This window comes from Aphanothece sacrum FPU1, from assembly GCF_003864295.1.
In the GTDB taxonomy this organism is placed as follows: Bacteria; Cyanobacteriota; Cyanobacteriia; order Cyanobacteriales; family Microcystaceae; genus Aphanothece_B; species Aphanothece_B sacrum.
Genome location: NZ_BDQK01000013.1, coordinates 169,480 through 284,822 on the forward strand (window position 1 = coordinate 169,480; position 115,343 = coordinate 284,822).

General features: G+C 37.1%; 112 protein-coding genes, 4 tRNA genes and 2 pseudogenes (2 of these 118 only partly in view). 58 read left to right on the forward strand and 60 right to left on the reverse strand.

What is annotated here, in order from left to right:
- Window positions 1-495: the final stretch of an ammonium transporter gene (locus AsFPU1_RS11365; protein ID WP_124970642.1), read on the forward strand. Its footprint begins 933 nt before the window's first position; 495 of the gene's 1,428 nt are visible here — the last part of the coding sequence; the start codon falls outside the window, past its left edge; the stop codon is at window positions 493-495.
- Between the two features lie 158 nt (window positions 496-653).
- Window positions 654-1,295: a CHRD domain-containing protein gene (locus AsFPU1_RS11370; RefSeq protein ID WP_227873340.1), complete on the forward strand. Its 642-nt coding sequence runs from the start codon at window positions 654-656 to the stop codon at window positions 1,293-1,295.
- Window positions 1,296-1,919: 624 nt separating this feature from the next.
- On the opposite strand, the gene tpiA is transcribed toward AsFPU1_RS11370, so the two are convergent.
- Both tpiA and AsFPU1_RS11380 read right to left on the reverse strand, forming a co-directional pair.
- The gene (tpiA, locus tag AsFPU1_RS11375) at window positions 1,920-2,645 is read right to left on the reverse strand and encodes a triose-phosphate isomerase (protein WP_172957405.1); all 726 of its coding nucleotides are present in this window, start codon (window positions 2,643-2,645) and stop codon (window positions 1,920-1,922) included.
- A gap of 351 nt (window positions 2,646-2,996) precedes the next feature.
- Window positions 2,997-4,418 carry a dihydrolipoyl dehydrogenase family protein gene (locus AsFPU1_RS11380; protein ID WP_124970651.1) on the reverse strand — a complete coding sequence of 474 codons (1,422 nt, stop codon included), beginning with the start codon at window positions 4,416-4,418 and terminating at the stop codon, window positions 2,997-2,999.
- A 211-nt stretch (window positions 4,419-4,629) separates the two neighbouring features.
- Here AsFPU1_RS11380 and AsFPU1_RS23555 point away from each other — a divergent pair, with 211 nt between their 5' ends.
- Window positions 4,630-5,877: a hypothetical protein gene (locus tag AsFPU1_RS23555; RefSeq protein WP_124970654.1), complete on the forward strand. Its 1,248-nt coding sequence runs from the start codon at window positions 4,630-4,632 to the stop codon at window positions 5,875-5,877.
- Between the two features lie 157 nt (window positions 5,878-6,034).
- On the forward strand, window positions 6,035-6,361 hold the full coding sequence (locus AsFPU1_RS11390) for a hypothetical protein (RefSeq protein ID WP_124970658.1): 327 nt from the start codon (window positions 6,035-6,037) through the stop codon (window positions 6,359-6,361).
- 5 nt (window positions 6,362-6,366) lie between these two features.
- Here AsFPU1_RS11390 and AsFPU1_RS11395 read toward each other — a convergent pair whose 3' ends face one another.
- The 5 genes from AsFPU1_RS11395 to AsFPU1_RS11415 form a co-directional block, all read right to left on the reverse strand.
- On the reverse strand, window positions 6,367-8,520 hold the full coding sequence (locus AsFPU1_RS11395; protein WP_124970661.1) for an ABC transporter substrate-binding protein: 2,154 nt from the start codon (window positions 8,518-8,520) through the stop codon (window positions 6,367-6,369).
- Between the two features lie 55 nt (window positions 8,521-8,575).
- Entirely contained in the window at window positions 8,576-9,742 is a 1,167-nt protein-coding gene (locus tag AsFPU1_RS11400; protein ID WP_172957406.1) for a helix-turn-helix domain-containing protein, read from the reverse strand.
- 1 nt (window position 9,743) lies between these two features.
- Window positions 9,744-10,868, reverse strand: coding sequence for a lipase/acyltransferase domain-containing protein (locus tag AsFPU1_RS11405; protein ID WP_124970667.1), 1,125 nt, complete (start codon window positions 10,866-10,868; stop codon window positions 9,744-9,746).
- A 238-nt stretch (window positions 10,869-11,106) separates the two neighbouring features.
- Window positions 11,107-12,471: a hemolysin family protein gene (locus tag AsFPU1_RS11410; protein WP_124970670.1), complete on the reverse strand. Its 1,365-nt coding sequence runs from the start codon at window positions 12,469-12,471 to the stop codon at window positions 11,107-11,109.
- Window positions 12,472-12,475: 4 nt separating this feature from the next.
- Window positions 12,476-13,204, reverse strand: a complete 729-nt coding sequence (locus tag AsFPU1_RS11415) for a hypothetical protein (protein WP_124970673.1) — start codon at window positions 13,202-13,204, stop codon at window positions 12,476-12,478.
- Window positions 13,205-13,346: 142 nt separating this feature from the next.
- On the opposite strand from AsFPU1_RS11415, the gene AsFPU1_RS11420 reads away from it, so the two are divergent.
- The 7 genes from AsFPU1_RS11420 (at window position 13,347) to glnA (ending at window position 23,209) form a co-directional block, all read left to right on the forward strand.
- Window positions 13,347-13,419: transfer RNA gene (locus AsFPU1_RS11420), tRNA-Ile, on the forward strand.
- A 1,144-nt stretch (window positions 13,420-14,563) separates the two neighbouring features.
- On the forward strand, window positions 14,564-15,919 hold the full coding sequence (locus AsFPU1_RS11425) for a CmpA/NrtA family ABC transporter substrate-binding protein (RefSeq protein ID WP_227873341.1): 1,356 nt from the start codon (window positions 14,564-14,566) through the stop codon (window positions 15,917-15,919).
- 114 nt (window positions 15,920-16,033) lie between these two features.
- Window positions 16,034-16,546: a 3-hydroxyacyl-ACP dehydratase FabZ gene (fabZ, locus tag AsFPU1_RS11430; protein WP_124970676.1), complete on the forward strand. Its 513-nt coding sequence runs from the start codon at window positions 16,034-16,036 to the stop codon at window positions 16,544-16,546.
- A 204-nt stretch (window positions 16,547-16,750) separates the two neighbouring features.
- Window positions 16,751-17,446, forward strand: coding sequence for an aldehyde oxygenase (deformylating) (locus AsFPU1_RS11435; protein WP_124970679.1), 696 nt, complete (start codon window positions 16,751-16,753; stop codon window positions 17,444-17,446).
- A gap of 253 nt (window positions 17,447-17,699) precedes the next feature.
- Window positions 17,700-18,722, forward strand: coding sequence for a long-chain acyl-[acyl-carrier-protein] reductase (locus AsFPU1_RS11440; protein ID WP_124970682.1), 1,023 nt, complete (start codon window positions 17,700-17,702; stop codon window positions 18,720-18,722).
- Window positions 18,723-18,840: 118 nt separating this feature from the next.
- Window positions 18,841-21,402 (forward strand): hybrid sensor histidine kinase/response regulator, encoded by a 2,562-nt coding sequence (locus AsFPU1_RS11445; protein ID WP_172957407.1) that lies wholly within the window; start codon window positions 18,841-18,843, stop codon window positions 21,400-21,402.
- Between the two features lie 385 nt (window positions 21,403-21,787).
- Entirely contained in the window at window positions 21,788-23,209 is a 1,422-nt protein-coding gene (gene glnA / locus AsFPU1_RS11455) for a type I glutamate--ammonia ligase (RefSeq protein WP_124975576.1), read from the forward strand.
- Window positions 23,210-23,297: 88 nt separating this feature from the next.
- Here the strand turns inward: glnA and AsFPU1_RS11460 are convergent, their stop codons facing one another.
- Window positions 23,298-23,678, reverse strand: coding sequence for a DUF4359 domain-containing protein (locus AsFPU1_RS11460; protein WP_124975578.1), 381 nt, complete (start codon window positions 23,676-23,678; stop codon window positions 23,298-23,300).
- Between the two features lie 110 nt (window positions 23,679-23,788).
- Between AsFPU1_RS11460 and AsFPU1_RS11465 the strand changes: the two genes are divergently transcribed.
- Together AsFPU1_RS11465 and AsFPU1_RS11470 are read left to right on the forward strand one after the other, a co-directional pair.
- A tRNA-His gene (locus AsFPU1_RS11465) sits at window positions 23,789-23,861 on the forward strand.
- Window positions 23,862-23,869: 8 nt separating this feature from the next.
- A pseudogene (locus AsFPU1_RS11470) lies at window positions 23,870-24,097 on the forward strand (zinc ribbon domain-containing protein); the annotation flags it as partial.
- On the opposite strand, the gene thiO reads toward AsFPU1_RS11470, so the two are convergent.
- From thiO to AsFPU1_RS11485, 3 genes are all read right to left on the reverse strand, one after another.
- Window positions 24,055-26,019 carry a glycine oxidase ThiO gene (gene thiO / locus AsFPU1_RS23375; protein ID WP_124975580.1) on the reverse strand — a complete coding sequence of 655 codons (1,965 nt, stop codon included), beginning with the start codon at window positions 26,017-26,019 and terminating at the stop codon, window positions 24,055-24,057. The pseudogene AsFPU1_RS11470 and the gene thiO overlap by 43 nt on opposite strands.
- Before the next feature lie 139 nt (window positions 26,020-26,158).
- The gene (locus AsFPU1_RS11480) at window positions 26,159-26,488 is read right to left on the reverse strand and encodes a type II toxin-antitoxin system PemK/MazF family toxin (protein WP_124975618.1); all 330 of its coding nucleotides are present in this window, start codon (window positions 26,486-26,488) and stop codon (window positions 26,159-26,161) included.
- Window positions 26,489-26,553: 65 nt separating this feature from the next.
- Window positions 26,554-27,672, reverse strand: a complete 1,119-nt coding sequence (locus tag AsFPU1_RS11485) for an RNA-guided endonuclease InsQ/TnpB family protein (protein ID WP_227873431.1) — start codon at window positions 27,670-27,672, stop codon at window positions 26,554-26,556.
- Window positions 27,673-27,724: 52 nt separating this feature from the next.
- Between AsFPU1_RS11485 and tnpA (AsFPU1_RS11490) the strand changes: the two genes are divergently transcribed.
- The 4 genes from tnpA (AsFPU1_RS11490) (at window position 27,725) to AsFPU1_RS11500 (ending at window position 29,029) form a co-directional block, all read left to right on the forward strand.
- Window positions 27,725-28,141 carry an IS200/IS605 family transposase gene (gene tnpA, locus AsFPU1_RS11490; protein WP_124973012.1) on the forward strand — a complete coding sequence of 139 codons (417 nt, stop codon included), beginning with the start codon at window positions 27,725-27,727 and terminating at the stop codon, window positions 28,139-28,141.
- 161 nt (window positions 28,142-28,302) lie between these two features.
- The gene (locus AsFPU1_RS22645) at window positions 28,303-28,479 is read left to right on the forward strand and encodes a hypothetical protein (protein ID WP_172957518.1); all 177 of its coding nucleotides are present in this window, start codon (window positions 28,303-28,305) and stop codon (window positions 28,477-28,479) included.
- Window positions 28,480-28,526: 47 nt separating this feature from the next.
- Window positions 28,527-28,754 (forward strand): hypothetical protein, encoded by a 228-nt coding sequence (locus AsFPU1_RS11495; RefSeq protein WP_124975582.1) that lies wholly within the window; start codon window positions 28,527-28,529, stop codon window positions 28,752-28,754.
- Window positions 28,754-29,029 (forward strand): ParE family toxin-like protein, encoded by a 276-nt coding sequence (locus AsFPU1_RS11500; RefSeq protein WP_124975584.1) that lies wholly within the window; start codon window positions 28,754-28,756, stop codon window positions 29,027-29,029. The genes AsFPU1_RS11495 and AsFPU1_RS11500 overlap by 1 nt, the downstream gene beginning before the upstream one ends.
- A gap of 263 nt (window positions 29,030-29,292) precedes the next feature.
- Here the strand turns inward: AsFPU1_RS11500 and AsFPU1_RS11505 are convergent, their stop codons facing one another.
- Window positions 29,293-30,411, reverse strand: a complete 1,119-nt coding sequence (locus tag AsFPU1_RS11505) for an RNA-guided endonuclease InsQ/TnpB family protein (RefSeq protein ID WP_227873431.1) — start codon at window positions 30,409-30,411, stop codon at window positions 29,293-29,295.
- Between the two features lie 52 nt (window positions 30,412-30,463).
- Between AsFPU1_RS11505 and tnpA (AsFPU1_RS11510) the strand changes: the two genes are divergently transcribed.
- A complete protein-coding gene (gene tnpA / locus AsFPU1_RS11510; protein ID WP_124973012.1) occupies window positions 30,464-30,880 on the forward strand; it encodes an IS200/IS605 family transposase in 417 nt (138 codons plus the stop codon).
- Between the two features lie 89 nt (window positions 30,881-30,969).
- Here the strand turns inward: tnpA (AsFPU1_RS11510) and AsFPU1_RS11515 are convergent, their stop codons facing one another.
- The 5 genes from AsFPU1_RS11515 to AsFPU1_RS11535 form a co-directional block, all read right to left on the reverse strand.
- Window positions 30,970-31,167: a type II toxin-antitoxin system HicB family antitoxin gene (locus tag AsFPU1_RS11515; protein WP_124975586.1), complete on the reverse strand. Its 198-nt coding sequence runs from the start codon at window positions 31,165-31,167 to the stop codon at window positions 30,970-30,972.
- Window positions 31,164-31,388, reverse strand: coding sequence for a type II toxin-antitoxin system HicA family toxin (locus tag AsFPU1_RS11520; protein WP_124975588.1), 225 nt, complete (start codon window positions 31,386-31,388; stop codon window positions 31,164-31,166). Before AsFPU1_RS11520 ends, AsFPU1_RS11515 begins: the two co-directional genes overlap by 4 nt.
- A 158-nt stretch (window positions 31,389-31,546) precedes the next feature.
- A complete protein-coding gene (locus AsFPU1_RS23560) occupies window positions 31,547-31,966 on the reverse strand; it encodes a PEP-CTERM sorting domain-containing protein (protein ID WP_124975590.1) in 420 nt (139 codons plus the stop codon).
- Between the two features lie 110 nt (window positions 31,967-32,076).
- The gene (locus tag AsFPU1_RS11530) at window positions 32,077-32,514 is read right to left on the reverse strand and encodes a DUF4079 domain-containing protein (RefSeq protein ID WP_124975592.1); all 438 of its coding nucleotides are present in this window, start codon (window positions 32,512-32,514) and stop codon (window positions 32,077-32,079) included.
- A 615-nt stretch (window positions 32,515-33,129) separates the two neighbouring features.
- Window positions 33,130-33,513, reverse strand: coding sequence for a DUF1830 domain-containing protein (locus AsFPU1_RS11535; RefSeq protein ID WP_124975620.1), 384 nt, complete (start codon window positions 33,511-33,513; stop codon window positions 33,130-33,132).
- A gap of 398 nt (window positions 33,514-33,911) precedes the next feature.
- Between AsFPU1_RS11535 and AsFPU1_RS11540 the strand changes: the two genes are divergently transcribed.
- The 5 genes from AsFPU1_RS11540 (at window position 33,912) to lepB (ending at window position 37,935) form a co-directional block, all read left to right on the forward strand.
- Window positions 33,912-35,480 carry a photosystem II high light acclimation radical SAM protein gene (locus AsFPU1_RS11540; protein WP_124975594.1) on the forward strand — a complete coding sequence of 523 codons (1,569 nt, stop codon included), beginning with the start codon at window positions 33,912-33,914 and terminating at the stop codon, window positions 35,478-35,480.
- A gap of 187 nt (window positions 35,481-35,667) precedes the next feature.
- On the forward strand, window positions 35,668-35,919 hold the full coding sequence (locus AsFPU1_RS11545; RefSeq protein WP_124975596.1) for a DUF4258 domain-containing protein: 252 nt from the start codon (window positions 35,668-35,670) through the stop codon (window positions 35,917-35,919).
- Entirely contained in the window at window positions 35,916-36,182 is a 267-nt protein-coding gene (locus tag AsFPU1_RS11550) for a DUF2283 domain-containing protein (protein WP_124975598.1), read from the forward strand. Before AsFPU1_RS11545 ends, AsFPU1_RS11550 begins: the two co-directional genes overlap by 4 nt.
- A 320-nt stretch (window positions 36,183-36,502) precedes the next feature.
- On the forward strand, window positions 36,503-37,336 hold the full coding sequence (gene mazG, locus AsFPU1_RS11555; RefSeq protein WP_124975600.1) for a nucleoside triphosphate pyrophosphohydrolase: 834 nt from the start codon (window positions 36,503-36,505) through the stop codon (window positions 37,334-37,336).
- A gap of 17 nt (window positions 37,337-37,353) precedes the next feature.
- Window positions 37,354-37,935, forward strand: a complete 582-nt coding sequence (gene lepB / locus AsFPU1_RS11560) for a signal peptidase I (RefSeq protein WP_124975602.1) — start codon at window positions 37,354-37,356, stop codon at window positions 37,933-37,935.
- A gap of 140 nt (window positions 37,936-38,075) precedes the next feature.
- Here lepB and AsFPU1_RS11565 read toward each other — a convergent pair whose 3' ends face one another.
- The 3 genes from AsFPU1_RS11565 to AsFPU1_RS11575 form a co-directional block, all read right to left on the reverse strand.
- Entirely contained in the window at window positions 38,076-38,780 is a 705-nt protein-coding gene (locus AsFPU1_RS11565; RefSeq protein ID WP_124975604.1) for a LapA family protein, read from the reverse strand.
- A 296-nt stretch (window positions 38,781-39,076) separates the two neighbouring features.
- On the reverse strand, window positions 39,077-39,685 hold the full coding sequence (locus tag AsFPU1_RS11570) for a flavin prenyltransferase UbiX (protein WP_124975606.1): 609 nt from the start codon (window positions 39,683-39,685) through the stop codon (window positions 39,077-39,079).
- Entirely contained in the window at window positions 39,685-40,437 is a 753-nt protein-coding gene (locus AsFPU1_RS11575) for a HEAT repeat domain-containing protein (RefSeq protein WP_124975622.1), read from the reverse strand. The genes AsFPU1_RS11570 and AsFPU1_RS11575 overlap by 1 nt, the downstream gene beginning before the upstream one ends.
- 185 nt (window positions 40,438-40,622) lie before the next feature.
- Between AsFPU1_RS11575 and AsFPU1_RS11580 the strand changes: the two genes are divergently transcribed.
- A complete protein-coding gene (locus tag AsFPU1_RS11580; RefSeq protein WP_124975608.1) occupies window positions 40,623-41,813 on the forward strand; it encodes an SGNH/GDSL hydrolase family protein in 1,191 nt (396 codons plus the stop codon).
- Between the two features lie 309 nt (window positions 41,814-42,122).
- Here AsFPU1_RS11580 and AsFPU1_RS11585 read toward each other — a convergent pair whose 3' ends face one another.
- Window positions 42,123-43,970, reverse strand: coding sequence for a polysaccharide deacetylase family protein (locus AsFPU1_RS11585; RefSeq protein ID WP_124975610.1), 1,848 nt, complete (start codon window positions 43,968-43,970; stop codon window positions 42,123-42,125).
- A 193-nt stretch (window positions 43,971-44,163) separates the two neighbouring features.
- Here AsFPU1_RS11585 and AsFPU1_RS11590 point away from each other — a divergent pair, with 193 nt between their 5' ends.
- Both AsFPU1_RS11590 and AsFPU1_RS11595 read left to right on the forward strand, forming a co-directional pair.
- Complete coding sequence (locus AsFPU1_RS11590; RefSeq protein ID WP_124975612.1) at window positions 44,164-46,089, forward strand: chromosome segregation ATPase; 1,926 nt, start codon at window positions 44,164-44,166, stop codon at window positions 46,087-46,089.
- A gap of 197 nt (window positions 46,090-46,286) precedes the next feature.
- Window positions 46,287-47,120, forward strand: a complete 834-nt coding sequence (locus tag AsFPU1_RS11595; protein WP_124975614.1) for a tetratricopeptide repeat protein — start codon at window positions 46,287-46,289, stop codon at window positions 47,118-47,120.
- 10 nt (window positions 47,121-47,130) lie between these two features.
- On the opposite strand, the gene sipA is transcribed toward AsFPU1_RS11595, so the two are convergent.
- From sipA to AsFPU1_RS11640, 9 genes are all read right to left on the reverse strand, one after another.
- Entirely contained in the window at window positions 47,131-47,355 is a 225-nt protein-coding gene (gene sipA / locus AsFPU1_RS11600; RefSeq protein WP_124975616.1) for a regulatory protein SipA, read from the reverse strand.
- Window positions 47,348-49,978, reverse strand: a complete 2,631-nt coding sequence (locus tag AsFPU1_RS11605) for an AMP-binding protein (RefSeq protein ID WP_125061108.1) — start codon at window positions 49,976-49,978, stop codon at window positions 47,348-47,350. Before AsFPU1_RS11605 ends, sipA begins: the two co-directional genes overlap by 8 nt.
- 59 nt (window positions 49,979-50,037) lie before the next feature.
- Window positions 50,038-51,426: a cytochrome P450 gene (locus AsFPU1_RS11610; RefSeq protein WP_124974694.1), complete on the reverse strand. Its 1,389-nt coding sequence runs from the start codon at window positions 51,424-51,426 to the stop codon at window positions 50,038-50,040.
- Between the two features lie 82 nt (window positions 51,427-51,508).
- Window positions 51,509-52,909 carry a flavin monoamine oxidase family protein gene (locus AsFPU1_RS11615; protein WP_124974696.1) on the reverse strand — a complete coding sequence of 467 codons (1,401 nt, stop codon included), beginning with the start codon at window positions 52,907-52,909 and terminating at the stop codon, window positions 51,509-51,511.
- Window positions 52,910-52,944: 35 nt separating this feature from the next.
- Window positions 52,945-53,502 (reverse strand): 3-methyl-L-tyrosine peroxygenase-related protein, encoded by a 558-nt coding sequence (locus AsFPU1_RS11620; RefSeq protein ID WP_124974698.1) that lies wholly within the window; start codon window positions 53,500-53,502, stop codon window positions 52,945-52,947.
- Between the two features lie 7 nt (window positions 53,503-53,509).
- On the reverse strand, window positions 53,510-53,965 hold the full coding sequence (locus tag AsFPU1_RS11625; protein ID WP_124974700.1) for a hypothetical protein: 456 nt from the start codon (window positions 53,963-53,965) through the stop codon (window positions 53,510-53,512).
- A gap of 33 nt (window positions 53,966-53,998) precedes the next feature.
- Window positions 53,999-54,802: a class II aldolase/adducin family protein gene (locus AsFPU1_RS11630; RefSeq protein ID WP_124974702.1), complete on the reverse strand. Its 804-nt coding sequence runs from the start codon at window positions 54,800-54,802 to the stop codon at window positions 53,999-54,001.
- Window positions 54,803-54,817: 15 nt separating this feature from the next.
- Window positions 54,818-55,624, reverse strand: a complete 807-nt coding sequence (locus tag AsFPU1_RS11635) for a class II aldolase/adducin family protein (RefSeq protein ID WP_124974704.1) — start codon at window positions 55,622-55,624, stop codon at window positions 54,818-54,820.
- Window positions 55,625-55,691: 67 nt separating this feature from the next.
- Window positions 55,692-56,360, reverse strand: coding sequence for a class I SAM-dependent methyltransferase (locus AsFPU1_RS11640; protein ID WP_124974706.1), 669 nt, complete (start codon window positions 56,358-56,360; stop codon window positions 55,692-55,694).
- Window positions 56,361-56,959: 599 nt separating this feature from the next.
- Here AsFPU1_RS11640 and AsFPU1_RS11645 point away from each other — a divergent pair.
- From AsFPU1_RS11645 to kaiC, 3 genes are all read left to right on the forward strand, one after another.
- Complete coding sequence (locus tag AsFPU1_RS11645) at window positions 56,960-57,844, forward strand: response regulator (protein ID WP_124974708.1); 885 nt, start codon at window positions 56,960-56,962, stop codon at window positions 57,842-57,844.
- Between the two features lie 5 nt (window positions 57,845-57,849).
- On the forward strand, window positions 57,850-58,140 hold the full coding sequence (locus tag AsFPU1_RS11650) for a circadian clock KaiB family protein (RefSeq protein WP_124974710.1): 291 nt from the start codon (window positions 57,850-57,852) through the stop codon (window positions 58,138-58,140).
- An 88-nt stretch (window positions 58,141-58,228) separates the two neighbouring features.
- Window positions 58,229-59,743 (forward strand): circadian clock protein KaiC, encoded by a 1,515-nt coding sequence (gene kaiC, locus AsFPU1_RS11655; RefSeq protein ID WP_124974712.1) that lies wholly within the window; start codon window positions 58,229-58,231, stop codon window positions 59,741-59,743.
- Window positions 59,744-59,758: 15 nt separating this feature from the next.
- Here the strand turns inward: kaiC and AsFPU1_RS11660 are convergent, their stop codons facing one another.
- Window positions 59,759-60,133 (reverse strand): DUF1622 domain-containing protein, encoded by a 375-nt coding sequence (locus tag AsFPU1_RS11660; RefSeq protein WP_227873510.1) that lies wholly within the window; start codon window positions 60,131-60,133, stop codon window positions 59,759-59,761.
- 236 nt (window positions 60,134-60,369) lie between these two features.
- On the reverse strand, window positions 60,370-61,398 hold the full coding sequence (locus tag AsFPU1_RS11665; protein WP_124974802.1) for a glycosyltransferase family 2 protein: 1,029 nt from the start codon (window positions 61,396-61,398) through the stop codon (window positions 60,370-60,372).
- Between the two features lie 87 nt (window positions 61,399-61,485).
- Here AsFPU1_RS11665 and AsFPU1_RS11670 point away from each other — a divergent pair, with 87 nt between their 5' ends.
- The 11 genes from AsFPU1_RS11670 (at window position 61,486) to AsFPU1_RS11720 (ending at window position 73,818) form a co-directional block, all read left to right on the forward strand.
- Entirely contained in the window at window positions 61,486-62,205 is a 720-nt protein-coding gene (locus tag AsFPU1_RS11670; protein ID WP_124974716.1) for a diacylglycerol/polyprenol kinase family protein, read from the forward strand.
- Between the two features lie 291 nt (window positions 62,206-62,496).
- Window positions 62,497-62,733, forward strand: coding sequence for a hypothetical protein (locus tag AsFPU1_RS11675; protein ID WP_227873511.1), 237 nt, complete (start codon window positions 62,497-62,499; stop codon window positions 62,731-62,733).
- A gap of 53 nt (window positions 62,734-62,786) precedes the next feature.
- Window positions 62,787-65,306 carry a cadherin-like domain-containing protein gene (locus AsFPU1_RS11680; protein ID WP_124974718.1) on the forward strand — a complete coding sequence of 840 codons (2,520 nt, stop codon included), beginning with the start codon at window positions 62,787-62,789 and terminating at the stop codon, window positions 65,304-65,306.
- 488 nt (window positions 65,307-65,794) lie between these two features.
- Complete coding sequence (locus AsFPU1_RS11685; protein ID WP_124974720.1) at window positions 65,795-66,667, forward strand: aldose epimerase family protein; 873 nt, start codon at window positions 65,795-65,797, stop codon at window positions 66,665-66,667.
- 64 nt (window positions 66,668-66,731) lie between these two features.
- A tRNA-Lys gene (locus tag AsFPU1_RS11690) sits at window positions 66,732-66,803 on the forward strand.
- 624 nt (window positions 66,804-67,427) lie between these two features.
- The gene (locus tag AsFPU1_RS11695; RefSeq protein WP_172957497.1) at window positions 67,428-67,988 is read left to right on the forward strand and encodes a helix-turn-helix domain-containing protein; all 561 of its coding nucleotides are present in this window, start codon (window positions 67,428-67,430) and stop codon (window positions 67,986-67,988) included.
- A 5-nt stretch (window positions 67,989-67,993) separates the two neighbouring features.
- Entirely contained in the window at window positions 67,994-70,705 is a 2,712-nt protein-coding gene (locus AsFPU1_RS11700) for a peptidase domain-containing ABC transporter (protein ID WP_124974722.1), read from the forward strand.
- A gap of 50 nt (window positions 70,706-70,755) precedes the next feature.
- Window positions 70,756-72,291 carry a beta-barrel domain-containing protein gene (locus tag AsFPU1_RS11705; protein WP_124974724.1) on the forward strand — a complete coding sequence of 512 codons (1,536 nt, stop codon included), beginning with the start codon at window positions 70,756-70,758 and terminating at the stop codon, window positions 72,289-72,291.
- A 227-nt stretch (window positions 72,292-72,518) separates the two neighbouring features.
- The gene (locus tag AsFPU1_RS11710) at window positions 72,519-72,812 is read left to right on the forward strand and encodes a BrnT family toxin (protein WP_124974726.1); all 294 of its coding nucleotides are present in this window, start codon (window positions 72,519-72,521) and stop codon (window positions 72,810-72,812) included.
- Complete coding sequence (locus tag AsFPU1_RS11715; RefSeq protein ID WP_124974728.1) at window positions 72,799-73,020, forward strand: hypothetical protein; 222 nt, start codon at window positions 72,799-72,801, stop codon at window positions 73,018-73,020. The genes AsFPU1_RS11710 and AsFPU1_RS11715 overlap by 14 nt, the downstream gene beginning before the upstream one ends.
- A 24-nt stretch (window positions 73,021-73,044) precedes the next feature.
- On the forward strand, window positions 73,045-73,818 hold the full coding sequence (locus tag AsFPU1_RS11720) for a peptidylprolyl isomerase (RefSeq protein WP_124974730.1): 774 nt from the start codon (window positions 73,045-73,047) through the stop codon (window positions 73,816-73,818).
- 125 nt (window positions 73,819-73,943) lie between these two features.
- Here the strand turns inward: AsFPU1_RS11720 and AsFPU1_RS11725 are convergent, their stop codons facing one another.
- The 5 genes from AsFPU1_RS11725 to AsFPU1_RS11735 form a co-directional block, all read right to left on the reverse strand.
- Entirely contained in the window at window positions 73,944-75,185 is a 1,242-nt protein-coding gene (locus tag AsFPU1_RS11725) for a PEP-CTERM sorting domain-containing protein (protein WP_124974732.1), read from the reverse strand.
- A gap of 191 nt (window positions 75,186-75,376) precedes the next feature.
- On the reverse strand, window positions 75,377-75,586 hold the full coding sequence (locus AsFPU1_RS11730; RefSeq protein WP_124974734.1) for a hypothetical protein: 210 nt from the start codon (window positions 75,584-75,586) through the stop codon (window positions 75,377-75,379).
- 167 nt (window positions 75,587-75,753) lie between these two features.
- Entirely contained in the window at window positions 75,754-75,903 is a 150-nt protein-coding gene (locus AsFPU1_RS22650; protein WP_172957498.1) for a hypothetical protein, read from the reverse strand.
- 167 nt (window positions 75,904-76,070) lie between these two features.
- Window positions 76,071-76,220: a hypothetical protein gene (locus tag AsFPU1_RS22655; protein ID WP_172957499.1), complete on the reverse strand. Its 150-nt coding sequence runs from the start codon at window positions 76,218-76,220 to the stop codon at window positions 76,071-76,073.
- 442 nt (window positions 76,221-76,662) lie between these two features.
- The gene (locus AsFPU1_RS11735; RefSeq protein ID WP_124974736.1) at window positions 76,663-77,598 is read right to left on the reverse strand and encodes a serine hydrolase; all 936 of its coding nucleotides are present in this window, start codon (window positions 77,596-77,598) and stop codon (window positions 76,663-76,665) included.
- A 232-nt stretch (window positions 77,599-77,830) separates the two neighbouring features.
- On the opposite strand from AsFPU1_RS11735, the gene AsFPU1_RS11740 reads away from it, so the two are divergent.
- From AsFPU1_RS11740 to AsFPU1_RS11750, 3 genes are all read left to right on the forward strand, one after another.
- Window positions 77,831-78,421: a Uma2 family endonuclease gene (locus AsFPU1_RS11740; RefSeq protein ID WP_124974738.1), complete on the forward strand. Its 591-nt coding sequence runs from the start codon at window positions 77,831-77,833 to the stop codon at window positions 78,419-78,421.
- Window positions 78,422-78,534: 113 nt separating this feature from the next.
- Window positions 78,535-78,843 carry a BrnT family toxin gene (locus tag AsFPU1_RS11745; RefSeq protein WP_227873512.1) on the forward strand — a complete coding sequence of 103 codons (309 nt, stop codon included), beginning with the start codon at window positions 78,535-78,537 and terminating at the stop codon, window positions 78,841-78,843.
- A complete protein-coding gene (locus tag AsFPU1_RS11750) occupies window positions 78,827-79,114 on the forward strand; it encodes a BrnA antitoxin family protein (RefSeq protein ID WP_124974740.1) in 288 nt (95 codons plus the stop codon). Before AsFPU1_RS11745 ends, AsFPU1_RS11750 begins: the two co-directional genes overlap by 17 nt.
- A 298-nt stretch (window positions 79,115-79,412) precedes the next feature.
- On the opposite strand, the gene AsFPU1_RS11755 is transcribed toward AsFPU1_RS11750, so the two are convergent.
- From AsFPU1_RS11755 to plsX, 4 genes are all read right to left on the reverse strand, one after another.
- A tRNA-Val gene (locus AsFPU1_RS11755) sits at window positions 79,413-79,484 on the reverse strand.
- Window positions 79,485-79,508: 24 nt separating this feature from the next.
- Window positions 79,509-80,381 (reverse strand): ACP S-malonyltransferase, encoded by an 873-nt coding sequence (gene fabD, locus AsFPU1_RS11760; protein ID WP_124974742.1) that lies wholly within the window; start codon window positions 80,379-80,381, stop codon window positions 79,509-79,511.
- Between the two features lie 24 nt (window positions 80,382-80,405).
- Window positions 80,406-81,413, reverse strand: a complete 1,008-nt coding sequence (locus AsFPU1_RS11765; RefSeq protein ID WP_124974744.1) for a beta-ketoacyl-ACP synthase III — start codon at window positions 81,411-81,413, stop codon at window positions 80,406-80,408.
- A gap of 71 nt (window positions 81,414-81,484) precedes the next feature.
- Window positions 81,485-82,543: a phosphate acyltransferase PlsX gene (gene plsX, locus AsFPU1_RS11770; protein WP_124974746.1), complete on the reverse strand. Its 1,059-nt coding sequence runs from the start codon at window positions 82,541-82,543 to the stop codon at window positions 81,485-81,487.
- Between the two features lie 324 nt (window positions 82,544-82,867).
- Here plsX and AsFPU1_RS11775 point away from each other — a divergent pair, with 324 nt between their 5' ends.
- Together AsFPU1_RS11775 and AsFPU1_RS11780 are read left to right on the forward strand one after the other, a co-directional pair.
- Window positions 82,868-84,160 carry a D-alanyl-D-alanine carboxypeptidase gene (locus AsFPU1_RS11775; protein WP_124974748.1) on the forward strand — a complete coding sequence of 431 codons (1,293 nt, stop codon included), beginning with the start codon at window positions 82,868-82,870 and terminating at the stop codon, window positions 84,158-84,160.
- Between the two features lie 303 nt (window positions 84,161-84,463).
- Entirely contained in the window at window positions 84,464-84,706 is a 243-nt protein-coding gene (locus AsFPU1_RS11780) for a hypothetical protein (protein ID WP_124974750.1), read from the forward strand.
- A 7-nt stretch (window positions 84,707-84,713) separates the two neighbouring features.
- On the opposite strand, the gene ilvC is transcribed toward AsFPU1_RS11780, so the two are convergent.
- Complete coding sequence (ilvC, locus tag AsFPU1_RS11785; protein WP_124974752.1) at window positions 84,714-85,706, reverse strand: ketol-acid reductoisomerase; 993 nt, start codon at window positions 85,704-85,706, stop codon at window positions 84,714-84,716.
- 145 nt (window positions 85,707-85,851) lie between these two features.
- Here ilvC and AsFPU1_RS11790 point away from each other — a divergent pair, with 145 nt between their 5' ends.
- Entirely contained in the window at window positions 85,852-86,415 is a 564-nt protein-coding gene (locus AsFPU1_RS11790) for a Uma2 family endonuclease (RefSeq protein WP_227873513.1), read from the forward strand.
- Window positions 86,416-86,602: 187 nt separating this feature from the next.
- Here AsFPU1_RS11790 and hypB read toward each other — a convergent pair whose 3' ends face one another.
- On the reverse strand, window positions 86,603-87,517 hold the full coding sequence (gene hypB, locus AsFPU1_RS11795; protein ID WP_124974754.1) for a hydrogenase nickel incorporation protein HypB: 915 nt from the start codon (window positions 87,515-87,517) through the stop codon (window positions 86,603-86,605).
- A complete protein-coding gene (gene hypA, locus AsFPU1_RS11800) occupies window positions 87,508-87,852 on the reverse strand; it encodes a hydrogenase maturation nickel metallochaperone HypA (RefSeq protein ID WP_124974756.1) in 345 nt (114 codons plus the stop codon). Before hypA ends, hypB begins: the two co-directional genes overlap by 10 nt.
- A 259-nt stretch (window positions 87,853-88,111) precedes the next feature.
- Here hypA and AsFPU1_RS11805 point away from each other — a divergent pair, with 259 nt between their 5' ends.
- Window positions 88,112-88,453 carry a hypothetical protein gene (locus AsFPU1_RS11805; RefSeq protein ID WP_227873514.1) on the forward strand — a complete coding sequence of 114 codons (342 nt, stop codon included), beginning with the start codon at window positions 88,112-88,114 and terminating at the stop codon, window positions 88,451-88,453.
- Window positions 88,454-88,636: 183 nt separating this feature from the next.
- Here AsFPU1_RS11805 and AsFPU1_RS11810 read toward each other — a convergent pair whose 3' ends face one another.
- Both AsFPU1_RS11810 and AsFPU1_RS11815 read right to left on the reverse strand, forming a co-directional pair.
- On the reverse strand, window positions 88,637-89,800 hold the full coding sequence (locus tag AsFPU1_RS11810; RefSeq protein ID WP_124974758.1) for an NHL repeat-containing protein: 1,164 nt from the start codon (window positions 89,798-89,800) through the stop codon (window positions 88,637-88,639).
- A gap of 301 nt (window positions 89,801-90,101) precedes the next feature.
- Window positions 90,102-90,563: a hypothetical protein gene (locus AsFPU1_RS11815; protein ID WP_124974760.1), complete on the reverse strand. Its 462-nt coding sequence runs from the start codon at window positions 90,561-90,563 to the stop codon at window positions 90,102-90,104.
- Between the two features lie 612 nt (window positions 90,564-91,175).
- Here AsFPU1_RS11815 and AsFPU1_RS11820 point away from each other — a divergent pair.
- A complete protein-coding gene (locus AsFPU1_RS11820; protein WP_124974762.1) occupies window positions 91,176-91,616 on the forward strand; it encodes a DUF29 domain-containing protein in 441 nt (146 codons plus the stop codon).
- 383 nt (window positions 91,617-91,999) lie between these two features.
- Here the strand turns inward: AsFPU1_RS11820 and AsFPU1_RS11825 are convergent, their stop codons facing one another.
- Window positions 92,000-93,730 (reverse strand): hypothetical protein, encoded by a 1,731-nt coding sequence (locus tag AsFPU1_RS11825; RefSeq protein ID WP_124974764.1) that lies wholly within the window; start codon window positions 93,728-93,730, stop codon window positions 92,000-92,002.
- Between the two features lie 98 nt (window positions 93,731-93,828).
- Between AsFPU1_RS11825 and AsFPU1_RS11830 the strand changes: the two genes are divergently transcribed.
- The 3 genes from AsFPU1_RS11830 (at window position 93,829) to cobT (ending at window position 96,538) form a co-directional block, all read left to right on the forward strand.
- Complete coding sequence (locus AsFPU1_RS11830) at window positions 93,829-94,536, forward strand: Crp/Fnr family transcriptional regulator (protein ID WP_124974766.1); 708 nt, start codon at window positions 93,829-93,831, stop codon at window positions 94,534-94,536.
- 109 nt (window positions 94,537-94,645) lie between these two features.
- A complete protein-coding gene (locus tag AsFPU1_RS11835; RefSeq protein WP_124974768.1) occupies window positions 94,646-95,401 on the forward strand; it encodes a DUF2232 domain-containing protein in 756 nt (251 codons plus the stop codon).
- 15 nt (window positions 95,402-95,416) lie between these two features.
- Complete coding sequence (cobT, locus tag AsFPU1_RS11840) at window positions 95,417-96,538, forward strand: nicotinate mononucleotide-dependent phosphoribosyltransferase CobT (RefSeq protein WP_124974770.1); 1,122 nt, start codon at window positions 95,417-95,419, stop codon at window positions 96,536-96,538.
- 470 nt (window positions 96,539-97,008) lie between these two features.
- Here cobT and AsFPU1_RS11845 read toward each other — a convergent pair.
- From AsFPU1_RS11845 to pstS, 6 genes and pseudogenes are all read right to left on the reverse strand, one after another.
- Window positions 97,009-97,377 (reverse strand): annotated as a pseudogene (locus AsFPU1_RS11845) (Uma2 family endonuclease); the annotation flags it as partial.
- A gap of 119 nt (window positions 97,378-97,496) precedes the next feature.
- On the reverse strand, window positions 97,497-98,291 hold the full coding sequence (gene pstB / locus AsFPU1_RS11850) for a phosphate ABC transporter ATP-binding protein PstB (protein WP_124974772.1): 795 nt from the start codon (window positions 98,289-98,291) through the stop codon (window positions 97,497-97,499).
- A 45-nt stretch (window positions 98,292-98,336) separates the two neighbouring features.
- A complete protein-coding gene (pstB, locus tag AsFPU1_RS11855; RefSeq protein WP_124974774.1) occupies window positions 98,337-99,152 on the reverse strand; it encodes a phosphate ABC transporter ATP-binding protein PstB in 816 nt (271 codons plus the stop codon).
- A 169-nt stretch (window positions 99,153-99,321) separates the two neighbouring features.
- Window positions 99,322-100,218 (reverse strand): phosphate ABC transporter permease PstA, encoded by an 897-nt coding sequence (gene pstA, locus AsFPU1_RS11860; RefSeq protein WP_124974776.1) that lies wholly within the window; start codon window positions 100,216-100,218, stop codon window positions 99,322-99,324.
- 16 nt (window positions 100,219-100,234) lie between these two features.
- Entirely contained in the window at window positions 100,235-101,197 is a 963-nt protein-coding gene (gene pstC, locus AsFPU1_RS11865; RefSeq protein WP_124974778.1) for a phosphate ABC transporter permease subunit PstC, read from the reverse strand.
- A gap of 104 nt (window positions 101,198-101,301) precedes the next feature.
- Window positions 101,302-102,492, reverse strand: a complete 1,191-nt coding sequence (pstS, locus tag AsFPU1_RS11870; RefSeq protein ID WP_124974781.1) for a phosphate ABC transporter substrate-binding protein PstS — start codon at window positions 102,490-102,492, stop codon at window positions 101,302-101,304.
- A 307-nt stretch (window positions 102,493-102,799) separates the two neighbouring features.
- Between pstS and AsFPU1_RS11875 the strand changes: the two genes are divergently transcribed.
- The 6 genes from AsFPU1_RS11875 (at window position 102,800) to AsFPU1_RS11900 (ending at window position 111,994) form a co-directional block, all read left to right on the forward strand.
- Entirely contained in the window at window positions 102,800-103,837 is a 1,038-nt protein-coding gene (locus AsFPU1_RS11875) for a PstS family phosphate ABC transporter substrate-binding protein (protein WP_124974783.1), read from the forward strand.
- A gap of 10 nt (window positions 103,838-103,847) precedes the next feature.
- A complete protein-coding gene (locus AsFPU1_RS11880; RefSeq protein WP_124974785.1) occupies window positions 103,848-104,363 on the forward strand; it encodes a hypothetical protein in 516 nt (171 codons plus the stop codon).
- 305 nt (window positions 104,364-104,668) lie between these two features.
- Entirely contained in the window at window positions 104,669-106,666 is a 1,998-nt protein-coding gene (locus AsFPU1_RS11885) for a monovalent cation:proton antiporter family protein (protein WP_124974788.1), read from the forward strand.
- A 44-nt stretch (window positions 106,667-106,710) separates the two neighbouring features.
- Window positions 106,711-109,902, forward strand: coding sequence for a PAS domain S-box protein (locus tag AsFPU1_RS11890; protein WP_124974790.1), 3,192 nt, complete (start codon window positions 106,711-106,713; stop codon window positions 109,900-109,902).
- 10 nt (window positions 109,903-109,912) lie between these two features.
- The gene (locus AsFPU1_RS11895; protein WP_124974792.1) at window positions 109,913-111,055 is read left to right on the forward strand and encodes a hybrid sensor histidine kinase/response regulator; all 1,143 of its coding nucleotides are present in this window, start codon (window positions 109,913-109,915) and stop codon (window positions 111,053-111,055) included.
- A gap of 357 nt (window positions 111,056-111,412) precedes the next feature.
- Window positions 111,413-111,994 carry a Uma2 family endonuclease gene (locus AsFPU1_RS11900; protein WP_124974794.1) on the forward strand — a complete coding sequence of 194 codons (582 nt, stop codon included), beginning with the start codon at window positions 111,413-111,415 and terminating at the stop codon, window positions 111,992-111,994.
- Between the two features lie 32 nt (window positions 111,995-112,026).
- Here AsFPU1_RS11900 and AsFPU1_RS11905 read toward each other — a convergent pair whose 3' ends face one another.
- From AsFPU1_RS11905 to AsFPU1_RS11925, 4 genes are all read right to left on the reverse strand, one after another.
- The gene (locus AsFPU1_RS11905) at window positions 112,027-112,311 is read right to left on the reverse strand and encodes a type II toxin-antitoxin system RelE/ParE family toxin (RefSeq protein WP_124974796.1); all 285 of its coding nucleotides are present in this window, start codon (window positions 112,309-112,311) and stop codon (window positions 112,027-112,029) included.
- Window positions 112,308-112,523: a hypothetical protein gene (locus AsFPU1_RS11910; RefSeq protein WP_124974798.1), complete on the reverse strand. Its 216-nt coding sequence runs from the start codon at window positions 112,521-112,523 to the stop codon at window positions 112,308-112,310. The genes AsFPU1_RS11905 and AsFPU1_RS11910 overlap by 4 nt, the downstream gene beginning before the upstream one ends.
- Window positions 112,524-112,532: 9 nt before the next feature.
- Window positions 112,533-113,015 (reverse strand): helix-turn-helix domain-containing protein, encoded by a 483-nt coding sequence (locus AsFPU1_RS11915; protein ID WP_124974800.1) that lies wholly within the window; start codon window positions 113,013-113,015, stop codon window positions 112,533-112,535.
- A gap of 108 nt (window positions 113,016-113,123) precedes the next feature.
- On the reverse strand, window positions 113,124-113,384 hold the full coding sequence (locus AsFPU1_RS11925; RefSeq protein WP_124974812.1) for a hypothetical protein: 261 nt from the start codon (window positions 113,382-113,384) through the stop codon (window positions 113,124-113,126).
- Between the two features lie 211 nt (window positions 113,385-113,595).
- On the opposite strand from AsFPU1_RS11925, the gene AsFPU1_RS23115 reads away from it, so the two are divergent.
- Window positions 113,596-114,147: a PEP-CTERM sorting domain-containing protein gene (locus tag AsFPU1_RS23115; RefSeq protein WP_227873515.1), complete on the forward strand. Its 552-nt coding sequence runs from the start codon at window positions 113,596-113,598 to the stop codon at window positions 114,145-114,147.
- Between the two features lie 114 nt (window positions 114,148-114,261).
- Here AsFPU1_RS23115 and AsFPU1_RS11935 read toward each other — a convergent pair whose 3' ends face one another.
- The 3 genes from AsFPU1_RS11935 to AsFPU1_RS11945 form a co-directional block, all read right to left on the reverse strand.
- Complete coding sequence (locus AsFPU1_RS11935; protein WP_124974814.1) at window positions 114,262-114,729, reverse strand: type II toxin-antitoxin system VapC family toxin; 468 nt, start codon at window positions 114,727-114,729, stop codon at window positions 114,262-114,264.
- Complete coding sequence (locus AsFPU1_RS11940) at window positions 114,730-114,993, reverse strand: hypothetical protein (RefSeq protein WP_124974816.1); 264 nt, start codon at window positions 114,991-114,993, stop codon at window positions 114,730-114,732. It abuts the gene before it with no gap.
- Window positions 114,994-115,178: 185 nt separating this feature from the next.
- Window positions 115,179-115,343 carry the 3' portion of a manganese efflux pump MntP gene (locus AsFPU1_RS11945; protein ID WP_124974818.1) on the reverse strand. 399 nt of this gene lie beyond the right edge of the window, so 165 of the gene's 564 nt are visible here — the last part of the coding sequence; its start codon lies off the right edge, out of view; it ends in the stop codon at window positions 115,179-115,181.

Genomic DNA, 115,343 nt, shown 5'->3' on the forward strand with positions numbered 1-115,343 from the left:
AAAGCTACAGCCATTGGTGCGGCTTCTGGGGCGGTTGCTGGTTTAGTGGGTATTACTCCTGCTTGTGGCTTTGTCACCCCTTTAGCTGCTATTCTTATTGGTGCGATTACGGCGACTTGTTGTTTCTTTGCCATCAGTCTTAAGGTTAAATTAGGCATTGACGATAGTTTAGATACCTATCCAGTACATGGTGTTGGGGGAACTATTGGGGCCTTGTTGACAGGAGTTTTTGCGACAACTAGCATTAATGCGGCAGGAAAAGACGGTTTACTGTATGGAAACCCTCAACAAGTATTAGTTCAACTAGCAACTGTTGTGGTGACTTATATTTTGGCCGGAAGCATGACTTTTATTATTCTCAAAGTGCTTGATGCTACTGTTGGTTTACGTTTGACACCGGAAAAAGAAAGTCAAGGTATGGATATTAATGAACATGGGGAAGAAGGTTATGCTGAGGAGTTTCTTGGGGGTGTCAGCAATGCTATTCATGAATAAAATGACTGTTATTATCTGTACTCAGATATTATACTAAATCCGATTATCAAAGCCGAATGTGGGCTGAAATTAAGATTTGTGAATGTGTGGGGAAGGTTACTTTGCTTATGGTGCAAGATTAAGGCATTAATGTCCGTCTCATGTCTAAGCCATTTGCTATGAAAAATCTATTAAAAACCATACTTCTCGCGGTCACTATAATGGTCATAGCCCCCGTAAGTCAGACACTGGCAGCAACAATGGTCTTTACTGCCAACCTGACAGGCGCAAACGAAGATCCTCCCAATGCCTCACCAGGGCTAGGAACAGCCATTGTCACCCTTGATGATATTGCCAACACTATGCGCGTTCAAGCGACCTTTAGTGGACTAACAGGGACGACAACAGTCGCTCATATCCACAGTGCTACGGCAGTTCCAGGTGTCGGTACTGTTGGAGTGGCCACCACTACTCCAACCTTTCCTGGTTTTCCTTCAGGAGTGACCGGCGGAACTTATGACCAAACTTTTAACATGACGCTGGTATCTTCTTACAATGGGTCGTTTCTAACTGCTAATGGTGGCAGTACAGCCAATGCTCAGATCGCTCTATTTAACGGGATTAAATCGGGTAGTGCCTACTTTAATCTTCATACAACTGCCTTTCCTGGTGGTGAGATTCGAGGTTTTTTTGTATCCGTACCGGAAAAATCTTCTACACTAGGCTTCCTGGCCCTCGGTACTCTCGGCGTAGCTTCAACCTTCAAACGCAAACTAAAACCATCCAAACCTTCATCCAAGGAAATCACAAAAGTCTCTTAAAAACCACCAATAAAAACTCATAATTACCCCTTTATCGAAAATTTGGGTTTAAAACCCTGTCGTTTCACGACGGCTTTGTGAAGAAAGTATTTGTAGGTTGCTAACCGTGAGAACGGGAGGAAACAGGTTAAACGTCCTACTCCGTGATCTCAAAATCTCTAGCCATCACTGGTATAAAGATAAGTCCAATAGAGTTCCCATAAATCTTGAAAAGTTTGCACAGGCAAATAATACTAAATCCGGTTCTCATACTTACCTTATCCAATTAGCTTAAATTGTTATTAGAACCGGATTTAGGCGATTGCTATAAGTCAACTTTGACAATCGGAATTGGTATAATTTTAGGACTGATGCAACTTTAATGACTTTGATTGTTTACGACATTGGGTCTATAGAACCCATTTGGGATCTTTCCCAGAATCTCTACACAGTCAGGATTAAGAAGAAATTATCCAATTTGCTAAAACCATCATAAGTTCAATCTTTCGATAGAGATCCCAAATGGGTTCTATAAAATCCCAATTTATAATTTATAATTTATAATTTATAATTCATAACTTATCACCATAGGTACGGGAGAGCCAAATCCCCCATTAATTGGGGGATTATGTAGTTATAAATCCCTTATTGATAATTAACAATACGAGCAAATCCGACGGGGTCTAAACTCGCACCACCAACCAAAACTCCATCAATTTCTGATTGTGCCATAATCTCATCAATATTATCCGGTTTGACTGAACCTCCATATTGAATAGTGACATTTTTATTAGACAATTGAGAACGAATAATGCCAACAACTCGATTAGCTTCAGTCGTTTCACAAGTATCTCCGGTTCCAATGGCCCAAATAGGTTCATAAGCAATTACTAAATTACTTTGATCTACACCCACTAAACCCCGTTTTACTTGATTAATAATCACGGTTTCAGTTTCATTGCCATCCCGTTGTTGTTTGGTTTCTCCAACACACAAAATGGGAGTTAAACCATGACGTTGAGCCGCAATAACTCGTAAATTGGCAGTTTCGTCTGTTTCTCCGAAATATTGACGGCGTTCACTATGGCCGACTACCACGAAATCTACCCCAAGTTCTGTGAGCATTTCCCCAGCAATTTCGCCCGTATAAGCCCCTTTATCTTCCCAATGGATGTTTTGCGCCCCTAAGCGAATTAACCCCCCATGCAGACTCTTAGAAATGAATCCTAACGCGGTAAAGGGGGCGCATAGAACCACTTCCCTTGCTTCGTTAGTTTCTTCTAGTCTTGATTTTAATACTTGCAAAAACTCCAACGCTTCCGTTTGAGTTTTGTGCATTTTCCAGTTACCCGCAATGACAATTTTTCTCACAGCTATTCTAAATACTCTAATTCAACATCTTTGGCAAATTACAGTTTAATCCTTTAGGGGGATTATAGGGAAGTGTTAGGGGTGATGAGGTAGGGAAAGTGTGGGTGTAGGGGCGGGTTTATCTAATATATTTGTTATAATCTGCAAATTTTGTGAAAAACCCGCCCTTACGGGGAGTGTGGGGAGGGTGAATTACTTGTGAAACATTGTTACCAAGCGAAAACCAATATGTGTTGTTCCTGTATCTGGTGATTGGGACTGATAGAGAAATACCTTGTTTATTTATGCCAATCTCTCTGACTACATAATTCATAATTCATAATTCATAATTCATAATTCATAATTCATAATTCATAATGAACGCATAAACTTAAAAAAGTTGGCTAAGGTATTTTTTAACCGTTTATTCTGGGCAAATTTTTGTTTTTTCAGTAACAAAGCGGCTTTACTATTAACTTCTGATAAAGTCGGATAAATATGAATACCAGATAATGCAGAAACTTTAAGATTATTATTCATTGCTAACACTATTTCATGAATTAATTCTCCTGCTGATGGCCCCACTAAATGGGCCCCTAAAATTTCTCCATTGCCTCTAGTAATAATCTTCCCAAAACCTTGATTCACTCCTTCTGCTAAGGCCCTATCCACATTAGCAAAGTCTTGTTTAAGGACATAAACATCTTCCCCATAGCGTTCTTTAGCTTCTTTTTCTGTTAACCCTACTCTAGCTAATTCGGGATCAGTAAAAGTCGCCCAAGGAATCACTCGATAATTAATTTTACTGAAGGGGAAAAATAGGGCATTAGTCAAAACTGTAACCGCTTCATGAGAGGCGACATGAGTAAACTGATAACCCCCAATAACATCTCCACAACCATAAATTTTAGGGTTGGTAGTTTGTAGTTTTTCATTGACTTTTAAACCTTTTTGATCGTATTCAACCCCGGCTGCTTTTAAATTGAGAGATTCTACATTAGGAGATCGGCCAGATGATACTAATATTTGATCGACCATAATTTTTTGATTACCGGCCCAGAGACATTTTTTCCCGTCCCTTAATTCTACTTTTTCGGCCCTAGTATTTTGAATTATAGAAATGCCTTCATTAATAAATTGTTGCTCTATTACTTCTGCCGCTTCTGGGTCTTCTTTTGGCAAAATATGAGGCTTAGAGTTAATAAGAGTTACTTGTGTTCCTAAACGGTGAAATGACTGGCCTAGTTCACATCCAATAGGGCCTGCACCTATTATTCCCAAAGAGTCGGGACGTTCGGTTATAGAAAATATTTGTTCATTGGTGAGATAACCTGCTTCTTTGAGTCCAGGAATAGACGGAATGGTCGGTCTAGAACCTGTAGCAATAACAAAGGCCCGCGCTTTGAGTTGTCTTCCATTAACTGCAAAAGTTTGGCGATCGCTAAATTGACCGCAACCAAAAATAACCTCTACTCCTAACCCTTCAAACCTTTCAGGGGAGTCATGGGGTTCAATAGCAGCGATGACGTTTTGGACATGGCCCATAGCTTGACTAAAATTAATATTAGCTGGGTTTGTGTGTATGCCAAACCGTCCAGCATTTTTAACTTGGTAAGCGACTCTAGCGGCATAAATCAGAGATTTACTGGGAACGCAACCGTACCATAGACAGTCACCCCCTAAACGATGTTTTTCGACTAGGGCAACTTTGGCCTTTAATTGAGCCGCCGCACTAGCAACAACTAAACCTCCTGAACCCCCACCAATGATGACGATATCATATTCGACTGTCATGCGATCGCTTCTCCTATTAACAAAAAAAGTCTTTGTCGGGGTAATTCATAAATTGCCCCTACAGATAGTCTTGGGGTATAATGCTAAGTATATTTATTAAAACAAAACAATATTAATTCAAGCTGAGAGCGTCTTCTAGATAAATCAGGGGTTTGACTTAAGAGCCTTATTTGTTAAAATATAGGCCTTTACAGACACCTGCACTGTTTTAATGTTTACTGCCAGCAATACTAAACCCCCTCAATCTAACGAAGTGGATACTGAACCCCGTCAATTATCAGAGATTGACCCCCAAGAGGACATTTTATCTGACATAGACGCTGACCTAGAGTTAGCTGATATTCCTAGTGTTGATGATGAACAACCCAGGCCATTTTTTCGTGCGATCGGCACTCTCAAAGGTAAAATCGAAAAAGATGAAGAAAAAAAGTTTTGGCTCTGTTTAGGACAGAATAAGTATCGTTTATTTATCCCTGGGTATAAATACTTAGCTTGGTTGAAAGAACATGAGAATAAACCCGATAGTTCCCCGTTTCTGAGAGTTTACCCAAAATACCGAATTATTCCCCGCAAACCGCCAGAAATCTATTTTCAGGTGGTAGCTTGGGCCGAGGAGAATATCTGGTCGGAACCTGGAATCTTCACTTTACAAGGAGTTTGGCAATTTATTCCTCAGTTACGCACTCCGGTGATCTCTGTTTATCGTAATAAAGACGCGGTTGATCCCATTGGAAAATTTAGTGCGGCCCATATTCCGGTATTAATGAGACGGGAAGACGATACTCGTCCCTTTAAGTTTAATCCTAAGATTCCTAAAGAAGATTTACCCCCCCGTTGGTTTATTCAAAGCGTATTTAAGTTTATTCCTTCTCGTGAGTGTTGGGGGTGGGTTGAAGATATTGAACCCCCGACTCAAAGGATTCCCCGCTATCAAAAACCGATCAAGGAAGCTCCTGATGCCAATAAACCAGGCCAAGCTGAACATAAGTCATATGATAAAGGTCAGGCCCATTCTAAGTCGGACAGAGATTCTGCTGCCCCCCAGAAACGTCCAGGGATAGAAGAATCAACCTCAGAGGGGACTAAATCAGTTTCTTCTCATCCGAAACCTAAACCAGTGATCAAAGTCGTCAAAGACTCATCTGAATCGGTTTCTGCTGCTACTGAGTCTCAAGCTGTCTCTAAGGTTGAAACAGAGTCATCTACACCCGTTGCTGCTACTGAATCTAAAACCGTCTCTAAAGTTGAAAAAGAGTCATCTACACCGATGATTCTTTCTCGTTCAGAAATGATAGAAAAGTTAGAGATCAGTGAATCAACTTTCTATAAACGGATGACTCAGGCTAAAAAAGAGACTGAACCGCCTATTTTGGAATGTGATGGTCAAAGATGGGCCTATGTTGATAATGCTAATGGCAAGGGCAAAGTATTTCAACTGATTAAAGATGGTAAAAGTTGAGTAACTGAGTAGGTTTTGGATAAATGTATGTTGGGTTGAACGATAGTGAAACCCAACGTAAACCCTATGTGCTGTGTTGGGTTTCGTTCCTCAACCCAACCTACGGAATAAGGGGACATCATTATTTTAAACGCATGGCAAAAGGAGAAAGAAAAACGTGATAAGGGTTAAAGTTGAAGTCAAAAAAATAAGTAATTCTTATAATCCTATCATTCCGATTACAATTCCTAATATTGAGGAAGTTAAAGATTTTGCTAATCAATTACACGAGATTGGAAAAGAATGGAAAGGAGAATTTTCTGGATGGCAAGCAGAATATAATCCTGAAAAAAAAGAACTACCAATTGATTCTAAAATGACTTTTACTCCTGCTGATTTTTGTATAGGAGAAAGTGGAATTTGGTTCTTTTCTCTGATGTGGGAAAAAGGAAAAGATGCTGAACCGGTAGAGTTTTTAGACGATAGCAATATTACCTTAATATAAATCAATCATTTAAACGGCACAAATTTTAAACCCGTTTCCTTACCCGTTTCCTTATTAGTTGGGTCTATTTCTACTTTCAATAATAAACCTTTTAGATTATTACGATTACCATTTGGATCAAAAATAATGTCTCCGGTTGCACCATCTGTAACTTTATTTTCGACTTTTTCCATATTTTTTAAGGTGTCTTTTAGAGTCTCTCGGTTGAGGTTTGATGTTTTAAGGAATGCGTTAACTAAAACCCATGCTGCATCATAGGATAATGCAGTTATCGGACTATTAGCATCTCCCCATAAAGCAGTTGCTTCGTCGATATATTGTTTATTAATCTTTTGCGACTTGTCATAGGGAGAGTAAGTAATTAATTTTTTATCTATTACTAAGCTTGGATTATCTTTTGCTGGTTTGAGAAACCGATCATTGCGGAGAGTCCATGTTCCTAAAATGGGTTTATTTCCATTATTTTTTTTCATGATCTTGACTGCATTATCCATACTTTTACTGGTTTGTCCATCTGGAAATAAAATTAGTACATCTGCCTTTTCAAGTTTATCTATTGGAACGTTAAAATATTCTCCTGCAAAAGATTTAGAGTTATTATTATTACCTACAAATAATAGATCCTTATTGATTTTAATTTGCTTATCTGCACCTAAAATTTTATTAGCCTCCTTAATTCTTTCTATAAATTTTATATAAATAGATTGGCTAAATTTACTACTTTCATTATAAAAGATTGCTGGATTTGTATATCCTTTGTATTTCATGTATTCGATTAATTTATCAACATGATCACTAACACCAGGAACTGTTCTAAAGAAGAAGTCCTTTTGCCTAAATGCGTCACTTTCACTGGTACTACCGAAGGAAATTAAAATTAGATTATTTTTCTTATAAGTATCAATCACTTGTGAAGTTAATTCACTAGCAAAATGACCAATAACAGCTAGAATAAATTTATCGTTTAATTGATTTAATTTATTAGCTAAAATCTTAGCTCGATCTGGAAGATTAGCATCATCAACAATTAAAACTCTAAGTCCTTTGTTTTGTTTTATGATTTTCTCACATAATATATTATTATTTTTGATTGAATCTGGCAAAAAATCAAATTCATTAGGCAATAAACATTTATTAACTAAGGTTTGAACGTGAGCAACTCCTCTAAGAATTTCTCCTCCTAAATCGTTATATTTATCAACTCCTGTATTTTTTTCAGTACTAAGAGGAGCTAATATAGCAATTGTGTAAGCATTTTTTGGCTTAGCTTCAAGTAAAGCGTTATTCAGATAAATTAAAGTTTCGGGATCTGGTTTTTCTTTTTCTTCTTTCCATGATTTTTGAAACATCTCAACTATGTGCTGATATGTTTTAGGTGTAGCATCATTTTTCTTAACTTCATTGAAAGCATTAATAGCACTACTTTTCTGATTTACCACTTGTCTGTCACCATATAACACTTTTTCTCCACAGCTTATATTGTTACCAGAAGATTCTAAAGGACAGTAATAATTCTCAGAGATACTATCAGCTGGTGACGGACTAGGTTTAGTTATAATAAAACCGAAAATAGTTTCTAAATTGAACACTAAAATAAATAGAAAAGTAACCATAGCAAAACATAAAAATGCTGCTAATTCATTATTTTTTATCCCTCTCATTAGACTCTTAATTGCTCTCATTAGACGCTTAATTGCTGTTAGTCGTGGTGGAATTAACAATTGTTCTAACTCATCTATTGATAAAACTCTTAAAGGAGTAGTGAGATCAACTTGTATAAAGTCCGTTTTTTTATCTGTAAGAATAATAAAAATACCTAGACTCATAGCATAAGTAATCTCAAGTTGAGAATCGAAATCTTTAGTATAGTTAGCAATATTATCAATATTAGCGAGTAAACCGTCAAATTGATATTGCGGTAAATTATGACGAGAAATAACCTTTATCCCATGTGTGGGAAAATTACCGACGAAACCATTAAATTCAATTGTTTTAGACTTGCAAGCGCGTTTTAAACAGTCCTCAATAACCGTTACTTCTAGTCGTCGATAAGAGTTAATTAGAGAAAATAATCGGTTAGTGTTGCTTTCAGAATTAACTAAAAAATCGGCATCTACTATAACCTTTACAGACCTTTGTGTTGACAGAGAATTAACCATTGAAATAGAAATTATAAATATGTACTCTGTAATTTCTGATCAAGATATACTAACTTTATCCTTTTGTCGAGCTTTTGTCAAAATTCGTTACTTCAAGTAAAGGTTCTGGTAATTTCGGTTTAACAGTATCATCAACTAATTCTATCAGATCACTGAGTTTACAATCTAACTCTTGAGCAAGTTGAAAGTATGGTATTAGTTCCTGCAGTTCTTGTCCTTCTTCCCACTTTTTAATTATGTCAGGTGTTTCCCCAACTAAAAATGCTAGTTGACTTTGAGTTAAGGTTGTATTATTCTCTATAAGATTTCTGATTTTTGAACGAATTTTAAGTTTATTCGATACGTCATAATTAATCTGTATTAAATCATCAATTTGACAATTTAAAGCTTGAGCAAGTTCAAAAAATTGCTTTATTTCCTCAAATCCTTGTCCTTCTTCCCATACTTTAATAATATCAGGTGTTTTCCCAACTAATGCTGCTAGTTGCTCTTGAGAATGTTCTTTTTTTTCTCTCAGTAATTTTATGTTATTCTTGAGTGGTTCTGGTTGAATTATCGTATTATTACAGATCTCTATTTTCTCATTAATTCTAGTGATAAATTCTTCTTTATTTTCTAATCCTTCAATACCCGAATAAATCCCTAAAGCTTTCTCTAAAGCATCTTTAGATAATTCTGGTTTATTATTTTTATACAAATTTTCTACCAAATCTTCCCAAGAACGTGCAGCGAGTTCTGGATTATTAGCATTTAAGAAATGTTCTACTGCCTTTTCTTGCAACTTAATAGCTTCATCATAATTTCCCTTTTTAATCGCTTGACTAACTTGATCTTCTATTCCTAAACCTTCTTCAAATTCTGCCATCTGTCGAGCAGATTCTTCATCCACAATATCAAATGTTTTACTTGCTAAAATAACCTTATTATACGTTACTTGTAAAACATAACTTCCTTGGTCAAATTTTTCAGGAAGCGTAAAACTAGCAGTTAAATCAGATGAATTTACAGGAATAGGATCAATTGAGAAGTCACCTTCTTGATTAAAAAATTCAATCATTAAAGGAATATCAGCAGCAATACTTCCCCCCGTCACTTCTAATCTAATATTAACCTTATCCCCTTGTTTTCCCATCCAGGGAGTAGAGAAAAGCTCAATACTAGGAATTTGTTCAGGAAGGTTTTGTAAGAATTCTTTTAGGTGACGTTGATTAATTGTACTCATTTTAGTTGAACTCCATTCTAAGTATATTATAGACAGTTTCATTGCGACAGAGACCCATGTGATCACAGGGATTACTATCAATTTGATTCTCTGGACTACTTATACTATAAGCGATCGCACTCTCAAAAGTCACTGTGTTATCTCCATACATATTACTAGGGACTTGTGTAATGACATTAAAATTTGCCATCGGTTCAACCAAATATAATGTTGGTGTTAAATGTGACATAGAATAAACACATCTAATATTAATTTGGTTTTGATCAAGATATTGAGATTGCTTAAGTCTCTGATGAACATTTCTTGCATTCTCAAGATATTCCCTAACATTAGTTGGCCAAATGCTATCATCTAGGGCAGAATAAAGCTTACCGTTGCGATCGCAAAGAGATTTAATTTCAGGTGGAGGTAACAGTTGATAAATAGAAGGAAAAGTCATGATTGATTGACAAAACTCTGCTCTTTTCTTACTGGGTTGTAGCATATTATAGACCCAATCTAAGATAAAATTATCATTAAATTTAAGGCCTTGTTTGAGAATAGAGTAAGCTTTAGCTGAACCTAAAAGGGGAGAGGCAATCTGAAACAATAAATCGGTTCTTTGAGCAATATCTGGATTATCTAAAAGCATTAATCGAGTAACAATTCCTCCCATACTATGAACAATAAAACGCAATCTACGATCCCCATTTTTATCTTTTTCTTTAATAAAATCAGCTAGAAAATTAGCTGATTCTTGATTATCCTTTCTCCAATCATAAGCAAAGGGAAAAAAGTTAGGTTCTGGATGTTTTGATGATCCTAGATTTTCAGAAATTAAACCTAATCCCTTTTCTCCTGTAGGTGTAATAAGAAAATCGAACAAAGATCCATAAATATTTGCCCAATCTGCAGTAAAATTATTAAAACGCTCAATGACTTTAACTGCATCAACAGGTTTATTTTCTTGTATAGCTAATAAACCAGGTTTTTCCCTAAGAGTACGGATATTACATAGTAAATCTTCGCCCCATATCTCTTTATCGTGATCAGAAGATGGGTTTTGACGAATTATTAAACTTGACCCCATAATACCAGGGACAAAAAATACAAGAGTAGATGACTCAGCAGGAGATGAAGTTACCAAATAAACCTCTTTTTAGGTTCTACCGGACAAGTTATGCTAAATTTTATCATAAATAATAGACTTTAACTCGCTCAGAGTTAAGCTATACAAACAAAGGTTGCCTACGCAACCTATCATTTAGTCCGCGCTCGTCGGACTTCGTTTCTATAGGATAAGGCTTTAGCCTTTTATTAATTATTTAGTTTACCATAGTAAGTCCCTCTTTTTAATAGTGATTTAGGATGATCTAATCTATTCCTTACGATATTTCCTGATTAAGAGAAGGTTCAATAATCGGAGTTTCTTGTCGATGAAGACGTATTTGTTTAAGACGAGGCCCCTCAGCAGAAACAATAGTAAACTCTAAATTTTCGTAAGATAATGTCTCTCCCATCGTCGGAATTTTTTGCCATTGATATAATAAAAATCCCCCAAGAGTTTGATATTCATCCGTTAAAGGTAAATCCAACGCCAAAAGGTTATTTAATTCTTCCAAATTCATTTGTGCTTCAACAATAAATGTCTTATCATCTAACATTTGTAAAGCCACTTCTTCCTCATTGACCCCTTCTAAATCATGATCAAGAATTTCTGCAATTAAATCTTGCAAAGTTATTAATCCTGATGTTCCTCCAAACTCATCCACTACCATCACCATCTTTAATTGCGATCGCTGCATTAAAGAAAGTAATTCATCTAAAGTCATAGACTCAGAGACAAATTTAACAGGTTTAACCCAATCATCAATTGATGAAGTTGCGATTAGTTGTCCTTGGGCCAAAGGTAAGGCTAAATCTTTAAAATCAATAATCCCTAAAATATCATCCAAAGATTCACCTTTAACCGGATAACGAGAATGACCAGCTTGAGTTACTTCTTCTAAAAACTCTCCAAAAGTAGCAGTTTCAGAAATAGCAATTAATTGAGTTCGGGGAACCATTACTTCCACCGCAGTAACTTCCCCAAATTCAAAAATATTCTTTAATAAAGCCCTTTCTTGCGCTTCTAAACCCGTTGATTCTCCTTCAGTTGCAATAATTAATTGTAGTTCTTCTGAGGTAACTTGATTATATCTTCTTTCTCTGGTATGCTTAATACCTAAAGTGCGTAATAATAAATGGGTTGATTGATTTAAAACCCAAATAAAAGGATGAAAAACTTTAGCAATTACCCCAATAGCAGGCCCCAAAAATCTTGCTAATTGTTCAGAATAAATAAGTGCAACCGATTTAGGACATAATTCCCCTAACACAATTTGTAAATAGGCCATCAAGAAAAAAGCCACAGGAATTGCTAAACTATGAGATAAACCTGTTATCATTTCTGATGGAAAAGGCAAGCGTTCTAGTAAATACTTAACTAATACCGCCATCGTATTTTCTCCAATCCAACCTAATGCTAGACTAGACAGAGTAATCCCTAATTGGGTAGTTGATAACAGACGATCAATACTTCTTTGTAAAGATTGAACTGTTTGTGCCTGAAGGTCTCCCGCTTCCACTAACTGGCTAATACGCGATCGCCTTACGGAAACTACTGCAAACTCTGCTGTCACGAAAAAAGCATTAATCGCTATCAGCAACACTACTGATAATACTCGTATAAATATATCTTGACCGTTCATATAATTAGGGTTTATTCTCCCTGATTACAGGAATTTCTGCTAAATTTAACTTCAGTTTTTGTTGAGGGTAATCTGTTAAATTTATAGATATAGTTTGAGCCTTACTCATTAATACACTAGGAATTTTAACTGTTCCCTGAAAATCTTCTTTATTAGGTGGCAATTCTTCTGGTAATCCTTCTGCTACTGCGCTTAAAGAACGACCTTGATCGTCTTTAATCTCTAAAAAACTGTAAAGAAATTTAACCGTTTCAGTTCCTTCATTTTTCAGTTTAATGCTTAATAACAAATCTTCCCCTTCTTTCTTGGTTTCAGTCACAGCTAAGGTAACACCACCATCTTGAATAGTGAGGGGAAAATTAGCTACTTTTTCGGATGTTGGCTCAGTTTTCTTATCAGTCAACTCAGTTGTTTTTTTTTCTTCTTTATCTGATGTTTTATCTAGCTTCTTTTCTTCTGCTTCAGTTTTTTTAGCATCAGAGTTTCCTTTTTTATTAATATGATCATAAACTTTGACTAAAATTGTCTTCTCATTAATAGGAATAAATTCCTTTGGTTGATTCGATAATTTAGCATTATTAATAAGTTTTTTAGCAGGGTTAGCCGTCGGCTGATTAACTCCTTTTAAAGATTCGTAACCCGCTTTAAACGCAAAATAAGCACTAGCGGTTCCTGCACCCGACATCATCACTAATAAAATGACAATAAATTTGATAGTAGAATTGATTTTCATAGTTTATTTTAACTAGATAATAAAGGGAGAAAAAATTAATTGATGATATTGTAGCCCATTCAACCTCTCTCAAACCCGAACGTTGAATCCACTATCAGTTATAATAAAATAGAAACTGGTAGTCTATGCGTCACCAGAACCCCCAGGGTTGGCCGAGCGGTTGAGGCAGCGAACTCATAATTCGCGCAAGGCAGGTTCAACTCCTGCACCCTGGATGAAAAATTTGAACTAAATATAACGGGTTCAACTTTCATTGGGCTTGGATTTGAACAAGCCTTTGCGCTGCCCTTTACTCAACTACCACGACTAACACAAAATGGTTATTACGTCAAATGGATTGTTCACTCTCTCAAGGTGAGTAAATAAATTAGGGTTTTACTCAATAAGTATAAATACCCCTAATTCCTGTTAACTAATATAAATAATACTTATAGCGATCGCTAAATTCCTTATTTAGTTAATTGGTATTATATGGATTTTTGTCCCTTGTTTCGAGTGACTCAAAACGAGTTTAAAGTCATCCCAGTTAGGGAATTTATTAAAAACAACATTATAGGTTGCGCAGGCAACCTTTGTTTGTATAGCTTAACTGTTTAGAGTTAAAATATATTTATTACTTATTATTTTTTGTTTGAATAAAATATCGAGATTGTTTACTTAAATAGTCCAAATAAAATCGATTAAACTTATACATAATAGTATCAATTTGATGATTTTTATGATCAGCAATACATCAGAGCAAAAAAATCTGTTCAACTGAACTTGCCCTGTAAAATTAATAAATCAATACAGGCTAAAGTTTTATTCTATAAGAAGAAAGGCTGTCTACACAGCCTAATTATAAGCCTGGGTCGTCATAAATATCATAACTACCAGGATTAGGACTAGAATACAAAAAGCTAATCATAGTATGCCCAAATTTCTCTAGAAACATAGCATTAATAGGTTAAATAATCTTTAATTTTATGAAGGTTAACTCAAGGTTATGATTTTTCTCAGTAGAGAGTTTAAGGTGATTACTTTATATCGGTTCTACCGGACAAGTTATGTTAAATTATCACCAATAATAGACTTTAACTCGTTCATAGTAGGGGTCAACTGCCGTTGACCCCTACAAAACAGGCAAGATGCCTACGCAACCTATAATGACTGTCCACGAAGGTGGACTTCGTTTCTATAGTATAAGGCTTTAGCCTTTTATTCATTATTAATTTAGCATAGTTTGTCCCGTAGAACCGCAAGTTTAGGCAATGATTAAGTAAATGTTGGGTTTCATTCTTCAACCCAACCTACAAAAGCGGCTCATTAATCCTCATCTTCTGCTACCTTTAATAAAAAACTTATAATTTCTCCTCCAATATGATTAAACGCCGTAACTTTATCAAATACACCAGCTTAGGACTAACAGGTTTAGGATTCACCGCTTGCACCAATATCAACTTATTTTCTCCCAAAAATAAACAAAAAAACGGACTCGATATCAATTCCTTAGAAAAGCCTAACCTAATTCTCGGATTTGTTCCTAATGGGGATGCGGCCCCCCTGATTATCGCCCAGGAAAAGGGCTTTTTTGAGCGTTATGGCTTAACTGTCACCCTCAAACGTTCTGACTCTTGGGAAGCCGTCGAAAAAGACTTATTAGAATGGCGTTCTGATGCGGCACAACTTCCCTATTCTTTCCCCATGATGGCACAATTAGGCCAAAAAAAAGCCCCCTTAATCTCTCTCATGAATCTTAATCTTAATGGGAGTGCTATCACTTTAACCCAAAAAGCTTGGGAAGCAGGAATACGTCCTTCTGTGGATTATTTTAATTTTACTGATTTTGAAGGAGGTATGAGAAACTATCTGAGAAATCGCAGTAAACTTCCTATTTTTGCTCTAGATTCAAACTTCTCAATGGATGCTTATTTAACCCGTTATTGGTTATCTGCTATGGGAATAATGCCTGATTCTGAAGTAGAATTAGTAGAATTTCCTGCCTCTCAAATGGGTTACAAATTACAAGCAGGTCTAATTGATGCTTATAGCGTTTCTGCTCCTTGGAATCAACAAAGTGTGTTAAATAAGACAGGATTTGTTACTCATATTAGTCGAGATATTTGGCAAGGACATCCCAATAAAATATTAGCCACAATGGATGGTTGGACAAGAAAAAATCCCACGACGACAAGAGCTTTAATGGCAGCTTTAATTGAAGCTTGTCAATATTGCGATCAGCCAAGTAATTATGCAGAAATTTCACAAATTTTAGCTAAACCCAACTATTTAAACCTGAAAGAAACTATCATTGAACCCTCTTTAGCCGGAAACTATTCTTATAGTAGTGAAATATTTGATAAATATCAAAAAAATATTCCTGATTTTACCATCTTTAATCATCGAGACGCGGCTTATCTTAAAGATAACGATAATGCTAATTATCCTTGGCGTTCCCATGCAGTTTGGCTGTTAACTCAAATGATTCGTTGGCATCAATTAGACAGTTCTGATTATCCCAAAGAAGCTGATAAATTATTAGATAAAATTTATCCTGTCACCTTCTATGAAGAAGTAGCCAAAGGATTAAATATTACCATTCCTAGTAACAAAATGAAACAAGAATCAACCACAGCTTTTATAGATGGACGTTCTTTTGATCCGAGTCAACCTGTCGCTTATTTGAATCAATTTTCCCTTCGTGCAAGTCGTCCTCAAATTTTTGGATTTGTTTAAAATTTTCAGATTATTTACTATTATCTGGGACTAGAAGTCAGTTTTGGTTAAAAAATGTGAAACAATAAGAGTAAGATCATAATTCTCAAATCACCTATTTTCCAAGGAATGCCTATGTCTACTGTAACTGATGTCCCTTCTGTTAATCAGACGACTGAGGATATTGCCCAAGTTCCAGATAAATTAGAACAAAAGACCGTTTTTACTATTCAAGAGATCCAAGAATTACTACCCCATCGCTACCCTTTTGCCCTAGTTGATAGAATTATTGATTATGTTCCGGGTAAAAAAGCGGTAGGCATCAAAAATGTCACCATTAATGAACCCTTTTTCCCTGGACATATTCCTCACCGTCCCATTATGCCAGGGGTTCTCATTATCGAATCTATGGCCCAAGTTGGGGGTGTAGTTTTAACTTTACTTCCTGGTATGAAAGGAGAATTTTTTGCCTTTGCTGGAATCGATAAGGCACGTTTCCGTCGTCCAGTGATACCCGGAGATCAACTAATTATGACAGTGGAATTATTAGCATTTAAACGTAATCGCATCGCTAAAATGCAAGGTGAAGGACGAGTGGATGGGGAATTAACTGTACAAGCAGAAATGCTATTTTCTCGGATAGATTAATGGTGAAAACTATTATTGTGGTACATTAATTATTGGCAATCCCGTTTAGTATTATTTGTAAGGAGCGGCTTTATGTTATGATCCAGAGGATAGGGCAATGGGTATAAACATCCCTAGAATCAACAAAACATAAGAATTCTCCTTTTTGAGACTTCTATGCCCCTTTAATTTAAGTTGATCACCCATTAGGAGATAAATTGACTTATGCAAGAGCTTGCCGTACGCTCAGAGCTTGACTTTAAAAGCGAAACATATAAAGATGCCTATAGCCGAATTAACGCTATTGTTATTGAAGGTGAACAAGAAGCGCATGAAAATTACATAGACATGGCTCAAATGTTGCCCGAACAGGAGGAAGAGTTAATTCGCCTTTCTAAGATGGAAAACCGCCATAAAAAAGGATTTGAAGCCTGTGGAAAGAATCTCAATGTGACTCCTGATATGGACTATGCTCAGGCATTTTTCTCTCGACTTCACGAGAATTTTCAAACCGCTAAAGCAGAGGGTAATATCGTCACTTGTTTGTTGATTCAATCTTTGATTATAGAAGCTTTTGCGATCGCCGCTTATAATATATATATCCCTGTGGCTGATCCGTTTGCTCGCAAAATCACCGAAGGAGTAGTTAAAGACGAATATACTCATCTAAATTTTGGCGAAGTTTGGCTACAAGAACATTTTGAGGAGTCTAAAGCAGAATTAGAAGAAGCGAACCGTCATAATTTGCCCATTGTCTGGACAATGCTTAATAGCGTGGCTGAAGATGCGGAAGTATTGGGCATGGAAAAAGAAGCTTTAGTAGAAGATTTCATGATTAGTTACGGGGAAGCCCTCGGTAATATTGGGTTTTCTACTCGTGAAATCATGAAAATGTCTTCTTACGGTTTGCGGGTAACTTAAATCAGTTATCACTTACTGTGAAGCGTCAACCCCATTCAGCGACCACCTTTTAACGGGTGGCGTGGTGAGGAATCACCTTAGTTCTACGGCGCGTGAGGATGTCAACATCTGTAGGGGCTTAATCATATTAAGCCCCTGTTTTGCTTTTGAGTCTTTTGTACAGTTTAAGGTAAGATTGTTAAGAGTCTTAACGTTTTCTTATCATCAATCTATTTTCTGGCTAATTATCCGTAATCCTTTATCAGAATAATCAATGTTTGGTCTGATCGGTCATCTTACAAGTTTAGAACACGCTCAATCTGTCGCTAATGCCCTTGGCTACCCGGAATATGCCCACCAAGGACTTGATTTTTGGTGTGCGGCCCCGCCACAAATCGTCGATTATTTCCATGTTACCAGTGTTACGGGACAAGTCATTGAGGGAAAATATGTAGAATCTTGTTTTCTCCCAGAAATGCTGACAAATCGGCGTATTAAAGCAGCTATTCGTAAAATATTAAATGCTATGGCTTTAGCACAAAAAAATGATATTAATATTACGGCATTAGGGGGCTTTTCCTCCATTGTCTTTGAAGAATTCAATCTCAGAGATAATCCTCAAGTTCGTAACGTAGAGTTAGAATTTGACCGTTTTACCACAGGGAATACCCACACTGCCTATATTATATGTCGTCAGGTGGAGCAAGCGGCCGCCAAACTAGGAATTGACTTAGCTCGGGCCACGGTCGCTGTTTGTGGTGCTACTGGAGATATTGGTAGTGCGGTTTGTCGTTGGTTAGACCAAAAGACTGAAACGGCGGAATTATTATTAATTGCCCGAAATCAAGAAAGATTGACCAACCTACAAGCAGAATTAGGAAGGGGTAAAATTATGGAATTAGAAGAAGCTTTACCCTTAGCTGACATCATTGTTTGGGTAGCTAGTATGCCTAAAGGAGTAGAAATTAATCCTGAAACTCTTAAGAAACCTTGTCTTATTATTGATGGTGGTTATCCTAAAAATTTAAGCACCAAAATTCAACATCCAGAGGTTCATATTCTCAAAGGGGGAATTGTTGAACATACCCTAGATATTGATTGGAAAATTATGCAAATCGTGAGTATGGATATTCCTTCTCGTCAAATGTTTGCTTGTTTTGCTGAAGCTATTTTATTAGAATTTGAAAGCTGGCATACTAATTTTTCTTGGGGACGCAATCAAATTACTATCCCTAAAATGGAACAAATTGGAACTGCTTCCCTGAAACATGGGTTACAACCTTTGTTGAGTTGGTAATCAATTAATTAGATTCTTTATAATGGAGGTGGGCTATGCTCACCTTTATTTATTAGTAATTCTATAATTTATGTAGCAGGTATCTGTGAAAGACAATATTGATCTGAGTAGTTGCTCGATGCTGGATTTATTCAGCATGGAAGTGGAAACACAAGGAGAAATCCTTAACGACAACCTGTTAACCTTAGAAAATCAACTGCAAGATGGTGGAGAAAAAGGATTAGCCTCTATTTCCTTGCTAGAATCACTAATGCGAGCTTCTCATTCCATAAAAGGAGCTTCGCGGATCGTTCAAATTGAACCAGCAGTCAGAATTGCTCATGTGATGGAAGACTGTTTTATGGGAGCAATGGATCGCACGGTTCATCTAAAATCAGACCAGATTGATCATTTGTTAAGTGGGGTAGATTTTTTATTAGAAATTAGTCGTGTTAGTCAGGATAACTTAACCAGTTGGTTAGAGCAAAATCAAGCTAAATCTCAAGAAATTATCGAAAATATCGCTTCTGTCATAAGAAGACGTAAAAGCGATCGCCCACAAGAAAAAACCACTACTAACGATAAATCTGAACCCCCATCAACACCACAACAAGAGCAAAAAAAACCAGAAACCCAAGAAGTAAGACCAACTCCTGATATTGAGCAAAATCCCCTTGAGTTTCAGATTTCTTTAGATGATATCTTTCCTGAAGACGATGACGACTCAAATTTAACCAATGAATCTACTCCATTAGGGGTGAGTCTCTCTACTGATGGATTAACCATTAACCCTGACTCAGCTTTACAGAAAACCTCTCAGACACCCGAACCTGTCATCGCTTGGGTAGAAGAAGAATTATATGAGTCTGAGGATTTCAATATTTCTGGTTCTCCTAAATCCACTTCTGAGGGAGAAGATTCTTTATCAACTTCTTTGGTATCTTCTAGTAATAGTTCTTCAAAAGATCGTTTTGTACGGGTAAGTTCAGATAACTTAAATCGTTTGATGGGATTAGCAGGAGAATCTTTAGTCGAAGCAACGGCTTTAGTTCCCTTATCTGAATCGTTTATTGCTCTGAAGAAAAATCAATTAGAACTTTCAAAATTACTCGAACAATTACAGATTAGTTTATCTCATGTAGCGGTTAATAAAGAGACAGAAACTTATTTGAATGAGGTACTTCATAAAGAGCGAGAATGTCGTTCTATTTTGAGCGATCGCTTGAGTGCTTTAGAACAATTTTCTTATCGATCAGCTAATTTATCGGATCGTCTTTATCGAGAAGTTATTGCTAGTCATATGCGTCCCTTTGAGGAAGGAGTAAGTAGTTTTCCTCGCATGGTTAGGGATTTAGCTAGACAATTAAATAAACGGGTTAAATTAGAAATTGTTGGTAAATCAACTATGGTAGATAGGGATATTCTCCGAAAATTAGAAGCTCCTTTAACCCAAATTTTACGCAATGCAATTGATCATGGAATTGAATTTCCTCATGAACGCATTGAACAAGGAAAATCACCGGAGGGTACCATTCATCTTGAGGCTGCTCACCGTTTTGGAATGTTATTAATTACTGTCTCTGATGATGGTAAAGGAATCTCTTTAGAAAAATTGCGTAAATCCATTGTCGAAAAGGGATTAGTTACCCAACAAATGGCTCAAGAACTCAATGAAACTGAGTTAATGGAATTTATCTTTTTACCTAGTTTTTCTACAGCGAATCAAATAACAGAAATTTCTGGACGGGGAGTTGGCTTAAATATTGCTAAAACGATGGTTCAAGAAGTAGGCGGCAATTTACAAGCTATTTCTAAACCAGGAAAAGGGACAAGTTTTCATTTTCAATTACCCTTAACTTTATCGGTTATTAGAACTCTATTAGTAGAAATTTCAGGGGAACCTTATGCGTTTCCTTTGTCTCGTATTGATCAAATTATTAATTTAAAATTAACAGAAATTAATTCAGTAGAAAACCGACAATATTTTACTTTAAATGAGCAGAATATTGGCTTAGTAAAAGCTGCTCAAGTCCTAGAGTTAACCGCTAAAACTATTCCCTCTGATCCTCTGTCCATTGTGATAGTTAGTGATCAAATGAATCGTTATGGATTGGTAGTTGATCGCTTTTTAGGAGAAAAAAATTTGGTAGTACGTCCTTTAGATCCTCGCTTGGGTAAAGTTCAAGATGTTAGTGGAGCCGCTTTATTAGAAGATGGCTCACCTATTTTAATTTTAGATGTTTTGGATTTAGTACGATCACTTGATAAATTATTAGCTAATATTCAAATTAATCAAGTTAATACTCATGAAGAAACTAATTGGACAAAGGGACAAAAAAGAATTTTAGTAGTTGATGATTCTATTACCGTTAGAGAAATGGAACGTAAATTATTAGAAAATAAAGGCTATGTTGTTGATGTAGCAGTTGATGGAATGGAAGGATGGAATGCGGTTAGAGTGGGTAATTATGATTTAGTCATTAGTGATATTGATATGCCGCGAATGAATGGCATCAAATTAGTTAATAATATTAAAAGTAATCTTCATTTAAAATCAACTCCAGTCATTATTGTTTCTTATAAAGATCGAGAAGAAGATCGATTACAAGGATTAGAATCAGGAGCAGATTATTATCTGACAAAAAGTAGTTTTCATGACGATACTTTAATTAATGCAGTTATTGATTTAATTGGACATTGACATACTCCCACCGTTAAGCGTTGCCCTCCACTGGGGATTCTTAAATTCGCACTTAAGAGTTTCTGCTTCACAGATTCTTGACTAGGCATTGCTACCCCCGCCAGATCATCTCCACAGACATTTTCTAACACGCCATGCCCAAATTCATAATTCATAATTCATAATTCATAATTCATAATTCATAATTCATAATTCATAATTCATAATTCATAATTCATAATTCATAATTCATAATTCATAATTCATAATTTATAAATAAAACTTAGGATTATTTACAGATTTAAACCGGATAATCCGTATCAAAGGCTACAAAAATTAAGTTAACCTATCCGTAGGATGAATTTTTTGAGACTAAATATACATCTGTCTAATAAGGAGTCTATCCATGGCTGAAACGCCCCAAGAAATCTTGAAGATGATTCAAGACAACAACATTCAGATGATTGACCTAAAATTCATTGATATGCCAGGAATTTGGCAACATTGTACTTTTTTCCACAATCAGATTGATGAAAATTCCTTTGTAGAGGGAGTTCCGTTTGACGGTTCGAGTATTCGGGGTTGGAAAGCCATCAATGAATCTGATATGTGTATGGTTCCAGACCCGAAAACGGCTTGGATTGACCCTTTCTACGAAGAACCAACCCTAAGCATGGTCTGTAGTATTAAGGAACCTCGTACAGGAGAATGGTATGGCCGTGATCCTCGTACCATTGCTCAGAAAGCGGTTGAATTCCTGAAAACTACAGGAATTGGTGACACAGTTTTCATTGGGCCAGAAGCAGAATTTTTTGTCTTTGATGATGTTCGTTTTAATCAAACTGAAAATCAAAGCTACTACTATGTAGACAGTGTTGAAGGACGCTGGAATAGTGGACGAGAAGAACAAGGCGGTAACTTAGGTTATAAACCAGGTTACAAACAAGGTTATTTCCCCGTAGCTCCCACAGACACGATGCAGGATATGCGGACGGAGATGCTGTTGACTATGGCCAAATGTGGGGTTCCCATTGAGAAACATCATCACGAAGTAGCTACAGGCGGTCAAAATGAGTTAGGGTTCCGTTTTGCCACCCTAGTAGAAGCGGCAGATTATTTGATGACGTACAAATATGTCATTAAAAACGTGGCCAAGAAATATGGTAAAACCGTAACTTTCATGCCTAAACCTTTGTTTAATGACAATGGTTCTGGGATGCACACCCATTTGTCTATCTGGAAAGCGGGACAACCTTTGTTCTGGGGTAATGGTTACGCAGATTTGAGTCCGATGGCACTTCATGCCATCGGTGGTGTCCTCAAACACGCTCCCGCACTGTTAGGATTAACTAATCCTACCACTAACTCTTATAAGCGTTTAGTGCCTGGTTTTGAAGCACCCGTTAATTTAGCTTATTCTCAAGGAAATCGTTCCGCATCAGTACGGATTCCCCTATCTGGTAAAAATCCTAAAGCAAAACGTTTCGAGTTCCGTTGTCCTGACGCTACTTGTAACCCCTATCTTGCTTTTGCAGCACTGCTTTGTGCTGTTGTGGATGGAATTAAGAACGAAATTGATCCTGGTGAGTCTTTAGACGTAGATATCTACGATCTCACCCCAGAAGAATTAAGTCACATTCCCTCTACTCCTGGTTCTCTCGAAGCAGCTTTAGAGTGTCTCGAAAACGATCATTCTTTCTTAACAGATACGGGAGTTTTCAGCACAGACTTTATCGAAAACTGGATTGAGTACAAATTGGATAATGAAGTTAACCCCATGCGGTTACGTCCTCATCCTTATGAGTTTGCACTGTATTATGATGTGTAAATTCCTTTTCAGGGGATTAATTGTCCCTTTTGATTGATTTATCTGACGCAACCCCAGGAGGTTATCCCTGGGGTTATTTGTTACTGACTCAAAATTCTTCAGCCTGATAGGTATAAAATTGTTGAAAAGCCCCAATGGTTTCAAACTCATAATTAGGAACCGGAGAGGGCAACATTAATTCAGTTTCGTAGATACTAAACAAAAGATAGTTATGGCGATTGGTAGTTTTAGTAATTAAGTTCTCAATATGAGGCCGCCCGGTATCTACAAGCGTTTTACAATAACTAACGAGAAACCCTCCAAGTTCCCCTTGAGCTTGAGGACAAACTTCTTGTTTGAGATAAACCGTCAGGGCCTCTGTCGCATAGTTTTCATAATCAGGTTGTCCTGGGTTCGTGACTGCCATACAAGCTCCAATTCCAGCTAAGGCCAATCCCCCCACGACGGTTACAAAGTGTAACGCTTCCATTTTCCTTCACTGCTAATTGATTGTGATTGTTAGGTTAACTTACTTTAACTAAACTTAGTTTAACGAATGATCAACAAAACAAAACTATGTTATACTGACGAAGGACAATGGCGAGCGTAGCCAAGTGGTTAAGGCAGTGGATTGTGGTTCCACCACTCGCGGGTTCAAGTCCCGTCGTTCGCCCTATCTTAAATGTCACTCATATAATGGATAAATTGCCGTTAAATATCCGTGAATGGGAATGTCCTAATTGTGGGATAGTCCATGACCGTGATGTAAACGCCAGTAGCAATATTTTGGCCGCAGGGCTTGCGGTGGCAGTCTGGGTCGCGACCATAAGACCCGAACAGTATAAATCTGTGAAGGCGGGTGGATGTCAAACAATAGTTCCAGTCAAAGGAGAACTAGCGATCGCGTAATTTTTAACAGGAATACGTCCCCCTAAATAAGCTATGCGTCCCGCTTCTGTGGCCATTCCCATGGCTTTAGCCATTAAAACCGGATTTTTAGCCAAAGCGATCGCACTATTAATTAACACTGCATCTGCCCCCATTTCCATCGCTTGAGAGGCTTCACTAGGGGTTCCTATCCCGGCATCAACCACCACAGGAATTTTAGCTTCTTCGATAATAATAGCAATATTGGCGGCGTTACGAATGCCTTGTCCTGAACCAATAGGAGAACCCAAAGGCATCACAGTTGCACATCCTACCCCTTCTAAACGCTTAGCTAAGAGAGGATCAGCATTAATATAAGGAAGAACCGCAAAGCCTTCTTTAACCAACTGTTCTGCCGCTTCTAAGGTTCCGATAGGATCAGGTAATAAGTATTTAGCATCGGGGATCACTTCTAACTTGACAAAATTATTGTCTTCCTGTCCTAATAATTTCGCCATTTCTCGACCCAAACGGGCCACCCTTATAGCTTCTTCTGCTGTCTGACAACCAGCAGTATTAGGCAACATCCAAATTTTACCCCAATCTAAAGCTTGCGCCAACCCTTCATGTCCAGGTGCTAAGGTTTGTACTCGTCTAACCGCAACCGTGACAATTTGACAACCACTGATGGCGACACTTTCTTGCATGATAGGAATACTAGGATATTTACCTGTTCCTGTCATCAAACGGGAATGAAATTTGCGGCCAGCGATCACTAATTCATCTGTGGGGGAAAGGTCGAGGTTATTTCCATTAATAGCTTGGGGAACCGCATAATTATTAAATGTAGTCATCTTTAGGGGAATAGGGGTAGAAATGGGTTGAGTGTAAAAGCGATCGCCTTTAAACCCATCTAGGAGAGGATCAGCTTTTTGGTTAATAATCAGATCATTTATAAGAGAGGCAGTAACAGGTGCAAGTAAAATACCGTTACGATAATGTCCCGTCGCTAAAATTAAGTTATCACAGCCATATTGTCCTAAAATGGGCAATTCATCGGGGGTTCCTGGACGATATCCCCACCAAAATTCCTCAATAGGCCAATTAGCGATCGCTGGATATAAACGTTTTGCCCGTTCTATGAGGGTTTGAATACCTTGGGGAGTATTATGGGGAGTCCATCCCACATCTTCAGAGGTTGCCCCAATAATTAACCGTCCGTTGCGTCGGGGGACAAGATAGGTTTGCGGCCCATATAAAATACGTTGCAGGGGAAATAGTCCTTCTGGTTGTTGAGGCATCCTTACGGCTAACATTTGCCCTTTGATGGGACGTAGGGGTAAAGGTAATATTTGACTTGCCCAAGACCCACTAGCTATGACGTAGGTTTGCCCTTCGAGTTCCCCTTCCGAGGTGAGAAGACTGGTTATTTTACCTTGTTTTTGTTGTATGGTTTGAATGTTTACACCGTCTCGGAGATTGACCCCTAAACTTTGGGCCGCTTGACGTAAAGCTTGAACCACTTGACGGTTATCTACCTGTCCATCTTCAGGATACCACCAGCCCCCGACGATATCATCCCCTAACTCTGGTTGATAGAGACGGATAGCAGTTTTGTCTAACCATTGGCCAGTTGAGGTATTTTTGGACGTTTCTGAGGGTAATTGATAAACAGGGGCTAAAATACCACAAGGGTTATAACCGAGATCGAGTCCGGTGAGATCTTGCAGTTTACGAACCCATTCAGGATATAACCAGCGAGACTTTAAACATAAGTCTAACATGGGGCCGGGGGGTAATTCTTCGGCATTGGGGGCTAACATTCCGGCCGCCGCAAGACTAGCAGTTTGGGGAAAATTTCGGTTACAGAGGGTGACAGACGCACCTCTTAGTTTAAGATCGACTGCGATCGCTAGTCCAATGATGCCACCGCCAATGATGATAATATCGTTTGTTGCGTTCATGTTTTCTAATTCATTTCACCCCGCTATTCTTACCTTACCTTGTTTGTGAGATTTATTTTAGGGCGATCGCTGTTTTCAATTTGGAAATTTTAATTAAAAAAGCGGGTAGGGGCGGGTTTTTAACAAAATTTCCAGATTATTACAAATATATTAGGTAATCACCGAGTGTTTTCAGCAAGCGTTGATGTCGCTCTGGAGAAATCGAACCGATGGAACCGATGATATTACGACGGGGCAACACCGCTAAAAACCCCAGCCTAATCAAAGATTCTGCTCTCAAACCACTGGTAATAAAGTCTGTATCAGAGGGCGAGATAATTTCGTCAAAATCAGGAACTTGCTGATGCAACTGGGTACTAATGCCACAAACCAAAAGATACTTATAGGGGGGCATTTCCCGCAAAATAATCGCTGGACGGTTCTTGTTGACACTCTCGCCGCTAACCGCTTGGGGGGTGTAGCGGGAGATTCCTGATTCAACGAGCGATGCTTTCTAATACAAGTACCAGCGAGTCTTATTCACTCTCCACAGGCTTAAAATTCCGTCTGTCCGGCGGTATTTATTGACAGTATTCTTAATCCTTCTGCTCTGATATTTTTAGCTGCGTTTTCGTCTCGGTCATGGTGAGTTTGACAATTAGGACAAACCCAATCTCTGATGCTTAAATTTATCAAATTATTTTTGAATCCGCAGCAAGAACAGGTTTTTGTACTTGGATAAAATCTGTCAACTTGAACAAGTTTCCCCCCCTCTCTTTCTAGCTTGTAGCTTAAGAAGTTTAGTAACATACCAAATCCAGCATCAAGTATTGATTTAGCTAATTTGGTACGCGCTAATCCTTTTATACAAAGGTTTTCTGCTACAATGACTTGGTTTTCGTCAACGAGCTTTCTTGAGAGTTTGTGGAGAAAATCTTGTCTAGTATTAGTAATTTTTTCGTGAACAAGAGCGACTTCTTTAATCGCTTTTCTACGGTTGTTAGAACCCTTGGTTCTACGAGATAATTTCTGTTGTCTCCTTTTTAATCGTTTGGCATATTTTCTAGTTGGTTTAATTGGGTCAACCTTATAAGTTGTTTCACCATCAAAGACTGTCACTAGGCTAGATAAGCCTAAATCAATTCCTGAGACTTTAGAGGTTTTATTGATGATTAAATCGTCAGATTCAAATAAAATAGAGGCAAAATATTTACCTGTACTTGTTTTTGAAACTGTCACTGACTTAATCTTTCCTAAAATCTCTTTTGAAAGTTTAGCTTTAACAATCCCCAGTTTTGGGAGCTTTAAACCGTTGTTATTAAGAGAACAACCTTCAGGGTAACGGATTGATTGTTGTTTATATTTACTCTTAAACTTAGGAAATTTAGCCCTTTTAGAAAAGAAATTTTTAAAAGCAGCTTCTAAGTTTTTGAGTGCCTGTTGTAAGGTGGCAGCCGTTGATTCTTGCAACCATTCAAAATCAGGGAGCTTTTTTAGCTGAGTTAGGTCTTTTGCCATTTGGCAATAAGTCATCCCAATCCCAGTTTCTTGATACTGATTGTTAGTCTTATTTAAGTAAAAATTATACACAAATCTTGCACAGCCTAAATTTCGATTTAAGGCAATTTCTTGTGGCTGATTTGGATAAATTCTGACTTTTAAGACATTTAACACGGCTTTCGACCTGTTGTGTTACATTAGCCAGTGTAACACTTAACGCTTTAATATGTCAAACGCTTACAATCATGGATTTAGATCGGTCTACAGACTTAACGCTCATATTGTTTTTGTCGTTAAATACAGAAAACAGGCTATCAGTGAACCTATACTGTCTAGACTTCAAGAAATCTTTAAAGACACTTTAAATAAATGGGATTGTGAATTACTAGAATTTAATGGCGAGTCCGACCATGTTCATTTGCTCATTGACTACAAACCCGATAAACCTTTATCTACTTTAATCGGTAATTTAAAAACTGTTAGTAGTAGGTTGATACGAAAAGAAAACCCTGACTTGTCTAAGAAATACTTTTATGGAAAACCTTATTTTTGGACAGGCTCTTATTTTGTGGCAAGTTGTGGTGGCGTAACTGTTGAACAACTTAAAAATTATGTTGAAAACCAAAATTCCCCTAAGAAATAAGGACTCCCTACGGTCGGTTTATTTGTTGGCAAAAATTCATCTCACCGCTAACCGCTTAGGCGGTGTAGCGGGAGTCCTCTTTTTGCATTTTAGATAGACATTGATTTATTGATTAATATTAATATTTAGATGTGTAGCGTCATTTTTTGTCAGGACAAGGCATGAATACAAAAGATAATTACCCGATAAAGGCTCAAGAATCACCAGACACATATAGCTGTGCTAGAGCAACCCAAGAACTTTTGGCAATTCCTAATTTGCTAGAGCGAGTTAAACAAAATCAGGCAACCCCTAAAACTAATTATAAAGCTTGGAGAAATCTTCGCTCTGATGTATGAAATAATGATTCTAAAGCTAAAAGTTTTTTGACTTATCAAAGAAAACCATGACTAAACTGTTACAAAAAGCCTTCCAAGAAGCTCAACAGCTTTCCGAGTATCTCCAAGACGAAATTGCTCAACAACTGTTAACAGATATTGAGAATGAACTAAAATGGCAGAAAACCTTAGCAAATTCCGATATTAACCTAGATATTTTTCAAAAAATGGCTCAATCAGCATTAATTGAAGACCTAGAAGGGAAAACAGAAGAAAAAGGTTTTGGTGAGGAATAATGAGATCGTCTAGAACTAGGGATTTTCGGCAAAATTTTGCGGAATTACCGCCACGAATCAAGGAAACTGCCAAAAAGAACTACGAACTCTGGCAACAAAATCCATTCCATCCCAGTTTAGAATTTAAAGAAGTTAAGCCTAAAGAGAACATTTGGTCAGTCAGAATCGGAATCGGATGGCGTGCCGTGGGAGTGATGAAAGCTGACGAACAGAAAATAGTGTGGTTCTGGGTGGGATCGCACGCTGAGTATGACAAGCTTCTCGGTAAAAAATAATTAAGGCCCGTTACACGCACGTTTTCGCACTCTACACTCGTCAGCGATCGCACTAAAAAGTATTCCCTTAAAGCTTCATCTGACATCGTAGTATAATCTCGGACATTAAATTACCTCCTAACAGAATCATTAGGCAATTTGTAAGGTTTTTGGTTTGACACTCTCGCCGCTAACCGCTTGGGCGGTGTAGCGGGAGATTCCTGATTCAACGAGCGATGCTTTCTAATACAAGTACCAGCGAGTCTTATTCACTCTCCACAGGCTTAAAATTCCGTCTGTCCGGCGGTATTTATTGACAGTATTCTTAATCCTTCTGCTCTGATATTTTTAGCTGCGTTTTCGTCTCGGTCATGGTGAGTTTGACAATTAGGACAAACCCAATCTCTGATGCTTAAATTTATCAAATTATTTTTGAATCCGCAGCAAGAACAGGTTTTTGTACTTGGATAAAATCTGTCAACTTGAACAAGTTTCCCCCCCTCTCTTTCTAGCTTGTAGCTTAAGAAGTTTAGTAACATACCAAATCCAGCATCAAGTATTGATTTAGCTAATTTGGTACGCGCTAATCCTTTTATACAAAGGTTTTCTGCTACAATGACTTGGTTTTCGTCAACGAGCTTTCTTGAGAGTTTGTGGAGAAAATCTTGTCTAGTATTAGTAATTTTTTCGTGAACAAGAGCGACTTCTTTAATCGCTTTTCTACGGTTGTTAGAACCCTTGGTTCTACGAGATAATTTCTGTTGTCTCCTTTTTAATCGTTTGGCATATTTTCTAGTTGGTTTAATTGGGTCAACCTTATAAGTTGTTTCACCATCAAAGACTGTCACTAGGCTAGATAAGCCTAAATCAATTCCTGAGACTTTAGAGGTTTTATTGATGATTAAATCGTCAGATTCAAATAAAATAGAGGCAAAATATTTACCTGTACTTGTTTTTGAAACTGTCACTGACTTAATCTTTCCTAAAATCTCTTTTGAAAGTTTAGCTTTAACAATCCCCAGTTTTGGGAGCTTTAAACCGTTGTTATTAAGAGAACAACCTTCAGGGTAACGGATTGATTGTTGTTTATATTTACTCTTAAACTTAGGAAATTTAGCCCTTTTAGAAAAGAAATTTTTAAAAGCAGCTTCTAAGTTTTTGAGTGCCTGTTGTAAGGTGGCAGCCGTTGATTCTTGCAACCATTCAAAATCAGGGAGCTTTTTTAGCTGAGTTAGGTCTTTTGCCATTTGGCAATAAGTCATCCCAATCCCAGTTTCTTGATACTGATTGTTAGTCTTATTTAAGTAAAAATTATACACAAATCTTGCACAGCCTAAATTTCGATTTAAGGCAATTTCTTGTGGCTGATTTGGATAAATTCTGACTTTTAAGACATTTAACACGGCTTTCGACCTGTTGTGTTACATTAGCCAGTGTAACACTTAACGCTTTAATATGTCAAACGCTTACAATCATGGATTTAGATCGGTCTACAGACTTAACGCTCATATTGTTTTTGTCGTTAAATACAGAAAACAGGCTATCAGTGAACCTATACTGTCTAGACTTCAAGAAATCTTTAAAGACACTTTAAATAAATGGGATTGTGAATTACTAGAATTTAATGGCGAGTCCGACCATGTTCATTTGCTCATTGACTACAAACCCGATAAACCTTTATCTACTTTAATCGGTAATTTAAAAACTGTTAGTAGTAGGTTGATACGAAAAGAAAACCCTGACTTGTCTAAGAAATACTTTTATGGAAAACCTTATTTTTGGACAGGCTCTTATTTTGTGGCAAGTTGTGGTGGCGTAACTGTTGAACAACTTAAAAATTATGTTGAAAACCAAAATTCCCCTAAGAAATAAGGACTCCCTACGGTCGGTTTATTTGTTGGCAAAAATTCATCTCACCGCTAACCGCTTAGGCGGTGTAGCGGGAGTCCTCTTTTTGCATTTTAGATAGGAATCGTTTTACCTTCGGTTTGCCATGCTTCTAGATACATTTTAATGACTTCTTCTCCATTACGAATCGCTTCTTCACGAGTTTTTCCATGAGTACAAGGCATAATAACTTGTTCAGAAAATTCAGGAATTGTTACCAAGAATAACTGATCTTCTTCTGACCATTGAATAAGCATACTATACTGATTCATGAGTCTTCATTCTCCTTTAATTGTTGCAATTGAATGAGTAATTTAGTGAGTTGTTTTTCTAAATAAATGGGAACATCATCCCCATCTTTGCCAGGAATTGTTAAGTTTTTTTTGATTAAAGGATGTTGCCAACGTTCATGACTCCCTTTACCTCTTTTGGGTAAATAAACAAATCCTTCACTGGCAATTTGCGCTTTAAATTCTCGAATTTTCCTCGGCATAGATGGTTTTTATATTTTACTCTTTTCATTTTATTCCAAATTAAAATAAACAAGGTGCGTTACACGCACGTTTTCGCACCCTACAAGATCTATCCATAAACATCTCCTTGATCCTAATATGAGGATATATTAATCATACCCCCACATTAAGTTACAACTTAAGCTTTATTAGCTTTATCTTGTTTTTTCTTAGCTAACTTACGCTTAAAGGATGCACCAAATCCGATGGCGGTTGCAGCACCCAACATGGTTAAAGGTTCAGGAACAATTCCCACTCCCACACCAAAGTCAGCCGCATCAAGGAAGTTACCCACTGATCGGTTACCACTACCAGTAGAAACAGCTGAGTAAGCAAAACGAATGTTATTACCAAGGGTAATAATATCTGCTGAACTATTACCAAGGTCTGGGGTTTCAAAACTGCCATTAATTAGTGCAGCTTGAGCGTCTGATGCGGAAGTAACCACACCCATAAACGCGATCGCCGCAGTAGCAGAGGCTAAAGCAAGAGGCTTAATACATAAGCAATGCTTTAGCCAACTTGGATAATCTATAAGTTTTGCTAAATTTGACATCATGTTTTTATCCAAAAAACATCACTACTTTGAACTAGTATGAAAAGAAGTGACTTATTCAGGTTCATAAAAAACTTTTACTTTTGCCATATTCGTTAAATTTAATCATAATGCTAAGGTAAATATTTCTGCACCACTGTCCACCCGGTAAAACTAACTATCATAAAACCTACAAACAATATAATATTAGTCCCAATATGAAGCGATCGCAGCCAAGGACGTTCAGGATTAATTTGAGTGGCACTAATAGCAGAAATTAACACTAAAACAACGGTCAATAATCCAGCGATTAAATGAAAAGAATGACCCAAACTTCCATAATGACCTAAAGTTCCTACTAAGCCAATTATTAGCAATAATAAGACCAAAATCACCATAATGATCCCGATCCCATAATGTAGGTTTCTCACCCATTGAGGACGCATCTGGTTAGTGGTGCGACCATAAAACATCCATCCTCCTAATATTGCCAACAAAACATAGGCCGCCAAAGATAAACCCATTGACCAAGCAGCAATTTTCCAAAGCCAAAGAAAAGAAGGTAAATTCAAAGTTAATGACTCCTCATTAACAACTAATGCTAGTCTACCATTTTCTAAGTATGAGCTACAATATTTAAACTGCTGGGTTACGATGGGGATAAAAAATTATTGCCCCGTATAACCCATTCTACTAGATTGACGCAGCTAAAATGTTGCAATAAATCTAGAGATTGCTTCGAGGATGTTTCGGATAAGATGACAACTAAGAAATTCTTTTAGATGTGTCACACCACTACGAAATATAAGATTTTGTTATCATCCTAACTATGGAAAAGTCAAAGTAGGTAAACAAAATTAATTACATAAACTTCGTAGGGGCGGGTTTTTTACATAAATCAATGATTCTCACTAAAAAACGGTTCTACGGGACAAACTATGCTAAACTAATAATTAATAAAAGGCTAAAGCCTTATCCTATAGAAACAAAGTCCACCTTCGTGGACTAAATTATAAATGTGGAACGCCGCATCTTGCCTGTTTTGTATAGCTTAACTATGAACGAGCTAAAGTCCTTTATTTGTAATAATAAAGCATAACTTGTCCGGTAGAACCAAAAAAAAAGCTGCCCTTAAGAGCAACTTTAACAGAGTTTTGGGTATTTATTGATTCTGGTTATCTAGAGTTCTAAACTAAAGCTGGTTTTAAAGGGGAAATTTTATGATGAGTGCTATTTTCACTCATTGTTATAACAGGTTTATGAGCAGTTGGGAGAGTAGCAGTAATTAATTCACCCTTTACTAACTCATTATCTCCTTCATCAATACAAAGACGTTCACAGGGAATAGTATCCGACAAAATAGCACTTGCCATCATTCCTGTATGAACTTCCAACAAGGCGTCAGGTAAAGCTTCAAAAACGAGACGTTGGCCAGGAAAGGCGACTCTCTCAAAATACCAGTTGGGGACGTTAGTGATGCGAACAACTTGAATCTGACTGGTGGCGTTTACATAGCAGCAAAGGAACTCTTTCCTTTGTCCGTTAGGGAGGGGATCAAAAATCTGGGACATAATGGTTGAAGCAATTAGTGAAGTCCGATTATTCATTTCTCCTATACCTTAACATTTCGTGATCCCAACTAGCTGTAATCAATATTACATTCAATATTTTTATTACAAACTATGGCGGATAATTACCATTATATGGTATAATAGACGACAATTAATAGATAGACAATCATCTATCTATATTCCTAGTTTAGACGGCAATGGGCCATCGTTACACCACCATTTCCTGTGATCCCCAACCTTGCTACCTGACAGAAATCTAGTTAAAGTTAAGATATATTACAATTTCATCAGACAACTGATCCCCTGGGATCACTGATAGTCAGCTAACTTGACTTACTGGCGATCGCCAAATACTCCCTAAACCAGACCCCACTACAATTTAAGAAGAGATTAAAACGATGACTCAGCGTATTCTTTATTGTCGCCTTCCCTGTAACCCCATTTTTCCCATTGGTGTTGTCTATTTGTCCGATCATGTGCATAAATTGTTCCCTGATATTGAACAAAAAATATTAGATTTAGGAACAGTTCCTCCCCTTGACTTCAAAAAAGCCTTAGATAACTGTATAGACGAATTTAAACCGACTTTGCTCGTTTTTTCTTGGCGAGACATTCAAATTTATGCCCCAGTTGGGGGACGTGGGGGAAACCCTCTACAAAATGCCTTTGAATTCTATTATGCTAAAAATCCCTTAATTCGGTTACGAGGTGCTTTTGGGGGTTTAAAGGTTACAACAGCTTATTACGGCGAATTATGGCGTAACTTAGGGTTAATTCGTCGAGGTTTAAACAGAGCTAAAAAATACCATCCAGAAGCCCGTTTAGTGGTTGGGGGAGGGGCAGTTAGTGTGTTTTATGAGCAATTGAAAACTCAACTTCCTCAAGGCACGATTGTCTCAGTTGGAGAAGGAGAAACCCTACTAGAAAAATTATTACGGGATCAAGATTTTTCGGATGAAAGATGTTATATTGTGGGAGAAACAACGCCCCGTAAACGGTTAATTCATGAAGCACCAACTCCCTTAGAAAAGACGGCTTGTAACTACGATTATATCGAAACTATTTGGCCAGAATTTAACTATTATTTCCAAGAAAATGACTTTTATATTGGGGTACAAACTAAACGGGGTTGTCCTCATAATTGTTGTTATTGTGTTTACACAGTGGTTGAAGGAAAGCAAGTTAGAATTAATCCTGCGGATGAAGTAGTTAAGGAAATACGCCAACTTTATGACCGGGGAATTCGTAATTTTTGGTTTACAGATGCTCAATTTATTCCTGCCCGTAAGTTTATTAAGGATGCGGAGGAATTATTAGAAAAAATTCTTGAGTCTGGGATGCAAGATGTCCATTGGGCAGCTTATATTCGGGCTGATAATTTAACCCCAAATTTAGCGAAGTTGATGGCAAAAACGGGAATGAATTATTTTGAAATTGGTATTACCAGTGGTTCACAAGAATTAGTTCGTAAAATGAGAATGGGTTACAATTTGCGGACAGTATTACAAAATTGTCGAGATTTAAAAGCGGCAGGATTTAATGATTTAGTGTCGGTTAATTATTCGTTTAATGTCATCGATGAAACCTTTGATACTATTCGTCAAACCATCGCTTATCATCGAGAGTTAGAGAATATTTTCGGGGTGGATAAAGTTGAACCTGCGATCTTTTTTATTGGGTTACAACCTCATACCCATTTAGAGCAATATGCGTTTGAACATAATATACTTAAACCGGGATATAACCCTATGAGTTTAATGCCTTGGACAGCCAAAAAGTTGTTATGGAACCCTGAACCTTTAGGCTCATTTTTTGGACAAGTTTGTTTACAAGCATGGCAACAAAATCCTAATGATTTTGGACGAGAAGTGCTTAAAATTTTAGAGGAAAGGTTAGGAAAAGCCCCATTAGAGGAAGCATTAACTGCACCTATTGAGGAGGAGAAAAAGCAATTAGTGTTAGCATAATAAGTAGGGTGGGCATTGCCCACCTGATTGAAGTTCCTTCAGTATAAGTACATCGGATCATGAAAAGGAGTAAATTTCGGCGTTGCAGCAATCAGAGTATTAAATAACCATTCTTTGCGTCGATTCTCTATGCGAGATACAATCAATAAGTAAAGCCTAACTTTCAATTAAAGGATTGGTAATTTCGTTGGATTTCGTTCTCTCTAAACACGCAACCGATGAATTGAACAAAACAGGTAGATCCCAAATTCTGCAAGAATGGATTAATCGTGCATTAACTACTCCAGATTATTCTGATAGAGATAATAGAACTAATACTATCCGTGTTTGGAAACGTATTCCTGAGTTTGGAAATCGGGCTTTAAGGGTAGTTTATAATCCAAATACTGAACCTATTACAGTAGTTACAGTATTTTTTGACAGGAGGTATAAAGAATGACTTTTTATGTTGATTATGATCAAGAAGTTGATGCAGCCTATTTTCGTATTGAGAATAAAACTGTTTTAGACTCTGAAGAAATCGCTGACGGTATTATTGTTGATTATGATAAAGATGATAATATAGTAGGAGTTGAGTTATTAGGCGTAAAAACTATTAAACCTGAAAATTTTGCTTTGCTTATTCCCCTGTTACCTGAATCGTTTTATGCTAAATTATTAGATAAGTTCCAAAATGATAAGCTTCTCTTCTTAAAATTATAAAAATTACTAAAGCCAAAACCACAACGATTTAAAACCTTTATCGGACGTTTGTTTGACATTAATCAACTCTTTTTTTTGAACCTTCTCTTTTTATTTTAATCATTGTCTTCCCTATTAATACAGTTCACTATCTATTTTTTTATCATAGCGATCGCCTTGGTTTGACACAGGCGATCGCTATGAGTACAATCTATATCTAGCAAGGGTTTCAGCTTAAGTTGACACCAATGACGGCCGTTGACCCCTACGCTAAGCTTCTATATTTACAAAAGGGAACAATTCAGTTAAGAATAGTTAAGAGGCCAATTATTTCGGTATGTATGTCTAACCTTCCTGAAACGGCTAATCAAGCTTACGAAGCCATTCTAGAGGCATTAAATCACTTAATTGAAGTCGTGGCTAAATTGCGATCGCCTGATGGTGGGTGTCCTTGGGATCTAGAACAAACTCCCCAAACTCTTATTCCTTATATTATTGAGGAAGCTTATGAAGTGGTTTATGCGATTAAAAGTGACGATTCTCAAGCCATTGTAGAAGAATTAGGAGATCTTTTATTACAAGTGGTTTTACAAGCTCAAATTGCTAGTGATTACGGTAATTTTAGCTTAAAAGAAGTGGCTCAAGGTATTACAGAAAAATTAATTAGTCGTCATCCTCATGTCTTTGGTAATGTACAAGTTACAAACACTGAAGAAGTGCGTCAAAACTGGGAACAAATTAAAGCGTTAGAGAAGGGAGAAACCCCAGAAATGGCTGAATTACTCAGTCGAAAACTTACTCATTATAACCGAACTTTACCCCCATTAATGGCCAGTAGTAAAATTTCAGTTAAGGCAGCAAAAGCAGGATTTGAATGGGAAAATGTTGAAGGTGTTTGGGATAAATTCTCTGAAGAATTAGCGGAGTTTAAAGAATCTTTAGAAAGCGATGATAAAGTACACCAAACATCAGAATTAGGTGATTTATTATTCACTTTAATTAATCTTGCTCGATGGTATGGCTTAGATGCTTCGGATGCTTTATCAGGCACTAATGAAAGATTTATTCAACGAGTTTCTAAGATGGAAACCTTTGCCAATCGTCCTTTAAGTGATTATACTCTAGATGAATTAGATACTCTCTGGAAACAAGCTAAAAAACACTTAAATCAGTAGATATAGTTGAAAATTTTATGACTTTAGATGAACAAAAAATGAAGATTTCTGAGACTAAATTAGCAAAAAATGATATTAAAAAAAGTATCTGGGAAAATCTACAAATTGTTATCATTGCTTTAATATTAGCTTTTATTATTCGGACATTTATTGCTGAACCTCGTTACATTCCGTCCGAGTCAATGTTACCAACATTAGAAATAAGGGATCGCTTAGTTGTTGAAAAAGTTTCTTATTATTTCCGTTCCCCCCATCGCGGAGATATCATCGTTTTTGAACCTCCGATACAATTACAATTACAAGGATATAAAAGAGAACAAGCTTTTATTAAAAGAGTTATGGCCACTGGTGGAGAAACCATTAAAGTTATGGATGGACAAGTTTATATTAATAACCAACCTTTGACCGAGAATTATATCTTAGAATCTCCTCATTATAACTTACAACCAATTGAAGTTCCTCCAGGTTATTTAATTGTCATGGGTGATAATCGTAATAATAGTAATGATTCCCATGTTTGGGGATTTTTACCCGAAAAAAATGTCATTGGTAAAGCTGTTTTTCGCTTCTTCCCTTTTCCGCGAATTGGCAGTATATAAACTGTTACAAATTTAAAATTAAAGGTTCAATATGAAAGTTGGTTGGATTTATATTCTGATGAAGATAAAGCGGGTCATAGGGTGGAGTAAAATAAATTAACGGTAGTAACTGATAACTGATCACTGGTAACGCCAAATTACTAGACCCATTCTTCTTGATCTCCTTCCTCCTCATCCGTCACAGAATCTTGAGGATTACGATAAGGAGGCGTAATCACGCGATAATTAGCATCATAAACTTGTTCAGGAGTCTGACCCTTTCTTGCTTCAATCCCTCGACTCTCAGGACTCGTTTCTGGGGTTTCCTTGCGATCGCGTAATTCTCGATAAGTATAAGAATAAACTGAACCCTCACGAGACGAACTTTTAGGGGACTGTTCCACTTCAAATTTAACAGCCTCCCGTTCAGGGGCAAAAGGTTCTACAGGAGGTTTTGCAGAACGATAAGAAATCGTTGGTTCTGTGGGTGGTTCCTCAATATTCCAGTCATCTTCCTCTGGTTCTGGTTTTTCCCAGTCTCTTAGGTTAGGTACTTCCCAATCAGATTTTTTAGGGGGGGGAGGAGGAGAAGGCTTTTTAGCAGAGGGTTGAGGAGGTTTACGACGGGGAGACTTAGGACTTTTCGTCTTAGCAGATTGAGGCGATCTTGTCAAACTCTGAATTATCAAACTGGTGAACATTCCTGCCAAACTTCCTAAAAGTACCCAGAATCCTAGAGGTAGTTTTAATGAAAACAAAGCGGTTTTAGAACTTGTTCCCAACACATAAAGCACAATCACTTGTTGATTCTGCACCAACAAAATAACTGCACTCGCCAAAATTAATAATAATAATAATAATTTCATCTTTCCATTTACCTTGCTAACATCTGTTTATGATTTTGAGTTATTTCTCCCCACACTCCCCGTACGGGCGGGTTTTTAACAAAATTTTAATACTGTAACAAATATATTAGATAAATCCGTTCTCCGTACGGGCGGGTTTTTAACAAAATTTTAATACTGTAACAAGTATGTTGGATAAACCAGCCACCCGTAGGGGCGGGTTTTTAACAAAATTTTAATACTGTAACAAATATATTAGATAAACCCGCCCCTACACTCTCTCCTCGATAAGTGGGGTAACTAAAGCAGATTTGGTATTAGTGGCCTTCCCAACGTTGGAGAGGAACACAATCAATGTCTAATTGATCTAAAGTACGAGCTACTACAAAATCCACTAAATCCTCAATAGTTTGGGGATTATGATACCAAGCAGGTATTGCTGGAACAATTCTAACTCCTGCTTCGGCCAGAGTCGTTAAATTACGCAAATGAATGACACTCAAAGGGGTTTCACGGGGAACAATAATCAAAGGGCGGCCTTCCTTAATTTGTACATCAGCGGCCCGTTCTAATAAATCAGAACTCAGTCCGGTGGCCAGTTTCGCCACCGTACTCATACTACAAGGCAAAATAACCATTCCCAAAGTACGAAAAGACCCACTTGCGATCGCGGCCCCCACATCTCCCCAACGATGACAAGATAATTTCCCCTGGTGAGGAACACCTGCCTGTTCGCGCCAAAATGCTGCTTGTACGTCAGGTTCTGGGGGCATCCGAACCCCTTGTTCTGCTTGCCAAACCATATAAGTCCCTTTTGAGGCCACTACTTCAATAGTATAGTCAGCTTCCAGGAGAAACTTTAAGGCCCGAACGGCATAAATCAGCCCTGATGCGCCGCTAATACCCAAAATCAAAGGTTTTTTCATTAAATAAGTCCTTCAAATTCTAAATCTTCAATCATTTGTAGTCCTCTAGCATCTCCTACCCGTAACAGAGCATTTTTAGCATCTTCTTTGACCCCCAAATCTTCATCTTCGACTAACGCTTCAAGTAAAGCATCGATCGCCGTCGCATAGACTACATTAGAAGGTAACTCCCGACACAGTTGTCCAATGGCCCAAGCACAGTTACTACGAACAGCGGCCACGGAATCTCGTCTTAACCCTTCAATCAGGGGAGGAATCGTAGCAATAACATCCTCATATTCTAGTTTAGCGATTTGAGCCAAACTACTGGCGGCCCAAAGACGTACCGCAGAAATATCCGTTTTTAGAGCGTGGATTAACGGAGAGAGGGTTCGGCGATCGCAGCCATTCCCTAAAGCCCAAACAATGCCTTTACGGACATATCCATTCCAATCAGTTTGTAATAAGTCAATTAAAGCTTCTACCGCTTCAGAACTTGTATTTCTGCCCAAAGCATAAGCCGAACTCACCCGCACTAAGGGACAAGCATCCTTTAATAATTGAATCAGAGCAGGTATAGCTCGTTCGTCTTGGAGTTCACAAAATGCCCTTGCGGCTAACATCCGTTGTGATGGTGAATCATCAGTCAATAAGGGCAACATGACCTCTGGATCAGGAACAGGGACATCAGAATCTATGGACTCTAGGTGATCCAACGGATCATCAAATTGTTCTCCACTATCGATTGTGCTTAGGTCGTCGTCGCTCTGCATAGTCATTAAAGTAGCCTATTCTAAACTATTTAAGCAGTTTTTTGGATTCTTGTCTCAGACTTAAGGTTGAATCAAATTTTTATTTGATCTAACTAATTCAACTGATCCCAATAAATTTATTGATCTAACAACCATAAAAAATATTAAACTAGAATCTTTGATTACAGAGACAAACAATAAACATTATGCCCAAATTGAAAAAACTTGGTGAAAATATTCTATTAGGATTAGGAGGGGTTATTTTTGCTTTAGCAGTAGGAGAAATTACCTTAAGAGTTATGGATATTTCCTATCCTAGTTTTTATCAAGTTGATGAATATCGAGGTCATGCTCTTATTCCTGGTATTTCTGGTTTATGGACTCATGAAGGAAACGGATTCGTAAGCGTTAATCAAGACGGTTTAAGAGATCAAGAACACACTAAAGAAAAACCTCCGAATACCTTCAGAATTGCTATTTTAGGAGATTCTTTTGCGGAGGCAATTCAAGTTAATGCAGAACAAACATTTTGGTCAATTCTTAAAAAGGAACTTCCTAATTGTCAAGTTATTAATGGACGAAAGGTTGAGGTCATTAATTTTGGAGTTGGTGATTATGGAACGGCTCAAGAATTAATGACTTTAAGACATAAAGTTAAGGCTTATTCTCCTGATTTAGTCATTTTAGCTATTTTTACAGGCAATGATATTATTAATAATTCAAAAACTTTAAGTCCACCAGATAGATTTAGTCCGTTTTTAATCAAAAAAGATAATAAATTTGTCATGGATCTATCCTTTAAAGATACAGATACCTATAAATGGCGTAATAGTTTACCTCGGAAAATTATTTTTTCTATTGTTAATAATTCTCGTTTACTTCAAGTCATTAACGAAGCTAGAATTGCCTTAAAAAATAATAACATCACAAAACAGCAAAATAGTCAAGCAGAAAATATAGTTAATTCTCTAGATTTTACTCCAGAATTATATAAGAACCCTGTTGATAAAAATTGGGCAGAAGCTTGGGAAACAACTGAAGAATTAGTGAAAATGATAGGTCAAGAAACTCAACAAAGTGGGGCAATATTTTTAGGATTTACATTAAGTAATCCGGCTCAAGTTTATCCCGATAAAACAATAAGAGATCAATATTTAACTAAAGCAGGGATAAAAGATGAATTTTACCCCGACAAACGACTGAAACAATTAGGAGAAAAAGAAGAATTAAAAATAATTAATTTAGCACCAATTATTCAAGGATATGCTGATCAAAATAAAAGCTTTTTACATGGGTTTGATAATACGGTTTTAGGTAGTGGTCATTGGAATGAATTAGGTCATGAAGTGGCAGGTCAAATAATGAGTGATCAAGTTTGTGAAATGTTAGAAGAATGATAAATAGGGTCAAGGGCCGTCATAAATGTCAACTTAAAGTTTAAAAATAAGGCCCCCAGGGAATCTATTACAAACATTCGTTTATTTATCAAAATAATTGGGTCTAAAACCTCGCTTTTTAAGGCGAAACGTTTTTGTAACGGGGATTTTTACCCCGTTACAAAAACAATTTCCGATGCACTCGCGCTCCCCGGAACTTCTGACTTCTTAAGACCACCTAACCTGCATTATTCATGAACAAAAAAACAAAATAAATCAGAAATGAGCATCAAGAGAGATTTTCAGTCAAATGAATTTCAATTAAGTTATTTACTGTGCCTCTTTTGTCTCTAAAATAGTTGATAAAGGAGGTGATAAAATGACAATATGAGGAACAGGACGTGGAGTATATTCTACTACTGACTTGCCTTCAAATGCTAGAGATGTACTCGCACCAGAATCTAACATTATTGCATCCCGAAATCCTAACTTTTGCAAAATTTTTCCTAATTTAATAGAATCAACCATATCTTTAGTAACACCAATCATCGGTTGTCCTGACTGATGAATTCCCCAAAAAGCCCGATGTCTGGCTACATCAAAATCAAATAAATTACCAAAGTTTTCTGCGGGTTGTGCTTGAGAATTTTTGACTAACCAAGCTGCCCCTACAAATAAATCTTTAATTAATTCTCCATCATAAGATTCTGCTTGAATACCTTCTAAAGTATTATGAATATTAGCATCAAATGGAATAAATTTAACCCATTTATCTGTTATTAATACTAAAGGTCGTCCATTTAATCTTGGATTTTCACTTGCATTCCCAGGAACAAATTCTTTCCCTTGACTCATAACGGGTCCAATCATTACATTGGAATCAAGATATTTTAATGAGAAAAATGCTCCATCAACTGCCGCTATCGCATCAGTTCCTGTCATAATTTCTGGCACTTGATAACGACTATCTGCATGAATTGTACTCGGTTTTCCACCATTAATTACCATGATAGTTACATCATCTATGGTGTGTTCTCGTTTCTCAACTCCCATAGAAAAATTAAATTTTCCTGCCGATGTTGGGGCCGGATAACCCCCCCAAGCTTGAGGAACAACTACTTGTATTTGTGATTGTCCAAAGCGTCCAACACTTAATAAATCAGGTGATTGTCCAGCAAATATTTCTTGTTGATCATCCATAGTAAAAGCCATACTATAACCTGCTGCCATGGCCCATTGTTTTACTCTGGCATCATATTTACCTTCTGGATAAGTAAAATAAGTAATAGGAATGCCTAATTCTTTTTCTAGTAATTGTTTAGAAATGAGAATTTCTTGAAATAATTCATCATCTGATAATTCTCGTAAATCTTTAGGATGACTAATGGTATGAGAAGCAATAGTCACTAAAGGGTCAGCCGCCATTTCTTTAAGTTGTGGCCAAGTTAAACTAGAACGGGCAGTTTTCCCCTCCATTTTTTTCAGATAAATTGAGAAAACAGCAGGATAACCATATTTTTTTAATAAGGGATAAACATATTCATAATGTCCCCCATATCCATCATCAAAAGTTAATAAAACTGGTTTATCAGGTAAGGGAATTCCTTTTTGTAAATGGGCTAATAATAAATCAGGACTAATAGGAGTTAATCCCTGTTCTTGAATATACTTAAAATGGGCTTCTAATTCTTCAGGCGTAACATCAAAAAAGACCTCTTTACGAGGGAGAATATCGTGATACATTAAGATAGGAACCTTGGCCGCTCTCGCACTATCATGAATGGTCGGATAAGGTTTAGATGGCGCATTAGCCATATCTTGGGAAGCTTGCCATAAGTCAGGGAAACTCTCAGGAGAAATGACAATTTGCTGTTGATCAACAGTTACAACAGCTTTTAAACAGTGACTGGGTAATAAAGACCCCGGTTGAAACAAGGCCGTTGATTGGGTTAGACTCTCAGAACTTGGCAGAGTTAATGATCGAGTTGATAAATCAGACTTGACAAAATCACAATTTTGTGGTATGGAAGAAGTATTAGAATCTAATTTAGGATTATAAGTAGCATTATTGACGTGAACATAGCCAAAGATAGTGACCCCAGATAGGGCAATAATCAAGCCAGTGCTACTGTATAAGATAGGTTTAACCGAACGAGAGGATTGAGGAAAAGAAGGCATAGGAGGTATCTCACTGTTAGTCGAGGGTATAAACGGATGACTGTTAATAATTTATGGGAAGAAGCAAGAATTAGCTACCTTATCCCATAGAATGCTGTCCATAAAATTTTTGTATATAATAAGCAGACATACATAGAATAAAATCTGTGTGTGTAGGATGAGGAGGAGTTGGGATAGTATAATCCCTGGATTTATGAACCAATCAACAAAGCAAGCAACCCCCGTAAAGGAATTACCCCTTTACCATCAATGGACCCAAAAGCTAAGTCATTTTCCTTGGCAAGTGTGGGCCCTCAGCTTAATTGTGGTATCAGGAACCGTTGGTTTTACTGCCACCTCCCTCCTATTGAGACTGCCAAAATCTCCTCAATGTGTCCGAATGTTTTGGCCCATTGCCTCAGCCTCAACTCGTTTATATTGCGCTCAACTTGAAGCAGATAAAGGAACTGTAGATAGTTTACTGCAAGCGATTAAATTAGTAGAAGCCTTACCCTCTGACCATCCTCTACGGCACGATATTAACCGATTAGTAGAAGAGTGGGCCGTATCTATTTTAGATATGGCTGAAGAAAAATTTCAAGACGGAAAACTAGAACAAGCTATTGAGATCGCCCGTAAAATTCCCGCTAACGTTCAAGTGTATCGAGTTGTTAACGAAAGAATTGAAAAGTGGCGCGGTATTTGGGAAGATGGGGAAGAAATTTTTGCCCAAGTAGAAGAAGAATTACGTGAATCTAACTGGAATCAGGCATTTAGAGAAGCGGTTAAACTATTAAGTATTGAGAATACTTATTGGGCAACAAATAAATACGATGATACTATTAAACAAATTCAATTAGCCCAAGAAGAAAGTAGTCAACTGGATACAGCTTATCAAATATTGCGTCGAGGAGGCATTGATAACTGGTTAGCCGCAATCACCGAAGCTGAGAAAATCTCTCCTAAGAGTTACGCTCATCGAGAAGCGCAAAATTTGATTACTAAAGCCAAAGATAAGATTGTTGACTACATAGATGGATTGGTTAATAATCGTAGCTGGCAGGCTCTTTTAGATACCGTAGAGAGATTACCTGAAACCCTATCTTTAAGTGATTATGTCAATGATTGGAAAACTTTAGCCAGCGCAGGGTTAGAAGCTGATCAGGGAACTGTAGAAAATCTCAAAACAGCCGTTACCACCCTACAAGAAATTGAGTCTGAACGTCCTCTATACGAAAAAGCCCAAGAATTAGTCACTCGTTGGACAGTTGAGATAGAAGATGTGGCCCATCTCGAAAAAGCGCGTAATTTAGCCCAAGGAGGCTCAATCAACGAATTAAATGGAGCGATCGCCTCAGCCCAATTAATTGCTTCAGCTAACCCTCGTTATCAAGAAGCGCAAAAAGAAATTCGAGATTGGACTTATAAAATTCAACTAATTGAAGATCAACCTGTATTAGATCAGGCAAGAGATCTATCCCGTAGTGATACTATCCCAGCTTTAACAGAGGCGATCGCCCAAGCTCAACAAATTGGCAAAAATCGGGCCTTGTCTGGGGAAGCTCAACAAGAGATCCGCAAATGGCGTTTTAGTATTGAGACACAAGAAGATCAACCCTTACTCGATCAGGCGATCTCCCTGGGCAACAGCAGAGACTACGAGTCCGCCATTCGTGCCGCTCAACAAATTAGACAAGGAAAATCTTTGTACCAAGAAGCTCAAACCAAAATCGGACAATGGCGACGAGAAACTCGCGCTCAAAGAAATCTGCAAGAAGCTTATTTAATAGCGGATGCAAGAACCCCCCAAGCCTTAGTATCAGCCATCTCTGTTGTGCGCAGAATTCCTTCCTCAACGGATGCGAGTAGTCAAGTGCAACAAGCTTTAAACCGTTGGGCTTATCAACTCCTTTCTATCGCTCAAGATCAGGCTAATCGTGCTTTATTGCAAGAAGCGATCAATCTTGCTCGCATGGTTCCGGCTGAAAGTACGGCTTATCAATCAGCGATCGCACAAATTGATATCTGGAAAAAGTTACTACAACCTGCCGTGACTCAACCTTTACCCCAGTCTTCTCAATCTAATCCTTTAGTAGAGACTAATTATAACAATTATGGCGGATTTAATCAGCAAAATTAATTACCAAAAATTCGTAGGGGCGGGTTTTTTACATCAATTAATGATTCTCACAAAAAACTAGATCAACCCGCCGGAGGCTGTAAAATTAATCAATGAATACAGGCTAAAGCCTTATTCTATAAGAACAAAGGCTGTCTACACAGCCTAATTCTAATATCCATTGTCAATTATCCATTGATAATATCACCCTTAAAACCATGAAAGTTTCTAAAACAAAGCAAAGTCGCTGGATCTATACCACCTTAATTTTAATGGTATTAGCTCTGATTTCTTTTTCTATTCTGCCCTTAGTCAGTAGTATTGTACAAGCTCGTCAACCGGATAATTCTGGTTTAATGGCCACAGAAAAAGCTAGATTAGACAATGAAGTGTTAGGTTATCAATTGGTTTTAGAACGAGAACCAGATAACCCTAATGCGTTGCAAGGACTTCTGGAAGCAAAACTCAGACAAGGAAATCTCTCAGGCGCGATCGCCCCTTTAGAAAGATTAGCTCAAATTAAAGCTCAACAGCCCGATTATGGCATTTTATTAGCCCAAGCCAAACAACAACTCAAAGATTATGAAGGGGCGATTATTGCTTATCAGGGAATTTTAGCAGCTAATCCTGGAGAAATTCGGGCTTTAAAGGGAATGGTAGATCTGTTAATATCACAAAATCGCTCTCAAGATGCGGTTAATCTGGTGCAAAATACCCTTAACCAAGTATTACAAGAACAGTCTAATAATCCCCAAGGGACTAGCGCATTTAATCTTACCTCCCTTCAATTACTGTTAGGGGAGATTTATACTCAAAAAAATCGCTATGATGCAGCTACGACAATCTACAATCAAGCCATAAAAGCTGATCCTAATGATTTTCGTCCTATTTTAGCCAAAGCCATGCTCCAACGACAACAGGGGAAAGAAACCGAAGCTCAAACTCTGTTAAAACAGGCGATTGTTTTGGCCCCTGTGTCCTATAAAGAACAAATTAAAGCGATCGCCTTAGAAAAACCCCAGATTACAAGTCAACCCTCAATCGATAAATGATCGGCCGTACCTAACCCCCAACAACCTCCATATATTGACTTTCGAGTAAAAAAGTTCCTTGAGGAAAGTGAACTCCCCAATAACCCCCCGGACGGCGATCCATAACGGTTCCTTCTGCCCCAATGTCTAAAATATCGGCCGGGCGCAGCATGGGCATAGGATCAGCCGTTTTTAGGTAAGGGGGTTGAGTAAGGAGACGAATAATACTACCTACAGCAATTTCTGTTTTATTCATATGGTTTGTCAAATTTGTTGATTAATTCTTTCAATGTACCCGTTGAGCCAATCTCTTTCTCCAAAGTCCAATCAATACAATCCCTTAATTTTTCAGCTAATTCCTTCACATGAGGTTTTTTCAAGAGAGAGATGTGATCTGCGTACACATAGTGAAACTTTAATCCTTTAGTCATTAAAGAACCCCAACCAATTTTAGCATTCCAATATTGATTTTGGTGCTTATCTTCTTGATTAGTTGAAAATACAAGAACTTGACCTGGGTAGGATAGTGGCACGTAATTATTGTAAGCCTGTAAATGCGCTATTTTAATAGATTGGGGCGTTTCAGGCTGGATAGCTCGTTCAAAATCTTTATTAGGCTTTTGACTCATTATCTTTTTAATCTTTTTCAAAAGATAAGTAGGACCAATTTGGAAAAGGAGTACTAAGTGATGAAACAACTTCTCCTTTATAGATATTGGTTTATAATATGGTATAGGATCGAAAAAAACTAGCAGAGCTACTTTCTGGTTTTTCGTGAGAAGTTGTTGAGCTATTTCAAAGGCAACTAAGCTTCCAAAACAGTAGCCTCCTAGAAAATAAGGACCTTCTGGTTGTATGGTAAAAATTTCTTCCAGATAATGAGTAGCCATATCTTCTATACAACTATAAGGTTTCTGTTGACCATCTACACCTTTAGCTTGTAATCCATAAAAAGGCTGATCTGAACCCAGTTCATTAGCTAAAGGATAAAAGTTGAGAATATTTCCGCCACCCCCGTGTACGCAAAAGAACGGAGGTTTACTTCCATTTGGCTGAATTGGTATTAAGGCAGACCATGGCAGGGATTTTCCTTTCTGCTGCACAAGATTGGCCAATTCTTCAACAGTTGGGGCTTGGAAAAGAGTGGCTAAGGGCAGGGTTTTGGCCATAGTCTTCTCAATTTGGGCTAATAGCTTGACCGCCAGCAGGGAGTGTCCTCCCAGGTCAAAGAAATTATCCTTCACGCCGATGGGCTGGATGTCCAGAACTTTTTCCCAAATTTTGGTCAGTTGCAGTTCTACTTCATCCCTTGGAGCAACAAAATTTTGTTGTATCAAGGTTGTCCAATCGACTTTAGGTAAAGATTTTAAATCAATTTTTCCACTAGCAGTAAGTGGAAAAGAATCCAAGCAAACAAAAGCTGAAGGAATTTGATAATGAGGTAATCTTTCCTTTAAAAATTCTCTTAATTGTTGAGGATAAATATTCTGATTATTAATAGGGACAAAATAAGATACTATTTTCTTATCTTCTAAGGTATTTTCTTGAGTAATTACTAATGTTTGTTTGATTTTAGGATGTTCTTTTAAATTTGCTTCTATTTCTCCTAACTCTATCCGAAAACCTCTGATCTTAACCATTAAATCTTTTCGGCTTACGATTTCTAAGTAACCATCTGAATTGATTCTACCCAAATCACCAGTAAGATAAATACGAGAGTCTTTATCATTAGGAACTGGTAAAAATTTTTCTTTTGTTAATTGGGGATTTTGCCAATAACCAGGGGAAAGATAACTACTTTTAACAGCTATTTCTCCTACTTCATTAACGTCTAAATTTTGTCCTTGTTCATCCAAAATTTTAACTTCTTTTATTGGATAACCAGCAGGAATAATCTTACTAGATATCAAACTATTACGTTGTAAGTAAATGATAGCTATACCATTAGTTTCTGATGAACCATAACCATGCTTTAAAATACAATTACTAGAAACTTTTTGCCAAAACCTTTCTACTTCTTTTGTGTATAATTTATCTGTTACAATCATTATTTGACGAAGGCAAGAAAAAAATGTGGTTTTGTCAAGACTATCTATTAATTGATAAAATACTTGGCTAGTACATATAAAATAGTTAATCTTGTTTTCTTGTAACCAATCTTTTAAAGGAAAATGTGCTAATTTTGAAAAGTTATAAGTAACTAAAGTACCACCATTTAATAAACAAGTTAAGATAGCATTAAGCGATCCTGAAAAACTATAGTTGAGTAAAGTTGTCAAACTATCACCTACTTGTATCTTATCTTTATTGCTAGTATTATAGATATGATCAAGATAAAAAGAATGAGTAGTAATTATACCTTTGGGTTTACCTGTTGAACCAGAGGTAAAAACAAGACTAGCTATAGCATTTGGAGCAATAAAAAATCCCAAATTATCCTCATTTATATAAGGGTTTAAAGTATCTATATTAATTATGTTGATATTATTTTCCGCTAAGTTATTGGCTAATGTTAAGTTGTTGAAGTTGGTAATTATTAACTTTGCTTTGCTTTCATCACAAATAATTTTTAATCGCTCTTGAGGTGATTGAGAATCTAAAATAGTATAAAAATTTCTTGTTTTTAAAATTGCCAAAATACTAGTAATAATAGATATTTCATGATCCAATAGGATAATAGTTGATTGATTTTCTAAATGATAATCTTTTAAGATTGATCTAGCTAATTGATTAGCTTTTTTATTGAGATTTTCATAATTTATCGTTTCATTTTCTGTTTTAATAGCTATTTGTTGGGAACAAAAATTTGCTACTTTTTCAAAGCGATCACTAATAGATCCTTCTATTTCTTGTTTGCTAAATTCAATAATTTGTTTCATAATTAATTTGGTGATGTTTTAAGTATTGAAATTTGTTTAGGATAAGCTTAATATTTTCTTTATTTCTTTTGAATCTTTCTTAAGTAAAAATTAAACCAAATATCTACATCTCTGATTAGAGGATAGAATACAGCCAAGCGAAAACTACCTTTTTGTAAATCTCTAAATATTTGATTAACAATCTTACGAATACTTAATTCTACTGATGCTGATTCATCAATAGCATCTAAACTATTTTCAAGGGAAATAAGTAAATCACTAGCAGAAACATCTCTAGATTTATTTATTGTCGTTGATCTAATTTTTTCAGCACAAGAATTAAGACTCATTACTACGGGTACTCCTTCAGGAATACGTCTAGTATGAATATATTTAGTAGGAATTTTAAAATCGGTATATTTTAGGATACCAATAATAAATAATTTGCCAATATTTCTTGAAAAACTTTCAGCAGGACAAGTTCTGGGTGCAGTACCAAAGGGAAGAAAATTGTCTTTTCTTATCTGTTTTGCTGTAGCTTCTGCACTATTCTCATCCCATCGATTTGGCTTGAATTCTTCTGGATTATCCCAATGTAACCGATGATTTTTATAAAAGTTTATATATAAAACTGAGTTTTTTTCAAAACTAATATCTTCACTGGTAAAAGTTTCACTAACTTGTCGATTAGTCTTACCAATGAGAGGAAATAAACGTAAGGATTCATTACAGACATAATCTAAATAATTATAGGTATCAATTTCTTCCCATTGAGGATACCAGTTTAATTTACTTACATATTCTTGTAAATTATTTTTAATCTCTTGTATTTGACATATTGGTACTAAAGTATGACAAATAAATTCAAGTATTTGCACAACACCTGTATGAAAAAAAACACCTCCAATATGTTTAGCCAAAATTTCGTTGTCAAGTTCTTCTAAATCTTTTTTCTGAAAAAAACTACAAAAATGTTGACTTTTTACTTGTTCTTTAATATCTTCATACATCTTTCTCCGAATGGAATGAGAACGTAAGGCTGTACCTTTAAGAGTATCATGCAAATTTTCTATTGCTTTACTATAGATTGATAATTGTTTTGAACTAATATTTTCTTTAAATAATAGCTTAAACATTACCACAATCATCAAAGGACGAATCTCGGTAAATAAATTAGTAATCTGAATTGGTTGTTGCCGGTTTTTGACCCAATTTTCTAAGGTTTCCCAGACTACTTCTGCTATTTCTTCCCTAGAAAGCGATCGCAAAATCGAGAAAGTAATCCGAGATAATTTTTTATGAAACTCTCCTGATTCAAGACTTTCTTGATGAATTTCTCCATAAGGTGACTGAAAATAACGAATTGCTTCACGGTAATAATTATCCCCTCGCAATTGAACTAAGGGATTTTCTAAAAGACTTTTCATCTTTTCACCGGAGATTTTGTCATTAGGTATTTCTCTGTCCATAATTATAATTTTTAATAGTAATAATATAAAGAAAACTAAATTACAAAAATAAAAAATTTGTTTTGCTCAAAATACAAGTATTTTAGGTAGTATTAGTTAAATTATTAATTTCTGTTGCTGCACGATAACCAGATTCAATTGCTCCTTGTATCCAACCATGCCATGCTGAAGTATGTTCGCCAGCAAAATGTATTCTGCCTTCAGAACTAGCACTATGTGGTAAAAGTTGAGTAACTTGTCCTGTATTCAAGAAACTATGAGCTCCTAGTGCATATTCATCTTCATCCCAACAAAATGAAAAACCTCCTTCAAGATAATCAATTAAACCTGGAAGCATAAATTTTAATTGCTTTTGAGCATAGTTTACTCTTTCTGATTCTATCATTGATGTTATTTTTTGTGAAGATGAACCTTTGAAATAAGAAACCAATATTCCTCTTTGTTGGGCAAGATCAAAGGTAGAATGCCAAAGTTCAGTAGGATAGTCTGCCAAACCAAAACCATTGTAATTTTGCTCTAACCAATAACGCTTTCTTACTTGAAAGAAAACTCTCGATGCACTCATATAAGACATTTCCTGAATAGCTCTATTTTTAGCTTTAGATAATGAAGGAGATATGGCTAAATGACGCAGTACAGAAAAGGGAATTGTGCAAATTAAATAATCGGCACTAATTTTATGTTCAAAACCTCCTTTTTTATAAAAAACAATAACATTATTATGGTTTTGAACCAAAGAAAATACTTTTGCGCCATAAAAAATTTTATCTTGAAGATGTCTGGCAAAAGCTTTAGGTAATTGGTCAAAACCACCGACAATTTTAACCTTTTGATTTTCTTTAAGTCCAAAAGCTGTTAAGCGGAAAATTTCTAGAGCAGAGTATTTATCTTTGCTAAAATCCATGTGACCCAAGCCGAACATTTTTGATACATTTTTAGATATACCTTGAGAAATAAGGAACTCTTTTACTGTCATAAAATCATATTTTTTTAAAGAATCATAAGGCCAATTCAGTAAGGAAGGATCGCCCATTTCTGGAAAAAATGGACTAAAAACTTTGTGCCATAAATCTTTTAATGTCATGTTTTTTTCTTCTTCTGAAAAATCAAGAGGATATTGACCTAAAGTTACTTGTTTTTCATCACAAATTCTAATTCTTTGATTTTGACAATAATGAACAAAATCTAATTGCTCTGGATAAAAAGGAGATGTTTGTAGATTAAAATGTTTGATATAGTGGAAAACCCAATCATGATTACTGGGGATGCGTGCTGCTCCTGCTTCGGTATAAAGTTCATCAGCAAATTGTTCACGCAAAGTTTTTATACGTCCACCCGAACTCATTTTTGCTTCTAAAACTGTAACCTGATGTCCAACTTTGTTTAATTCGTAAGCTGCTGTTAATCCTGCTATTCCTGCTCCCAAAATCAACACCTTTTTAGAGTTATTTGTTTTTGTTAATGGTTTGATTAAAGTATTCATAAATTATTGATTATAATTATATATAAAAATAAGATTTAACAAGAAAATTTAGCTTTGTTTCCTTTTAATAAACGTTGACGATTATTGGCAAATTTATCTAAAGTTTCAACGGCAGTTTTATTTGGACAAACTAAACTACCCATTTCTTCACCACCAAATTTTGAACACACTTTCCGATGAGATTCAGCAAGATTTTTATAAGCTATAATGAACTCGTCATGATTTGGTTTAATTTCAAGCGGAATAGAGGAAAAAATTGGTTTTAATTGTTTCCAGAGTTCAATTAAAATAGCATGATCCCAAGACATTAAACCACTAAAATCAGGGGATTTAACCCCAGGGGGATTCATAGTCGAACGGATATAATTTTGATAATGACTAGGATTAAAACTTCCAGTTAATTTCATCGCTGCACTAGAAGCTAACATGAGATTGGTTGCAGTTTTTAATTCTTTTTGGGCTAAGATTAAATCATTTTGTTTAATAGCTTCTTCAAATCTTTTTAAGCAAATAGTCAATCCTTGAGTCATGACAAAAAATGACCAATGAAAGCCTTTCCAGATTCTTAAGGATTGAGTTTCTTCGTTTAACATTTTATAGTTATTCCTCAGATAAATTAAAAGTTCTGAACAGTAAGTTGATATATTCTTGATATCCTTGTTTTAATTTTAGCAATTCTTCGTGATTAAAGTTGTGTAATTTAGATAATAAAAGCAGTTCTCTCATTGCCAAAACAATACTGGAAACAATACTAATTGCTATATTTTCGCTATTACAATGATTCACCATAAAGTAATTATCATAATCCTCAATTTCTTCTAAACTTAAGAAAGTTTCGGTTATAGGATTATTAATTAATGATTGTTGTGTTTCTCCTAAAATTACCATAGCTTCAATCAATTTATCTAGATTTTGGTCTGTATCCGATTCAGTAATAACTATTTGTATTAATTCTAATGTTTTTAAAATCTTATTATTAGTTTCTGAATCGGGAGATAAAGTAGTTGGAAGTTGTAATGGATTTAATAAATTCAGCTTTAAATTATCATTTTTCATTTTCTGAATCCTCGAAACACTCCGATTAAAGAATTAATCTCTATAAGAAGGATCTAGACGATCAAGTTTATTGATTAAAGCTTTAAATCCAAAAGAATTAATCTTTTTTGTACTAGGATTAACATCAAGTTTCTGTTTAAATTGATCAATTTGTTTACTAAAAGATGAGACAATTTCTGAAGATGGTTGAATTAATTTTGCCCCCGTTGACATCGCCAAAATCTGTGTTCGACAAGCAAACTCTAACATATACAAATAAATGAAAGCATCATCTATTTTTTGGCCACAAACAGTTATTCCATGATTACGTTGGATCAAGCATAATTTATCTTTACCTAAAGCCTCGGCTATGCGTTTTCCTTCTTGATGATCTACAGCTAAACCGTCATAGTCATGATAGGCTATTTTGTCATAAAAAACCATGGCTGCTTGATCAATATATAGTAACCCACTATCAAGGGTTGATAATGCTACCCCATAAGGAGTATGAGCATGAATGATTGTGTTAATATCTGGTCTAGATTTGTAAATAGAGCTATGCTGAATAAAACCTGTAGGATTAATAGTTATTTGATTATTATTACCAATAATATTACTTTCAAAATCAAGTTTTACTAAATCAGAAGCTTTGATCTGATTAAATTTAATTCCAAATGGATTAATCAGAAAATGGCAATCCGAATTTGGCACTCTGGTACTAGCATGGGTTAAGGTTAAATCAGCCCAACCAAAAAAGTCAATAAGTCGATAAACTGCTGCTAAATAAATTCTTGCTTGAGATTCATCGAAGATCTCAAATTGTCTTTGTGCATCAATAGTATGGTTTAATTGATTCATAGTTTTTAATGGTTTTTAATTACGATAAGAAGGATCAATTCGATCTAATTCTTTTAATAAACCATCAAATGTTTGTTTATCTAAATTAGGTTTACGAGTATTTGATGGATCTGGTCTTCTTACTTTTTCTAATTGTTTGGCAGTAGAATCTAAAATTTCAGGAGAAAGTTGATTAATTTTTGTTCCTGTTGACATGGCTAAAATTTGGGTACGACAAGCAGACTCGAAAAAATAAAGATTAACAAAGGCTTCTTCAATGGTTCTGCCACATACTACTAAACCATGATTTCTATCTATCATTAATAGTTTTTCTGGTCCTAAATCAGCAACCAAACCAGCTTTTTCCTCAATATTCATCCCTAAACCATTATAGTCATGATATGCTATTTTATTATGAAACATCATTCCTATTTGATCAATAGGTAAAAAACCACATTCAAGGGTAGATACTGCTACTCCATAAGGAGTATGAGCATGAATAACTGCATTAATATCTGGTCGTGCTTCTAATATGGCACTATGGATAACAAAACCAGTAGGATTTACTGGCAAAGAATTGTTATCAATCTTATTTCCTTCAAAGTCTATTTTGACTAAGTTAGACGCTTTTATTTGATCAAAATAAAATTCGATAGAATTAATTAAAAAATGAGACTCAGATCCTGATAATCTAGCACTTGCATGGGTTAAAGTTAAATCATTCCAACCAAAATAATCAATAAGTCTATAAATTGCTGCTAATTTAATACGAATAGAGGATTCATCTAGGTTATAAGGTGTATTTTTTGTTGTTTCAGTGGGAATTGTAGATGTTTGATTCATGTTTTTATTTGTTTTAGTTAGACAAGGATTTTAAAGATTATTCTTTTTACATCGCAAGGATGTATTATTATTGATATTCACCAAAAATAATAAAATGGCGATCGCTTATTTGTTCAAGGAATAAATAATCTAAATTTTGGTTAAGTAATTGCTCTTTTACTTCAGAAATACTGAAAGCTGCACATAGAGAATTAAAAAAGTCTCTTTGTAAAATTAATTGCTCATTTTGGGCATAATTTTTCACTAATTTATCAGCTTCTTCCATACTTTCAGGACGCAATAAATCCATTATGAAGATTTTAGTCCCTGGTTGACTATATTGTCTTAGCGATCGCCAAAGTACAAAAGGATCATGTAAATGATGGAGCAAACTATTACTAATAATCACATCATAATGACTTAATGGTAAAGAAATTTCTGGTAAAATTCCTTCAATCAATTTTACTCTTTGAATGACATTTTGATGACAATTAGCTAAATCTTTGTAAGCATAAGCCAACATGGTTTTTGAACCATCAATTCCATGAATATTACAATCAGAATAAGCTTTAGCAAATCTTAAAGTAATATCTCCTGTACCACATCCTAAATCGAGTACATTATCAGGAATGTAATTAGCAAATTTTTCTTGAAATAATTGAATAAAATAACTATGGGGTTGTTCAAAGTCTGCTTCTGCATAAGCTAAACTTTGCGCTTCTTCTTCCATTAATTCTGGTTCAACTATTCTTTTCATCAGCATAAATACATACTAATTTTACTTAATTTTATTTTGACTTTAAGAAAATAATAAAAGCCTACCTGCATGCAGAACCAGTCGCAATAAAACGATAGTCCATAAGCGAGTCAATTAGAGATTTGGAGATACAAGATTAGTGAATTAATCCTAATATACCCGAAAATACTATTAAAGTCAATAGATTAATCTTATTCATTACTTGTAGGTTGGGTTGAGGGACGAAACCCAACAAACCCGAATCCTGATAAGCTGTCACCCATCTAAATTAGTCCTATTCTACTTATGGGATGGTCGCTACGCGCACCTTCGCTGGGGGGTGATGGAGTGATGGTTTGAGCTTAGATTTAACCCTATATGCATTACTTAACCTTTCAGGATTTTATACTGATTTTATTATAGAAGTTCGGTAGAAGCCAATTTAAGATATGCTAAGCTAATAATAAAGCAGTCATTCCTCACTTGACATGGATAATCTTCCTTGCCTGATAGATCTTGATTAGTTAAAATACAACTATTTTAATCTAACATATAAGGCTAAGTTTACTATTAAAAGTGAACCACGTTAATTTTATCCCTTGTCAAAATTTTAGGTAAAAATGTCGAGTGAGATCTGTAATGTTCTTTTAATAGAAGATAAATTAGATAATGTTAAGCTAGTCCAAGAATTACTGGTAGATGCTCAAAATTCTTCTCTAGCCAACGGATTAAACTTTCCAATAACTTGTGTTGCCAATTTAGAGGAAGGGATGACTATACTAGCAGATCATTCTTTTGATGTGATTTTGCTAGACTTAATTTTACCTGATAGTCAAGGATTTGATACACTGATTAAAATTCGAGAGAAATTTCCTAATATTCCGATTATTGTAGAAACAGAAAATAACGATGAAACCTTAGTTGTTAAATCTTTTCAATTAGGGGCTGATGGTTATTTACAAATTCAAAGTATCGATAGTAACTTATTAGTTTATGCAATTCGTTTAGCTATCGAGCGACAAAAATATCGCAATCAAATAGCCCTCGGACAACAAAAACAACAGCAAGCAGTAGAAATAGCTGACTTAGAATCTATAGTCAGTGCGGGAATAAGTACCAGTATTACTGCTAGAATGTTTGGAGCGGATTCTTTACAAGAAAGCGTACCCGACCTATTTGAAGAATTGGCTCAAATCTATGGTAACTTACTCGAACTGGCCTTAGAACAAAGAATGTTTAAAGTGGATCATAACATCTCCGAACAACTCAAAATGTTAGCGGATAAACTAGGATTTCTCAAGGCCAGTCCTAGAGATGCCATAGAAATACATACTAAAATTTTAAAAGAGAAAAGTGGAGATGTCACCTTAGCCAGAACCCAAGCCTATGTGTCAGAAGGACGTATAATGATCTTAGAATTAATAGGGTATTTAGCATCATTTTATCGAAAATACTATATTAGATTAAGCAACATTACTATCTCACACAAATCTGACTATCGCTAAGCCCTATGAACAAATATCTTTTGAGATTATATATAACTGGAAACTCCATCTATTCTCGGCGTGCGATTACCAATCTTTTACGGATTTGTCATGAAGAACTTAGAGATCAATACAGTGTAGAAATTATTGATGTTTTAGAAGACCCCCAAAAAGCAGAACAAGAGAAAATTTTAGTGACACCCACCCTAATTAAACAATTACCTCCCCCTCTCCAGCGAATTATTGGAGATATGTCTAACACCGAAAAAGTCTTATTAGGCTTAGATTTGATTCCTCAAGAGATAGACACGAGATAAAAAAAATAGCTTGGCAAAAATTAAAGAAACAGGGACAATAAAAAGTGGATAATATTCCACCAAATTTTACCAAAAAATAGAGTAACTAATGAGTCAAGATAACGAACAGGACTATATCCAGAAATTAGAAACCTCCATCCCAGGATTCGATTTTTTATCAGAAGGAGGACTTCCCAAAGGTAGGGCCACTTTAATCGCAGGAACTGCCGGAAGTTCTAAAACGGTGTTTGCTTGTCAGTTTCTGGTTGAAGGCATTAAAAAGGGAGAAAATGGAGTCTTTGTCACGTTTGAAGAACCCCCCAAGGCACTACGGAAAAATATGCGCGGTTTTGGCTGGAATATTGGCGAATGGGAAGAAGAACGCAAATGGGCCTTTGTGGATGCTTCTCCCCAACCAGGAGAACAACCGATGGTCACGGGAGAGTACGATTTAGGGGCGTTAATTGCTCGCATTGAATTTGCTATTCGTAAATATAAGGCTAAACGGGTTTCTCTCGACTCATTAGGGGCAATTTTTAGTCATTTAACTGATAGCGCACAGATTCGCAGTGATTTATTTCGTTTAGCTTCAGCCTTGCGAGAATTAGAAGTTACTTCTATTATGACTGCAGAAAGAACGGCTGAATATGGAGAAATTAGTCGTTATGGAGTCGAGGAATTTGTCGCGGATAATGTGGTTATTTTGCGAAATGTCCTCAGCGATGAAAAACGCCGTCGGACTATTGAAATCCTAAAATATCGCGGCACAAATCATCAAAAAGGTGAATATCCTTTTACCATTATTCCTAATCGTGGGGTGGTTATTCTTCCTCTATCTGCTATTGAACTCGAACAAAAATCATCTAATATTCGTATTACCTCTGGCAGTGAAGAATTAGATAGAATGTGTGGGGGTGGATTTTTTCGTGATTCTATCATTTTAGTCTCAGGGGCCACCGGAACTGGTAAGACTTTAATGGTGACTGAATTTATGGCCGGAGGGGTCATGAATGGGGAAAGATGTTTAATTTTTGCTTTTGAAGAAAGTCGGGAACAACTATTTCGTAATGCTACTGGTTGGGGGGTTGATTTTGAGAAGATGGAACGAGAAGGAAAACTAAAAGTTGTCTGTCGTTATCCTGAAACCACAGGATTAGAACATCACCTCATTATGATGAAGGAAATTATCGAAGAATTTAAACCAAATCGAGTAGCGGTTGATAGTCTTTCTGCTTTAGAAAGAGTGTCTGCTCTTAAAGGGTTTCGAGAATTTATTATTGGCTTAACTTCTTTTATTAAACAACAAGAAATTGGGGGATTATTTACGTCTACAACTCCAACTCTTTTAGGAGGTTCATCCATTACAGAGGCTCATATTTCTACTATTACGGACTCAATTATTTTACTACGATATGTAGAAATGTATGGGGAAATGCGTCGAGGAATTACCGTATTAAAAATGCGTGGTTCAATGCACGATAAAGATATTCGGGAATTTTCTATTGATAATAAAGGAATGCACATAGGTAAACCTTTCCGCAATGTAACCGGAATTTTAGCTGGAACTCCTATGTATACAGCACAAAGTGAAGTAGATAGATTAAGTACAATGTTTGAGGAATAAAAATTAATCCCAAAATTAAGAATTAATCTGCTGTATATTGGGTTTGAGATCGGTTATCTGTTTAGAATTTAAAGATGCCGATTCTCCAGAATTATCGATAGCTTGCATGAGAAAATAATTAAGAACTGTACGAATGGCAATAATGACGATCAATCTAGCAATATCATCCCATTTACTAGAGATCATAGTGTTAAGAATACTTGCTCCTATTAAAAAACTTAATCCCAAAGAAAAGGAATATCCCATCGCTAAACGGCTTTTGTGAAAGCCTTCTGGTGTTGGAGGTTTAAATAATAAATACTTCAAAAAAATAATTAAGGCTTTAGTAACACCAATAAAAATCACAAATACGGCAAGTACTTGACAAAAGTTCGTTAGAATAATATTCAAATTTCTAACAATTGATGACAGATTTATACTGAGGAATTCAAAGTTCATTGAAGCTAAATTATTACAAATACTTTAACTCTAAAGAGTTAAGCTATACAGACAAAGGTTGCCTACGCAACCTAGAAACCTAGAATTTAGTCCGGGAAGGCGGACGATCGTTTTTATAGGATCAGGCATAAGGTCTGTTATTAATTATAGCAGTGTCTAACCCCTTCTACTGATATTAGTTTTGTGATTTATCGATTACTTAATAATGTTGATTCAGAGGCTGAACTAATCACATCACGGACGCGATAAATAGGGCGTTTTTGGGATTCATGATAAGTCCTCATACCTAATTCAGCTAATAACCCAAAGCTAAATAATTGTACCCCAGTTAATAACAAAAGCACCGCTAAAATGAGTAAGGGACGATGACCAATACTTTGACCTACAACCAACTTTAAAAAGGTTAAATAACTGCCACAAGCTACCCCTAACACCATAGAAATTAAACCTAAAAACCCAAACCCGTGCATAGGACGAGTTAGGAATTTTTTCATAAAAAATACGGTTAATAAATCCATTAAAACTCGAAAAGTTCGCCCTAAACCGTATTTACTTTTGCCATGAATACGAGCATAATGATTAACCGGAATTTCCGTAATTTTTGCCCCTTCAATATAAGCTAATGCGGGTAAAAATCGATGTAATTCACCATACAAATTAAGATCGGCGATTAATTCAGACCGATAAGCTTTTAAAGAACAACCATAATCATGAAGTTTCACTCCCGTTACTTTACCAATTGTCCAATTAGCAATTTGAGAAGGAATTAAACGAGTTATACGATCATCTTGTCTATTTTTACGCCAACCACTAACTAGATCATACCCTTCTTTTAACTTAGAAAGTAATCGAGGAATATCCTTAGGATCATTTTGTAAATCTCCATCTAAAGTGACAATAATTTGTCCTTGAGCATAATTAAATCCCGCAGACATAGCGGATGTTTGCCCATAATTTCGACGCAAGATAACTGCTTTTAAATCTGTTCGACTACGAGCTAATTGACATAGTAAATTAGTTGAGCCATCCTCTGAACCATCATCAACACAAATAATTTCATAATCTAGATAGTTTTCTTGTAAAATATTAGCAGTCCGGTTAATTAACTCTGATAAACTATCCACCTCATTAAAAATGGGAATAACAATTGATATTTTATCAGAGAAAATTCGATAATTTTGCTCTATCTTAGTATGAGATAATTCTAATTGTTCCATAATCACTCCTCTAGCTTGGTATTTATATACCATTTTTACTTAAACAAACAGACATAAAATCTATAGGTTAAATTTTAGTCCTATCCTATGTTATTCCCCATTAAGTCTTTGTCTGAATTACTATCATTATTAGACTCTATTTCTGCTGTTTGGTATCCCTTAAGTGTGGTTGCCCTCTATTTAGGGATTATTATTGCCCTGGCAGAAGGATTAAACCGTTTACGGGGAACAAATGCCGAATTTACCCGTAAAATCGTGCATATTGGCTCAGGAAATGTTATCGTATTAGCATGGTGGCTCCAAATTCCTTTATGGGTTATTCTAGGAGCATCTGTTATTGCCAGTATTGTCGCCTTAATCTCCTATTTTCTACCCATTCTTCCCAGTATCAACAGCGTGGGACGAAAAAGCTTAGGAACTTTCTTTTATGCTATCAGTATCGGTATTTTAGCTTATTATTTTTGGTCAAATCATCAACCCCAATATACAGCAATTGGCATTTTAGTTATGGCCTGGGGTGATGGGATGGCCGCTATTGTGGGTCAAAATTGGGGAAAACATCCTTATCATATTTTCGGAGTCAGTAAAAGTTGGGAAGGGTCATTAACCATGATGGGGGTTAGTGTTTTTGTGACCAGTCTTATTCTCTTATCTATTGGTAGTCCCATCGGTTTAACCGTCCTTATTTCGTTGCTAGTAGGGGTATTTGCTACCGGGTTAGAAGCGTTTTCCATCTGGGGAATTGATAATTTGACCGTTCCTGTCGGTAGTGCAATTGTTGCTTTTTACTTAGGTCAACGATTATAGGAGTTACGCATTGACAAATTAGGTCAAATATGTATTTCCTGGTTAGAGACAGCGATCGCTATCATCAATACTTAATGTTCCACCTATAAGTTCAATATATTGTTTAACTTAAATGTCGGGCTAAGTCCCGCGCTATAAACGAGCGGGACGCATCGAACCGCAGGTGAGTACCCGCAATGTTTTAGCGTCGGGATACAGCCCGACCAATATATTAACGTGCGGCAGCACAACCTCGTCCGATAAATATATGTTGCCACATCGGTTATTAAATTGAATCAGACTAACCCTATAATGTCTAAAGCAGATTGGGTGTTAACCCATCGGTTAGCACCTGATACCATTCGCTATACCACTTGGGAGGTAGCTAAACCCTTCCAGAGTCGGGGGCGAGGGATTTCCCTGTTAGCTGAAGCGATACGTCGTCAAATTAACAGTGATGTTCCGTATCTTACGGGTTCGGTTTCTCACCATTATCCCCGTTTGTTGCAGTTTGTCGGACGACACCTAATACCCTATTTAACTGGCTAGGAGAAGTGCGACAGACGAGTAAATTGATTAAATCTTCAGAGGAAAACTAATTCATGGCTGATCCTATATTCAATTCTCCCCAAACCAACCCCTTCGGACTGAGGAAGGTGGGGGTTTTGGCTAAACCAACCTTTGCCGATATCGATGGGGATGGGGACTTAGATGCTTTTGTGGCTGCTGGTGACGGCAATACCCAGTTCTTCCGCAACACGGGAACGGGGTCTGCTCCCAGCTTCACCCTTGAGGCTACCAACCCCTTCGGACTGACGGATGTGGGGGGTAATTCTGCACCCACCTTTGCCGATATCGATGGGGATGGGGATTTGGATGCTTTTGTGGGTGCTGCTGACGCCAATACCACATTCTACCGCAACACGGGAACGGGGTCTGCTCCCAGCTTCACCCTTGAGGCCACCAACCCCTTCGGACTGACGAAAGCGGGGTATAATTCTTCACCCACCTTTGCCGATATCGATGGGGATGGGGACTTGGATGCTTTTGTGGGTGAAATCAACGGCAATACCCGGTTCTACCGCAACACGGGAAGCGGGTCTGCTCCCAGCTTCACCCTTGAGGCCACCAACCCCTTCGGACTGACGGATGTGGGGATTTTTGCTACACCCACCTTTGCCGATATCGATGGGGATGGGGACTTGGATGCTTTTGTGGGGAACTCATACGGCAATACGACATTCTATCGCAACACGGGAAGCGGGTCTGCTCCCAGCTTCACCCTTAAGGCCACCAACCCCTTCCGACTGAGGGATGTGGGGCTTTATGCTGGCCCCACCTTTGCCGATATCGATGGGGATGGGGACTTGGATGCTTTTGTGGGTGAATTCAACGGCAATACCCTGTTCTTCGAGAATGATCCTACTAACCTAGTTAATAATGCCCCCACAGGTTCACCCACTGCCACTTTAAGCGATACTGCTGAAGATACAGCCATTATCATTTATGCGTCTGACTTATTAGCAGGGTTTAGCGATGTAGATGGTGATAACCTCTCATTTGTTAACTTAACTGCTGATAACGGTGCATTGGTAGACAACTTTGATGGGACTTATACCTTCACCCCAACTACTAACTTTAATGGTACTGTCACCCTTACCTACGGTGTAACTGATGGTAGAGTAACCTTGGCCGGTCAAAGCAGAACCTTCTCTGTAACGCCCGTTAATGATGCTCCTGTTGGTTCACCAACTGCTACTTTAAGCAACACGGCTGAAGATACACCTATCACGATTACAGCAGCTAACTTATTAGCAGGGTTTAGCGATGTAAATGGTGATACCCTCTCAGTTGTTAACTTAACTGCTGATAACGGTGCATTGGTAGACAACTTTGATGGGACTTATACCTTCACCCCAACTGCTGACTTTAATGGTACTGTCACCCTTACCTACGGTGTGAGTGATGGTACGGCAACCTTAGCCGATCAAAGCCAAACCTTCTCTGTAACGCCCGTTAATGATGCTCCTGTTGGTTCACCAACTGCTACTTTAAGCAATACGGCTGAAGATACACCTATCACGATTACAGCAGCTAACTTATTAGCAGGGTTTAGCGATGTAGATGCTGGTGATACCTTATCCGTAGTCGGTTTAACTTCCAATAACGGTGCATTAGTCAACAACGGTAATGGGACTTATACTTTCACCCCAACTGCTAACTTTAATGGTGCAGTTAATCTAACCTACGGTGTAACTGATGGTACGGCAACTTTAGCTGGTCAAAGCCAAACCTTCTCTGTAACACCCGTTAATGATGCTCCTGTTGGTGTTAACGACACTGCTAGCACTGGCTTCAATACTACCGTCAGTATCCAAGCTAGTACCCTACTGGCTAATGATACCGATGTTGATAACAGCGTCTTGAGTATCACTGGTGTCAGTGGTGTCACTAACGGCACTGCGGTACTTAACAATAATGGCACTGTCAGCAACACCGCAGATGATTATATTCTCTTTACCCCAATTCGATTCAGTGGTAATGCCAGCTTTAACTACACCCTCAGTGATGGTAGTTTGACTGGTACTGCTACCGTTACGGTGGCTGTCGGTGGCAGCCTTACAGGTACTAACAAACCAGATAACCTGGTTGGTGGTAATGGTAACGATATCCTCAACGGTGGCAATAGTAACGATACCCTCGACGGTGGTAATGGTAACGATATCCTCAACGGCGATAATAGCAACGATATCCTCTATGGTGGTAGCGGCAACGATACCCTCAACGGCGGTAATGGTGAGGACCTCTTGTATGGCGGTATTGGCAACGATGTCCTCAACGGCGATAATGGCAAAGATACCCTTTATGGTGGTCTTGGCAGTGATACCCTCACCGGTGGCAACGCTCAAGATGTATTTGCCTATACTGGTGGGGATGGTTCTGATACCATTACTGACTTCGTTAGGGGTGAAGATAAAATCGGACTGTATAACGGTTTGAGCTTCGGGCAACTGAATTTCTCAGGAAGCACTATTCGGGTGGCTTCCACTAATGAAATTTTGGCAACCCTGACTGGTATTAATACCACGACCCTAATTGCGGCCGATTTCGTCAACATCTAGGATTACAGGCTGTTCTGGTTCTTGGTGGGGCATAGATTTTGCCTCACCTTGAGCCGTATTTCTGTACCCGTGATGTGTCCTACTCAAATCTTACACCTGATATCAAAAACCCGATTTAACCCTGTAGGGGCATGGCATTAACAATCTGTGAAAATTACCATAATATTAATGTTGCCATGCCCCCTATTCAATGAAAATTATTTTGATTTGGGCATGGCATTTTGAAAATTTTGTTTTTATCAACAGGTTATCATTGCCATGCCCCTACATTTATTCTCTCTCCTTCATTTTATCAGTTTTCTGCTCTTTATTTTTAGTGGTGCAGCCGCACTCGCTCCGCGAGACCGCCTTATGTGTTTAGACTAAGCATATTTAAATTGATCTGTCAATGCGTAACTCCTAGATTATTTTAACATTAACCCCCTAGCATTATTGTGTCTAGAGGTTTATCATTAAACAGTAATTCCTAGGAGACGAAAACAAGAGTTATGGTATTTTCAATTTCTCTCAAACAAAATCAATATTCTACTTATATTCTTTCGGATGAAACGGCTTTATCTCGTGTAGAAGTTGTTCCCGAAAGAGGAGGAATTATTACCCGTTGGTCAATTCAAGGACAAGAGATTTTTACTCTCGATGAAGAAAGATTTACTCACCCAGACTTAAGTGTTAGAGGTGGAGTTCCTATTCTTTTTCCTTTGTGTGGTAATCTTCCTGATAATACTTATACTCATGATTCTAAAACTTATACATTAAAACAACATGGATTTGCCAGAGAGTTACCTTGGACAGTAACGGGACAAGGGACAGATTCTTGTGCTAGTTTGACAGTAAATTTAAAGAGTAACAATCAAACTTATTCTGTTTATCCCTTTAATTTTACCGTAAAATTTACCTATGAATTAGACGGAAAAGTTTTGCGCATTCGTCAACAATATACTAACGAATCAGACAAAACAATGCCTTTTTCTGCGGGATTTCATCCCTACTTTTTTGTGCCGAATAAAGCCGAATTATATTTTGATATTCCTGGAAAATCTTATCAAGATCAACGTACTAAAGAAAATTTTCCTTTTAGTGGAACTTTTGATTTTGAACAAGAAGAAATTGATGTAATGTTCAAGCCTCTTTCTTCTGCTTCTGCTACTATGATAGACAAACAACGGAGCTTAAAGATTGACCTAACTTGGTCAGATTTCTATTCTACCTTCGTTTTTTGGACAGTTAAAGGCAAAGATTTTGTTTGTCTTGAACCTTGGAGTGCGCCTCGTAATTCCTTAAACACCGGAGAAAACTTGACAGAACTTGCTCCTGGTGAGACTTGTGAGGCAGTGTTCACTATTCGTGTAGATTCTTTTTGACAAAAGGCTTGCCTTTACCAAAAGTCTATGCTACGATGGTAAATCGTGTGCAAGAAAACACATCGGGTCGCTAGCTCAGCGGTAGAGCACTCGGCTTTTAACCGATCGGTCTTGGGTTCGAATCCCAGGCGACCCATTATTGTAGGATTTATGCGACGCTTCCACAAATTGTGCTTTTTGTGGGGGCAATTCATGAGCCTAGAAGTCGTTCATCAATATTGTAGACAAAAATGGTCTTACATGATCAAATGTCCTTAATGGAATGTTAAGTACTCGGAAAGAAATAAAGTCCACTGTCTTAAGAAATGTAAACTAGCTGTTAACCCTCTCCCAGATTTTGCCCTTAACTCAACCACTTATAATTAGGCTGTCTAGACAGCCTTTATTCTTATATAATAAGGCTTTAGCCTGTATTCATTTATTAAATTTACATGGCAAGTTCAGTAGAACCCTTGAAAATTTTAGACTTAGTTTGTCCGGAATTATCCGTGTATCATATGAGGTATAAATATAAATAAGTAGGTAGACAAAATTAATTACACAAAATTTGTAGGGGCGGGTTTTTTACATAAATCAATGATTCTCACAAAAAAATTAAATAAACCCGCCCTTACTACCGTTGTTACTCAACCATTACGACTATATCAAAACCCGCGCCTTGACTGTGCAATTAATTTTGCGCACGGTACTTACTAAATAATTACAGATGGCAATGAAACTTATTGAGTTCAATGACAAGCAACAGGATTGTCCAAATTATATGAAAACAAAATACTTAACGTTATTTCAGAGAAAAATCTTACAAAAAAATCTTGAAGGGGATGTTGAGGGAAAATATCGTCAACGAATTGAAATTATATTATTAGCTGATGAAGGAAAAAGCCAAACCGAAATATGTCAGTTATTAGGGTGTAGTCAAGCGACAGCTAGACATTGGATAATGATGGCACAGAGTGGTCAAGCGCATTGCTGGAAGAACAATAAAATTGGTCGCCCGAAAAAAATTGATGAGGAGTATTTAAAACGTTTAAAAGAATTAGTTAGCCACAGTCCTAGTCATTATTGCTACTCATTTAAGCGATGGACAGCCGACTGGTTAAGCAGACATTTAGAAAAAGAATTTGACATTAAAGTTAGCAATCGCTATATTAATCAGCTTCTCAAACAGATGGGGTTATCGACAAAACCGAAACAAAATAAACTTGAAAATCATCATCTATCTTTATCAAACACAAAAAACTTACTGATTCAAGATATTCCTAATCACAACCGAATTCAATCAGAAAAGTTTTGGTTATTCAAGTTATTTCAAGTTGAATAAAAATCATGGTACAAAGTAATAATACGGTTATCTCTCGCCACCAAATAACTCAAGTATTAGGCTATAGTCTATCAGAAAAAGAATTTTCTCAATTGCAGCAACAAATTAAATTTATTGAACCTCCAGTTGGCTTGTTTTGGGAAACTACAAATGCGGAAGCTGGTCTTTATATTGTTATTACTGGTAAATCTAGATTAGTCAATCAATCAAATGAGAAAATCTGCACCCTAGAAATAGGAGATACCTTTGGAGAATGTAGATTTTTTCCTAATGAAAACTTTGAAAACTATGGAGTGAGGGCTGGTTTAAACACTAAACTTTGCTACTTTTCTCCTGAATTATTATTTCCTTTAATTAGTAAATATTCCCCAATAAGAGAGCATTTTTATCAGCAATCTCAAAAACGAAATAACCAATTAAAACCCACAGAAGTAGTTCAAAAAAACATTAATATTTCTCTAAATTTACCGGCGGAAAAATCATCACCTACTTCTCAAAAAATAATCAATAAAGCCTACTTTCCTAGTCCCAGCCAAAAAGTAAGTCACCTGTTACAAAAAGTGTGGCGACGCTACCCTTTTTATGCTCAACAAAGTGCCTCCGACTGTGGGGCTGCTTGTTTAGTCATGGTAGCTCGTTATTGGGGCAAAAAACTTAGTGTAAACCGTTTACGGGATATTGCTAATGTCGATAGAAATGGGGCATCTTTGCGGGGACTTTGCCACGCAGCAGAAAGCATAGGTTTTGGCACTCGACCCGTAAAAGCTAGTTTAGACAAATTAGCTCAACAACAACTTCCGGCCATTGTTCATTGGCAAGGAAAACATTATGTTGTCGTCTATGAAATTACCAAAAAAGACGTAGTAATAGCTGACCCAGCCATTGGACAAAAAACCATTAGTCACAGGGAATTTAAGGAAAATTGGACAGGCTATACCCTGTTATTACAGCCTACAGTTTTATTAAAAAATACTAAGGAAAATACCACTCCTTTTTTGCAATTTTTTGAGTTAGTTAAACCCCATGGGTTAGTATTATTTGAAATATTTATTGCTTCTTTATTCATTCAAATATTTGGACTTATTACTCCGATTTTTACCCAACTTATTTTAGACAGGGTGGTGGTACAGCGATCAGAAGTTACCTTATTCGCAGTGGGGTTAGGGTTAGTCATTTTTGGCTTATTTCGAGTCGTCATGATGGGGCTACGTCAATATTTATTAGATCATACTGCTAACAAAATAGACATTACATTAATTGTCGCATTTATTAACCATACTTTGCGTTTACCTTTGGGATTTTTTGAATCTCGTTATGTGGGAGATATTATCTCTCGTGTCCAAGAGAATCGCAAAATTCAACGATTTTTAACAGGGGAAGCTTTGTCAATTTTCCTAGATTTAATTACGGTTTTTATCTATCTAGGATTGATGTTTTGGTATAGCTGGAAAATGGCTCTTTTGTCCCTAGTAATTATTCCACCTTTTTTGTTACTAGCTTTAATTGCCACCCCGTTTTTAAAGCGAATTTCTAGGGAAATCTTTGCCGAAATGGCCAAAGAACAAAGTTATTTAATTGAAGCCCTTAGCGGGGTGCGTACTGTCAAATCTAGTGCTGTTGAAAGAACCGTCCGTTGGCATTGGGAAGAATTACTACACAAAGAAATTACCACACAATTTTCTGGTCAAATTATTAGCAACCGTCTCCAAATTTTTAGTAATGGAATTGAAGCATTAGCTACCACAGGATTACTTTGGTATGGGGCATGGTTAGTTATTCACAATCAACTAACTATCGGGCAATTAGTGGCATTTAATATGCTATTTGGTAATGTTATTCGTCCATTTCAAAGACTTACCGTATTATGGGAACAATTACAAGAAGTTGTCATTGCAGTTGAACGGCTTAATGATGTTCTCGACTACGAACCAGAAGAAGATTTACAACATCAATCACGACAAATATTACCTCAAATTAAAGGTAATATTCGCTTTGATAATGTCACCTTTCGTTATCATCCAGAAAGTGATTTAAACGTGCTAGAAAATCTTAGTTTTGAGATCCAACCTGGGCAAACTGTGGCCTTAGTGGGGCGCAGTGGTTCGGGTAAAACCACAATTTCTAAGCTAGTTTTAGGACTTTATCCCGCAACCGATGGTAAAATATTAATTGATGGACAAGATATCCATAGTTTGTCCCTAAGTTCTTTGAGACAACAAATTGGTGTAGTGGATCAAGATACCTTTCTTTTTGGGGGAACAATTCGAGAAAATATTAGTTTAGCTCATCCTGATTCTATTCTAGAGGAAATTATCGAAGCAGCTACATTAGCAGGGGCTGATGAGTTTATTAAAAAACTACCAATGGGGTATGAAACCCAAATCGGAGAAGGGGGAGGTATGCTATCAGGAGGACAACGACAACGTTTAGCGATCGCTCGTGCATTATTAGGTAATCCTCGTCTTTTAATTTTAGATGAAGCCACCTCCCATTTAGATGCAGAATCAGAGCGAATTATTCAAACAAATTTAAACTCTATTCTTCGGCATCAAACCACTTTAGTTATCGCCCATCGTCTTTCTACAGTGCGTAAAGCAGACTTGATTTTAGTGCTAGATCGAGGGGTATTAATTGAGAGTGGAACCCATGAAGAATTAATGGCTAAACGGGGTCATTATCATTACCTCAATCAACAGCAATTAGATGTTGCTAGTTAAACTCTATTTTCTAATTTGCTTTGTAATTATTGAGCTTTTGGACTAAGATTATGACTAACGGAGTTAATAACGGACGCATAACGAAACAATCTCAAAATGAGTTATCTCAAGATGATCAATTAATCTCCCAAGTTACGGAAACTCAAACTAATCATCAGGATGATTGGGCTAATTCAACCAAAGATATCCTTGATACTTTACCCCGTGTTTGGACAAGGGGACTACTCTATTTTTTGGTTGTTTTTGTTATTATTGTATTACCTTGGGCTTTATTAGCTAAAGTGGATGAAACTGGAACCGCAAATGGTAAATTGGAACCCAAAGGAAAGACAATAAAATTAGATGCACCTGTAGAGGGAAAGGTATCTTTAATTAATGTCAAAGAAGGAGATATCGTTAAATCAGGACAAAGTTTAATTGAGATTGAATCCGAGTTAATTCAAGCTGATTTTAAACAACAACAAACTAAACTCGAAGGACAAGAACAAAAGTTAAATCAATTAAATTTTTTGGAGAAGCAACTACAGTTAGTATTTCGGACTCAACAACAACAAAATCAAGCCCAAAAATTGGAAAAACTAGCGCAAGTTAATCAAGCTAAACAGAACCTTGATGCCTTAAAAAATGCCTATGATTTACAAAAAGAAGAAAAACTAGCACAAGTTAATCAAGCTAAACAAGAGTTAGCACATAATCAAGAAGCGATTAAATTAGCGGAAATTCAGTTTAAGAATGCCCAAGGTGTTAAGAATCGTTATGATACTGCAGTTGAAGAAGGTATTGTTTCACAAATTCAGGTAATAGAAAGAGAAGATACTGTACAAGAAAGGAAAAAAGCTTATGAACAATCAAAGTCTGATATTCAACAAGCAAAACACCGTTTAGCGGAGCAAAAAAGTAGTTATGAACGCACTCTTAAAAAAGCAAGAACTGATATTAAGGATGCTGAGTTAAGGCTAAAAGAGCAAGAAAATAGTTCTGATAGTTTGATGGGATCTGCTGAACTTTCTTTGTTAAAAAATAAAGAAGAAATAAATAATCTGCAAACCGAAATAAGTACTTTAAAATCAGACATTAAGCAAACAAAAAGTCAGATAGAAAGTTTACAGTTTCAGTTAAGTCAACGGGTTGTAAAAGCCCCCATTGCAGGAACAATTTTTCATTTACCAATTGAAGGAGAGGGAACGGTTGTTCAATCAGGAACTCGACTTTTAGAAATTGCCCCCCAAGGAACTGCTTTGATTTTACGGGCGCAAATGGCAACAACAGAAAGTGGTTCTATTACCAAAGGAATGCTAGTTAAAATGAAGTTTGATGCTTTCCCTTTTCAAGATTATGGTATTATTGAAGGGAAATTAATCGAGGTTTCTCCAACTACGTCAGAGATAGATACTCCTAACGGTAAAGTTTTAGCTTATGACTTGAAAATTGAACTTAATAAGACTTGTATGCCAACCCCTAAAAAATGTATTAAGTTACGTCCTGGGGATACGGCAACAGCAGAGGTTATTGTGCGTCAGCGTCGTCTAATTGATTTCGTGCTTGATCCCTTTAAGAAGTTACAAAATGGAGGATTCAAGCTTTAATAACAAAAGAATAAAGTAGAGGTCATTAAAGATTCGGTTTTCCCTAGCCAGACAAAACTAAAATAATTATTTCTTTTTTTATTATAGAGTTTTCAATAACAGAAGAAAGTCAATGAGATGAAATGATATCACCAATATCGTACCTAAAGGTTTATTGTCGCCCGATGTGATATGATAGAATGATGAACAAAACAGGCAAAGCAGCAAAATAACGATAAAATATATAGATGGATGTCGTCTATTGCTTACAAGGAACTGAATTTGAATGGGATACCAATAAAGCTCAAATTAATCTTCAGAAACATGGGGTAACATTTGAGGAAGCAGCAGAAGCATTTTTTGACCCATTTTATCAAACAGGAGATGGGACAATATATGGTGAAAGAAGAGAATTTATTCTAGGTTATTCCCTAGCTTATCGCATTCTATTTGTCGTTTATGTAGAAAGAAATCAACGAACTCGAATTATTTCTGCACGTCCAGCCACTCGAATAGAGAAAAAGCAATATGAACAATCCTAATGAAAAAATTATTCTCAATATCAAACCCCGTCCCTCAGAAACCTTATCCATTGTTATTCCTAAAGATACCCTGGAATCTCTCAAAGAAATAGCCAATAATCAGGATATGTCTTTAGAAGCCCTATTAAAATTTTACATCGGAAAAGGCTTACGTCAAGATTTAGCAAAATTGGCCTCTGATTCAGAAATAGTAACTTATCATCATTAAAACTTTCAATATAACATGACGATTATGTTAGAAAATATCACTATTACCGAAGAAGAAATCCTAAAACAAGCTAAATTCTCTGGTAAAATGCCAGAAATAATAGAAGGAATTATTAATCGTCAAATTATTGCTGAAGAAGGGAATAGGGCAGGAATTACAGTAGAAACAGAAGAACTCCAGCAAGCAGCAGATCAATTTCGGTTAGTAAAGAACCTTCAGAGTGCGGAAGAAACTCATAAATGGTTAGAAAAAAATCAGCTTTCTGTAGATGATTTTGAAGAGATGCTTTATTATAGTATTCTTTCTGGAAAATTAGCTAACCATCTTTTTGCTGATAAAATTGAAGCTTATTTTTATCAAAATCAATTAAATTATGCTGAAGTGGTAATGTATGAAGTTGTCTTAGATGATCAAGATTTAGCAATGGAATTGTATTATGCTATTGATGAACAAGAAATGAGCTTTTGGGATGTAGCACATCAATATATACAGGATACAGAGTTAAGACGTAAAGGGGGATATTTAGGAAGGGTTAAACGTCAGGAGTTAAAACCAGAAATTTCTGCGGCTGTTTTTGCAGCAAATCCTCCCCAATTTCTGAAACCTATTATGACATCTCAAGGAGTTCATTTAGTTTTTGTAGAGGAGATAATACAACCAGAATTAGATGAGAATATAAACTATCAAATATTATCTGATTTGTTTTCTGAATGGTTAAAAGAAAAATTTCAGCAAGTTGATATGACGGCTAGTGCCTCTCCCGTGCCTGTGGTGATAAGTAAAGCTTATAATTCGTAGGGTGGGTTAGACGCTGCTATAATTTTGATGAAAAACGCATAACTTTTAAGGCGCGTCGTAACCCATCATCTTAAGTATTGTAGCTGATTATACATTTTATACCAAGATGTCGGGAGAGCCTGTTCTCAACTCTTTTTAGCCTTTTTCAAACCTAACCCAATCCCGAAACTGCCCAAAGCCAACAATCCTAACACAGACGATGGTTCAGGAACCGCCTGGGTGTCATTAATTCCTGCGACCCAAGCTTCAATATTTCCGTCAGGGTTCACCCCAAAACCAACAATGGTTGAACCATCATTAGAAATATCTGCAACTTCCAACGCTCCCCAACCCGTCAAGTCCAAACCCAAGTCAACGAATAATTGACGCAGAGGGCGAATTCCGCTATTTTTATCCCAAATAAAGGGTTCTATGCCCAAATCACTCTCACTTTGTCCAATCACAATCGAGCCATCTCCAGAAACCGCAAAAGACCGGCTGAAAAAATTGCCTCCAGGTAAATCTCCCAACCCGACGAGTCCTGTATCTGCACTCCAAATAAAAGCTTCTGTCCCACTCGTATCCGAAATAGGAAGACCACCAGCACTAGAGTTGGCACTAGAACTCCTCCCTACAATAATCGAACCATCAGTTGAGATATCCGTCGCTCGGCTAAAAAAATCGCCCCCAGCTAAATCTCCCAACCCGACAAGTCCTGTATCTGCCCTCCAAATAAAGGCTTCCACGCCATTGTTACTGCTGCCACTGCCTACAATAATGGAACCATCATTAGAAGTTGAGGTGGCTACGCTGTTAAAAAGGCCTCCGGGTAAATCTCCTAACCCGACGATTCCTGTGTCTGCCGTCCAGCGAAAAGCTTCCAGGCCAGAGGCACTGCTACTCTGACCAACAATAACAGAGCCATCGGGGGAAACTTTAAAACTAAAACTGAAGAAATTCCCTCCAGGTAAATCCCCCAATGGTACAAGTCCGGTTTCAGCAGTCCAGCGAAAAGCTTCTAGGGGTGGGAAACTTCCATTGTCAGTGCTGGAACTGACGCTAGAACCAACCCCTGCAATGACAGAACCATCAGCAGAAACCCCAAAAGATGTACTGATAAAATTCCCTCCTGGCAAATCTCCTAACCCTACAAGTCCGCTTTCTGCAGTCCAGCGAAAGGCTTCATTTTCACCAACAGGGGTTACGCCAGAACCGACGACGACCGAACCATCAGCACTAACGGCTAAAGCACCACTGCTAAAAGCTCCTCCTGGCAAGTCTCCTAGTCCTGTAAAGAAAGCAGCCATAGCGGGAGTAGCTCCATTGAAGCCTCCGAAAACGGCTCCCGCAATGATAACAGTAAATTGGAAAAGGCTTTTTTTAGACATTGTTATCTCTCTCAACACTTTTTATTGAATATGCTCGATATTAAGCAACAACAAAGAGAATTAGTCTCTTAAATCCCACTTAAATAGTAACTCAGCCGGAAGATATTTCCGGCTAAGATACGGGAGTGCCGATGCTTTTCTAACCTATGCTGTTCTCAAACCCGTCATGTATTCTGTCGGGAATTTTTCCTTTAAACTAGGAAATTGAAAAAGCCCTTACAGCCACTGAGAATTGGTGGCTTAATTACCACAATTGGATCAAATGGATCAAATGGATCAAAGATTACCAATTCTCCCCCCCGAATTTGGTTAAGGTCGCTCTCCTCTTTAAGAGTTTCAAGACTATTTTCCTCGATTAATTGGGGGTTTAGCTCAAGATTATCGATTTTGATTTTAGACATTGCTCTAATCTCCTTGTTGAATTTTTCAAGCTTTCAATAAAGTCGAGGGTTTGACTTTATTATTAACTCAGCCGGAAGATAATTCCGGCTAAGATACAGGAGTGCCGATGCTTTTCTAACCTATGCTGTTCTCAAGCCCGTCATGTATTCTGTCGGGAATTTTTCCTTTAAAATAAACCAAACCAACCCTTACAGCCACTGAGAAACAGTCCTCCCCGAATTTTATTGAGGTCGCTTTCGTCTTTAAGAGTTTTAAGACTATTTTCCTCAATTAATTGGGGGTTTAGCTCAAGATTATCGATTTTGATTTTAGACATTGCTCTAATCTCCTTGTTGAATTTTTCAAGCTTTCAATAAAGTCGAGGGTTTGACTTTATTATTAACTCAGCCGGAAGATAATTCCGGCTAAGATACAGGAGTGCCGATGCTTTTCTAACCTATGCTGTTCTCAAGCCCGTCATGTATTCTGTCGGGAATTTTTCCTTTAAAATAAACCAAACCAACCCTTACAGCCACTGAGAAACAGTCCTCCCCGAATTTTATTCAATTCGCTTTCCTCTTTAACAGTTTCAAGACTATTATACTCAATTAATTGGGGGTTTAGTTTAAGATTATCAATTTTGATTTTAGACATTATTCTAATCTCCTTGTTGAATTTTTCAAGCTTTGAATAAATCCTATCTAGTTTATATAGGTTATGTCAATAATATTTTGAAAATTAAAAAGAAATAAATGTGATAATTATCTCTTTTTTATAGATAATTATTAAAAGTATAAGTAGTCGGAGATAAATAAACAATACTATGTTAAGAAATGTTTATAGGTTGTAACCCCTCTCCGGCACTCCCTTTGCTCCGGCACTCCCCTGCTTACTTGATCGTAACATTTATTTTTGTTTAGATACTTTAAGAAATATTACTACGACTGAAACCTTTTCGGTGTTGCCCGCTGCCTGACTTCATCGTTAACTTTAATTTTGTCCGACTAGTTAAATTCTAGGTTGGGTAGGCAACCTTTGTTTATATAGCTTAACTTTTTAGAATTAAAGTTTATTATTTGTAATAATTAAGCTGATTTTAAACCTTAGTTATTGCTGTGGTAATAGCTTGAGAAATAAAGGGCATAATAGCTTTATTTTGACTATTAATTTTGCCCTCAGTAAAGACAATTAAAAGATAAGGTTGTTGTTGTGGAATTTCAATATAAGCAGCATCGTGACGGACTTGACTTGTCCAACCTGCTTTTGACCATAATTGAGCATTAGGGACTAAACTTTCCCCTAAAAAGCCTATTATTTGATTTTCTTCCGCTTTATTGATATCTTTGGGGTTAAGACTCCGTTTTAATAAAGACATCATCTGTTGCGATCGCGTTGAAGAAACGGCCACACCTCCAATGATAGTATGTAATAATCTGGCGACAGCATTGGTGGTTAACATATTGCGATTTTCCATCATTTCTCCTAAAAAGGCCCGTTCTCTGCCATAGGGGCCATCACCCCAAGTTTTTTGGTTAACATTGATAGAATCTAATTCTTCCCATCCCAGAGAACGAAAATAACGGTTAACCAGGTTACGTTGGTTTTTCCAGGTGTCAAAGGGGCCTTGGGGTAATTCTGGGCCGCTGGTGGTTCCGGTTAACACATCGACTATCAAATTAGTAGCATCATTGCTAGAATCAATTATCATATCCCGAATAGCCCGGTTTAATTCTTGAGATTCAGTGACCATGCCACTTTCAAGCCATTCATGAATCGCAACGAGATAAAATAATTTGACCACACTCGCAGGGTAAATGCGTTCTATTCCCCGATAACTAAACCCTCTGACTGAATATTTCCAAAATTCCTCGGCAGAGATTGCACCTCCTGTATTGACGATAACTGGGGAATCATAGACTATCCAAGTTAATGCTAATTGATTTGGAGCTAATTCTGGAAATTTTGCCCAAGTAGCGTCTAAAATCTCGGTAGCGAGTTGTTGTAATGTCTCGTCTTGGGAAAAAAATGTCATATCGGTTTGGGGGGGTGTAGTAATAACTTATATTTTACTGTTTTTGGTGAATAAACTAAAACCCATTTAAAATGGGTTTTACTAAGACAAAAAGTAACAGAGAACTGAAATACATCTAATCTTAAAAATATACAATGATAGATTTTCTCTGATTTTGTGGTACAGGCTGGAAGCCTGTAAATTATTTGGTTATAATTAATTCGATATAGTTTAATCTGGGTCGGAACATCTAATGCTCAAAGCAATCGCAAAAAATGATATAGAATTAGATAAATCAAAAGCTTTGACTGATGAGCAGTTTATGGCATTGACTGAAGAGGGAAACCGTTACGAATATGTGGATGGAAAGTTAATTTTTGTGGCAAATTCAGGTGTAGAACATGGTTATTTAGCCCTGACTCTTGGATATTTTTTGACTGGTTTTGTGCGAACTCATAAACTTGGTGTGACTTGTGATTCTAGTACCGCTTTTAAGATGCAAACTGGCAACAAAAGATCTCCCGATTTGGCATTCATCGCTAAGGAAAGATTACAGGGTTTAAAGCGATTACCTAAAGGCTTTTTTGAGGGTGCGCCTGATTTAGCAGTGGAAATTATTTCTCCTAATAATACTTTTGAAGAAATTCATAATAAGTTAGTCGAATATTTCGAGAATGGAACTCGTTTAACATGGGTTATTTTGCCTGATGAGGAGTCTGTATTGGTTTATCATAAGCCCAAACCATCGAAGCTTTTACAATTAGAAGATAGTCTTGATGGAGAAGATGTTATCCCTAATTTTAGTCTACCTTTGCTAGAGTTATTTCAAGAATTATCTTTTTAGCAAGCAATTAAATTTATTTTTTTGGGTAATAAATCAGAAAATACTAGGTTATTTACTCATAGAAAATATTGTAGGCTGGGGAGCCACTCCTGTCTTGGGGATGGTTAAATATCTTGACAAGATATTTATTTGTAGTTACAATTTTTACCATGCACATTGGTTATGATCCTAAAAAAAATCAGAGAAATATCGTAGAGCGTGGGTTGTCCTTTGATGATGTGGTGTTTTTGAATTGGGATCAAGCGTTAATTCGCATCGATGATAGAAAAGATTATGGAGAAGTTCGCTATAACGCCTTTGCTATAGGCGAAGATGGCAAAGCATACAGCGTGACGTTTACACTGCGCGGTGATGTTGTATGGATCATTAGCTTTCGTCGCGCCCGTAACAAAGAAAGGAGGTTTTATGAACAAAGATCATGATTCATTGAAAGAGGATGAGGAAAACCCTATCTGGACTAAGGATGATTTCGAGAAGGCACAACCAGCACAAAACGTTCTGCCCAAAGAATTTTTTGCGAGCATGAAGAAGGCTAGGGGCCAGCGTGGAAAACAAAAAGACCCAACAAAGCAACAAGTCACACTGCGATTAGACCCTGAAATTATTGACTACTTTAAGTCACAGAAGCCTGAAGGCTGGCAAACGCGACTCAACCAAGCCTTAAAAAGCTATATCGATGAGCATCCTATCTAATTGAACAAAAAAAAGTAATCTATAGTTACTTTTTAAAATCATTACTTTACTAAAGGAAATACAAACGGTTACTCAGATGATACAACAAAACACCCGCATTGAAAATGTTTAACAATAGATTTAGTTTATCTAATTTTGGTTCTTTTCAATTTCAAAAATAAGATTTTCTCTTTGACTATAAAATTCTTCGTCAGGTAACATTTTTTTTGTTTAGAATTTAGTGTAATTTTAGTGTAATTAACTTGAATTAGTTATGAGTTAATATATAAAACGTATACTTAAAGCGGGTTTCAAGTTATGGGCGATACTGGATTTGAACCAGTGACCCTTTCCGTGTGAAGGAAATGCGCTACCCCTGTGCTAATCGCCCTAATCGCTTTAATCCTAGCACACATTAAAGCTCACTCATCTTGCCTACATTAGTTAATTTTATCTCAGGACAAGTACGCTTAATTAAACCCGTGAGAACCTTACCTGGGCCAACCTCTACCCCGTGAGTAATCCCTTCTTGGGGTAAACATAACATAATCTCACGCCAGCGCACAGAACCCGTCATTTGCTTCATTAAACGCTCTTTTAACATTGTTGCTGACTGAGTAGGAGTCGGGTCAACATTAGACAATACTGGAACTTTAGCATCAGCAAACTTACAAGAATCTAATAACCCTTGAAATTCTTGGGCCGCATCAGTCATAAACGGAGAATGAAATGCCCCAGAAACCTTAAGGGGAACGGCCCGTTTAGCTTTAACTTGGGCAAGAATGGCATCTACTCCTTCAGGAGTCCCCGAAATCACCACTTGTTCCTCACTGTTATCATTAGCTAAGACCACATCAGCATTAGCCGCGATCGCATCTTCTAACTGTTGACGGTCAAACTTCATCAGGGCCGCCATTTTGCCCCCTAAAGCTTTATCCATTAACTCGGCCCTGCGTTTGACTAACTCTAGCCCCGTGGTAAAATCAAAGGACCTTGCCGCATACAAAGCCGAATACTCCCCTAAACTGTGGCCAGCCACCAAATCCGGTAATTGTCCGTTTTGTACTAATAAATCAGCTAAAATACTTTCAATGACATAGAGACAAGGTTGAGTGTAAAGCGTCCGAGATAACTCCGTCTCCTGCGCTTGACACTTTTCTAACACCGACCAACCTAAAATATCCTCGGCCTGCTCAAATTTAGCTTGACCTATGGGTGTCTCTTGTAAATCTACCCCCATTCCCACTATTTGTGATCCTTGTCCTGGAAATACCCACGCGATTTTCATGCTTAATTCTTTAGTAGTTATATATTAGTTATTGATTCCCCAGCGAAAAATGGCCGCACCCCAGGTTAAACCCGCGCCAAAACCAGAACTGGCAATCACATCTCCTGGTTTAATTTTGCCAGATCTTACCGCTTCATCCAAGGCCAAAGGAATAGAAGCTGCTGACGTATTGCCGTACTCTTGTAGATTAGCGATCACTTTTTGGGAGGGAATATTTAAACGTTGGGCCACCGCATCCATAATACGTTGATTAGCTTGATGTAAGATCAGCCAATCAATAGCATCAGTAGATAAATTTGCTTTAAATAAAGCTTTTTTAATAACTTCAGGCACTTTAGCCACCGCAAACCGATAAACCTCTCGTCCATTCATGGTGATGGGTTGATAGGTTCCTTGACTGATAATAATGTCATCTGTAAGGGGTTTAGCCACGCCTTGATAAGCTAAATTTAGACATTCATGTTGTTGACCATCCGTATACATTTCAAAGCTGAGAAAACAATCCTCGTCTGAAGTAGCTTGACACACCACCGCACCTGCCCCATCACCAAATAGAACACAAGTATTGCGATCTGACCAATCAACCCAACGAGAGAGAATATCTGCCCCAATAACTACCACATTTTGGTAAACTCCAGTACGGATAAATTGGGTAGCCGTGACTAAAGCAAAAATAAATCCCGAACAAGCAGCCGTAAGGTCAAAAGCCACTGCTTTTGAGGCTCCTAATAAATGTTGTACTTCAGCCGCACTACCGAACAGATCATCAGGGGTGGAAGTAGCTAGTATAATTAAATCAATATCCGTTGGCGTTAAACCTGCCTTAGTAATGGCGGCGGCCGCAGCTTGAGCCGACAAATGACTCAAAGAGGTATCGGCGGTGGCTAAATGGCGTTTTTCCATGCCTGTGCGTGTACGAATCCACTCATCCGAGGTATCCACCAAATGAGTGAGGTCTTGGTTGGTCATTACCTGAGTAGGAGTCGCCGAACCACAGCCCGTAATAACGATTCCTGGGCCTAATTGTTGCAAAATATTTCCCCCTGTTTGCTTATTGATAAACCAGGAGGGGAAGAAACCTTCCCCTTTGTCGTTGGTTGATGTTAACTGCCTGATTGACTATTGGCCGTAGCATCAGAAACAGATGTAATCTCTTGATTAGCTGCGTTATTAGCCCTAATACGCTCAATAACCTGATTATCGATCGCTTCTTTGGCTAGACGAATCGCGTTAAAAATTGAGGGAGCTTGAGAACTACCATGACTAATAATACAGACCCCCTCTACCCCAAACAGTAACGCTCCCCCATGCTCAGCATGATCTACACGCTGTTTAAGTTTTTTGAGGTTAGGTTTAAGTATGGCTGAGCCAACTTGACCACGCCATCCTTGGGGTAATTCTTCTCGGATGATTTGTAAGAGAATTTCTCCCACTGCTTCGGCGAATTTGAGTAAAACGTTACCGACAAAACCGTCACAAACGATCACATCAAATCGACCTGAGAGGACATCTCTACCTTCCGCATTGCCAATAAAGGGAATTTGTTTGTTTGCTTCTAATATTTCATAAGTTCTTAGGGCCAGGTCGTTTCCTTTGCTAGATTCCTCTCCAATGTTGAGTAATCCCACTTTAGGTTCTTCTACCCCCATGACATATTGACTATAAATTGTTCCCATTAGAGCAAATTGTTCTAAATATTTGGGACGACAGTCTACATTAGCCCCGACATCTAAAATAATGACGGATTTGCCAGCCAAGAGGGTAGGAAAGACCGCCCCGATGGCAGGACGATCAATCCCTCTAATACGGCCTAAACGTAGGGTAGCCGAGGCCATGGCCGCCCCAGAATGTCCAGCCGAAACTACGGCATCAGCACGATTTTGCTTGACTAAATCCATGGCCACATTAATGGAGGCCTGGGGTTTACGCCGTAATTCCGTAACTCCTTCGTGCATGGCGATCGCCCCATCTGCTTCGACAATTTCGAGATTAGGGGTATGGGCATGATGTTGGAGGGCATCTTGAATCTGTTGGCGATCGCCAACCAACAGAATTTCTGCGTCGAGTTCTTCAGAAGCTCGGATCGCTCCAGCGACAATTTGCCCAGGAGCGTGATCCCCTCCCATAGCGTCTACTGCGATTCTTGCGCGAGTTACTGCCATTGATCAAAGTGATAGAAACCTTCAAAATTTTAACAGAAGCATTGAAACATTCCGCAACCAAAGATTCAGAATTTTTTATGTTGTCTCATCTGGTGGCGCACCTATTGCAAAGCTAAGAAAATATATTAAGAATCAAGATACCTAACTTATCAGCCTAAATAATTTATATGTACTGATAAATAGATACCTTATTTTAGCCTAACCAACCTCTTGTATAAAATTTATTTTAAGCTTAAAAATGCTTTTAAGTAGGTTTTGATGTTGTCGGGTGAGTTTTCTGATAGTATTTTTAGGTGAGAAGTTCTGCCAACATTTTGTTAAAATATGCAGGAATTATTGGGTTTTGCCGTCGGCCATTTATTGATGAATCTTTGGGGTCGTTCTCCGGCTCCATTACAACCTGTTCCGTTAGTAGCCTGGCAAGAGGCAAAAATTTTTCAGGTTCCCACAGAACCTGATCCGGTGGTAGAAAAAATTGTCGCGGATTATCTTAAACAATTAGCCTCTCTGGGGGTTTCTTCCGCTCAACAAGGGGTTTGGATTCAGTCCGAATGGGCTTATTTAGGGGAACACGGGGCGAATATTCCGGCTTCTGCTGCTTCTTTAACTAAGGTGGCTACTTCCCTAGCTGCTTTGGCAACTTGGGGGACTAATCACCGTTTTGAAACTCTTATTTATACGGTTGGCCCTGTTAAAAATGGCATATTACAAGGGGATCTCATTATTCAAGGAGGGGGTGATCCTCTGTTTGTTTGGGAAGAAGCGATCGCATTAGGAAACCAACTCAATCAATTGGGTATTCGTCAGGTAAAAGGCAATTTAATTATTCTGGGACGTTTTTCTGTCAATTTTCAGTCCAATCCCCAACTATCAGGAGAATTACTGCAAGTAGGATTAAATCAACGTCGTTGGACTCCTTCAATCGAACAAACTTATCGAACCTTCCCGCCAAAAACTCCTCGTCCTCAAGTGGCGATCGCCCGTCAGGTGAAAGTAGAAAATACCCTCCCGACTAACGCTAAATTATTAATGCGTCATCAGTCTTTAACCCTGGCCGAACTCCTCAAAAAGATGAATCTCTACAGTAACAACGCTATGGCACAAATGTTAGCCGATGAACTGGGAGGGGCTTCAGTAGTAGCTAAATTAGCGGCTCAAGTAGCGAAATTACCCCCCGGAGAAATTAGCTTAATTAATGGATCGGGGTTAGGGGTAGAAAATCGGATTTCTCCCAGGGCTACAGTACAAATGTTGATGACCATAGAGCAAAGGTTAGGGGATAATCCCCTAGAGGTCAAAGATTTATTTCCTATGGCCGGACGAGATAAAAAAGGAACAGCCCAATTGCGTAATATTCCCGATGGAGTGGCTTTTAAAACAGGAACCCTCGCTCAAGTCAGTGCCTTAGCTGGTGTGATCCCTACTCAAGAAAGAGGCCCAGTCTGGTTTGCCATTATTAACTATGGTAATAATGTTGATCGGTTTCGGGTAGAACAAGATCGATTATTACAACGGTTAGCCCAACATTGGCAACTAATTCCCCTAGAATCTACGGTTAAAACCAATCCAACTGTTAATTTAGGTGATCCTAAACGCAATATTCCTCAACAAAGTTAGAAAGGGAGGTATGTTTTTTTGATGTTTTAATTAATATTAAATCTTATTATCCATGATAATGCAATATTAAATGGCTCTCCCGTATCTGTGGTGATAAGTTAAGCTTATAGTTCGTAGGGTGGGTTAGACGCGGCTATGATTTTGATGAAAAACTAATAAGTTTTAAGGCGCGTCGTAACCCACCATCTCAAATATTGTAATCTATTATACATTTTACCCCAAGATATCGGGAGAGCCTAAATTGACCAGCAATAAAATGTAGTTATAACTACATTTTACCCCATTATGTCTGAAGAGCCGTCTATGAAAACAATCTCAACTTTGGTAGTTATTTCTTTGTTAATTTTTTTTGTCGCAGGGGATAGCTTTTTACCCAAACCCCTGAGTACTATTAGTTTCAATACTCGCAATAGTGTGAATAAAATGTTACTGGGTTTAATGCCTAATCCCAAGATTGAAAAACCCAGTAAACAACACGATAATGAAGTTAATAGAATGGAACAACGGGTTAAGGGAGAAAGAGGGTCTCTCTTAGATAATAATTAAGGTTAATTTATTTTTTTAACCAACTAAACATAGCCCGTAAATCTTTCCCTACTTCTTCAATAGAATGTTCTGCTTCTTGACGACGCATGGACGTAAAACCAGGTTTACCAGCTTGATTTTCCAGAACAAATTCCCGTGCAAATTGTCCGCTTTGAATTTCTTGAAGAATTTTCTTCATCTCAGCGCGGGTTTCATCAGTAACAATACGTGGCCCCCTTGTCAAATCGCCGTATTCAGCCGTATTCGAGATACTATCGCGCATTTTGGCTAATCCACCTTCTACAATCAAATCCACAATTAATTTGACTTCGTGGAGACATTCAAAATAGGCTAATTCGGGTTGATATCCAGCAGCAACTAGGGTTTCAAAACCTGCTTTAATTAAGGCAGATAATCCCCCACATAACACTACTTGTTCGCCAAATAAGTCGGTTTCGGTTTCTTCGCGGAAGGTGGTTTCTAGGATACCGGCCCGAGTTCCTCCGATACCTTTAGCATAAGCCATTGCGCGATCGCGGGCTTGTCCGGTAGCATCTTGATACACAGCAAATAAACAGGGAACTCCTTCTCCTTGTTCATAGGTACGTCGCACTAAATGTCCGGGCCCTTTAGGGGCTACCATTACAACATCTACGGTCTCAGGGGGGACAACTTGACCGAAATGAATATTAAACCCATGGGCAAAAAATAGAACCTTTCCTGCTGTCAAATTAGGCTCAATTTCCGCTTTGTATACAGCTTTTTGGACTTCATCGGGTAATAGTATCATAATCCAATCGGCGGCACTAGCGGCTTCTGAAACGCTGAGAACCTGTAATCCCGCTTCTTGAGCTTTTTGGGCTGATTTACTGCCTGGATATAGCCCCACAATGACCTTAACGCCGCTATCCTTTAAATTGAGGGCGTGAGCATGACCTTGGGAACCATAACCAATGATAGCGACCGTTTTATCTGCTAATAGGTCGAGGTTGGCATCTGCGTCGTAATACATCCGAGCCATGAGGCTGTCTCCTAATTCTTATCCAAACTCTCCATTATATAATCTCAAAGCAAAGAATTTGTAATCTTTTTTTTACTTTAACTTTGTTACCATTGAGTAGGGTTTATGATTTTAGACTTATATTATAACAATTACCCAGAGATTTATGACTAATATAATTGCTAAGTGGTCGGTAGAAGATTACCACAAAATGATTGAGGCAGGAATACTAAATGATCGCCGAGTTGAATTAATTTTCGGAGAAATTATCCAAATGAGTCCAGAAGGGCCTTTTCATCATTTTGTTAATATGAGTGTCGCTCAATATCTCCGTTTACTGTTAGGAGAACAAGCTCAAGTAAGTGAAGCTCATCCGATTACTTTGTCAGATTCTGAACCGGAACCTGATATTGCTGTTGTTCGTTCTCCTGATACATTATACATTAATCGTCACCCTTATGCACAAGATATTTACTGGTTGATTGAGATTTCTCATAGCACATTAAGCAAGGATTTAGGCATTAAGAAAAAAGCTTATGCACAAGCTAATATATTAGAATATTGGATTATTGATATTAAGTCCCAATCTCTTAAGGTATTTCAAAATCCTCAAGATGATAATTATCAAATTGAAGTCAACTATAAAGATGGTTTTATCTCTCCTTTAGCTTTTCCAACTATTCAAATTAATGTTAATAAGTTGTTGGGGAAAGTAAGCATCACACGCTAGAAGCTTGTACCACAAGATAAGATATTATACCAAATCCGGTTATGAAAACCTCTTGATAATTTTGGGGTATTTCTGCCCACAATTCTCGTAGGGGCGGGTTTTTAACAAAATTTTGATATTGTAAGAGATATATTAGATAAACCCGCCCCTACACCACTTCCAATATAATATTAAGTCAAAATATTACCTAAAATGTCTCTACCTTCAAAGTTTGTTTTAACCAATTATACCAATTTGATAATCCTTCTCCGGTTAAAGAAGAAACCTGAAATATTTCAATTTTAGGATTAACTTGTTTAGCATATTCTAAACAAAGATTAAGATCAAATGGAACATAAGGCAGTAAATCAATTTTAGTCAAAATCATGACCTTGCTTTCTCTAAACATATGAGGATATTTGATAGGTTTATCTTCTCCTTCTGTTACAGAAAGAATAGCAACTTTGGCATATTCTCCTAAATCAAATAAAGCCGGACACACTAAATTACCTACATTTTCTATCATTAAAATAGAATTAGGTTCAGGCTTTAATTCTTGATAACCTCTTTCTATCATTGACGCTTCTAAATGACAGCCAGTACCCGTATTTATTTGAACTACTTTACACCCGGTTTCTCGAATTTTCTGGGCATCATTAGCCGTTTCTTGATCCCCTTCAATAACACTAATAGATAAATTATCTTTTAAATCTTTAATAGTGCGAGTTAATAAAGTCGTTTTACCTGAACCGGGAGAACTTACTAGATTTAATGCTAAAACATTACGACCTTTAAACCAACCCCGATTTTGAGCCGCTATTAAATCATTTTTTTGTAATAGTTTTTCTTCTAAACTAATTGTTTTAGCATGAATTTGAGCATGAATTTGGGGACTATTTATAGTTGATGAAGTATGAGTATGGGTAACAACTGTCCCCTCAGTTAAGGTATGACTATGAGTTTGATGATGCTCTTTTTCTTGATGATGATGACTATGAGTAATGACTGTTCCATCAGGTAAAGTATGAGTATGATGGTGTTCTTCTATTGCTGTTTTAACTCCGGTTTCCATATTAGTTAAGGTAACATTTGCTTCATCGGAACAACCACAAGTTACACACATATTTCTTCTACCTCCATTTCTTTAATTTTTAACTCTTGTCCTTGAATAATTTCTAATTCTATGCTGCCACAATTATAACATTGACCAAAGGGTTGAGATAAAGGAATTCTTGTGCCACAATGACGACATTTTCCTAATCCTGGTATCTCAATAATTTCTAAGGTTGTGCCATCTAAAATTGTGCCTTGACAACAAATATCAAAACAAAACCGAATAGCATCAGGCATAATAGCTGATAATTGCCCAATTTCTACTGTTACGCGCTTAACGGTTAAACCTTGAGCATTTTCAATGACAATGGCAACAATATTATGAGTAATTCCCAGTTCATGCATGATATAATCATGGGGTTAAGATGATTTGATTAAATAGCAAAAATTTGGTTAAGTCCAATTTTTTTATAAATTCTTAAGAAGCTGTTGTCTAAATTGATATAGCATTTTTAAATGAGATGTAAATGTGGAACGGGGGAGTTTTTGTAGGGGCGGGTTTTTTACATAAATCAATGATTCTCACAAAAAAACTAGCTAAACTCGCCCTGCTATGTGTAATTAATTTTGTTTAAGCACTTATAAATTTAGGAGATAATAGGTAATGTCTATTAATATTAGGGAACAGTTTAATCAATATCCTCCTGATATGCAACAATGGTTAATTAATCAGGAAAAGACTAAATTAATTCGCATTGAAACTGCTTTAAAAAAAGGTAAAAATCTTTATCAAGAATTAGAAAAAAAAGGAGAGGGTAAATGGCTATTTGAAACAATAAAAATTCTTGGACAATACTTAGAAAAACTTCCTCAAAAAAATAGTCTGTTTGAAGAAGTGTCTTCAGATTATATTTTTCAAGTTTGGGAATTGTTAGAGAATGATTCTGAGTTAAATCAGTTAATTTCTCAAGTAGAAACTCGATATCAAGAGTTACTGAGATTATAGCTAAACTAATAATTAATAAAAGGCTAAAGCCTTATGCTATAAAAACGAAGTCCGCCTTCGCGGACTTAATATTAGGTTGCGAAGGCAACCTTTGTTTCTATAGCTTAACTCTTTAGAGTTAAAGCCTATTATTTGTAATAATTTAGCATAACTTGTCCGGTAAAACTAAATTGTAGTAATTTTTTAAGAATTAAGTGACCATAACAAAATCCGATTATTTCCAGAATCAGAAATAATTGCCCGACGACCACAAATTTGAATCCCATAAGGCCAACTTAAACTATTACGATAAGAACGTCCATAAGAACGATTTTCACTTTTACTGGCAAAATGAATTTGACCTGTTAAACCTTGGGCCGATACCCCCATTCGGGGGACATTTTTCCAGCCTAATAAGCGAGAATTTGCTGTATCTGCGGCCATTAACCATTCATCTGAGACAGCAACCCCATAAGGCATACTAAGACTATTAGAAGCGGGTAAATAGCCCCCTTGATTAAGTTCTGCCCCTGTAAAATTACTTTGTCCTAACACAATCTGACAAGGTATATTATTATTATTAGGTATTCCGTCCCAAATCATTAAACGGTGATTTCCTGCATCCGCTAACACTAAGTTATTTTGCCAAATGGCTAAAGCATGAGGCCAACGCATACTAGAGTTTGATGGACTTCCCCCCCCATTTTCGTCTCGTAAGTTGAGTTGAGGTTGTCCGAGAACATAATCTGCAGGTTGTCCATTTTCTGTTGGGACTGTATTCCACACTAAAACCCGTCGGTTGCCTGTATCGGCGACAAATAACCGTCCTTGATGATACAATAAACCATAGGGCCAGTGTAGTCTATCTGCGGCTGTTTCTCCGTGACCTCTATTAGGGGAATTTTGCTCAAAATTGGCTTGTCCGAGGACAATATCGGCAGGAACGTTATTATCTTCGGGGAGATGATGCCAAATTAAGACCCGATGGTTCCAAGCATCTGCTACGGCTAACCCTTCACCACAAGCGCAAATGCCGGTCGGGACGCTAACTGTATTAGCTTGGGGGGTTCCTTTGGCGTTTTGTCCTTCTTGGGTAAAGTCTGGTTGTCCGATGACCCAATCTGCTGGTTGACCATCGGTTTCGGGGCAATGTCTCCATCCTAACAGACGATGGTGTCCTGTGTCTGATACCCATAAGGGCCCAGTTTCGGAGATTAAACAGGCCCCTCTTGGCCCGAACATTGTCTGATTACTCGGTTGTAAAGGCATGACTAAATTTTCTGACCCCTGTTCCCCTAGAATAATTTGTGCGCCTTCGGGTGAAAGAATATTGATAAAAGTTTTATCTATGGGAGTGGGGTGATTCATAATTCATAATGCTTAATTTTATAAACTCTATCTTAAAATTTCAGATGTGACTCAATTCATAAGTACCGAAGCAAAATTAATTGCACAGTAGGGGCGGGTTTTGATATAGTCGTAATGGTTGAGTAACAAAGGTAGTAAGGGCGGGTTTATTTAATTTTTTTGTGAGAATCATTGATTTATGTAAAAAACCCGCCCCTACAAAAACCCGCCCCTACAAATTTTGTGTAATTAATTTTGTCTACCTACTTAATTCATAATTCATAATTCATAATTCATAATTCATAATTCATAATTCATAATTTTATTGTGATTTTCCTAAACTTAGGGGAATATAGGGAATAGATGAAGAACCTTCTTGATAATAAAATTTTAAATCTTTGTCTAAACGAAACTGCAATTTAAGAGATGTTTGAGTATTATTTTGACTGACTCCTTCAAGGAATAAAATATTACCCTCAAATTGCCATTTACCTTGCCAAAACTGATCATAAATTGTTATTTCCCCTTGATAAACTCGATGTCTTGCTAAAAAAGTCTGATTCTGTCTAAAGACATAACCATAATACATTGTCTTTCCTTCCGCTTCATGAAAGCCACGCCAAATTCCAATAATAAAGTCTTGAGTTTGATTGACATTAGGCAATTCTTGTGTTATAATGCCTTGATTAGTTATTTGATTAGCTTGTACAGAACTGGTTATTATTAAAGGAACAAAAAATATTAAATTAAGTAAAATAATTACATGAATTACCGGATAGTTCATAAGCTATAAAAAAATAAAACACTGGGGAATAAGCTTCTGAAGTCATCCCCAGTACCGTCACGGAATTCAGTTCATCTCTAAATATAACATCCTGTTTTAAGGGTATTTTTTGAGACTTATTTGGGGGAGGATGACATGGTACTTAAAATGGCTAAAAAGTTGATTAAAACTGGGTTGTAAAGGATCATACCTTAACCTTTCACTGAGTTTTCCTCCCTTCTGTCTAGAATAGTAAATTAAGAGTCTATATCTTTGATTAAATCTACTCTTGAGACTGAGTGCATAAATACAGATCTGGCTGCCTATAAATACTATAACCCCATTGTAAAAATATCAGTTCCCTTACCCCAAAAATTTTTAACCGTTAGCTGAAGTTCAGAAAAACACTACTGCTTATGCTTGAGTGCAACTCTATAATTAGTATAATTAATTTAACAGGCTTCTGGACTTATTAAAACAACTAAGTAGGGGGTTATACATAAACTAATGTTTGTAGTAGGTTCCCTTGACGGGATTGAAAGCTTTGTATAATAATGGCTAAAGCCATCACTACGAACTTTTCTATTGTTACTTTAATTATGACCACCTACTTAGTTTATAGGAGTTTAACCCATGACTCACATAAAGATAGAAACTTACGAGACAGATTATTACCAATGGACAATAGAACAGACTCAAGCTTTGAGAGAACTTGTTAATACTCATCAGGAATTGAAAAAGTTAGAGGCATTGGACTGGGAAAATATTATTGAGGAGATCGAAGCTTTGGGACGTAGTGATTATCAAGCGGTAGTCTCTCTACTCACTCGTATTCTTCAACATCGTCTCAAGATTGATTACGCCAAAAAACCTGAGTGTAATCACCATTGGCAAGCTGAAATTAAAGCTTTTTCTAACACGCTTAAACGTCGATATAGCCCATCGATGAAGCCCAAATTAGAAACAGAATGGCAGGGTATATATTCAGATGCAGTTGACTTATATCTGATTGATTATCCTCCTTCTGATATTCCTTTAGTCTGTCCTTATTTGCTTGCGGATTTACTGCCTTAAAGATTCATTTAAAAATAAATAGGTTGACAAAATTAATTACATAAAATTCGTCGTAGGGGCGGGTTTTTTGCATAAATCCATGATTCTCACAAAAAAACTAGATCAACCCGCCCTGGGTTTTTTGCATAAATCCATGATTCTCGAAAAAAAAACGGTTCTACCGGACAAGTTATCCTAAATTATCACAAACAATGGACTTTAACTCTTAAGAGTTAAGCTATACAAACAAAGGTTGCCTACGCAACCTATAATACCTGTCCACGCTCGTCGGACTTCGTTTCTATAGCATAAGGCTTTAGCCTTTTATTGATTATTAATTTAGCATAGTAAGTCCGGTAGAATCCAAAAAAGTTACATAAACCCGCCCTGGCTGTGCATTAACATTAATTCGATAAAAAGAAGGGTAAACGAGTTAATCCTTGAACTATAGATGACTCGGTTTCTTCTGACTTGTCTAAAATAAAATTAGCTTGAGAAAATTTTTCCTCAAACCAAGGAGATAAACAATATTCAATACCGGATATTCCTTCTCCTGTAGCAATAATTTGTCCAATTTGAGCAGGTAATTTTCCTCCTTGAACCAAAAGTGCAGCGATCGCCTGATTTAATTGTATTAACCAATATTTAAGCACCTGTTCCCTCATACTTTGACGAGTCACTCCCCAAGATTGTTGGCTTAGAGTCGAAGCAAAGGTATCCTGTTGTTGTAAGATCATTCGCGTTAATTGAGCGGCCTCTAAAAACGCATTGCCTAAAGGATGAACTTGCAATTGTTGCTTTAAGGCTGTTCTTTGAGAGAGATCAGGTTGTCCAGGGTTAGGAAATGGTTGCAAAAGATTCGGTAAATTTTGGCTAATTTGAGCCGACCATTGAGGATAAATTAACTGACAAAGTATATCTTGATCAAGAGCTTGTCTACCATAAGCTAACTCTTGGGTGGTTAAACTAGAAAAAAGCTCAGGAATCTCTACTAAGGATAATTCTGTCATGGTTTCCCCTATATTGATCACCAAAGAGGTAAGAGACAATTTTTCTGAAATATCCCTTTCTTCTAGGGGAAAATAAGCTAAAGTTAGGATAATTGAGGGAGGAACCCACAAAATATCTTGAGGAGTGGCCACCCAATTTGTCTCTAAAATAACTGATTGTAGTTGAGCGCGATCGCTATCATTCCACTGGGGGGGACAAACTAAGATTACAGTCTTTAATTGACTTAAAATCTCCTCTAAAGACTCTTGAGTTAGTTCTAGGATAAAAGATTCATCTTGATGGGTTAAACCGTCTCTCAAGGCAATTAAGCGTTGTTGTGGATTAGATAAATTAGAATCAGTAGCATCAGGGTTAACCCCTTGGGAAAGGGGATACATGGTTAACAGTTGCCCTTGATGAGAATCTACGGCAAATAACGTCCCATTGAAAGCTTTAGCCGTTAAATCAAGGGCTAAATACCAATTTTTTGCAGTTTGAATCGGATTTGAAGGTGGTAGAGTTAATTGATTGAGGGATAATTCTAATTGTTGTTGTAGACGGTTAAAATAAGCCAAAAATTTAGCTTCTCCTTGTTGTCCCAAACTGTGCATTCTTTCAATGCCATCGGTCAGAGAATCAGAATAAGCTTGTAAATCTTGCACTAAACGCTCAAAAACAGTTTTAAACGTCGAATTAAGACTATAGACTAATTCTTGAGAAGCTTGAGAAGAAATGTTGAGGGTTGTATCTTCTGCTTGGGGAACCGATAATTGTTGTTGTAGCACTTCATTACAACGGTTGGTTAACTCCTCCAAAAATTCAGCGAACATCTGTTGACGTTGTTGTTCTAGAGCTTGCGTTTCTTGTAACAAAGATTGTCTGTGATATTGTAAAGCGTCTAATTCTCGTTGTAGGGGTTGAAAACAATCAGTAAGACGGGTTTCTAAGCGATTTAGAACCACTTGGGTCAATTTTTCGGCCGTTGCTTCATAATCTTCATGACCAGCAGATGATTGACGCACGATTAAGTAATGTCTTACCCTCTCTAATAAGGCTGACACTTCTGGTTTATCCGATAGTTGTCCTTCCCAGAGAACCCGTTCAAGGGAAGTGATTAAGGAGGAGAGATCATCTTGAACAGTCACAATAATCCACTAAAAATGCCCCAGAAAAGATAACTTAAACCCTAAGATTTTTGATAGGCTTAGCATAGCAGATCAATCAATAATCTGCTCACGGGTTCATGGAAGATCAAAACAACTATCGCATTCAACCGTCCGATATCGGGATTCTGTTAGAAGCAGCCCCTTTTTTTGCTGGATTACCGTCAGAGAGTTTAGAATTGCTCTTGGGTCATGCTGTGATTCGTAGCCATCCGGCTAATCGGATTATTTTGTTAGAAAATGATTGGGGTGGTTCAGTCTATTTTATTTTAGAAGGATGGGTTAAAATTCGGACTCACAATGTGGATGGAAAAGAAGTTACTCTTAATATTGTGGGAAAAGGGGAAGTTATTGGAGAAATGGCTGCTTTAGAAGAAGTTCCCCGTTCAACAGATGCTATTACTCTCACCCCAACGATGGTTAGCAGTATTCCCTCTCAAGATTTTGTTAGTCTTCTTCATAGTGACCCTATTGCTGGCGTTCGACTAGCTCAATTGATGGCCAAACGCTTACGACAACTCAATCGTAGACTACGTTTACGAGAAGCTGATAGTCTCTCACGGGTGGCGGATACTTTGTTATTTTTAGCCGAAGGACAAGGTAAACACACTGAAAAAGGCATAGAGATTCCTAATTTACCTCATCGTGAGTTAAGTAGTATCAGTGGTTTAGCTAGAGAAACTGTAACGCGATCGCTCACTAAATTAGAAAAAAAGGGTTTAATTAAGCGAGAAGATGATATTCTTTGTATTTCTTCTCTGGATGGTCTAGAACAGATTATTTCTTAATAGGTGATCATTAACTGGCGATTCTCACCAATGTGTTAGATAAACTCGCCCCTACACCCTTGTGAAATAATGACAATATAAGTTTAATTATGACCACCTACTTAATAACATGAATTATCCTTCTGATACCCCTAATCAATCATCTGAGTCTGAATCTAATTGGGTTGATGAGGATGATACCCCTTCTACCATTCCCCCTGAGTCTTGTTCTGAAAAAACTTCATCTTTAACTACTTCTTCGGTTAAAACACAAAAAACCTTAGCGATGGTAGAAACGGCTTTTTTAGCTAGTGCTGGAAGTTTAATTTGGTTAATTAATTATTATTTCCCTTTGGGGCCAGTATTAACCATTTTTTTTCCGGTTCCTATTGCTTTAGTTTATCTACGCTGGGGACATCGGGCTGCTTGGATGACTGCTTTAGTTTCAGGACTTTTATTAACAGTATTAATGGGGCCAACTCGCAGTATTGTGTTTTTAATTCCCCACGGGTTAATGGGGGTTCAGTTGGGTTATTGTTGGCGACGGGGGGCTAATTGGGCATTTTCTCTAATAACTGGGGCTTTAATTGGAACCTTTGGTTTTTTCTTTCGTTTCTGGTTATTTTCAATTTTATTGGGGGAAGATTTATGGCAATATGTTATTACTCAAATGACTGGTTTTGTTGATTGGTTATTTCTAACATTAGGGATTTTAGCTCAACCTAGTTTTTTTCTCATTGAAGGTTTAGCTGTTGGCTTAATTTTAGTTAATAGTTTAGTCTATTTATTTGCGGTTCATTTAGTTTCTTTATTGGTTTTAGATAAGTTGGGTAATCCTATTCCTCGTCCTCCTAATTGGGTTAAAGTTATTTTAGATTATGAATAATCTATAACAGTCCTAATGATTAATTTTCAGAAAAGTATTAAAGTTTATACTGAACTAAAACTAGGCAACACTTGGTTAGAAAAATATCAGAATTATTCGCCTATTTTTAGTTGTATTTTAGGTTTTACTGCTACCGGATTAATTCCTGGAATTTCGGCGGCGGGGGCAACCCCAGAAGACAGAAAATACACAGCTTTAGCTGATGCAGAATTTCTAATTAAAGGCATTCAATCTCATTATCAATATCCCCTACCTCCCTTAATTAATGGCGTTTCACCAGTCTTTATAACTCGCGCTGTGGTTGAATCTTGTCAAATTCCTATTTATTTATTTAATGGAGGATTACTTGTTAACCCCAATGTGCCTCATATTAATTTAGGGGGTTTAGCTGCTAATTGTTTAACTACTGGAAAAGCTTTACCATTAGCAACAGTTTATCATTTATTTCAACAAGGATTAGAATGGGGAGAAAAATTAGCAAAACAAAACCCAAAAAGTTATTTAATAATTAGTGAATGTGTGGTGGGAGGAACAACAACAGCTTTGGCAATTTTAACCGGATTAGGGATTAATGCTACTGGAAAAGTGAATAGTAGTCATCCTCAATGCAATCATCAACAAAAAGAATTAATTGTAGAAAAAGGACTTATTAATGCTGAATTTTACCCAATATTATCCCCTATTGATCCGTTTAAATTAGTTGCTGCAGTAGGAGATCCCATGCAAATTATAGCGGCTGGAATGGCCATCACCGCAAGTCGTTATACAGGGGTTTTATTAGCAGGAGGAACCCAAATGTTAGCGGTTTATGGGTTAATTCAAGCGATTATTAATAGTACCCAAGAAACAGCTAATTTAGAGAATATTGTAGTAGGAACAACTCGTTGGGTAGCAGAAGATTTAACGGGAGATACAATAAGTTTAGCTGAGTCTATTGGCCCAGTTTCGTTATTAGGTACTCAACTAAATTTTACGACTTCTTCCTATGCTCAATTACGAATTTATGAACAAGGATACGTTAAAGAAGGAGTGGGTGCAGGGGGTTGTGCGATCGCGGCTCATTTATCCTATAATTGGAGTCAAGAAAAGTTGCTCAGTGCTATTGAAAACCTTTTAACTATGAATTATAAATTATGAATTATGAATTATAAATTTTGGCTCTCCCGTACCTGTGGTGATAACAAAACCTTATATATCGTAGGGGGGGTTAGGCGCGGGTCATAATTTGTGAATTCTAATCTAGTTTTCCTGTCCGCAACCTAACCCACCTTCGGAAATTTTGTAACATAGAATACAGTTTACCCCAAGATGCGGACAAATCCTACTGAACAACGCTTAAAAAATCTGACTTAAATCTAAAATAAAGCCAGGTAAAATATCTTCTCCTGATAAAGTTTTATGAATTATGAATTATAAATTATGAATTATAAATTTTGGCTATCCCGTACTTGTGGTGATAACAAAATCTTATATATCGTAGAGTGGGTTAGGCGCGGGTCATAATCTTTGAATTATAATCTAGTTTTCCTGGCTGCGCCGTAACCCACCTTCCGAGATTTTATAACATAGCATACAGTTTACCCCAAAATGCGGAGAAATCCTACTAAACTAGGACTTACTAATTCAATAATGAAATCAGGAACTATTGGCGGAAAGCCATCTTGTTGTGTGAGGGTTAGTTGATTCCATCGTTCAAGTTTAATCCAGCTAACATCAGGACTTCTTCTAGCACCATTAGGGAGAACAAAAACCGTCGAAGAATCAAAAGCTTGTCCTAATTTAGTTTGACGATTCCAAATTCCTAAATCTAAATATAGGTTGAAGTTTTTTCCTCCTGCTGTACCACCAGTGGGACTCATAATAATTAATTCTCCATCTTTAGTTAACTCCATTCTCGCTAGTTGTTCGGCATCTGCAAGTTGATTAAATTGTTCTGGAGTTACTCTAAATCCTTGAGGAATGGCAATAGTTTCCATCGATTTTGATTGAAATAGTTACTTTTTACTAAATATGGTAACATCAACAAATAACTCAGCCCGCGAAGGCGGGCTTTGCCTTAATAGCTACACCTTTCAAGGTGTTAGCCTCTATTACCTTACCCAAATCTTCCACTAACATAATCTCTGGTGGATTTTTGGGCGGGATTTTGGAAAATTATCTCGGTTCTATCATATTCCACTAAATACCCAACCTTGCCACCTTTTGGTGTGGGTTCTGCATTATAAAAAGCGGTTAAATCTGATACCCGTGAGGCTTGCTGCATATTATGGGTAACAATAACAATGGTATATTCTTTCTTTAATTCGTGCATTAATTCTTCTATTTTTAGAGTAGAAATAGGGTCAAGGGCAGCACAAGGTTCATCCATTAAAATGACCTCCGGTTTAACTGCAATAGTCCTAGCAATACAAAGTCTTTGCTGTTGTCCCCCGGATAAAGCTAGTCCACTTTGGTGTAATTTATCTTTAGTTTCATCCCAAATAACCGCTTTTTTCAGGGAGATTTCTACTAACTCATCCATGTCCCCTTTAAACCCATTTAATCTCGCCCCAAACGCAATATTTTCGTAGATTGATTTCGGGAAAGGATTGGGTTTTTGAAAGACCATACCAATACGACATCGTAAGTTAACAGGGTCAACTTTTTGGGCGTAAATATCGTGACCTCTAAAGGTAATTTTGCCATCTATTCTGGCACTAGGAATTAAATCATTCATCCGGTTAAAACACCGTAAAACCGTACTTTTTCCACAACCAGAAGGGCCAATAAAGGCGACTACTTTATTAAGAGGAATCTCTAGGGAAACTTCTCTAACGGCTAAATTGGAACCGTAAAAAACATTGAGTTTTTCGGTTTTCAAGACAGTTTCTGTTACCACATTAGTTACCATAATAACCTTATTACTATAATTGAATACTCTTAATCATGAAAAAGTTTAACCGAATTTTCCACTAACATAATCTCTGGTAGACTGTTGAGAAGGATTAGAAAAAATCGTTGCTGTTTTGTCATATTCTACTAAATAACCGACTTTACTTCCTTTCTGGGTTGCTTCGGCATTGAAAAAGGCGGTAAAATCAGCTACACGAGTAGCTTGCTGCATATTGTGGGTGACAATAACAATGGTATAATTTTCTTTGAGTTCGTGCATTAATTCTTCTACTTTTAAGGTAGAAATGGGGTCTAATGCAGAACAAGGTTCATCCATTAAAAGAACTTCTGGTTGAGCCGCAATGGTACGAGCAATACAAAGTCTTTGTTGTTGCCCTCCTGATAAAGAAAAGCCACTTTCTTGTAATTTATCTTTCACTTCATCCCAAAGAACAGCCCGTTTTAAGGATGTTTCTACTAATTCGTCTAAATCTCCTTTAAACCTATTAACTCTTGCCCCATAAGCCACATTATCGTAAATAGTTTTCGGGAAAGGATTGGGTTTTTGAAAGACCATTCCGATATATTTTCTGACTTCTATGGGATCAATATCAGACCCATAGAGATTTTCTCCATGATAGGCAATTTTTCCATCGAGACGAAAACTATCAATTAAGTCATTGAGTCGATTAAAACATCGTAATATTGTACTTTTTCCACAACCAGAAGGGCCAATAAAAGCAGTTACTTTATTTTTAGGAATGGTAAAATTAATGTCTCGAACTGCTCGATAATTTCCGTAATAAATATCGACATTTTCTAAACTAAAAACTGTTTCTGTTGACATAACGGGTCTGACTGATTGATCTATATTATCCATTTTATCATCATCCTTACAAGTTTAATTTATCTCAAAAAACCAGGGCGGGTTTATCTAACTTTTTGGTGAGAATCATGGATTTTGTAAAAAACCCGCCCCTACTACAAATTTTGTGTAATTAATTTTGTCTACCTACTTATTAACTATCAACTATCAACTATTAACTAATTTAATAGGTTTTCTGACGACTAGCCCAACGAGCGGTAACACTGGTAATTAACACTAATAATACCAAAATTAAAGAGCCAGCCCAAGCTAATTCTTGTTGTGGTTTAAAGGGTACAGTCGCAAAATTATAAACCAAAACGGAGAGGGTAGCGATAGGTTCTAATAAACCTTTGGGTGGTACACTAGGCCAAAAATTAGAAAACAAAGCCGTAAAAATCAGTGGGGCCGTTTCTCCGGCTGCACGGGCAACCGCTAAGGTAACACCTGTTAAAATAGAGGGAATAGCAGCCGGAAGTACAACTTTTAAGACAGTTTGATAGTTGTACGCCCCTATGCCAAAGGCTGCCCACCGTACATCTTGGGGAACGATTTGTAATGCTTCATCCGTTGTACGGACAATTGTAGGTAACATCAACACCGCTAAAGCAAACCCCCCCGCGATGGCTGAAAACCCAACAATTCCACTAGATACTAACAACCCAAAAGCGAAAATTCCGGCTATAATTGAGGGAACCCCACTTAAAACATTAGTGGCAAACCGTACCCATTGAGCAATTTTATTGCCTCCGCTAAACTCCGAGAGATAAACGGCAGCCAATACCCCAAAAGGAACCGCAATTGCTGTGGCCAACAATACTGTAATAATTGTACCGATAAGTGCGTTAGCAATGCCGCCTTCTGAGAGTCCTGGAGGTGGGGGAAGTTCGGTAAATAAACTCAAATTAAGTTGAGAAAATCCCTGGATTGCCACAAAAATCAACACTGCAAATAGGGGAATTAAGGTGACAATCATACATAAAGAAGCAATTACTGTCCAGAAAGTATCAAAAAGAGAACGGGGACTACCCGGCTTCTTTTTCAGACTTATTCCTGTTCTTTGAGGCTCTAAATTAGACATAATGGAGTAAAAATTTTTAATATTTAGCTTTCACTTGACTAACAATATAATCAGCCACAATATTAACCACTAAGGTTAAAATCATTAATACTAAAGCGGCATACATTAAAGCAGCTACTTGCATTCCTGATGCTTCAGCAAATTGGTTAGCTAATAAAGAAGAAATAGTGTTAGCTGGTTCGAGAATAGAAATGCTAATTCTGTTGACATTTCCAATAATCATAGTAACCGCCATAGTTTCTCCCATAGCTCGACCTAAAGCTAACATAATTCCTCCCACAATTCCCGAAATAGCTGCGGGAATTAATACTCTAAAAATGGTTTCCCAACGGGTTGCACCTAAACCTAAAGATGCTTGTCGTAAATCAGGAGGTAAGCAAGCTAAAGAATCACGAGAAATGGCGGTAATAATGGGTAAAATCATGATTGACAGCACAATTCCTGCCGGAAACATTCCAGGGCCACCAGAAGGAGGAGTGCTAAAAAAAGGAATCCATCCTAATGTCTCGTGTAACCACAAAGCAAAGGGCTGAATAAAAGGAATAAGAACAAAAATGCCCCATAATCCATAAACCACACTAGGAATAGCTGCTAGTAATTCAACTAAGAAAACTAGGGGAGTACGGAATTTTAGGGGGATAAAATCTTCACTTAAAAAAAGAGCAGTTCCTACCCCTAAAGGAATAGCAATAACTAAAGAAATCAAAGAACTAACTAAGGTTCCGTAAATAATAGGTAAAGCCCCGTAAGATTCTCTTCCTTGAACTGGATTCCAGGTACTATTAACTAAAAAGCCAAAGCCAAAAGTTTGAATAGCTGGCCAAGCACGCCATGTAATAACAGCCCCGATAGAGAATAAAATTAATCCAATACCAAGGGCAAAAGCTAAGGTAAGCCCAATAAATCCCTTATTGAAAGTTTTTTCAGATTCGGAACGAATACCGACTCCAGTTTGTCGATTGGATAATTGTGCAGTCACGTTTTTTTTTACTCAATTTATGCTAAGAATAACAACAGTTTTTTTGAGAGACTAGGAGAATTTTTTTTATTGTTTCTCCTAGCTAAATTATCACATTAATGACCTTATTTAAGTTTAATTTGATAATCGGGACTAATGGTATCAGCAGCCGCAGCTACTTTTTCTTTCACACTCATGGGTAAGGGAACATAACCAAGGGCTGCACTTTGTTCTTGACCTTTGGTTAACCCATATTGAATCATAGCTTCCATAGCGATCGCTTTTTGAGGATCATCAAAAGTCTTAGGAACCAAAAGCCAAGTATAAGTTACGATAGGATAAGAACCTTCTCCTTGGGGATCGGTGATAAATTCCCGTAAATTCTCCGGTAAAGTTACTGCATCTAATGTAGCTGAGGCTGTCGTATCATTGGCTTCTACATATTTTCCAGCCGCATTTTCTAAGGAGGCCATGGTCAGACCATTATTCTTAGCATAACCATATTCAACATAACCAATTGAGCCTTGATTTTGTTGAATTGCTGCTGTTACTCCTTCATTACCTTTACCACCAATAAATTTTCCTTTGCTGGTGGGCCATTGTACACTTTTACCTTGGCCAATAGCTTTTTCCCAATCTTTACTAATAGCACTCATGTGTTTAGTAAAAACTCCTGTTGTTCCGCTACCATCAGAACGATGAATAACAGTAATAGGTTGATCAGGTAATTTTAAATCAGGGTTAACTGCGGCAATTTTTGGGTCATTCCATTTAGTAATACTACCATCAAAAATACCGACGTAAACTTCTCTAGAAAGTTTTAAACCTTGGACTCCGGGTAAATTATAAGCCATGACGATACTTCCGGCAGCCATGGGAAGCATTAATACTCCTTTTTTAACTTTAGCAATTTCTTCATCTTTCATGGCCACATCACTGGCCCCAAAATCGACGGTTCCTCCGGTGAACTGTTCAACTCCGGCACCACTTCCCACCGATTGATAGTTCACTTGTAGTTCAGGAACTTCTTTATTAAGTTGAACAAACCAATTTTGATACAGAGGGGCAGGGAAGGAAGCACCAGCCCCAGTTAGGGCTACATTGCCTTTGAGTAGAGGTTTCTCCATTGGGGCTGCAGCAGTGGTTTCAGGGGAAGGACTGGCTTCTGTAGTTGTGCCTTCGGGACTTGCCCCAGGACTTGCCGTAGTATCAGGTGTGCCACTTCCACAAGCAGTCAAACTGATAGCTAAGGTGAGTATTGATAAGGATGATATTAAACGGGTAGAACGGGTTTTTAAGCCGAGAGATTTAGACATATTGAAGGTTCTAAGTTTGTGTAAACTAAAATGAATCTTAGAACAGAACTTAGCAGATATTGGTAAAGAATAGATTAAGGAAATACCAAAATGAGCCAAAATAACAATTTTTGAGGTAAGATTGATTATTAAATTTTTTTAAACTTTTAGTTTATCTTAGCTTCACTAATTTATAGTGAAGGGGTAATCAAAAGCTCAATAATTAGTAGTTAGACTAAACTTTACCTAAGCTTAAACTTACCCAAGTTGATAAGGGAAGCATTGGGGAATATTATATAGTTTTTGACATCTAAACATGAATTTATCTATGAGTATAAACAATTGTTCGAGTTATTTTATTAAAAAGCTGGGATTATCCATTGCTTCTGTTGCTTTACTTTCAGCTTGTGGGCAAGTTTCTTCAAAAGATATTCAATCAATTAAAATTGATGGTTCAAGTACGGTTAATCCCATTACTCAGGCAATTGTAAAATATCACAAAATCCAACCCTCTAATAAGCAATTTAAAGAGATTAAAATTGACGGGGAGTTTTCGGGTACTGGGGGAGGATTTAAGAAATTTTGTGCGGGAGAAACGGATATTAATGCAGCTTCTCGTCCTATTTCTCCTGAAGAAATGCAAGCTTGTGATAAATCAGAAGTACGCTATATTGAACTCCCTATCGCTTTTGATGCTATTACACTTGTTGTTAATCGGAAAAATAAAGCAATAGATACCTTAACAGTTGTTCAATTAAAAACAATTTGGGAACCTAAAGCGCAAGTAAAAATAACCCATTGGAATCAAGTTGATTCAGCTTTTCCCAATCAACCTTTAACCCTTTATGGCCCCGATAAAAAATCAGGAACTTATGATTATTTTACTCAAGCTATTATGGGTCAAGAACAACTGAGTCGTCAAGATTATGTGTTTAGTGCGGATGATGAAGCAATAGCTAATGGAGTGATTCAAGATACTAATGCTTTAGGTTATTTTGGTTTTGCGTATTACCAAGAACATAAAGATAAATTAAAAGCGGTGGCTATTGATAATGGTCAAGGGGCAATGTTACCATCAAGAGAAACCGTAGAGAATGGTCAATATCAACCTTTAGCAAGACCATTATTCATTTATGTTAATGCCAAAAAAGCCCAAGAAAATCCAGCCCTAGAAGAATTTGTTAAATTTTATCTAGACAAAGCCCCTGAATTAGTGAGTAAAATAGGTTATATCCCCTTACCCGAAGAAGGCTATCATTTAGCTAAAATTCACTTTCAACGCTTGAAAGTGGGAACTGTGTTTGAAGGGAAACATCAAACGGGTTTAACCATTGGGGATTTATTACGAAAACAAGCTAAATTTTAATTAACTCATTATGTCTATTCCCATTATCTGGCAAGAAGAGAGTAACGATCCTGACAAGGGATATAATTTATCCCTGATTAGTCAGTGGTGGGAATCTCTCAAAGATCAAGAAAATTTTTGGCAACAGCGATTAATTCCTGATAATAGTCAGGTGAAAGATCTTAATTGGGAACGTCAAGGATTTGATGAAAAATTGCTGTTACAAAAGCCTCAAGTTCGTGGCATAACATTATATTGGCATAAATTGGGGGATAATAATGAACATAGTATTACTCCTAAAAAATTAGAATTAGATGAGACTCAGGGATATCTTGATATTTATCCAAAATCTCAATCTAAATTAATTATTCGTGTTAGTAAACTTCCGGTTTATGAAACAGTAGAAATTAAAAATCCCCTGATAGCTGGTACCGCCGTAGGCAGTGATTATATTTTAGTTTTACGAGATAAACAGAAAAAATTAGAAGTGAAACTGATTTTAAATGCTGATAGTTTGCAGCAACTGATTAAAAACTTACTCAATTAGATCAGGTGGCTTTAAGCTAAAACGAAAACGACTTTCAAGGAGGCTCTCCCGACATCTTGGTATAAAATGTATAATCAGCTACAATACTTAATATGGTGGGTTACGACGCGCCTTAAAAGTTATGCATTTTTCATCAAAATCATAGCCCCGTCTAACCCACCCTACGAATTATAAGCTTTACTTATCACCACAGGTACGGGAAAGCCAAAATTGAGATTGGTATTAGCTTAAACCCAAATTTCTGGTAAAATAACAAATATGAAAAGGTAATCAACCAAATTTAATAGAATGTTGGATGTGAATAAATGATCGATTTAATATCCGTCTTTGCCGCAGCAGCAGTGGGCGGTTTACTGGCCTCATTATTAGGACAACCCATTATTTTAGGGTATTTACTCGCAGGAATTATTGCAGGGCCATTTGAGTTGGGCATAATTAAAGATTATGCTCAGGTAGAGACAGTAGCAGAATTAGGAGTAACCTTTTTACTGTTTACTATTGGTGTAGAATTTTCCTTTGCTGAATTGAAAAAAGTTCAGCGAATTAGTTTAGGAGGAGGGGGTCTGCAAATATTCCTGACTATCTCCTTAACGCTTCTGGTTTCCCTGACTTTGGGATGGGTAACATCTGTACCACAAGGCATCTTTTTAGGAGAAATCATCTCTCTGTCTTCTACGGCCGTCGTCCTCAAAGCTTTGATGGAGCAAAACGAAACCGCCACCGCTCACGGACAAGTCATGTTAGGAATACTCATTGTCCAAGACTTAGCCTTGGGATTAATGTTAGCCGTATTACCTGCTTTGAATCAACCCGTCGAAGAACTTGGGATAGCCATCGCCATTGCCTTACTCAAACTTCTATTATTTGCTTTAGGGGCGATCGCCGTAGGAAAATGGTTAATTCCTCCCTTATTACAATTATTGGCTAAAACAGAAAGTAAAGAACTGTTTTTGTTAGGGGTTGTGACCCTATGTCTGCTTATTGCCATGTTCACAGGTGAAATCGGACTATCGACTGAAATGGGGGCATTTGTGGCTGGGCTAATGATTTCTGAGGTAGAGTATGTTGACCAAACTCTAGATGCAGTAGAGTCCTTACGAGATATTTGTGTCGCTGCCTTTTTTGCGGCTATTGGGGTATTAATTGATCCGTTCTTTCTTTGGGATAATTTACCCCTGATCTTGGGCTTAGTGGCCTTTGTTATTATCGCTAAATTTGTGATTGTAACTCCCTTAGTCGTCCTGTTTCGCTATCCAATTAAAACAGCCATTATTTCCGGTTTGGGACTGGCACAAATAGGCGAATTTTCCTTTGTCTTGGCCGAAAAAGGCCAGGAATTTGGCTTAGTCACCGAACAAGTTTATATGCTAATCTTAGGAACAACGGCTATGACTTTGATCGTTACTCCCTTTGTTCTACGACTGTTACCTGGTTTCTTGGCCAGAGGTGAGTCTTTACCCTGGTTAAAGTCTTGGTTAGCGAAGGCAGATGCTCCTTTAGAAGTGGCAGAAGATTTACCCTTTGAGGATCATGTGGTCGTTTGTGGTTATGGACGAGTGGGTAGTAATATTGTCAAATTGTTAAGCGATCGCAACTATCGGGTTTTAGTCATCGAACAGTCCCAACAACAAATTGAAATGCTGCGCAATAATAATATTCCCTATATTTATGGCAATGCTGCCAGTGTCCATGTTCTTGAAAAAGCCAGCATCAGTCAAGCCAAGGGAATGGCGATCGCCTTACCTGATCCCATCAGTAGTCGTTTATGTTTGAAACGGGCCCTAAAAATTAATCCGGAGCTTGATCTCGTAGTGCGAGCGAATCAAAATGAAGACATCGAACTGTTTTATCAATTGGGGGCCAAAGAAGTGGTACAGCCCGAATTTGAGGCCAGTTTAGAACTTTCGACTCATCTTTGTGTTGGACTAGGACTGCCTTTGTCTGAAGTGCAACAAGACATCCGACAGATCAGAGCTTCTCACTATCTTACTCTGCGGCCGGGACGATCTAAAGAGGAGGTTTCCAGGGAGTTAATGGAAGCTACCAAGACAATGAGCAGAAAATGGTATTCTTTACCCCTTAATTCGCCTCTGGTGGGCAAATCTCTTGAAGAAGTCCAACCCCGTCGTCTCACAGGTGCAATCTTGGTGACGGTCAAGCGTTCTAGTGGGGAAAAGCTCGATTATCCCGATAGTCAAACGACCTTCTGCGAAGGAGACAAACTCTTATTGGTGGGAGATGGGGATGAATTAGTCAAATTCGATGATTTAGCCCTGGGAAAAATTGCGATCGCAATTTCCTAATTAAATCACTGCCTTGCCGTACCTTTAGTTATATTTAAAAGATTATGGTAGTTCCCCAACAAGCATCAGAATCAGTTAAAATTATTGAACAACTGCAAGCAGAAATTGCCGCATTAAAAGCTGAGCAAAAAAACTTAAGAGAAAGTGAAGAACGCTGGCAATTAGTATTACAAGGGACTAATGATGGTATTTGGGATTGGAACCTGAAAAGCAATGAAATGTTTTTTTCCCAACGTTGGAAAGAGATGTTAGGTTATCAAGACGAAGACTTACCCAATCATATTGATACCTGGAAAAAATTACTTCATCCTAACGATCAGCAACGGGTGATGAAAGTGTTACAAGATCATCTTGAGGGTAAAACTTCTCATTACAGTGTCTCCTTTCGGTTACGTTGTGTTGATGGTAGTTATAAATGGATTCTTTCGCGGGGTCAAGCTTTATGGGATGAAGCAGGTAAACCCATCAGGATAGCCGGTTCTCATGCAGATATTAGTGAACGTAAAGAAGAACAGATATTATTACGTTCCTTATTAGATTGTATCCCAGATTTAGTATTTTGTAAAGATCCTCAAGGGGTCTATAAAATGTGTAATAATGCTTTTGAAAGTTTCGTCGGACATGATCGCAACGAGATTATTGGTAAGACAGATTTTGAACTATTTTCCCCGGAAGATGCCCTATTTTTTCGGCAACAAGATCAGATTATGATCGAGCAGAAACAGTCCCGTCGTAACGAAGAATGGGTTACTTATCCTGATGGGAGTCGTCGTCTGTTAGATACGCTGAAAACGCCCTTTTGCTGTGCCGATGGTAACTTAATGGGATCTATTGGTATTAGTCGGGATATTACAGAACGCAAACAACGAGAAGAAGCGATCAAAAAACAAGCGGATCGAGATGGTTTACTGAGCAATATTGCACGACAACTCATTGACCAAGATTTTAATACTGCCATTAATTTTACCCTACAAGCATTAGGAAAATTTACCGAATGCGATCGCAGTTATATCATTCATTACAATCCGAAGCAACGATGTTGGAGTATGACCCACGAATGGTGTAATATTAATATTCCTTCTAATATTGACAATTCGCAAAACATATGCTTAGAAGTCTTTCCCTGGTTTTCTGCTCAACTACTTAAAGGAAAACCGATCCGTGTCAACCGTCTCAAGGATCTTCCTCAAGATGCGATCGCCGAAAGAGAAGCTTTTGAAAATAGTCTGAGTCCTACGGTGGTGGTAGTTCCCATGGTAACAGCCGGCCAAACTGTCGGTTATCTGGGTTTAGAAGCGAATCTCTATAAAATCTGGACCAGAGAAGACGTTAATCTCCTAAAATTAGTGGGAGAATTAATGGCCATCGCGGGGGGCCGTTCTGCGGCTGAAGAAGCGCAAAAAGAGTCTCAAGCAAGGTTTGCGGGAATTTTAGATAATGCTAATGAGGCCATTATTTCTATTGACGAAAAACAACATATTACCCTATTTAATCATGTGGCTGAAAAAACTTTTGGTTATCGGGCCGATGAAATATTAGGAAAACCCTTTGATTTACTAATTCCTAATCGCTTTGATGCTACCCATCAAAACTATGTTAATCATTTTTGTGACGCACCTGAAACTGCCCGACAAATGGGAGGCCGTCGTCCTGTTTTTGGCCAACATAAAAACGGTACAGAATTTTTAGCAGAAGTATCTATTTCTAAAATTAAATTGAGGGGACGTACCATTTTTACGGCTATTATTAGGGACATTACAGAGCGTCAAAAAGCCGAAGAAGCTCTTAAAGAAGCTAAAGAAGCGGCCGACGCTGCTAACCGTGCTAAAAGCGAATTTCTCGCTAGTATGAGCCATGAATTACGCACTCCTCTCAATGCTATTCTCGGTTTTACTCAGGTGATGCAAAGAGATATGAGTCTAACGGAAGAACAGATGCAAAATTTAACCATTATTTCCCGTAGTGGAGAACATTTATTAGAGTTAATTAATGACATTCTAGAGATGTCTAAAATTGAGGCGGGACGTACCACCTTTAATGATAATAGTTTTGATTTGTATCGTCTTTTAGATAATTTAGAGACGATGTTACGGGTTAAAACTGAAGCTAAGGGCATACAATTAATTTTTGAGCGGATTCAAGAGGTTCCCCAATATGTCCACACTGATGAAGGAAAACTACGTCAAGTTTTGATCAATTTGTTAGGAAATGCCATCAAGTTTACGGAAGAAGGAGGGGTTATTTTACGAGTTAAATCAGGAGTTAAAGGGGAGGGGCATAAAATTAGTTTAAGCTTTGAAATAGAGGATACGGGGCCAGGTATTGCACCTGAAGAAATAGAGCAATTATTTGAAGCTTTTGGACAAACTGAAACAGGCCGAAATTCTCAGGAAGGAACAGGGTTAGGATTGCCCATTAGTCAAAAGTTTATCAAACTAATGGGAGGAGATATTACGGTTAGTAGTATTTTGGGCCGTGGCAGTTTATTTGCCTTTAGTATTGAGGGTAAGTTAGCTCAAGCAAGTGAGGTTAAAATAATTAAACCTGTGCGTAAAGTGATTGGTTTAGCTCCTGGCCAGCCGCAATATCGTATCCTAGCAGTAGATGATCGTTTAGAAAGTCGTATTTTATTGGTTAAGCTGTTATCTTCCCTGGGATTTCATGTTCGTCAAGCAAGTAATGGACAAGAAGCTTTAGAGATTTGGGAAAGTTGGGAACCTCATTTAATTTGGATGGATATGCGAATGCCTGTAATTGATGGATATAAGGCGACTCAACGCATTAAAGCAACGACAAAAGGTCAAGCAACTGTGATTATTGCTTTAACTGCAAGTGCTTTTGAAGAGGAGAGAAATGTGGTTTTATCGGCCGGATGTGATGATTTTATGCGTAAACCTTTTCGAGAGGAGGTACTGTGGGAGAAAATTGCTCAACATCTGGGAGTTCGCTATATTTATGAGGAAACCAAACTCGATAAGCACAAATCTAAGGATCAAAACTATCCACCAGAGTCAACATCTGTTATTGTTCATCATTGTTTGTCACAAATGTCTCGTCAATGGATTCGTGATCTTCATCAAGCTGCTCTCGAATGTAGTGATGATGGCATACTAGAACTGATTACTCAAATTCCCCCAGATCATCAACTTTTAGCGATCGCGCTTCAAGATTGGGCCCAGAATTTTCAGTTTGATAGTGTTATAAAATTGACTGAATCTTGTGACCAAAAATCCTAATTTATTGCTCATGTCTCCGATAAATTCTTATCAAGGTAATTTACTTGTTGTTGATGATACTCCAGACAATTTACGTCTCTTATCAGCTATGCTTTCTGAACAAGGATATAAGGTTCGTAAAGCACTTAATGGACAAATGGCTTTAAATACAATTTATCAGGTTCCTCCTGATCTGATTTTGTTGGATATTAATATGCCTCAAATGAATGGTTATGATGTTTGTCAAAATCTGAAAAGTAATGAGAAAACTCAAGAAATTCCAGTTATTTTTATTAGTGCGCTTGATGATGTTTTGGATAAGGTGAAAGCCTTTAAAATGGGAGGAGTAGATTATATTACTAAACCGTTTCAGACTGAAGAAGTTATCGCTCGTATTGAAAATCAATTAACTATTCAACGGCAAAAAAAGCAACTACAACAGGAAGTTAAGGAACGACAAAAAACGGAAGAAACGTTACGCATTTATCTTCATGCAGTTTCTCATGATTTGCGTAACCCCGTTTTAGGAATGTCCATGGTGTTAAAAAATTTCCTTAAAAAGAATAAAGAACTACAAAAACAACTGATAGAAATTCCTGAGACAATTTTAGAACAAATGGTGTCTAGTTGCGATCGTCAACTTAATTTGATTAATTCTTTAGTGGAAACTCAACAGTTTGAAATGGGGGGAGTTTCTCTTAACTGTCAATCTCTTAATTTATTTTCTTTGACTCAACAATTAGCCTCTGAATGGGAATTAATATTAAAGGAACATCAAGCAATTTTAATTAATAACATTTCTGCTGATTTACCATTAATTAATGGGGATAGCGATCGCTTATGGCGAGTGTTTGAAAATCTTATGGCTAATGCTCTTAAACACAATTCTCAGGGTATTCAATTAACCCTTAATGCAGAAGTCATAACTACAGAAGAATCTTTATCAATGATTCGTTGTACTTTAGGGGATAATGGCATAGGAATGAGTCCTCAACAAGCAGAAACTTTATTTGAACGTTATCATCGAGGGGAGGTCGCAAAAAGAACTTTAGGATTAGGTTTAGGCTTATACTTATGTCGTCAAATTATTGAAGCTCACGGCGGAAAAATTGGTGTGTTAAGTCAACAAAATTTCGGGGCTAATTTTTGGTTTACTCTACCAATTACAACATAATTTATCACATGTTTAATAAATATAGAACAGGCAAGATGCCTATTCCACAAATCTTTATATTTCAAAGGAAAACCCTATGTTATATGAAACAAAAACGAAAATACTATTAATGATTAGTTTAGCATAATTTGTCCGGTAGAATCCAAATTATGCTTTATTATTACAAACAAGGGACTTTAACTCGTTCATAGTTAAGCTATACAAACAAAGGTTGCCTATGCCACCTATGATTTAGTCCACGAAGGTGGACTTTGTTTTTATAGGATAAGGCTTTAGCCTTTTATTAATGATTAGTTTAGCTAGGAATAAAGTATAATTAATCTATAGGAGTATAAATAAGCAAAAAAAACATTAATTATGGTAACTAATCGTCAATTTTTTTATATATCTCCAGAAATATATCTAGAAGGGGAGAGAGTCAGTCCTATTAAGCATGAATATCGACGAGGAGAGGTTTATGCAATGGTGGGTGCGAAAAAATCTCATATTGTTTTAGGAACAAATTTAGCAACCTTGTTAAATATTCATCTTGCAAATAGTCCCTGTCTGGTTCTAACTTCAGATATTAAGGTCAGATTAGAAGAAGCAAATTGTTATTATTATCCTGATATTGCAGTTGTTTGCGATGAAATGGAAATTAATAATACCGATGATTTTATTCTTTATCCTGTCCTTATAATTGAAGTATTATCAAAATCTACACAAGCATTTGATAGAGGAGATAAATTCACTGATTATCAAACTTGTCCGACTTTAAAAGAATATGTTCTCGTTCACCAAAACCAACAAAAAGTTGAATGTTTTCGACGTGATAAATCAGGAATTTGGACAGAAAAAATTTATGAAAAAGGAGATAAGGTAGAATTTAAAAGTGTGAATTATTGTGGTGAAATTGAGAATATCTATCGTAAAATTCCTGGATTAGAACGAGTTGATTAAAGAATTATTGAATATCAGATACAATATCCGAATCAGTAAACCTCATCATGAGAACCAATTGCTAATAGTAAAATATCTTCGGTTTTTAAATCAGAATTTTCAACAAACTTAAAAACAATACGATAGCTATAATCAATTGAACATGACCATTTCCCCTCAAGTTGTCCTTTGAGTTTGTGAGTGCGTAAGCTAGGATAAAAGGGATCGTCCGTTAATTGTTGTAGGGTTTGTGCAACAACTTCTCTTATCTGCGGATTTTGACGCAATAATCGTTTAAGTTGACGTTTAAAAGCTGGACTCCAGACTAATGCTGTCATTCATCTAACTCCGCCATCAAATCAGCCACTGAACCCCGACGAATGTTACCTTGATCATAGTCTTGTTCAGACTGTACTATATTTTGTAATAATTCATTTCGCTTACGTTCTCTAAGTCGATTTTCAATAAGTTCAATTAACATTAATTGTTGATCAGGTGGAAGTGATTCTACTGTATCTATAGCTTCCTGAAAGGTAGGATAATTATTCATAGATATTTTTTATTTTTGGATTTGCTCTTTTACTAATTCTAAAGGTAGTTTCAATACTCTGGCAATTTGTTCAATACTTAAACCTTCTTTCATCAGTTCAGTTGCAATTTCTATTTTAGCTTGTTGCTCAGGGTTTGATTGTTTTAATTCATTTTCTGATAAACCTGTGCAAATATTACCCTTATTAATTTTTATACTGTTGATAATATTAGAATGAGAAAAATTAGAATAATACCTCTGCAAACTTGATTTAACATTAGACTTACTAACTTCTTCACCTAATGTGCTTGATAATGATTGCCATAACCTACCCGCCACATATTTAATATACTTCTCAGAACGCTTAGTATGTTTAGCGATTTCTGCATATTTTTCATGGTCAAATACTCCTTTTAAGATAGCTTGTTCAATATCATCTAAATGTTCTCCTCGATGGGAGAATATCAGATCATCCACTGTTACTATCAGCGATCGCACATCAAATGTGTCCATGGGGTATATTGGATAATTATGATTTTTTATACCATATCATATCTTTACCCCGTTTTTGTAGCCGTTTAATGTCTTCCTTAAAGCGATTGTCAAAAATGGGTGATAACATTAAATTCCTAATTCATGATAAAGTTCATTATTATTTTGACAAGTGGTTAAGTTATTTTTTTCTTCGACATTCTTAATAGCTTGTTGTGTTTCTTCGTTGAAATCATTGATTGTATAAGTTCCTTCTTCAATTCGTTTTTCTTTTTCAGCTTGTTGTAAAAATTCGTCTAGATGTTTTTGTAGATAGATTGCAAGAGTATTTTGTTGATCTTCAGAAAGCCGTGAAATTTGCTCAAAGGTTTCTTGGATTAATTTAGTCATGGGTTATCTTTCCAAATGGTAGATTGTGTTTTTATATCACATAATATAACTTAATACGACTTAATTTGTCTTTATATTTTTTAAAATTTAGTTAATTTTTGTAAATATTACCTTATATACTTTTATATAACTTTTTGGATCTTGAAAGAAAATTTTGCGTTGTGTATGCTTTTTGGGATGATCATTAATTTTCAATTAGGAAATATAAACTATGAATCTTTTCACACGCTTGATACTCTTTAGTTCACTTTCTTCTGTGGTTAGTATTTTTTTTCTAAATACAGAAGCTAAAGCTTTCACCTTAAACAATTTGCAGGTAAACGTTCAAATTACCTCGCCTACTCAAGGTCAAATATTTCCTAACGGAAGTACTGTTGCCGGAACAGGTATTGCTTCGTGGACAGGTACAATAAGCACTCTTGATGAAAAGGAGCCTATTACACTACTTTTTAGCTACTCCTTGCAACATGCTAATAAACCAGTAAAATCATTTACAACTCAATATACATACGCTTCTGGTCTAAACTTAGTTCCCGTAGGATCGGGAGTACTTAATGTTGATGATATCGCAGGTCCACTTAGTCCTGGCAGTTATGTCACATCGATGGGTGCTTATTTTAACGGAAAACTTGCCAGTGATGGTCTTAGTTGGAAGGTTGTTCCCGAACCCCTAACCATACTAGGTTCAGCTACGGCTATGGGATTTGGTGCATTCTTTAAACGCAAACTAAAACCCTCTAAATCCACTGAAAAAGTAAGCTAATTTGCTTGTTAAAAATAGGATAAATTCCCCTTACTTTAGTTGGTTAAGGGGATTTGTTTTTTTGTCTGTATTTCTAAACTCCAAAAATTTCAGATTTCACAGTTTATCACTTACTTAAAACGGATGATTATTGGGATTTTCTATCAGCAATCCCTCACTTACCACAGCGACATTCAACTCATTATCTGCCGAGACAAAGGTGATAGAAGGTAAACCACTGGCCAGACAAAGTGTATTAACAGCACAACCTACTGCTAATTGGATCGCATCATAGCCTCTTAAACCATAAGTTTCTGCTAATGTCATTCCAGAATTAATTATACTCTCAGTAATTTCGATGACTTGATAATCTTTATGGGAATCCTTTCTAAATTGGTGACTTATTGCTGTTGCATCTGTAAAACTAATACTTCCAATGCGCGATCGCCGCGTAACAGCAGCCACAATCTCTACCTTAGCAATTGCTGCAATGAATATTTCATTATTTAAAGTAGGATCGAATAATCCTAATACCCAAGCTGATCCAGTTTCGCTAATATAACGCTTAACCAATGCGCTACTATCTAAGAAGTAAAGTGTCATCTAACGGCGTTCCTCAATAATCGTTTCAGAAACGGGTTTTCCCTCTACTTGAATCAGTTTTTGCTCAATTATCGGTTCAGAGGAACGACGTTTAATCTGTTTTACTAAGCCAGTATCGAGCAGAGATTGATGAAATGCCGATGGTTTATCAGCTTTCTCTTTATCAATAAGATGCTGTTGAATTGTCTGATTAAGCTGCCGAAGTTCTTCTAGTTCAAGAGTCTCAAGTTGCCTCAAGATTTGAGTAAGGTTTGCCTGTGCCATAATCTGCTACTTTTGAGAGGTTAATCCTTCTTCTATTTTACGATCACTGGTCGGTTTCCACCTTGCTTTTATATCGATTGGTCAAAATACTTTAAAAGCTGAAGTTACTAACATATCTTCTCATGGAATATGAATACTTTAATGCTAACCCTACAGTTTTTGTGTAATTAATTTTATGTGGTAACTTAACTAATTTGCATTAAATCTTCTATCAATATTTTACTGCCAATAGCAATCAAGGTTAGTCCACCTATAATTTCTATTTTTTGATTAAAAATACTGCCAAACTTGTGACCAATAAATACACCAATAAACGATAAAGAAAAAGTAATTAATCCAATTAAAGTACA

Bases quoted from the DNA above. Each gene is read 5' to 3' on its own strand.
- AsFPU1_RS11370 (WP_227873340.1), top strand. From the start codon at position 654: ATGAAAAATCTATTAAAAACCATACTTCTCGCGGTCACTATAATGGTC.
- AsFPU1_RS11380 (WP_124970651.1), bottom strand. From the start codon at position 4,418: ATGACAGTCGAATATGATATCGTCATCATTGGTGGGGGTTCAGGAGGT.
- AsFPU1_RS23555 (WP_124970654.1), top strand. From the start codon at position 4,630: ATGTTTACTGCCAGCAATACTAAACCCCCTCAATCTAACGAAGTGGAT.
- AsFPU1_RS11395 (WP_124970661.1), bottom strand. From the start codon at position 8,520: ATGGTTAATTCTCTGTCAACACAAAGGTCTGTAAAGGTTATAGTAGAT.
- AsFPU1_RS11400 (WP_172957406.1), bottom strand. From the start codon at position 9,742: ATGAGTACAATTAATCAACGTCACCTAAAAGAATTCTTACAAAACCTT.
- AsFPU1_RS11410 (WP_124970670.1), bottom strand. From the start codon at position 12,471: ATGAACGGTCAAGATATATTTATACGAGTATTATCAGTAGTGTTGCTG.
- AsFPU1_RS11415 (WP_124970673.1), bottom strand. From the start codon at position 13,204: ATGAAAATCAATTCTACTATCAAATTTATTGTCATTTTATTAGTGATG.
- AsFPU1_RS11425 (WP_227873341.1), top strand. From the start codon at position 14,564: ATGATTAAACGCCGTAACTTTATCAAATACACCAGCTTAGGACTAACA.
- fabZ (WP_124970676.1), top strand. From the start codon at position 16,034: ATGTCTACTGTAACTGATGTCCCTTCTGTTAATCAGACGACTGAGGAT.
- AsFPU1_RS11435 (WP_124970679.1), top strand. From the start codon at position 16,751: ATGCAAGAGCTTGCCGTACGCTCAGAGCTTGACTTTAAAAGCGAAACA.
- AsFPU1_RS11440 (WP_124970682.1), top strand. From the start codon at position 17,700: ATGTTTGGTCTGATCGGTCATCTTACAAGTTTAGAACACGCTCAATCT.
- AsFPU1_RS11445 (WP_172957407.1), top strand. From the start codon at position 18,841: ATGCTGGATTTATTCAGCATGGAAGTGGAAACACAAGGAGAAATCCTT.
- glnA (WP_124975576.1), top strand. From the start codon at position 21,788: ATGGCTGAAACGCCCCAAGAAATCTTGAAGATGATTCAAGACAACAAC.
- AsFPU1_RS11460 (WP_124975578.1), bottom strand. From the start codon at position 23,678: ATGGAAGCGTTACACTTTGTAACCGTCGTGGGGGGATTGGCCTTAGCT.
- thiO (WP_124975580.1), bottom strand. From the start codon at position 26,019: ATGAACGCAACAAACGATATTATCATCATTGGCGGTGGCATCATTGGA.
- tnpA (WP_124973012.1), top strand. From the start codon at position 27,725: ATGTCAAACGCTTACAATCATGGATTTAGATCGGTCTACAGACTTAAC.
- AsFPU1_RS22645 (WP_172957518.1), top strand. From the start codon at position 28,303: ATGAATACAAAAGATAATTACCCGATAAAGGCTCAAGAATCACCAGAC.
- AsFPU1_RS11495 (WP_124975582.1), top strand. From the start codon at position 28,527: ATGACTAAACTGTTACAAAAAGCCTTCCAAGAAGCTCAACAGCTTTCC.
- AsFPU1_RS11500 (WP_124975584.1), top strand. From the start codon at position 28,754: ATGAGATCGTCTAGAACTAGGGATTTTCGGCAAAATTTTGCGGAATTA.
- tnpA (WP_124973012.1), top strand. From the start codon at position 30,464: ATGTCAAACGCTTACAATCATGGATTTAGATCGGTCTACAGACTTAAC.
- AsFPU1_RS11515 (WP_124975586.1), bottom strand. From the start codon at position 31,167: ATGAATCAGTATAGTATGCTTATTCAATGGTCAGAAGAAGATCAGTTA.
- AsFPU1_RS11520 (WP_124975588.1), bottom strand. From the start codon at position 31,388: ATGCCGAGGAAAATTCGAGAATTTAAAGCGCAAATTGCCAGTGAAGGA.
- AsFPU1_RS23560 (WP_124975590.1), bottom strand. From the start codon at position 31,966: ATGATGTCAAATTTAGCAAAACTTATAGATTATCCAAGTTGGCTAAAG.
- AsFPU1_RS11535 (WP_124975620.1), bottom strand. From the start codon at position 33,513: ATGTCCCAGATTTTTGATCCCCTCCCTAACGGACAAAGGAAAGAGTTC.
- AsFPU1_RS11540 (WP_124975594.1), top strand. From the start codon at position 33,912: ATGACTCAGCGTATTCTTTATTGTCGCCTTCCCTGTAACCCCATTTTT.
- AsFPU1_RS11550 (WP_124975598.1), top strand. From the start codon at position 35,916: ATGACTTTTTATGTTGATTATGATCAAGAAGTTGATGCAGCCTATTTT.
- mazG (WP_124975600.1), top strand. From the start codon at position 36,503: ATGTCTAACCTTCCTGAAACGGCTAATCAAGCTTACGAAGCCATTCTA.
- lepB (WP_124975602.1), top strand. From the start codon at position 37,354: ATGACTTTAGATGAACAAAAAATGAAGATTTCTGAGACTAAATTAGCA.
- AsFPU1_RS11565 (WP_124975604.1), bottom strand. From the start codon at position 38,780: ATGAAATTATTATTATTATTATTAATTTTGGCGAGTGCAGTTATTTTG.
- AsFPU1_RS11570 (WP_124975606.1), bottom strand. From the start codon at position 39,685: ATGAAAAAACCTTTGATTTTGGGTATTAGCGGCGCATCAGGGCTGATT.
- AsFPU1_RS11575 (WP_124975622.1), bottom strand. From the start codon at position 40,437: ATGCAGAGCGACGACGACCTAAGCACAATCGATAGTGGAGAACAATTT.
- AsFPU1_RS11580 (WP_124975608.1), top strand. From the start codon at position 40,623: ATGCCCAAATTGAAAAAACTTGGTGAAAATATTCTATTAGGATTAGGA.
- AsFPU1_RS11585 (WP_124975610.1), bottom strand. From the start codon at position 43,970: ATGCCTTCTTTTCCTCAATCCTCTCGTTCGGTTAAACCTATCTTATAC.
- AsFPU1_RS11590 (WP_124975612.1), top strand. From the start codon at position 44,164: ATGAACCAATCAACAAAGCAAGCAACCCCCGTAAAGGAATTACCCCTT.
- AsFPU1_RS11595 (WP_124975614.1), top strand. From the start codon at position 46,287: ATGAAAGTTTCTAAAACAAAGCAAAGTCGCTGGATCTATACCACCTTA.
- sipA (WP_124975616.1), bottom strand. From the start codon at position 47,355: ATGAATAAAACAGAAATTGCTGTAGGTAGTATTATTCGTCTCCTTACT.
- AsFPU1_RS11605 (WP_125061108.1), bottom strand. From the start codon at position 49,978: ATGAAACAAATTATTGAATTTAGCAAACAAGAAATAGAAGGATCTATT.
- AsFPU1_RS11610 (WP_124974694.1), bottom strand. From the start codon at position 51,426: ATGGACAGAGAAATACCTAATGACAAAATCTCCGGTGAAAAGATGAAA.
- AsFPU1_RS11615 (WP_124974696.1), bottom strand. From the start codon at position 52,909: ATGAATACTTTAATCAAACCATTAACAAAAACAAATAACTCTAAAAAG.
- AsFPU1_RS11620 (WP_124974698.1), bottom strand. From the start codon at position 53,502: ATGTTAAACGAAGAAACTCAATCCTTAAGAATCTGGAAAGGCTTTCAT.
- AsFPU1_RS11625 (WP_124974700.1), bottom strand. From the start codon at position 53,965: ATGAAAAATGATAATTTAAAGCTGAATTTATTAAATCCATTACAACTT.
- AsFPU1_RS11630 (WP_124974702.1), bottom strand. From the start codon at position 54,802: ATGAATCAATTAAACCATACTATTGATGCACAAAGACAATTTGAGATC.
- AsFPU1_RS11635 (WP_124974704.1), bottom strand. From the start codon at position 55,624: ATGAATCAAACATCTACAATTCCCACTGAAACAACAAAAAATACACCT.
- AsFPU1_RS11640 (WP_124974706.1), bottom strand. From the start codon at position 56,360: ATGAAAAGAATAGTTGAACCAGAATTAATGGAAGAAGAAGCGCAAAGT.
- AsFPU1_RS11645 (WP_124974708.1), top strand. From the start codon at position 56,960: ATGTCGAGTGAGATCTGTAATGTTCTTTTAATAGAAGATAAATTAGAT.
- AsFPU1_RS11650 (WP_124974710.1), top strand. From the start codon at position 57,850: ATGAACAAATATCTTTTGAGATTATATATAACTGGAAACTCCATCTAT.
- kaiC (WP_124974712.1), top strand. From the start codon at position 58,229: ATGAGTCAAGATAACGAACAGGACTATATCCAGAAATTAGAAACCTCC.
- AsFPU1_RS11665 (WP_124974802.1), bottom strand. From the start codon at position 61,398: ATGGAACAATTAGAATTATCTCATACTAAGATAGAGCAAAATTATCGA.
- AsFPU1_RS11670 (WP_124974716.1), top strand. From the start codon at position 61,486: ATGTTATTCCCCATTAAGTCTTTGTCTGAATTACTATCATTATTAGAC.
- AsFPU1_RS11675 (WP_227873511.1), top strand. From the start codon at position 62,497: ATGTCTAAAGCAGATTGGGTGTTAACCCATCGGTTAGCACCTGATACC.
- AsFPU1_RS11680 (WP_124974718.1), top strand. From the start codon at position 62,787: ATGGCTGATCCTATATTCAATTCTCCCCAAACCAACCCCTTCGGACTG.
- AsFPU1_RS11685 (WP_124974720.1), top strand. From the start codon at position 65,795: ATGGTATTTTCAATTTCTCTCAAACAAAATCAATATTCTACTTATATT.
- AsFPU1_RS11695 (WP_172957497.1), top strand. From the start codon at position 67,428: ATGAAAACAAAATACTTAACGTTATTTCAGAGAAAAATCTTACAAAAA.
- AsFPU1_RS11700 (WP_124974722.1), top strand. From the start codon at position 67,994: ATGGTACAAAGTAATAATACGGTTATCTCTCGCCACCAAATAACTCAA.
- AsFPU1_RS11705 (WP_124974724.1), top strand. From the start codon at position 70,756: ATGACTAACGGAGTTAATAACGGACGCATAACGAAACAATCTCAAAAT.
- AsFPU1_RS11710 (WP_124974726.1), top strand. From the start codon at position 72,519: ATGGATGTCGTCTATTGCTTACAAGGAACTGAATTTGAATGGGATACC.
- AsFPU1_RS11715 (WP_124974728.1), top strand. From the start codon at position 72,799: ATGAACAATCCTAATGAAAAAATTATTCTCAATATCAAACCCCGTCCC.
- AsFPU1_RS11720 (WP_124974730.1), top strand. From the start codon at position 73,045: ATGTTAGAAAATATCACTATTACCGAAGAAGAAATCCTAAAACAAGCT.
- AsFPU1_RS11725 (WP_124974732.1), bottom strand. From the start codon at position 75,185: ATGTCTAAAAAAAGCCTTTTCCAATTTACTGTTATCATTGCGGGAGCC.
- AsFPU1_RS11730 (WP_124974734.1), bottom strand. From the start codon at position 75,586: ATGTCTAAAATCAAAATCGATAATCTTGAGCTAAACCCCCAATTAATC.
- AsFPU1_RS22650 (WP_172957498.1), bottom strand. From the start codon at position 75,903: ATGTCTAAAATCAAAATCGATAATCTTGAGCTAAACCCCCAATTAATT.
- AsFPU1_RS22655 (WP_172957499.1), bottom strand. From the start codon at position 76,220: ATGTCTAAAATCAAAATTGATAATCTTAAACTAAACCCCCAATTAATT.
- AsFPU1_RS11735 (WP_124974736.1), bottom strand. From the start codon at position 77,598: ATGACATTTTTTTCCCAAGACGAGACATTACAACAACTCGCTACCGAG.
- AsFPU1_RS11740 (WP_124974738.1), top strand. From the start codon at position 77,831: ATGCTCAAAGCAATCGCAAAAAATGATATAGAATTAGATAAATCAAAA.
- AsFPU1_RS11750 (WP_124974740.1), top strand. From the start codon at position 78,827: ATGAACAAAGATCATGATTCATTGAAAGAGGATGAGGAAAACCCTATC.
- fabD (WP_124974742.1), bottom strand. From the start codon at position 80,381: ATGAAAATCGCGTGGGTATTTCCAGGACAAGGATCACAAATAGTGGGA.
- plsX (WP_124974746.1), bottom strand. From the start codon at position 82,543: ATGGCAGTAACTCGCGCAAGAATCGCAGTAGACGCTATGGGAGGGGAT.
- AsFPU1_RS11775 (WP_124974748.1), top strand. From the start codon at position 82,868: ATGCAGGAATTATTGGGTTTTGCCGTCGGCCATTTATTGATGAATCTT.
- AsFPU1_RS11780 (WP_124974750.1), top strand. From the start codon at position 84,464: ATGAAAACAATCTCAACTTTGGTAGTTATTTCTTTGTTAATTTTTTTT.
- ilvC (WP_124974752.1), bottom strand. From the start codon at position 85,706: ATGGCTCGGATGTATTACGACGCAGATGCCAACCTCGACCTATTAGCA.
- AsFPU1_RS11790 (WP_227873513.1), top strand. From the start codon at position 85,852: ATGACTAATATAATTGCTAAGTGGTCGGTAGAAGATTACCACAAAATG.
- hypB (WP_124974754.1), bottom strand. From the start codon at position 87,517: ATGTGTGTAACTTGTGGTTGTTCCGATGAAGCAAATGTTACCTTAACT.
- hypA (WP_124974756.1), bottom strand. From the start codon at position 87,852: ATGCATGAACTGGGAATTACTCATAATATTGTTGCCATTGTCATTGAA.
- AsFPU1_RS11805 (WP_227873514.1), top strand. From the start codon at position 88,112: ATGTCTATTAATATTAGGGAACAGTTTAATCAATATCCTCCTGATATG.
- AsFPU1_RS11810 (WP_124974758.1), bottom strand. From the start codon at position 89,800: ATGAATCACCCCACTCCCATAGATAAAACTTTTATCAATATTCTTTCA.
- AsFPU1_RS11815 (WP_124974760.1), bottom strand. From the start codon at position 90,563: ATGAACTATCCGGTAATTCATGTAATTATTTTACTTAATTTAATATTT.
- AsFPU1_RS11820 (WP_124974762.1), top strand. From the start codon at position 91,176: ATGACTCACATAAAGATAGAAACTTACGAGACAGATTATTACCAATGG.
- AsFPU1_RS11830 (WP_124974766.1), top strand. From the start codon at position 93,829: ATGGAAGATCAAAACAACTATCGCATTCAACCGTCCGATATCGGGATT.
- AsFPU1_RS11835 (WP_124974768.1), top strand. From the start codon at position 94,646: ATGAATTATCCTTCTGATACCCCTAATCAATCATCTGAGTCTGAATCT.
- cobT (WP_124974770.1), top strand. From the start codon at position 95,417: ATGATTAATTTTCAGAAAAGTATTAAAGTTTATACTGAACTAAAACTA.
- pstB (WP_124974772.1), bottom strand. From the start codon at position 98,291: ATGGTAACTAATGTGGTAACAGAAACTGTCTTGAAAACCGAAAAACTC.
- pstB (WP_124974774.1), bottom strand. From the start codon at position 99,152: ATGGATAATATAGATCAATCAGTCAGACCCGTTATGTCAACAGAAACA.
- pstA (WP_124974776.1), bottom strand. From the start codon at position 100,218: ATGTCTAATTTAGAGCCTCAAAGAACAGGAATAAGTCTGAAAAAGAAG.
- pstS (WP_124974781.1), bottom strand. From the start codon at position 102,492: ATGTCTAAATCTCTCGGCTTAAAAACCCGTTCTACCCGTTTAATATCA.
- AsFPU1_RS11875 (WP_124974783.1), top strand. From the start codon at position 102,800: ATGAGTATAAACAATTGTTCGAGTTATTTTATTAAAAAGCTGGGATTA.
- AsFPU1_RS11880 (WP_124974785.1), top strand. From the start codon at position 103,848: ATGTCTATTCCCATTATCTGGCAAGAAGAGAGTAACGATCCTGACAAG.
- AsFPU1_RS11885 (WP_124974788.1), top strand. From the start codon at position 104,669: ATGATCGATTTAATATCCGTCTTTGCCGCAGCAGCAGTGGGCGGTTTA.
- AsFPU1_RS11890 (WP_124974790.1), top strand. From the start codon at position 106,711: ATGGTAGTTCCCCAACAAGCATCAGAATCAGTTAAAATTATTGAACAA.
- AsFPU1_RS11895 (WP_124974792.1), top strand. From the start codon at position 109,913: ATGTCTCCGATAAATTCTTATCAAGGTAATTTACTTGTTGTTGATGAT.
- AsFPU1_RS11900 (WP_124974794.1), top strand. From the start codon at position 111,413: ATGGTAACTAATCGTCAATTTTTTTATATATCTCCAGAAATATATCTA.
- AsFPU1_RS11905 (WP_124974796.1), bottom strand. From the start codon at position 112,311: ATGACAGCATTAGTCTGGAGTCCAGCTTTTAAACGTCAACTTAAACGA.
- AsFPU1_RS11910 (WP_124974798.1), bottom strand. From the start codon at position 112,523: ATGAATAATTATCCTACCTTTCAGGAAGCTATAGATACAGTAGAATCA.
- AsFPU1_RS11915 (WP_124974800.1), bottom strand. From the start codon at position 113,015: ATGGACACATTTGATGTGCGATCGCTGATAGTAACAGTGGATGATCTG.
- AsFPU1_RS11925 (WP_124974812.1), bottom strand. From the start codon at position 113,384: ATGACTAAATTAATCCAAGAAACCTTTGAGCAAATTTCACGGCTTTCT.
- AsFPU1_RS23115 (WP_227873515.1), top strand. From the start codon at position 113,596: ATGAATCTTTTCACACGCTTGATACTCTTTAGTTCACTTTCTTCTGTG.
- AsFPU1_RS11935 (WP_124974814.1), bottom strand. From the start codon at position 114,729: ATGACACTTTACTTCTTAGATAGTAGCGCATTGGTTAAGCGTTATATT.
- AsFPU1_RS11940 (WP_124974816.1), bottom strand. From the start codon at position 114,993: ATGGCACAGGCAAACCTTACTCAAATCTTGAGGCAACTTGAGACTCTT.